88 protein-coding genes and 1 riboswitch are annotated in these 82,359 nt (G+C 28.5%); of the genes, 43 read left to right on the forward strand and 45 right to left on the reverse strand.

What is annotated here, in order from left to right; genetic code table 11:
• Nucleotides 1-11: 11 nt before the first annotated feature.
• Entirely contained in the window at nt 12-2,348 is a 2,337-nt protein-coding gene (locus ACTTBL_RS02690) for a penicillin-binding protein 1A (protein ID WP_440643496.1), read from the reverse strand.
• A gap of 100 nt (nt 2,349-2,448) precedes the next feature.
• Here ACTTBL_RS02690 and ACTTBL_RS02695 point away from each other — a divergent pair, with 100 nt between their 5' ends.
• A complete protein-coding gene (locus ACTTBL_RS02695; protein ID WP_440643497.1) occupies nt 2,449-4,266 on the forward strand; it encodes an Rne/Rng family ribonuclease in 1,818 nt (605 codons plus the stop codon).
• On the opposite strand, the gene ACTTBL_RS02700 is transcribed toward ACTTBL_RS02695, so the two are convergent.
• Together ACTTBL_RS02700 and thiS are read right to left on the reverse strand one after the other, a co-directional pair.
• A complete protein-coding gene (locus ACTTBL_RS02700; RefSeq protein WP_440643498.1) occupies nt 4,259-5,032 on the reverse strand; it encodes a thiazole synthase in 774 nt (257 codons plus the stop codon). The two genes, ACTTBL_RS02695 and ACTTBL_RS02700, sit on opposite strands and share 8 nt — an antisense overlap.
• Before the next feature lies 1 nt (nt 5,033).
• On the reverse strand, nt 5,034-5,252 hold the full coding sequence (gene thiS, locus ACTTBL_RS02705) for a sulfur carrier protein ThiS (protein ID WP_440643499.1): 219 nt from the start codon (nt 5,250-5,252) through the stop codon (nt 5,034-5,036).
• A gap of 16 nt (nt 5,253-5,268) precedes the next feature.
• On the opposite strand from thiS, the gene aroQ reads away from it, so the two are divergent.
• Genes aroQ through accC form a run of 3 tightly spaced genes read left to right on the forward strand, consistent with a single transcriptional unit; the run spans nt 5,269 to nt 7,480 of the window.
• Nucleotides 5,269-5,718, forward strand: a complete 450-nt coding sequence (gene aroQ / locus ACTTBL_RS02710) for a type II 3-dehydroquinate dehydratase (protein WP_440643500.1) — start codon at nt 5,269-5,271, stop codon at nt 5,716-5,718.
• On the forward strand, nt 5,705-6,139 hold the full coding sequence (locus ACTTBL_RS02715) for an acetyl-CoA carboxylase biotin carboxyl carrier protein (RefSeq protein ID WP_440643501.1): 435 nt from the start codon (nt 5,705-5,707) through the stop codon (nt 6,137-6,139). Before aroQ ends, ACTTBL_RS02715 begins: the two co-directional genes overlap by 14 nt.
• Before the next feature lie 3 nt (nt 6,140-6,142).
• On the forward strand, nt 6,143-7,480 hold the full coding sequence (gene accC / locus ACTTBL_RS02720; RefSeq protein ID WP_440643502.1) for an acetyl-CoA carboxylase biotin carboxylase subunit: 1,338 nt from the start codon (nt 6,143-6,145) through the stop codon (nt 7,478-7,480).
• Here the strand turns inward: accC and ACTTBL_RS02725 are convergent.
• Both ACTTBL_RS02725 and ACTTBL_RS02730 read right to left on the reverse strand, forming a co-directional pair.
• Complete coding sequence (locus tag ACTTBL_RS02725) at nt 7,477-7,884, reverse strand: DUF2155 domain-containing protein (protein WP_440643503.1); 408 nt, start codon at nt 7,882-7,884, stop codon at nt 7,477-7,479. The two genes, accC and ACTTBL_RS02725, sit on opposite strands and share 4 nt — an antisense overlap.
• Nucleotides 7,847-8,206, reverse strand: a complete 360-nt coding sequence (locus tag ACTTBL_RS02730) for an NADH-ubiquinone oxidoreductase subunit NDUFA12 family protein (protein ID WP_440643504.1) — start codon at nt 8,204-8,206, stop codon at nt 7,847-7,849. The genes ACTTBL_RS02725 and ACTTBL_RS02730 overlap by 38 nt, the downstream gene beginning before the upstream one ends.
• Nucleotides 8,207-8,320: 114 nt before the next feature.
• Between ACTTBL_RS02730 and ACTTBL_RS02735 the strand changes: the two genes are divergently transcribed.
• Nucleotides 8,321-9,145, forward strand: coding sequence for a TSCPD domain-containing protein (locus ACTTBL_RS02735; RefSeq protein WP_440643505.1), 825 nt, complete (start codon nt 8,321-8,323; stop codon nt 9,143-9,145).
• 1 nt (nt 9,146) lies between these two features.
• Here the strand turns inward: ACTTBL_RS02735 and aspS are convergent, their stop codons facing one another.
• The 3 genes from aspS to ACTTBL_RS02750 are packed head-to-tail and all read right to left on the reverse strand — an operon-like array spanning nt 9,147 to nt 12,669.
• Nucleotides 9,147-10,931, reverse strand: a complete 1,785-nt coding sequence (gene aspS, locus ACTTBL_RS02740) for an aspartate--tRNA ligase (RefSeq protein WP_440643506.1) — start codon at nt 10,929-10,931, stop codon at nt 9,147-9,149.
• Nucleotides 10,932-11,594: a DNA replication protein gene (locus ACTTBL_RS02745; RefSeq protein ID WP_440643507.1), complete on the reverse strand. Its 663-nt coding sequence runs from the start codon at nt 11,592-11,594 to the stop codon at nt 10,932-10,934.
• Complete coding sequence (locus ACTTBL_RS02750; protein WP_440643508.1) at nt 11,581-12,669, reverse strand: hypothetical protein; 1,089 nt, start codon at nt 12,667-12,669, stop codon at nt 11,581-11,583. The genes ACTTBL_RS02745 and ACTTBL_RS02750 overlap by 14 nt, the downstream gene beginning before the upstream one ends.
• Nucleotides 12,670-12,680: 11 nt before the next feature.
• Here ACTTBL_RS02750 and purM point away from each other — a divergent pair, with 11 nt between their 5' ends.
• The gene (gene purM, locus ACTTBL_RS02755) at nt 12,681-13,712 is read left to right on the forward strand and encodes a phosphoribosylformylglycinamidine cyclo-ligase (RefSeq protein WP_440643509.1); all 1,032 of its coding nucleotides are present in this window, start codon (nt 12,681-12,683) and stop codon (nt 13,710-13,712) included.
• Nucleotides 13,687-14,268, forward strand: coding sequence for a phosphoribosylglycinamide formyltransferase (gene purN / locus ACTTBL_RS02760; protein WP_440643510.1), 582 nt, complete (start codon nt 13,687-13,689; stop codon nt 14,266-14,268). The genes purM and purN overlap by 26 nt, the downstream gene beginning before the upstream one ends.
• On the opposite strand, the gene ndk is transcribed toward purN, so the two are convergent.
• Entirely contained in the window at nt 14,258-14,668 is a 411-nt protein-coding gene (ndk, locus tag ACTTBL_RS02765; protein WP_440643511.1) for a nucleoside-diphosphate kinase, read from the reverse strand. The two genes, purN and ndk, sit on opposite strands and share 11 nt — an antisense overlap.
• Complete coding sequence (locus tag ACTTBL_RS02770) at nt 14,661-16,115, reverse strand: leucyl aminopeptidase (RefSeq protein WP_440643512.1); 1,455 nt, start codon at nt 16,113-16,115, stop codon at nt 14,661-14,663. Before ACTTBL_RS02770 ends, ndk begins: the two co-directional genes overlap by 8 nt.
• A 61-nt stretch (nt 16,116-16,176) precedes the next feature.
• Between ACTTBL_RS02770 and ACTTBL_RS02775 the strand changes: the two genes are divergently transcribed.
• From ACTTBL_RS02775 to rsmA, 6 genes are read left to right on the forward strand one after another with little or no spacing between them, the layout of a single operon-like run.
• A complete protein-coding gene (locus ACTTBL_RS02775; RefSeq protein ID WP_440643513.1) occupies nt 16,177-17,316 on the forward strand; it encodes an LptF/LptG family permease in 1,140 nt (379 codons plus the stop codon).
• A complete protein-coding gene (locus tag ACTTBL_RS02780; protein WP_440643514.1) occupies nt 17,313-18,386 on the forward strand; it encodes an LptF/LptG family permease in 1,074 nt (357 codons plus the stop codon). The genes ACTTBL_RS02775 and ACTTBL_RS02780 overlap by 4 nt, the downstream gene beginning before the upstream one ends.
• Entirely contained in the window at nt 18,376-21,099 is a 2,724-nt protein-coding gene (locus ACTTBL_RS02785) for an LPS-assembly protein LptD (RefSeq protein ID WP_440643515.1), read from the forward strand. Before ACTTBL_RS02780 ends, ACTTBL_RS02785 begins: the two co-directional genes overlap by 11 nt.
• Nucleotides 21,096-22,034 (forward strand): peptidylprolyl isomerase, encoded by a 939-nt coding sequence (locus ACTTBL_RS02790; RefSeq protein WP_440643516.1) that lies wholly within the window; start codon nt 21,096-21,098, stop codon nt 22,032-22,034. The genes ACTTBL_RS02785 and ACTTBL_RS02790 overlap by 4 nt, the downstream gene beginning before the upstream one ends.
• Complete coding sequence (locus tag ACTTBL_RS02795; protein WP_440643517.1) at nt 22,024-22,986, forward strand: 4-hydroxythreonine-4-phosphate dehydrogenase PdxA; 963 nt, start codon at nt 22,024-22,026, stop codon at nt 22,984-22,986. Before ACTTBL_RS02790 ends, ACTTBL_RS02795 begins: the two co-directional genes overlap by 11 nt.
• Nucleotides 22,983-23,768: a 16S rRNA (adenine(1518)-N(6)/adenine(1519)-N(6))-dimethyltransferase RsmA gene (gene rsmA / locus ACTTBL_RS02800; RefSeq protein WP_440643518.1), complete on the forward strand. Its 786-nt coding sequence runs from the start codon at nt 22,983-22,985 to the stop codon at nt 23,766-23,768. Before ACTTBL_RS02795 ends, rsmA begins: the two co-directional genes overlap by 4 nt.
• Here the strand turns inward: rsmA and gmk are convergent.
• The 4 genes from gmk to fabD are packed head-to-tail and all read right to left on the reverse strand — an operon-like array spanning nt 23,757 to nt 26,346.
• Nucleotides 23,757-24,389 carry a guanylate kinase gene (gene gmk / locus ACTTBL_RS02805; RefSeq protein ID WP_440643519.1) on the reverse strand — a complete coding sequence of 211 codons (633 nt, stop codon included), beginning with the start codon at nt 24,387-24,389 and terminating at the stop codon, nt 23,757-23,759. The two genes, rsmA and gmk, sit on opposite strands and share 12 nt — an antisense overlap.
• A gap of 8 nt (nt 24,390-24,397) precedes the next feature.
• On the reverse strand, nt 24,398-24,637 hold the full coding sequence (locus ACTTBL_RS02810; protein ID WP_008544320.1) for an acyl carrier protein: 240 nt from the start codon (nt 24,635-24,637) through the stop codon (nt 24,398-24,400).
• A 48-nt stretch (nt 24,638-24,685) separates the two neighbouring features.
• Complete coding sequence (fabG, locus tag ACTTBL_RS02815; RefSeq protein WP_440643520.1) at nt 24,686-25,423, reverse strand: 3-oxoacyl-[acyl-carrier-protein] reductase; 738 nt, start codon at nt 25,421-25,423, stop codon at nt 24,686-24,688.
• On the reverse strand, nt 25,420-26,346 hold the full coding sequence (gene fabD, locus ACTTBL_RS02820; RefSeq protein ID WP_440643521.1) for an ACP S-malonyltransferase: 927 nt from the start codon (nt 26,344-26,346) through the stop codon (nt 25,420-25,422). The genes fabG and fabD overlap by 4 nt, the downstream gene beginning before the upstream one ends.
• 87 nt (nt 26,347-26,433) lie before the next feature.
• On the opposite strand from fabD, the gene rpsF reads away from it, so the two are divergent.
• The 12 genes from rpsF (at nt 26,434) to ACTTBL_RS02880 (ending at nt 38,413) form a co-directional block, all read left to right on the forward strand.
• Nucleotides 26,434-26,787 (forward strand): 30S ribosomal protein S6, encoded by a 354-nt coding sequence (gene rpsF / locus ACTTBL_RS02825; RefSeq protein WP_440643522.1) that lies wholly within the window; start codon nt 26,434-26,436, stop codon nt 26,785-26,787.
• Nucleotides 26,787-27,059, forward strand: coding sequence for a 30S ribosomal protein S18 (gene rpsR, locus ACTTBL_RS02830; protein ID WP_075485386.1), 273 nt, complete (start codon nt 26,787-26,789; stop codon nt 27,057-27,059). Before rpsF ends, rpsR begins: the two co-directional genes overlap by 1 nt.
• Before the next feature lies 1 nt (nt 27,060).
• Entirely contained in the window at nt 27,061-27,519 is a 459-nt protein-coding gene (gene rplI, locus ACTTBL_RS02835; protein WP_440643523.1) for a 50S ribosomal protein L9, read from the forward strand.
• A gap of 68 nt (nt 27,520-27,587) precedes the next feature.
• Nucleotides 27,588-29,006, forward strand: a complete 1,419-nt coding sequence (locus tag ACTTBL_RS02840) for a replicative DNA helicase (protein WP_440643524.1) — start codon at nt 27,588-27,590, stop codon at nt 29,004-29,006.
• Between the two features lie 21 nt (nt 29,007-29,027).
• A complete protein-coding gene (locus ACTTBL_RS02845; protein ID WP_440643525.1) occupies nt 29,028-31,421 on the forward strand; it encodes an efflux RND transporter permease subunit in 2,394 nt (797 codons plus the stop codon).
• Nucleotides 31,421-31,966, forward strand: coding sequence for a CvpA family protein (locus ACTTBL_RS02850; RefSeq protein ID WP_440643526.1), 546 nt, complete (start codon nt 31,421-31,423; stop codon nt 31,964-31,966). The genes ACTTBL_RS02845 and ACTTBL_RS02850 overlap by 1 nt, the downstream gene beginning before the upstream one ends.
• Nucleotides 31,920-33,401 carry an amidophosphoribosyltransferase gene (purF, locus tag ACTTBL_RS02855; protein WP_440643527.1) on the forward strand — a complete coding sequence of 494 codons (1,482 nt, stop codon included), beginning with the start codon at nt 31,920-31,922 and terminating at the stop codon, nt 33,399-33,401. The genes ACTTBL_RS02850 and purF overlap by 47 nt, the downstream gene beginning before the upstream one ends.
• A 3-nt stretch (nt 33,402-33,404) precedes the next feature.
• Complete coding sequence (locus ACTTBL_RS02860; protein WP_440643528.1) at nt 33,405-33,962, forward strand: HD domain-containing protein; 558 nt, start codon at nt 33,405-33,407, stop codon at nt 33,960-33,962.
• A 29-nt stretch (nt 33,963-33,991) separates the two neighbouring features.
• Nucleotides 33,992-35,287 carry a glutamate--cysteine ligase gene (locus ACTTBL_RS02865; protein ID WP_440643529.1) on the forward strand — a complete coding sequence of 432 codons (1,296 nt, stop codon included), beginning with the start codon at nt 33,992-33,994 and terminating at the stop codon, nt 35,285-35,287.
• The gene (gene gshB, locus ACTTBL_RS02870; protein ID WP_440643530.1) at nt 35,277-36,203 is read left to right on the forward strand and encodes a glutathione synthase; all 927 of its coding nucleotides are present in this window, start codon (nt 35,277-35,279) and stop codon (nt 36,201-36,203) included. The genes ACTTBL_RS02865 and gshB overlap by 11 nt, the downstream gene beginning before the upstream one ends.
• Entirely contained in the window at nt 36,200-37,075 is an 876-nt protein-coding gene (locus tag ACTTBL_RS02875; protein WP_440643531.1) for a DMT family transporter, read from the forward strand. The genes gshB and ACTTBL_RS02875 overlap by 4 nt, the downstream gene beginning before the upstream one ends.
• A gap of 30 nt (nt 37,076-37,105) precedes the next feature.
• Nucleotides 37,106-38,413 carry an MFS transporter gene (locus ACTTBL_RS02880; RefSeq protein WP_440643532.1) on the forward strand — a complete coding sequence of 436 codons (1,308 nt, stop codon included), beginning with the start codon at nt 37,106-37,108 and terminating at the stop codon, nt 38,411-38,413.
• Here ACTTBL_RS02880 and ACTTBL_RS02885 read toward each other — a convergent pair.
• Nucleotides 38,406-38,852: an MOSC domain-containing protein gene (locus ACTTBL_RS02885; protein WP_440643533.1), complete on the reverse strand. Its 447-nt coding sequence runs from the start codon at nt 38,850-38,852 to the stop codon at nt 38,406-38,408. The genes ACTTBL_RS02880 and ACTTBL_RS02885 overlap by 8 nt on opposite strands.
• 47 nt (nt 38,853-38,899) lie before the next feature.
• Here ACTTBL_RS02885 and ACTTBL_RS02890 point away from each other — a divergent pair, with 47 nt between their 5' ends.
• The 5 genes from ACTTBL_RS02890 to ACTTBL_RS02910 are packed head-to-tail and all read left to right on the forward strand — an operon-like array spanning nt 38,900 to nt 42,909.
• On the forward strand, nt 38,900-39,724 hold the full coding sequence (locus tag ACTTBL_RS02890) for a phytanoyl-CoA dioxygenase family protein (protein WP_440643534.1): 825 nt from the start codon (nt 38,900-38,902) through the stop codon (nt 39,722-39,724).
• Nucleotides 39,725-39,727: 3 nt separating this feature from the next.
• Complete coding sequence (locus ACTTBL_RS02895) at nt 39,728-40,738, forward strand: Gfo/Idh/MocA family protein (protein ID WP_440643535.1); 1,011 nt, start codon at nt 39,728-39,730, stop codon at nt 40,736-40,738.
• Nucleotides 40,735-41,814 (forward strand): Gfo/Idh/MocA family protein, encoded by a 1,080-nt coding sequence (locus tag ACTTBL_RS02900; protein WP_440643536.1) that lies wholly within the window; start codon nt 40,735-40,737, stop codon nt 41,812-41,814. The genes ACTTBL_RS02895 and ACTTBL_RS02900 overlap by 4 nt, the downstream gene beginning before the upstream one ends.
• A gap of 2 nt (nt 41,815-41,816) precedes the next feature.
• The gene (locus ACTTBL_RS02905; RefSeq protein WP_440643537.1) at nt 41,817-42,284 is read left to right on the forward strand and encodes a hypothetical protein; all 468 of its coding nucleotides are present in this window, start codon (nt 41,817-41,819) and stop codon (nt 42,282-42,284) included.
• Nucleotides 42,285-42,309: 25 nt separating this feature from the next.
• On the forward strand, nt 42,310-42,909 hold the full coding sequence (locus ACTTBL_RS02910) for a LysE family translocator (RefSeq protein WP_440643538.1): 600 nt from the start codon (nt 42,310-42,312) through the stop codon (nt 42,907-42,909).
• A gap of 23 nt (nt 42,910-42,932) precedes the next feature.
• Here the strand turns inward: ACTTBL_RS02910 and ACTTBL_RS02915 are convergent, their stop codons facing one another.
• On the reverse strand, nt 42,933-43,838 hold the full coding sequence (locus tag ACTTBL_RS02915; protein ID WP_440643539.1) for a DMT family transporter: 906 nt from the start codon (nt 43,836-43,838) through the stop codon (nt 42,933-42,935).
• 236 nt (nt 43,839-44,074) lie between these two features.
• Here ACTTBL_RS02915 and ACTTBL_RS02920 point away from each other — a divergent pair, with 236 nt between their 5' ends.
• Complete coding sequence (locus ACTTBL_RS02920; RefSeq protein WP_440643540.1) at nt 44,075-44,590, forward strand: SRPBCC family protein; 516 nt, start codon at nt 44,075-44,077, stop codon at nt 44,588-44,590.
• 5 nt (nt 44,591-44,595) lie between these two features.
• Here the strand turns inward: ACTTBL_RS02920 and ACTTBL_RS02925 are convergent, their stop codons facing one another.
• The gene (locus ACTTBL_RS02925) at nt 44,596-44,802 is read right to left on the reverse strand and encodes a DUF6552 family protein (protein WP_440643541.1); all 207 of its coding nucleotides are present in this window, start codon (nt 44,800-44,802) and stop codon (nt 44,596-44,598) included.
• A 66-nt stretch (nt 44,803-44,868) separates the two neighbouring features.
• Between ACTTBL_RS02925 and ACTTBL_RS02930 the strand changes: the two genes are divergently transcribed.
• Nucleotides 44,869-45,258 (forward strand): DUF2306 domain-containing protein, encoded by a 390-nt coding sequence (locus ACTTBL_RS02930; protein ID WP_440643542.1) that lies wholly within the window; start codon nt 44,869-44,871, stop codon nt 45,256-45,258.
• The gene (locus ACTTBL_RS02935) at nt 45,255-45,482 is read left to right on the forward strand and encodes a hypothetical protein (protein ID WP_440643543.1); all 228 of its coding nucleotides are present in this window, start codon (nt 45,255-45,257) and stop codon (nt 45,480-45,482) included. The genes ACTTBL_RS02930 and ACTTBL_RS02935 overlap by 4 nt, the downstream gene beginning before the upstream one ends.
• Here ACTTBL_RS02935 and ACTTBL_RS02940 read toward each other — a convergent pair.
• Genes ACTTBL_RS02940 through mobA form a run of 6 tightly spaced genes read right to left on the reverse strand, consistent with a single transcriptional unit; the run spans nt 45,475 to nt 51,667 of the window.
• The gene (locus tag ACTTBL_RS02940; RefSeq protein ID WP_440643544.1) at nt 45,475-46,524 is read right to left on the reverse strand and encodes a threonine aldolase family protein; all 1,050 of its coding nucleotides are present in this window, start codon (nt 46,522-46,524) and stop codon (nt 45,475-45,477) included. The genes ACTTBL_RS02935 and ACTTBL_RS02940 overlap by 8 nt on opposite strands.
• 2 nt (nt 46,525-46,526) lie before the next feature.
• Nucleotides 46,527-47,642: a serine/threonine protein kinase gene (locus tag ACTTBL_RS02945; protein ID WP_440643545.1), complete on the reverse strand. Its 1,116-nt coding sequence runs from the start codon at nt 47,640-47,642 to the stop codon at nt 46,527-46,529.
• A gap of 5 nt (nt 47,643-47,647) precedes the next feature.
• Nucleotides 47,648-48,865 (reverse strand): aminopeptidase P family protein, encoded by a 1,218-nt coding sequence (locus ACTTBL_RS02950; RefSeq protein WP_440643546.1) that lies wholly within the window; start codon nt 48,863-48,865, stop codon nt 47,648-47,650.
• A gap of 1 nt (nt 48,866) precedes the next feature.
• Complete coding sequence (locus tag ACTTBL_RS02955; protein ID WP_440643547.1) at nt 48,867-49,772, reverse strand: DMT family transporter; 906 nt, start codon at nt 49,770-49,772, stop codon at nt 48,867-48,869.
• 49 nt (nt 49,773-49,821) lie between these two features.
• On the reverse strand, nt 49,822-51,066 hold the full coding sequence (locus ACTTBL_RS02960; RefSeq protein ID WP_440643548.1) for a molybdopterin molybdotransferase MoeA: 1,245 nt from the start codon (nt 51,064-51,066) through the stop codon (nt 49,822-49,824).
• Nucleotides 51,059-51,667: a molybdenum cofactor guanylyltransferase gene (gene mobA / locus ACTTBL_RS02965; protein WP_440643549.1), complete on the reverse strand. Its 609-nt coding sequence runs from the start codon at nt 51,665-51,667 to the stop codon at nt 51,059-51,061. Before mobA ends, ACTTBL_RS02960 begins: the two co-directional genes overlap by 8 nt.
• A 42-nt stretch (nt 51,668-51,709) precedes the next feature.
• Between mobA and ACTTBL_RS02970 the strand changes: the two genes are divergently transcribed.
• Genes ACTTBL_RS02970 through ACTTBL_RS02995 form a run of 6 tightly spaced genes read left to right on the forward strand, consistent with a single transcriptional unit; the run spans nt 51,710 to nt 59,321 of the window.
• The gene (locus ACTTBL_RS02970) at nt 51,710-52,108 is read left to right on the forward strand and encodes an iron-sulfur cluster assembly scaffold protein (RefSeq protein ID WP_440643550.1); all 399 of its coding nucleotides are present in this window, start codon (nt 51,710-51,712) and stop codon (nt 52,106-52,108) included.
• Nucleotides 52,109-52,585, forward strand: coding sequence for an HPP family protein (locus ACTTBL_RS02975; protein WP_440643551.1), 477 nt, complete (start codon nt 52,109-52,111; stop codon nt 52,583-52,585). It abuts the gene before it with no gap.
• Between the two features lie 3 nt (nt 52,586-52,588).
• Nucleotides 52,589-53,428 carry a formate dehydrogenase accessory sulfurtransferase FdhD gene (gene fdhD / locus ACTTBL_RS02980; RefSeq protein WP_440643552.1) on the forward strand — a complete coding sequence of 280 codons (840 nt, stop codon included), beginning with the start codon at nt 52,589-52,591 and terminating at the stop codon, nt 53,426-53,428.
• A gap of 18 nt (nt 53,429-53,446) precedes the next feature.
• On the forward strand, nt 53,447-55,102 hold the full coding sequence (locus ACTTBL_RS02985; RefSeq protein ID WP_440643553.1) for an NADH-ubiquinone oxidoreductase-F iron-sulfur binding region domain-containing protein: 1,656 nt from the start codon (nt 53,447-53,449) through the stop codon (nt 55,100-55,102).
• Complete coding sequence (gene fdhF, locus ACTTBL_RS02990; protein WP_440643554.1) at nt 55,102-57,870, forward strand: formate dehydrogenase subunit alpha; 2,769 nt, start codon at nt 55,102-55,104, stop codon at nt 57,868-57,870. The genes ACTTBL_RS02985 and fdhF overlap by 1 nt, the downstream gene beginning before the upstream one ends.
• Before the next feature lie 5 nt (nt 57,871-57,875).
• Nucleotides 57,876-59,321, forward strand: a complete 1,446-nt coding sequence (locus tag ACTTBL_RS02995) for a protein adenylyltransferase SelO (protein WP_440643555.1) — start codon at nt 57,876-57,878, stop codon at nt 59,319-59,321.
• A 1-nt stretch (nt 59,322) separates the two neighbouring features.
• Here the strand turns inward: ACTTBL_RS02995 and ACTTBL_RS03000 are convergent, their stop codons facing one another.
• Together ACTTBL_RS03000 and ACTTBL_RS03005 are read right to left on the reverse strand one after the other, a co-directional pair.
• Nucleotides 59,323-60,426, reverse strand: coding sequence for an NAD(P)/FAD-dependent oxidoreductase (locus ACTTBL_RS03000; RefSeq protein ID WP_440643556.1), 1,104 nt, complete (start codon nt 60,424-60,426; stop codon nt 59,323-59,325).
• Between the two features lie 2 nt (nt 60,427-60,428).
• On the reverse strand, nt 60,429-60,911 hold the full coding sequence (locus ACTTBL_RS03005; RefSeq protein WP_440643557.1) for a TspO/MBR family protein: 483 nt from the start codon (nt 60,909-60,911) through the stop codon (nt 60,429-60,431).
• A gap of 8 nt (nt 60,912-60,919) precedes the next feature.
• On the opposite strand from ACTTBL_RS03005, the gene ACTTBL_RS03010 reads away from it, so the two are divergent.
• Nucleotides 60,920-61,678, forward strand: a complete 759-nt coding sequence (locus tag ACTTBL_RS03010; RefSeq protein WP_440643558.1) for an SDR family NAD(P)-dependent oxidoreductase — start codon at nt 60,920-60,922, stop codon at nt 61,676-61,678.
• On the opposite strand, the gene ACTTBL_RS03015 is transcribed toward ACTTBL_RS03010, so the two are convergent.
• From ACTTBL_RS03015 to ACTTBL_RS03060, 10 genes are all read right to left on the reverse strand, one after another.
• A complete protein-coding gene (locus ACTTBL_RS03015; RefSeq protein WP_023854952.1) occupies nt 61,679-62,239 on the reverse strand; it encodes a DUF3833 domain-containing protein in 561 nt (186 codons plus the stop codon).
• Nucleotides 62,240-62,244: 5 nt separating this feature from the next.
• Complete coding sequence (locus ACTTBL_RS03020) at nt 62,245-63,423, reverse strand: class I SAM-dependent methyltransferase (RefSeq protein ID WP_440643559.1); 1,179 nt, start codon at nt 63,421-63,423, stop codon at nt 62,245-62,247.
• Entirely contained in the window at nt 63,423-64,187 is a 765-nt protein-coding gene (locus ACTTBL_RS03025) for a DUF1365 domain-containing protein (protein WP_440643560.1), read from the reverse strand. The genes ACTTBL_RS03020 and ACTTBL_RS03025 overlap by 1 nt, the downstream gene beginning before the upstream one ends.
• Complete coding sequence (locus tag ACTTBL_RS03030; protein WP_440643561.1) at nt 64,180-65,418, reverse strand: NAD(P)/FAD-dependent oxidoreductase; 1,239 nt, start codon at nt 65,416-65,418, stop codon at nt 64,180-64,182. The genes ACTTBL_RS03025 and ACTTBL_RS03030 overlap by 8 nt, the downstream gene beginning before the upstream one ends.
• 6 nt (nt 65,419-65,424) lie before the next feature.
• Complete coding sequence (gene gcvP, locus ACTTBL_RS03035) at nt 65,425-68,295, reverse strand: aminomethyl-transferring glycine dehydrogenase (RefSeq protein ID WP_440643562.1); 2,871 nt, start codon at nt 68,293-68,295, stop codon at nt 65,425-65,427.
• Nucleotides 68,295-68,675 (reverse strand): glycine cleavage system protein GcvH, encoded by a 381-nt coding sequence (gcvH, locus tag ACTTBL_RS03040; protein WP_023854947.1) that lies wholly within the window; start codon nt 68,673-68,675, stop codon nt 68,295-68,297. The genes gcvP and gcvH overlap by 1 nt, the downstream gene beginning before the upstream one ends.
• Nucleotides 68,675-69,778, reverse strand: a complete 1,104-nt coding sequence (gene gcvT / locus ACTTBL_RS03045) for a glycine cleavage system aminomethyltransferase GcvT (protein WP_440643563.1) — start codon at nt 69,776-69,778, stop codon at nt 68,675-68,677. The genes gcvH and gcvT overlap by 1 nt, the downstream gene beginning before the upstream one ends.
• A gap of 77 nt (nt 69,779-69,855) precedes the next feature.
• A riboswitch (glycine riboswitch) is annotated at nt 69,856-69,941 on the reverse strand.
• 30 nt (nt 69,942-69,971) lie between these two features.
• Nucleotides 69,972-70,844, reverse strand: a complete 873-nt coding sequence (locus tag ACTTBL_RS03050) for a DMT family transporter (protein ID WP_440643564.1) — start codon at nt 70,842-70,844, stop codon at nt 69,972-69,974.
• Nucleotides 70,844-71,788, reverse strand: coding sequence for a biotin-dependent carboxyltransferase family protein (locus ACTTBL_RS03055; RefSeq protein WP_440643565.1), 945 nt, complete (start codon nt 71,786-71,788; stop codon nt 70,844-70,846). Before ACTTBL_RS03055 ends, ACTTBL_RS03050 begins: the two co-directional genes overlap by 1 nt.
• On the reverse strand, nt 71,781-72,455 hold the full coding sequence (locus ACTTBL_RS03060; protein WP_440643566.1) for an allophanate hydrolase subunit 1: 675 nt from the start codon (nt 72,453-72,455) through the stop codon (nt 71,781-71,783). Before ACTTBL_RS03060 ends, ACTTBL_RS03055 begins: the two co-directional genes overlap by 8 nt.
• 27 nt (nt 72,456-72,482) lie before the next feature.
• Between ACTTBL_RS03060 and ACTTBL_RS03065 the strand changes: the two genes are divergently transcribed.
• Complete coding sequence (locus tag ACTTBL_RS03065; RefSeq protein ID WP_440643567.1) at nt 72,483-73,256, forward strand: 5-oxoprolinase subunit PxpA; 774 nt, start codon at nt 72,483-72,485, stop codon at nt 73,254-73,256.
• On the forward strand, nt 73,253-73,738 hold the full coding sequence (locus ACTTBL_RS03070; RefSeq protein ID WP_440643568.1) for a tetratricopeptide repeat protein: 486 nt from the start codon (nt 73,253-73,255) through the stop codon (nt 73,736-73,738). The genes ACTTBL_RS03065 and ACTTBL_RS03070 overlap by 4 nt, the downstream gene beginning before the upstream one ends.
• Here the strand turns inward: ACTTBL_RS03070 and ACTTBL_RS03075 are convergent.
• The 3 genes from ACTTBL_RS03075 to ACTTBL_RS03085 are packed head-to-tail and all read right to left on the reverse strand — an operon-like array spanning nt 73,735 to nt 76,547.
• Entirely contained in the window at nt 73,735-75,045 is a 1,311-nt protein-coding gene (locus tag ACTTBL_RS03075) for a TRAP transporter large permease (protein WP_145597146.1), read from the reverse strand. The genes ACTTBL_RS03070 and ACTTBL_RS03075 overlap by 4 nt on opposite strands.
• Complete coding sequence (locus tag ACTTBL_RS03080; RefSeq protein WP_075484649.1) at nt 75,038-75,526, reverse strand: TRAP transporter small permease; 489 nt, start codon at nt 75,524-75,526, stop codon at nt 75,038-75,040. The genes ACTTBL_RS03075 and ACTTBL_RS03080 overlap by 8 nt, the downstream gene beginning before the upstream one ends.
• Nucleotides 75,527-75,575: 49 nt before the next feature.
• Complete coding sequence (locus tag ACTTBL_RS03085; RefSeq protein ID WP_145597144.1) at nt 75,576-76,547, reverse strand: TRAP transporter substrate-binding protein; 972 nt, start codon at nt 76,545-76,547, stop codon at nt 75,576-75,578.
• Nucleotides 76,548-76,658: 111 nt separating this feature from the next.
• Here ACTTBL_RS03085 and ACTTBL_RS03090 point away from each other — a divergent pair, with 111 nt between their 5' ends.
• The gene (locus ACTTBL_RS03090) at nt 76,659-77,270 is read left to right on the forward strand and encodes a TerC family protein (RefSeq protein WP_440643569.1); all 612 of its coding nucleotides are present in this window, start codon (nt 76,659-76,661) and stop codon (nt 77,268-77,270) included.
• Here the strand turns inward: ACTTBL_RS03090 and panB are convergent, their stop codons facing one another.
• The 7 genes from panB to ACTTBL_RS03125 form a co-directional block, all read right to left on the reverse strand.
• Nucleotides 77,271-78,041, reverse strand: a complete 771-nt coding sequence (gene panB / locus ACTTBL_RS03095) for a 3-methyl-2-oxobutanoate hydroxymethyltransferase (protein WP_440643570.1) — start codon at nt 78,039-78,041, stop codon at nt 77,271-77,273.
• Nucleotides 78,034-78,435 (reverse strand): hypothetical protein, encoded by a 402-nt coding sequence (locus ACTTBL_RS03100; RefSeq protein WP_440643571.1) that lies wholly within the window; start codon nt 78,433-78,435, stop codon nt 78,034-78,036. Before ACTTBL_RS03100 ends, panB begins: the two co-directional genes overlap by 8 nt.
• A gap of 10 nt (nt 78,436-78,445) precedes the next feature.
• Nucleotides 78,446-78,865 (reverse strand): VOC family protein, encoded by a 420-nt coding sequence (locus tag ACTTBL_RS03105; protein ID WP_075536028.1) that lies wholly within the window; start codon nt 78,863-78,865, stop codon nt 78,446-78,448.
• A 22-nt stretch (nt 78,866-78,887) separates the two neighbouring features.
• Nucleotides 78,888-80,450, reverse strand: coding sequence for a glutamine-hydrolyzing GMP synthase (gene guaA / locus ACTTBL_RS03110; RefSeq protein ID WP_440643572.1), 1,563 nt, complete (start codon nt 80,448-80,450; stop codon nt 78,888-78,890).
• On the reverse strand, nt 80,440-80,880 hold the full coding sequence (locus tag ACTTBL_RS03115; protein ID WP_440643573.1) for a tetratricopeptide repeat protein: 441 nt from the start codon (nt 80,878-80,880) through the stop codon (nt 80,440-80,442). The genes guaA and ACTTBL_RS03115 overlap by 11 nt, the downstream gene beginning before the upstream one ends.
• Nucleotides 80,880-81,956: an IMP dehydrogenase gene (gene guaB / locus ACTTBL_RS03120; protein ID WP_440643574.1), complete on the reverse strand. Its 1,077-nt coding sequence runs from the start codon at nt 81,954-81,956 to the stop codon at nt 80,880-80,882. The genes ACTTBL_RS03115 and guaB overlap by 1 nt, the downstream gene beginning before the upstream one ends.
• Nucleotides 81,957-81,993: 37 nt before the next feature.
• On the reverse strand, nt 81,994-82,359 hold a 366-nt coding region (locus ACTTBL_RS03125; protein WP_440643575.1), incomplete at its 5' end, for an SAM-dependent methyltransferase.

Genomic DNA, 82,359 nt, shown 5'->3' on the forward strand with positions numbered 1-82,359 from the left:
ATTATTATCCATTAATAAAACTTTAATATATTATTTGAATCTAATCTATCTGAATTTGTATAAATTACTTTTCCATCAACTACATTTTCTTTTTTAAAAACCTCAATAATAGTATTCTTTGAGTTAAATTTTGCTTTTTGACCTGTTAAAGGATCAACAACCATCATAACTGTTCCTTTAGCAGCCTTAAATGGTCTTGCATCATATTTGTTAACGGAATCACTTATAAAACTTTTGAATATTGGCAAAGCAGTTTTAGATCCTGTTTCATATTTTCCTAATGGAGTTGGGTTATCTGAGCCAACATAAACTCCAACTAATAAATTTGAAGTAAAACCTATAAACCAGGTATCTGTATTTTTGTTTGTTGTTCCAGTTTTACCTGCAATATTTAAATTTAAGTCTTTTAGTTTTTTAGCTGTACCTCTTTGAACAACTCCTTCTAAAATTGATGTCATTTGAAAAGCTGTTTCTGGAGAAAAAATTTGCGTATAGTTGTTTTTAATCTCTGGATAGTCGTTGGTTAAATAAGAGATTTGATCACAATTAATACATTTTCTTTTATCATTATTAAAAATAGTATTGCCCTCACTGTCCTGAATTCTATCTATCAGTATTGGTTCAACAAGTTTTCCTCCATTAACAAAAACTGAATAAGCAGACGTAAGTTTTAATAAAGTTGTTTCAGTAGATCCCAAAGATATAGACAAAAGTTCTTCTGGATTATTATAAATTTTTAATGCTTTTGAAAAATCAACTATTTTCTCTACACCAAGATTTTGGGCTATTCTTACTGTCATCAAATTTCTAGATTTCTCCAAACCAACCCTTAAAGTCGAAGGCCCATAAAATTTTTTTCCATAATTTTCTGGTTTCCACATTTTTAAATCATCTCCCTGGTCTAAAACCAGTGGTGCATCTAAAACTAGTGATGTTGGTGTAAAATTATTCTCTAAAGCCAATGCATAAACAAATGGTTTAAAAGCTGATCCGGGTTGTCTTTTAGCTTGAGTTGCTCTATTAAATTCACTTTGTTTAAAACTAAAACCACCACTTAGTGCTAAAACTCTTCCAGTGAATGGATCCATCACAACAATTCCACCATTTACCTTTGGTAATTGTTGTAAGTTAAAAATATTTTCTTTAAAATTTTTAACATAAATAATATCACCAGGTTTTAATAACTTATTAAATTCTTTCTTTGTCCATGAAATACTCTGATATTCAATAACACCTTCAATATTATCTTCTGTTTCTATTTCTGCTGAAAATTTATTTATCTTTTTGACTATTGCTAATTTCCAATTAATTGAATTTTCTAATTTATACTTTTCTAAATTTTTTTTCCATTCTGAATTATAAATCTTATTAGTAAGCGGTCCTCTCCATCCCTTTCTTTTATCATATGCTATTAATCCATCTCTGAGTGATTTTGTTGCAATTGTTTGTAAATTTAAATCTATTGGAGTATTGATATTAAAACCTTGTTTATAAACTTTATCATAGCTCAAAGTATCAATTACACTCTTTCTCACATCTTCAATAAAATATTGAGCATCTTCTAAATAAATTTTTTTATTTTTTTTTAAAATTATTTCCTCTTTTGTAAGTTTTTCATACCACTCTGAGGTTAAATAATTATTATCTAACAAATTTTTTAAAACTAAATTTCTTCTAAATGTTGCTATATCTGGATCTCTATAAGGATTATATCTGCTAGGTGCTTTTGGCAAAGCTGCTAATAAAGCGGCTTCTGAGTAATTTAAATCTTTAATAGATTTATCAAAATATTCTAAGCTAGCTGCAGCTACTCCATATGCTCCACTTCCAAGATAAATTTGGTTTAGATAAAGTTCTAGAATTCTTTCTTTAGATAAAGCTCTCTCTATTCTAAAAGCTAAAATTGCCTCCTTAATTTTTCTATTTAAACTTACTTCATTTGTTAGTAAAAAGTTTTTTGCTACCTGTTGAGTAATTGTAGATGCTCCCTCTAACCTTTTAGATGATAAAATATTTGAAATATTATTTATTACAGCTCTAATAACACCTTTAGCATCAACGCCTGGATGTTTGAAAAAATTTTTATCTTCAGCAGATAAAAATGAGTTAATTACATTTTTTGGAATTGAATTAAATGGAACAAATATTCTTTTTTCCTGTGAAAAATCAGCCACCAAATCACCATTTCCAGAGTAAACTTTACTGGAAACAGGAGGTTTGTAACTTTTAAGAAATTTATAATCTGGTAAATCATTAGAATAAGTCCATAAAACACTTATTATTGAAATTGCTGATAATAGAATAAAAGAAGTAATTAAAATAAAGATATTTCTAAAAAATTTATTCATTTTAATTTCATTATATCTTGGAATTTGTTAAAGATATGGCAAGAAAATTAAACAAAATTTTAAAAATTAAATTACTAATGAAATTAACATTTACAAAATTATGGAAAAAAATTTATATATCGATGCTTCGCATCCTAACGAAACTAGAGTTGTTCTTAAATCAGGCGAAAATATTGAAGATTACGAGTACGAAGGTTTAAAAAATAACTTAATTAAAAATAATATTTATTTAGGCAAAGTAAGTAGAATTGAGCCCTCTTTGCAAGCAGCCTTTGTTGATTTTGGAAGAGAGAGGCATGGGTTTTTGTCTTTTAATGATATTCAATCAGATTATTATCAGATACCAAAAGCAGATTTAGAAAGAATTAAAGAGGAAGAAGAAAAAGCTAGAGAAGAACTTTCAAGAGAAGTTGAGGCTAAAGAAGAGGAAAATATTGCTGAAGGAAAACTAGAAATTGATGATCCTATAGAAAAGATATCAGAAGAACAATTAGAAGAAGATTCAAATAATAAAGAAAATATCGCTGAAAAAGAAAATTTAGATGATGGAAAAGAAAAAAAGAAAGAGCATAGATTTAAATTTAAAAGATATAAAATTCAGGAAGTAATTAAACCTAACCAGGTAATTCTTGTACAAGTTATTAAAGATGAGAGGGGTCAAAAAGGTGCAGCTTTAAGCACTTTCATTTCTATTGCTGGTAAGTATATAGTATTAATGCCAAACACTCCTAAAGGAGGAGGTATATCAAGAAAAATATTTAATCCTGCTGATAGAAAAAAAATAAGATCAATTTTAAATGAAATTGAAATACCTAAAGAGATGGGATTAATTGTCAGAACTGCCGGAAGCAATAAAACGAAAAATGAAATAAATAGTGATTTAGAAACTTTGATTAATTCTTGGAGTCAGATAAAAGAAAATGCAATAAACTCTATTGCTCCTTCTTTAATACATCAAGAAAGTGAAATAATTAAAAGAACATTAAGAGATATGTTTGACGAAAATACCCAAAATATAATTGTAGAAGGTAACGAGGGTTATAAAAAAGCTCAATCATTCATGAAAACAATGATGCCATCAAATGTCAAAAAAGTAAAAAAATATAGAGGAAAAATTCCACTATTTATTCAAGAAAATATCGAACAAAAGTTAAATCAAATTTTTGACTCTGAAATTAAACTAAAGTCAGGAGGATATTTAGTTATTAACCCGACAGAGGCTTTAGTTTCTATCGATATAAATTCTGGAAGTTCAATAAAAGGAAAAAATGTTGAAAGTACTGCTTTAGATACAAATATTGAAGCTGCAGAGGAAATTGCAAGACAAATAAAGATAAGAGATTTGTCTGGTTTAATCATTATAGATTTTATTGATATGCTAAGTTATGGAAATAGAAGGTTGGTAGAAAGAAAACTTAAAGAAAAATGCAGGTCAGATAGAGCTAGAATTCAAATTGGAAGAATAAGTAATTTTGGTCTTCTGGAGATGTCAAGACAAAGACTGAGGGAAAGCGCAATAAAATGGAAAGTTACATTAACAGACGAGTCTTTTGCTCAAAAGCTTTTAAAACTTGTTGAGTTAAAAGCTGTAATTAACAAAGCTAAATTTGTTGAATTAAAAGTTTGTGAAAAAATTTCAGATTTTCTTAAAGAAAATTTTGTTAATGACTTAACTTATTTTGAGAAAAAAAATAAAATGAAAATAGATATTATTAGCGATAATTCTTTAATTATACCTGAGTACATTATAGACATAAAAAATAAATCAAAAAAGACGATAGAGCTGATAGAATATTATGAAAAATTAAAAAATTTAGAAATACAAAATAAAGAATATAAATTTTCAGAAAAAAAAGAAAATAAAAAGATTAATAAAAAAAAATATAATAAAAAAAGGTATTATAAAAAGACTAAATAATTCCTTTTGATGGTGAGGATGGATTACCCATTAAAATTTTATCTATTCTTCCAGATTTATAAGATTGTCTTCCTGCTATAACTGCATTTTTAAAAGCTAAAGCCATTTCAAATGGTTTTTTTGCTTTTGCTATAGCGGTGTTGACAAGCACTCCATCACATCCTAATTCCATTGCAATTGTAGCGTCTGAAGCTTGACCTAAACCAGCATCAATAATTAATGGAAGTTTGGTTTGTTTTCTAATTATTTGAATATTGATTTTGTTTTGTATGCCTAGTCCTGATCCAATTGGTGCAGCAAGGGGCATAATAGCGTCAGCACCTGAATTCTCTAAACGCTTAGCCATTAAAGGATCATCATTACAATAAACCATAACCTTAAAACCTTCTTTAGCGAGAACTTCTGTAGATTTTAAAGTTTCAATCATGTCGGGAAATAAATTCTTTTTATCTCCTAAAACTTCCAATTTAACTAATTTCCAACCACCTATTTCTCTTGCTAATCTTAAAGTTCTCAGAGCTTCTTTTGAATTAAAACATCCTGCTGTATTGGGTAAATATGTAATTTTTTTTGGATCAATATAATCCATCAGTAAAGGCTTATTCTTATCTGAAATATTGACCCTTCTTACAGCAACTGTTACGATTTCAGCTCCAGACAGCTTAATTGCTTTTGCACACTCAGACATGCTTTTATATTTTCCAGTTCCAACAATTAATCTGGAATTAAATTTTCTTTTTGCGATAATTAAACTATCTTTTTTCAAACTAACCACCTCCAATGAAATGAACTATTTCAATTTTATCATTATTATTTAATGTTATCTTATCAATTTTTTTTTTATCTATTATTTCTTCATTCAGTTCAATTGCTACTTTTTTTAATGGTATTTTTAGATTTTTTAACAATATAAATAGGCTAGAATCTTGAGTTATAGATTTGAATTTACCATTTATTTTAATTTTTATTTTTTTTATTTTTTTCATCGTATATAAGTGCTGGATGAATAATAAAATAATTGTTATTAATGGTCCTAATATTAATCTATTAGGAGAAAGAGAACAATCACAATATGGATCAACTACGTTTGACGAACTTAAAGAGGCTTGTTCTAAAAAAGCAAAAGAAATTGGTCTTCATGTTGAATTTACCCAATCTAATGTTGAAGGGGAGCTTGTTAACATAATTCAAGATGCTAGGAAAAAGTTTGATGGAATGATAATAAATGCTGCTGCATTTACTCATACTTCTGTGGCTATAAGGGATGCTCTAGATTTATTTAAAAAACCAATAATCGAACTACATTTATCAAATATTTTTAAAAGAGAGGAATTTAGACATAAATCACTTATAAGTGGTGTCGTAACTGGAGGAATATTTGGATTAGGTGCTGAAGGATATATTTTGGCCATAATTTCATTACAAAAGACTTTGCATAATGAAAATAGATAAAAAAATAATTAAAGAATTAAGTGATTATTTAAAAGAATTTAATCTTACTGAAATAGAGATAACTGAAAAGGATACAAAAATTAAAGTATCAAAAAATAATGTTTCAATAAGTAATCAACCTCAAGTTATTTCATCCTCATCACCTACATCAAGTTCAGCACCTACTCAAACTCAAAATATTAAATCAGGAACTGAAATTACTTCACCTATAATTGGAACTGCCTATCATGCTCCAGAACCAGGTGCTAAAAAATTTGTTGAGATTGGAAAAAAAATTAAAAAAGGCGATACAATAATGATTGTTGAGGCAATGAAAACCATGAATCATGTTCCTTCAACAGCAGATGGTGTAGTAAAAGAAATTTGTGTTGAGGATGGTCAACCTGTAGAATTTGGTCAAACTATTATAATCCTAGAATAAATAATGTTTAAAAAAATTTTAATTGCAAACCGTGGGGAAATTGCAGTTAGAATTATTAGAGCATGTAAGGAATGGGGAATACCTACGGTCGCTGTTCATTCTGATGTAGATAGAGAAAGCATGCATGTGAGAATGGCAGATGAAAGTGTTTGTATAGGTTCTCATCAACCAGCAAATAGTTATTTAAATATTCCAGCATTAATGTCAGCTATAGAACTTACAAATGCTGATGCTGTTCATCCTGGATATGGTTTTCTCTCTGAAAATGCAAATTTTGCAAGAATTTTAGAAGAGAACAAAATTAATTTTATTGGTGCCTCATCAAAACATATTGAAATGATGGGTGATAAAATCCAAGCAAAAAGAATAGCTAAAGAAAATGGATTGCCCGTTATTGAAGGATCTGAAGGAGGTGTAAAGGATATTTCTGAAGCAAAAGAACTTTGTAAAAAAATTGGTTTTCCTGTTTTAATTAAAGCCTCAGGTGGAGGTGGAGGCAAAGGTATGAAAATAGTCTATAAAGAAGAAGAATTTGAATCTTTGTTTTCAACAGCAAAATCTGAAGCACAAAAATACTTTGGTAATGATGAAGTCTATATTGAAAAATTTTTTCAAAATCCTAGACACATTGAAGTCCAAATATTAGCTGGAAAGAATAGAGCAGTTCACCTTCATGAAAGAGATTGTTCAGTTCAAAGAAGACATCAAAAATTAATAGAGGAAACACCAAGTCCAGTTTTAAATGATGAAATAAGAAAAGATTTATTTGAAAGAACAGTAAAAATGGTAGCTAAAATAGGTTATATGGGAGCTGGAACTGTTGAGTTTATATATGAGGATGGGAAATTTTATTTCCTTGAAATGAATACAAGAGTCCAAGTTGAACATCCAGTCACAGAAATGGTTACAGGGATCGATATAATCAAAGAACAAATTTGGATTGCCTTTTCAGGAGAAACAGCTTTGAAACAAAGTGATATAAATCCTAGAGGACATGCAATTGAATGTAGAATAAATGCTGAGGATGCTAGTAAAAATTTTCAGCCTTCGCCTGGAATTATTACTATGTGTCATCAACCATCTGGTTTTAGAACAAGAGTAGATGGCGCAATATTTCAAGGATATAAGGTAACACCTTATTACGACAGTATGGTTTGTAAATTAATTTGTCATGGAAGAAACAGAACAGAGGCAATTCAAAGAATGAATAGATCTTTAGATGAATTTGTTATTGAGGGAATAACTACAACAATTCCTCTACATAAAAAATTACTAAACCACAAAAAATTTATCAATTCAGATTTTAATGTTAGTTGGCTAGATAAAGATTCAATTGTTTAATAACATCTCACAAGCCAAACATCGTAAACAGGATGATCAAAAGGTTCGATCGAAGGACTGGATGAAAACATCCAGCCATTAAAAACAAAAACTTCATCATTATTTTTATTTGTTAAATCTCTAACCTGAATATAAGCAATTATTTCTGGATTATCATCAAATTCTGAATTTTTACATTTAAGACTTTTAATTGATAAATCTTTAAACTTTATTAATTGTCCATTTTTAAGTTTAAGTAAGGTATTTTTAGAACTTATTTTATCCAAAATTTTTATATCAGTAAAAGTTCCCTCTAAATTACTTTTTGCATTTAAGTTTAAAACTAAACAAAAATAAAATAAAAAAACTAAATAGATTAATTTAAAATTATTCTTTCCAACTTGAGTATTTCTTTTTAATACCATCTTGATTTTTATTTGGATAATATGCTGCGTCAGTCCCAGTTAAATTTTCTTGATGTGGTTTTTGCCATTCATATTTTTCTAAGGTATGTTTTTTCTCAATTTTATTTGGTGTAAAATGTATCCAAGAATACCATTCAACAGGAATTTTTGATGCGTCAATTGTGTTTGAGTATATAACCCATCTTTTTCCGTTTTTGCTCTCATAGTATCTATTACCTAGTTCATCAGTGCCAACTAGTTTTCCAAAAAAAATAGTTTTTAGTCTTGTTCCAAATGTATCTTGATTCCACCATGTGAAAATTTTTCTTAAGAGTGTCAACATAATTTTTTTTTATTTATTCAATTAAAAATTGTAAAATTTAAATTAGACTAAAATATGAATATGTATATAAATTAATTGATTCAATATTCAAATTAAAATTTAAATTGAGGTTAAATGGCAAAGTATTTAGTTGAGACTTATTATACCTGTACCTTTAAAGTAAATCATTATTTAGATGATATTAATGAGGCAGAGTTAAAAAATTTAGAAAAAAGAGATGATGGTAAATTTGAGGTTTTAGACGTCAAACTTGATAACAGAAAAACAAAAAGTCTAGACCCTAAAAACAACAAAGTTCTTGAAAATAAAAAAGTTGAAGTAGTTACCGAAACAGACAAAAAAATTCCAATAAATACAGAAAGTGTAATAACAAGTATAAATACAGCTAACGAGAAGACAGGTAAAAGATTTAGCATGCCTGACAGAAGAAAAGGATATATTCAAAAGGCCACTATTGGTGATCACAAAGTCTACCTTCATACTGGAGAATATGAAGATGGTAAAATTGGAGAAATATTTATTGACACCAGTAAAGAAGGCGAACTTGTTAAAGCTTTAATGAATAATTTTGCAATTGCTGTATCTCTAGGCCTTCAATATGGTGTTCCGTTAGATGAGTTTATAAGTGCATATGTAGGCACAAAATTTGAACCATCTGGCAAAGTCCATGGTAATGATAGAATTTTAAGCGCTACATCAATATTGGACTATATTTTCAGAGAGTTAGCTATTTCATATCAAAATAGAGAAGATCTAGCCCACACTCCAGCCATAGGAGGAAATGATGCTGTCAATTCAGAAGATCAAAACTCAGAGGATCAAAACCAATTATTAAAAATTGTAAAAGACATTACCAGTAAAGGTTTCGTAAGAAATAATTATAAAAAAAATCTTGTTGATCTTTCTGATGTAAAAATAAGTTTAAAAGGTAAGAAATAAGTTATTTTTTATTTTTTAAAGTTAAATTTAATTCTTTTAGTTGATCTGGATTTACCTCAGATGGTGCATTCATCATTAAATCTTGTGCGTTCTGGTTCATTGGAAACATTGTAACTTCCCTAATATTTTTTTCATTTGCTAGCAACATTACTATCCTGTCAATTCCTGGTGCTATGCCTCCATGTGGTGGTGCGCCATAACTAAGTGCATTAATCATACCACTAAATTTTTCATCTACTTGATTTTTATTATATCCTGCAATAGAGAAAAGTTTATACATAAGTTCTGGTTTGTGATTTCTGATTGCTCCTGAAGATAATTCTATGCCATTACAAACTATGTCGTATTGATAAGCAAGTATATCTAAAGGGTTTTCAAAATCTTTTTCACTTAAATCACCTTGGGGCATTGAAAATGGATTGTGACTAAATTCAATTTTGTTTGTTGATTCATCTTTTTCAAACATTGGATAATCTACAATCCAGCAAAACGCGAAAACATTTTCATCAATTAAATCTAGATCTTTTGCAATTTTATCTCTTGCTAGTGCAGTAATTTTTTCTAATTCACCTTGTTTTCCACAAGCCATAAAAATACTATCCCCTATTTCACAGTTTGTTATTTTCATGATTTCAGCTAATGAATCTTGAGAAAAGAATTTTCCTATAGGGCCTTTTGCTGAAATATCTTTATCTTTTTCAAAAGTAAAATAAGCTAAACCAGAAGCACCTTCTTCTTTTGCCCATTTATCAATATTATCAAAAAAACTTCTTGGCTTATCTTTCGTATTTTTTGTAACAATACATCTTACTCTAGATCCAGATTTAACTAATTTTTTAAATATTTCAAATGAAACATCTTCTCTTGTAAAAATTTCAGTTATATCATTTACAATAAGTGGATTTCTTAAATCTGGTTTATCTGTACCATATTTAAGCATTGCTTCCTTGTATGAAATCTTTGGAAATTTATTAAACATCAGTTTTTTGGTTGAAAAATTTTTAAATGTATTAACCATTAACTTTTCAACAACATTAAATACATCCTCTTGTTCAACAAATGACATTTCTAAATCTAATTGATAAAACTCCCCAGGACTTCTGTCCGCTCTTGCATCTTCATCTCTGAAACAAGGTGCAATTTGAAAGTATCTATCAAAGCCCGAAACCATTATTAGCTGTTTAAATTGCTGAGGTGCTTGAGGAAGTGCATAAAATTTTCCTGGATTTAAACGACTGGGTACTAAAAAATCTCTAGCACCCTCTGGGCTAGATGAGGTTAAAATTGGTGTTTGAAATTCTAAAAAACCTAATTTAGTCATTTCATTTCGGATATATGAAATAACTTTAGATCTTAAAATAATATTTTCATGAATTTTTTTTCTTCTTAAATCTAAGAATCTATATTTTAATCTTATTTCTTCGGCATATTCTTGATCACTAAAAATTGGCATGGGCAGCTCTTTACAAGTTCCCAAAATTTCATATTTCTCAATAACAACCTCTATTTCACCTGTATCAATTTCAGAATTAATTGTTTCTTTTGATCTGTTAACAACTTTTCCCTCGACTTTAATTACAGTTTCTAATTGCATTTTTTCTAATTCAGAAAAATATTTATTATCTTTATCAATTATACATTGGGTAATTCCATAATTATCTCTCAAATCAATGAATAATAAATTCCCATGGTCTCTTTTTTTATTTATCCAGCCTGAAAGAGAAATTTTTTTATCTACATCCTCTTTTCTTAATTCATTACACTTGTGTGTTCTGTATTTATTCAATTAAACCTCTAATGCTTCTTTAATAATTTTAAAATCGATTGGTTTCTTTCTTTTTAAACTAATTTCGTCGATTTTATATATGAAATCAGAAATTTTGCCATAAGTTCTATCAATTCTCTTAATTATAAATTCAATAAGTTTTTGGTCTATTGATATTTGGCGATCAGAAAGATTTTTTAATATTAGTGCATAAATTAAATCGTCACCAGGTTTTTCAATTTGAGATAAAATAAAATTAGTAGATCTTGAATTAAGATCATTTAATTTAAATTTAAAGTCAACTATTGGTATTTTTGAGGTTACAATTAAATACTTATTATCCTGATCAATTATATTTATAAGTGTAAATAATAAGTTTTCATTTATTTTTTCATTTAAATCCTCAATAATAATATTTTCATATATTTTTATTTGTTGAAGAAAATCATTATTAATATCTTCTGCATTAATTTTAATTCCTCTGTGCTTTTCTAAAAATATATTTATTAAATGACTTTTTCCTGAAAACTTTTCACCTATTAAGTTTATAAAATTTTTATCCCATTTTGGCCAACTATTTAAAAGGCTAAAAGAGTGTTCGTTGCTGTTTGAAACATAAAAATCCTGATCTTTAAAATTTTGATCATAATCAAATTTAAGTATTTGCTGATTAAGATTTGTCATTTAAAACCCAAATTTTATTTTTAATTTCAAAATCGTAATTTTGATCACTCATAACTTCTAAAAACTTATCAGGTGTTCCATTAAAAATAACTTTATAAAAATTATTTCGATTATCGAACTTATAAATTGAAAAATTATATATCAGATCCATATCAGATAAAATTTTTTCAAATTTATTAATTTTTATATTATTAGAATTATCAATAGAAATATTTAAAGATAACTTTACTGAAGTATTGATTTGATTTTGTAGTTTCCAAAAATCTTCATAGATTAATTTTAAATTATCAATAAATTCAAATAACTCTTTTTCATCATCAAAATTAACTTCAGTATAATTTAAATTTTTTAAATTGTTATTTTGATTAAAAAAAATTTTGTTAAATACCCTTAGTTTATTATTATCCTTAAACACAATCATAATAATGTGGTCATTTATATTGTATTTATTTATAATTTCTTTGAAGTCATAAGTTTCCAAAATATTAATATTTTGTTTTATCAATCTAAAGTCATCTAAATCTTCAGTAGGTAAAATATAATTTAAAAGACTGTATTTTTTATTAGTTAAATTCCAAATGGAAAATATCTTATTCTCAGAGAACATTAAAACTAGATTTTTATTTTGATCAACAAGTACGGGGATGAATAGAAAATCTTTTTTCACAGGTAAAGATGGGAAAATATTTTTCGTTTCTAATAAATCAAATATATTTTTTTTATTAAATGAAACATTTAATGTAAGATAATAAATTTCATCAATAAACTTTTCTTCCTTAATTGAGAAAGTTTCTATCATTCCTTTTATTTGATTAATTGATGTATTTTTTAATTTTGCTTGATCTTTGCTTTGGATAATTGACAAAATAAGTTCATTAAATGCTTTTGCAAATCCTTCATTAATAATTTCATTTTTATTAAAATTCATTTCAAAAGGTGTTGATATTTCAATATCATTTATAGAAAATGTCTTTGCATGACTTTTTCCTGTGGAAAAGAAAATATTTATTAAAGCAAGAAATAAAAAAAAATTATATAAAAGCTTTAAAATACTAAGTTGAGAAATAAATTTCATAAAACATATTAATGAATAAAAAAAAATTTACCTATAAAAAAAGTGGAGTTAATATTAAAGCTGCAGATAAGTTTGTTGATTTCATTTCTACAGATTCAGCAAAAAAAAGAGGCAAAAAAAAGTTCTCTAATATAGGAGGGTTTGGTTCAATCACAAATATACCAGGTAATATCAAACAACCTAGAATCGTTGCTTGTACTGATGGTGTTGGAACTAAAGTTGAAATCGCTAATACATTAAATAAATTTGATACTATTGGTATTGATCTGGTTGCTATGAGTGTAAATGATTTAATTGTTCAAGGAGCTAAACCCCTATTATTTTTAGATTATATTTCAATAAATAAAATTAATCTTAAAAAACTTAAAGCAATTATAAAAGGAATCAGCAAAGGCTGCAATCAATCAGAATGTGAACTTGTTGGTGGAGAAACTGCTGAAATGCCAGGTACTTATGAAAAAGGTAAATTTGATATCGCAGGTTTTGCTGTAGGAGTTGTAGGAAAGGATAGAATTTTAAATAAAAATAAAATAAAAAAAAATAATCTTATAGTTGCAATTCCTTCCAGCGGTTTACATTCTAATGGTTATTCTCTTGTAAGATATTTATTAAAACAAAAAAAAATAAATATTAAAAAAAATAAATTTTTAAAGTCTGAGCTTCTAAAACCAACTAAAATATATGTTAAAGAAATAATGAATTTGATAAACAACAACTTAATCAATGGCTGTGCAAATATAACTGGGGGAGGTTTGTCTGATAATATTAAAAGAATTATACCAGATAAGCTCTCAGCACATATAAGTTTAGATAAAATTAAAACTTCTAAAATATTTAATTGGCTTAAAACTAATGGAATTTCCGATAAAGAAATGCTTAAAACATTTAATTGTGGAGTTGGTTTTTGTCTTATTGTTGAAGGTAAAAATTTAAAAAAAATAAGTAAATTTTTTTCAAAAAAATACAAACCATATGTTATTGGAAAAATTTTAAATGGTAAAAACAAAGTTAAGTTAAATGGTTCTATCAACTGGCAACAATAAAACTAGAACAGCTGTATTTATTTCAGGAACAGGTAGTAATTTAAAATCTTTAGTTAAATTTTCTAAAACTAAAATATCTCCTATATCGATTAACTTTATTGTTTCAAATAATCCTAAATCAAAGGGTTTAAATTATGCCAAAAAATTTAAAATTAAAAAAAAAGTTTTAAATTTTAAAAACAAAAAATTAAGTGAAAATAAGCTACTTTCTATCTTAAAAAAAAATAATATTGAAATGATTTGTCTAGCTGGATTTATGAAAATTTTGTCAAAAAATTTTATAAAAAAATTTAAAGGAAAAATTTTAAATATACACCCATCTTTACTGCCTAAATATAAAGGATTAAATACTCACCAAAGAGTATTAAATAATAAGGAAAAATACTCAGGATGCACTGTTCATTTTGTAAATTCTAGATTAGATTCTGGAATAATTATTTTGCAAAAGAAAGTAAAAATTTCAAAAAAAGATACTGAGTCTTCTCTTGCTAAAAAAATTTTAGTTCAAGAGCACAAACTGTACCCAAAGGCTATATTAAAAGTTTTTAATCTTTAAAGAAAAAATCTATTTCAATTTTAGCGTTTTCAACACTATCTGATCCATGCACAGAGTTTTTATCTATTGAAATCCCATATTTTTTTCGGATAGTGCCTTCTTCTGCATCTTTTGGATTTGTGGCGCCCATTAATTCTCTGTTTCCCAAAACTGCGTTCTCTTTTTCAAGAACCATAACTACGATTGGGCCTGATGATAGATAATCACATAAATCATTATAAAATGGCTTAGTTTCATGAACTTTATAAAACTTTTCTGCTTCTGACTTTTCAATTTGAATTTTTTTTTCTTTTAATATTGAAAACCCTTTTTTTTTAAACATTTCTTTAATTTCACTCTCAAGATTTCTTTCAACAGCATCAGGTTTAATAATTGATAAAGTTTGTTCTAAATTACTCATAATGATCCTCTATTAGTTTGTTTAATAATCTCACTCCATAACCTGTTGCACCACCTGAATTTAACGCTCCACCATATTTTGAAAAAGCCATTCCAGCTATATCTAAATGTGCCCAAGGTGTTTTATTTAAAATAAATCTCTGCAAAAATTGAGCTGCTGTTGTAGATCCAGCTCCTCCAACGTAGTTTATATTTTGCATATCTGCATTTTTAGAATCAATTAATTTATCAAAATTTTTATTTAGAGGCATTCTCCAAACTTTTTCTTCAACTTTTTCACCAACATCAATTAATTGTTTAGACAATTTATCATCATTAGAAAATAAACCTGCATATTCAGAACCCAAAGAAACAATTATAGCTCCTGTTAAAGTTGCTAAATCCACAATAAATTTAGGCTTAAATTTTTCTTCTGTATAAGTCAGAGCATCAGCTAAAACTAATCTTCCCTCTGCATCAGTATTTAGAATTTCAACTGTTTTTCCACTGTAAGACTTAACAATATCTCCTGGTCTTTGAGCATTTCCTCCTGGCATATTTTCTACAAGACCAACTACACCAACAGCATTTATTTTTGCTTTTCTGAGTGCTAAACTTTTCATTAATCCAACGACTACTGCAGAACCAGCCATATCGTAAGTCATATCCTCCATAAACTTAGCTGGTTTAAGTGAAATACCACCAGTATCAAAACAAACTCCTTTTCCAACAAAAGCCAAAGGTTTAGATTTATCTTTTAAACCATTCCACTCCATAGTAACTAAATAAGAACCTCTGATACTTCCTTGGCCAACACCTAGTAAAGTATTCATTCCAAGTTTTTTTAATTTTTTTTCATCATGTACAGTTACCTTTAAACCATATTTTCTAAGCGATTTTAATCTTTTCGCATACTCGTCTGGATGCAGAATATTACCAGGCTCAGAAACTAAATCTCTAGTATAAAAAGTTCCATTTTCTATTGCTCTAAATTTAATTTGATCTTTAGTAGATAGTTGATTTTTGCCAGATATAATTACTGAAATATTTTTATTATTTTTTTTTGATTTGTATTTATCAAATAGGTAAGATTTTAATTTTATACCATGAGCAAAATAACCAATGATGTTTTTTTGTTTAGTTAATAAAGTATCTGAATTTAAGTTAAATTCATTTATTTTATTGCTCTTAAATTGATCATAAAAACTTGCACCTAAATTTTCTAGATCGGAATTGGTAATATTTTTTTTTAATGAGACTAATATTATTTTCTTTTTTGAGCTAATATCAAAAGATATTATTTTCTTCTTTTCGTCTCTTTTTTTAATTAAGTCAGCAATAAACGCATAATCTGAGACTGAAATATGTTTCTTTAAGCTAGAAACATTGAACTTTTCATCAACAAATAAAACTAGATTTTGAGCATTATTTTTTGTTTTTTTATTTTTATAAGATATTTGAACTGTCATAAATTTTAAATACAATCTATACGAGATGAATGCTATATATGAATAAAAATACTATATTTCAATGAAAAAAATTATATTTAGAAAATTTTTATACGATTGCCTGATTTTTTTTATAATTGCCCTAATTAGTTCAAGTATTATTGTTTGGGTTTTTCAAGCTGTAAACTATTTAGATTTGGTTATTGATGATGGGCGTAATTATTCTGTCTATTGGTATTACACTTTGTTAAATTTTCCTAAAATATTAAGTAAAATTTATCCTTTTGCATTTTTTTTTAGTTTTTCCTATGTCATTGCAAAATATGAATTAAACAATGAGCTTATAATTTTTTGGAATTTTGGAGTAAATAAAATGAATTTCATAAATTTCTTTTTTATAATTTCAATTATCTTATTGTTTATTCAAATTAGCTTAACAGCGTTTGTGGTACCGAGCTCACAAAACTTAGCAAAATCTCTGGTTAGAGTATCTGAGTATAACTTTGTAGATAATTTTATTAAAATTAAAAAATTTAATGCTTCTGTTCATGAATTAACTATTTACACTGAGGATAAAGATAGCGAAGGCAATTATAATAATATTTATATAAAAAAAAAAAATAATAATGATGACTTTCAAATTATTTATGCAAAAAAAGGAATTTTTAAGAAAAATCGAAAGGATCCTGTTCTCGAACTATTTGATGGAGAAAATACAAGTCTATCAAATGGAAAATTAACAAATTTTAGTTTTTCAAAATCTGAATTTAACTTAAATCCATATTCAACTAACACTATATTGGTAAAAAAAACTCAAGAACATAAAACAAATGAATTAATTAGATGCGCAATTGGTTTGGTTAATAAAGATATTAAAAATATAAAAATTATAAAAGAAAAAGTAAGAAATTGTGAATTTAAAAATCTAGATAACATTTTAGCTGAGCTTCATAAAAGATTGGGAATTCCATTATACTTACCTGCTTTAATGTTAACTGCGCTGCTTTTAATAATTAATTCAAAAGAAAAAATAAATTTTTCAAAGTTTAGACTCATTACATTTTTAATTGGTTTTTTTATAATTATATTTTCTGAGTCAACTCTTAGATTTATTGACGACTCAATTAAATTTAATATTTTTATAGTTTCAATACCGGTAATTTCTATAATTATGTTTTACTTTTATTTTTTAATCAAACTAAAAACACAGCTTGTAAAATGAAAACTTATATAAATTTTATTTTAAATATTTTTTTAAGATCATTTACATTTGTATTTTTAATTATATTTAGTTTAGTTTTTATAATTAATTTACTGACTGAGTTAGAGTTTTTTAAAGATTTAGATGTTAGTATTTTTTTTACGGTCTATTTATCTCTAATTAACTCACCTTCTATGATTTTTGAAATATTTCCTTTTATTTTTTTAATATCTACTCAACTTTTTTTTATAAATCTTTTTCGAGATAACGAGATACAAATATTTAAATATTCAGGTTTAAAAAACTCAAAAATTTTATTTATTATTAGTTCAACTACTTTTTTACTTGGAATACTCATTATTACAATTTTTTATAATGTTTCCTCTAATCTAAAAAACTTTTATCTTGAATTGAAATCAAATTATACAAAAGATGGTAAATACTTAGCTGTAATTAATCAGAACGGTCTATGGATAAGAGATAAAATTGAAAACAAAATTTTGATAGTAAATGCATCAAAAGTAGATAAAAATTTCTTAATTAATAGCTTTATAACCGAATTCAACTCAAATTATGAAGTAGTCAGAAATATAAAAAGTGAAAGAGTCGATATAAAAGACAATACATGGATTGTGAATGATGCAGAAATTTTTGAAAAAAACGTAAGAACTATAAAAAATAAAATTTTAATAAATTCAAATTTTAATTACGATAGAATTAATAGTTTATTTTCAAATCTTTCATCACTGTCGTTGCTTGAGCTAATAAGTTTAAAGAAAAATTATCAGTCATTAAATTACTCTACCGTCGATATTAATATACAAATTCAAAGAATTATTTCATATCCAATTTATTTAATATTAATGACAATATTTTCAGCAATTATAATGCTAAATAGCAAAAACTATAAAAGCAACACTTTAAAAATATCTTTAGGTTTATTTTTCTGTGTAATAATTTACTATTTTAATAATCTATTCAATGTATTGGGATCAACCGAAAAAATTAATTATTTTTTGTCTATTTGGATACCATTATTATCATTGACAATTTTAACTTCACTAATGACATATAAAGTAAATGAAAAATAAACTACTTAAAATATTATCATACATAATTATAAGTTTATTTTTTTCATTAAATTTAAATTCTGAGGAATTATTTAATTTTAATGTTTCAGAAATCAAAATTACACAAGATGGAAATTTATTCCAAGGTTTTGGTGGGGGTGAAGCTTTTACAAACGACGGAATTTCAATCTCAGCTGAAAATTTTGAATATAACAAAATAGATAATTTCTTAATAGCAAAAAAAAATGTTAAATTTATTGATCAAACAAAAAAGATAATAATTAATGCTAATGAAATTTCATATAACAAAAAACAAGAAAAAATAATTGCTAATGGTAATGTTCAAATAATTGATAATATTAATGAGACAATAATTTTAGCAAGTGAAATCATTTATTTTAAAAACAAACAAGAAATAATTGCAAAAAATAATGTTAAATTAAATGATAAATTAAATAATTTATCTATAATTGCAGATAATATTTATTTTTCTAAAAATGATGAAAAAATTGTAGCAGAAAAAAAAGTTATATTAGAAGATTTTGATAAAGATATTAAAATAAATTCAAACAAAATTACATTTAACAAACTTAATAATTTAATTTTTACTGAGGGTAAAACTTCAGCTAATGTAAAATCAAAATTCTATTTCGATTCATCTGATATAAAATTTTTCGAAAAGGAAATGAAGTTGTTTTCACAAAATAAAACTATTATTCGAGCAGAGGACTCCTCATTATATGAACTTTCTAGTTTTGAATATCAAATTGAAAAAGAATTTTTAAAAGGAAAAGACTTATTTATAATTGAAAAATCTAATCTTCAAGATGGAGAAAGTGATAAATATTATTTTGCTGACGGATTTTTTGATCTTAAAAATAAAACTTTTAATACAGGTGCAGCAAAAATATTTCTTAAAAAAAATATATTTGATAGATCTGAAAATGACCCAAGATTGTATGGCGTTTCATCTAATCATTTAAATGGGATTACAACAGTAAATAAAGCAGTTTTTACTAGTTGTAAGAAAACTGGAAATTGCCCTCCTTGGTCCTTAGAGGCATCAAAAATTAAACATGATAAAAATAAAAAACAATTAATTTATGAGAATTCGCTGCTAAAACTTTATGATGTTCCTATATTTTATTTTCCTAAATTCTTTCATCCAGACCCAACTGTAGAAAGACAGTCAGGTTTTTTGATACCAAGAATAAATAATTCTAATGTACTAGGATCTTCAATAAGCGCACCATACTTTCATGTAATTTCTGAAAATAAAGACTGGACAATAAATCCTACTATTTATTCAAAAGATATTAGATTAATTCAAAATGAATACAGACAAGAAAATAAAAGTTCGTCATTTATTGCTGATTTTGGATTTGCAAATGGATTTAAATCATCTGAGGCAAATGAAAGAAAAAATATAAATCATTTTTTTGCACTATTTAAAAAAAAAATTGAAAATAGTGATTTTATAAAAAGTGATTTTAGAATTTTTGTTGAAAGAGTCAGTAAGGATACTTATTTAAAAATATTTAAAGACAATTTAACTGATAACAATTTAAAACCTTCTAATTTTGATGTTCTTAATTCAGGTATCGACTTTAACTTAGAAAATGAAAAATTTTCTCTTTCAGGTGGTGCTGATATTTATGAAGACCTTAAAAAAACCCAAAGTGATCGTTATCAATTCGTTTTTCCTCACTATAACTACTCTCAAAAAACAATTAAATTCAATAGTGGAAATCTAAATTTTGATTCTAGTGGAAATAGTACTTTAAATAACACTAACAATCATAAAACAAGAATTATTAATGATGTTGCTTTTAAAATGAATGATAAAATTCTAAATAATATTGGTTTAAGAAATAATTTAAATTTTTATTTCAAAAATTTAAATAGCGTTGGAAAAAATGTTTCTACCTACAAGAGTAGTCCTCAAATTGAGGCTCAATCCATGATAGAGTTAAATTCAGAATTGCCACTTAGTAAAATTACTGAGTTTAATAATCAAACTCTTGTGCCAAGATTTTCACTAAGAATAAACCCTAGTGATATGAAAAACCATAGTTTAGATAAAAGAAAGGTAAATACAGATAATATTTTTGATATAAATAGACTTGGAATAGATGATAGTTTAGAAAGTGGCTATTCTTTTACAGCAGGATTTGATTTTAAATCAGAAAATAAAAACGATAGTGAGAAATTTTTTCAATTTAAACTGGCATCGGTATTTAGAGATCGTGTGGAGGATAACATACCAACACAAACATCATTAAATAAAAAAAATTCAAATATTTTTGGTTCATTTGATTACAGTTTGTCTAAATATATTAATATGGAATACGACTTTGCTGTTGATAATAAAATTGAAAAATTTAAGTATAATTCCATTGGACTTGATTTATCTTTAAATAATTTTATTACAGAATTTAATTTTATTGAAGAAGACAGTGAATTGGGTAATACAAATATCTTTGAAAATACTACAACCTATAATATTAACTCAAATAATGTATTAACATTTAAGACAAGAAGAAATAGAGAAATCAATCTCACAGAATACTATAACCTTGTATATGAATATAAAAACGATTGTTTGACTGCTGGAGTTAAATTTAACAAAACTTACTATGAGGATAGAGACTTAAAACCCTCTGAAAATATAATGTTCACTATAAGTTTTTATCCTTTAACATCAATCGAGCAGACTCTAGACATTGAACAATGATAAAAGACATAAATCTAATTTATAAAATAAAAATTTTTACACTAATTTTTATAATTGCTTTTAATTCTTATTCTTATTCAATTGAAAATAAAATAATTTTAAAAATAGATAATAATATAATTACTAATATTGATGTTGATAATGAGGTAATTTACTTAAAAACTCTTAATCCTAATTTAAGGGATTTAAAAGCAAAAAAGATTTTTGAAATAGCAAAAAACTCCTTAATTAGAGAAAACATAAAAAAAATAGAAATTAAAAGAAATCAATTAAATGCGGTAAATCAAGAATACATAGAAAACATAATTGAAAATATTTATAAAAATATTGGGTTAAGTTCAAAACAAGAATTTATAAATTATCTTAAAACTTCAAATATTGAATTACAAAATATTGAAAATAAACTTGTAGTAGAAGCACAATGGAATGAATTAATATTTAAAAAATTTCGATATAAAATAAAAATTGATAAATTAAAGATAAGTGAGGAAATAAAATCAACCAAGTCTATAAATTCATATTTTCTTTATGAAATATTATTTGATGCAAAAAATAGTATAGATGCAAAAGAAAAATTTAATCAAATTATAAAAAGTATAGATGAAAATGGGGTTGAAAATACTGCTTCTATTTTTAGTTTATCAGATAGTTCAAAAACTGGTGGGAAACTTGGATGGATCAAAGAAAGCTCTTTAAGTAAAAAAATTTCAAATGAGTTAAAAAACATTCAGGCCAAACAAACTACAAGGCCAATTTTGATACCGGGTGGGTTTTTAATTCTTTATGTAAAAGATATTAAAAAAATAGAAGAAGAGATTGATTTTGACAAAGAATTCTCCCAAAGAATTAGATCATTACAAAACTTACAGCTTAATCAATACTCTAATATTTATTTTAACAAAATTAAAAAAAATCTAACTATTTATGAACAGTAAACCAATTGTTATCGTAAATGGCGAGCCTAATAGTATTTTTTTAGAAATATTTTTTAAAGCATTAAAATATAAAAAATTTAAGTCTCAAATAATATTAATATCATCATCAAAATTACTTAATTATCACATGAAAAAATTTAATTATAAAAAAAAAATAAATTTAATAAATTACCAGCAAATAGATAAAAGACTTTTTAAAAATTCAATTAATCTAATTGATGTTAATTACAAAGTTAAACCAAGTATTAAAAAAATTTCATCTAAATCCAAAACATTTATTCAGGACTCTTTTGATATTGGTCTTAAAACTCTTAAAATATTTAACTCAAATAAATTTATAAATGGCCCTATTTCAAAAAAGAATTTTTTAGATAATAAACTGCCCGGTATTACAGAATATTTAGCTAAGAAAACTAAAGTACATAAATTCGCAATGCTCATCTTTAATGAAAAATTATCTGTTTGCCCTTTAACCACGCACATACCTCTTAAGAATATTTCAAGATATGTTAATAAAAAAAGTATTTGTGAAAAAGTTTTTTTAATTAATAGTTTTTATAAAAATCATTTAGGTAAAATACCTAAAATTGGAGTTTTGGGATTAAATCCACATTGCGAAAGTATTAATAAATTTAACGAGGATGAAAAAATTATAAAACCTTCAATAAAATATTTAAAAAAATTAAAATATAGAGTTTCAGGGCCTTATGCGGCTGATACTGCCTTCATGAAAAAAAATAGGAAAAAATTTGACGTAATCCTTGGCATGTATCATGATCAAGTCTTAACTCCAATTAAGACATTATATGAGTATGATGCTATAAATATTACTTTGGGACTGCCATTTATTAGAATTTCACCAGATCATGGTCCTAATGAAAAAATGATAGGAAAAAATATCTCTAACCCTTTAAGCTTAATTAAAGCTATTTCTTTTTTGGATAAAAATTGATTAAAGCTAAAAAAAGTTTAGGTCAAAATTTTTTAATTGATAAAAATATTTTAGAAAAAATTACAGATATAACGGATATAAAAGATAAAATTATTCTTGAAATTGGACCAGGTACTGGAAATTTAACATCATATATTCTTAAAAAAAATCCAAAAAAAATTTTTGTAATTGAAAAAGATGATAACCTTGCATTAAACCTTAAAAATAAATTTAATGATAAGCTAATTATTATTAATGATGATGTTTTAAAAATAGATGAAAATATACTTTTTAAAGACAAAGTAATAGTTTTTGGTAATTTGCCTTATAACATTTCAACTGAAATACTAAGCAAATGGATAATAAATTTAAAGGAAAGTTTTTGGTTTGAATCATTAGTATTGATGTTTCAAAAAGAAGTTGCTGACAGAATAATTGCTAAATTTAATACATCAAATTATGGGAGATTATCAATTATTTGTAATTGGAAACTTAATATAAAGAAAGTATGTGATATAAAGCCTGGAGCATTTTATCCTAAACCAAAAGTAGATAGTTCTTTATTATTTTTTCACCCAAAAAAAAATTTTATTAAATTAAATAATCCTAAAAATTTAGAAAAGGTTACTAGAATTTTTTTTAACCAAAGAAGAAAAATGTTAAAAAAACCTTACAATCAATTGTTTAATGGAGATCAGAAAGTTTGTAATAAGTTAAAAATTAACCTAAGTTTGAGACCTCAAAATTTAAATTTAGATACTTATTGTAAATTAGCTTATGAATATGAAAATTTAAGAAGTTAGTTTTTCAACATGCTTTCTAATGTATTCTAAATCGTAATCTTTTGAACCATTGTTTATCACTGCATCAATTAAATTTATAATTTTTGAATAACACTCTTCCAAATCATTGTTAATTACAACGTAATCATAATTTATCCAGTGTAAGACATCTCTTTCAAATTGCTTCATTCTTTCTTCAGCTATTATTTTTTCATTTTTATGACGTTTAGTCAGTCTTTCAAATAAAACTTCTTTACTTGGGGGTAATATAAAAAAAGTAATTAATTTATAATCTAATTTTTTATTCTTAATTTGATCAGCACCCTGCCAATCAATATCAAAAAGGATGTTTTTGCCTTTGTTTAATTTATCTATAACTGGTGTTCTTGTTGTACCATAAAGATTATCAAAAACTTTTGCATATTCGAGAAACTCCTCGTTGCTAATTAATCTTTTAAACTCTGTTTCATTAACAAAAAAATAATCTAAATTTTTATTTTCGTTAGGACGAGGTTGTCTTGTTGTGTGAGATATAGAAATTTCAAAATTATCTTTTTCAGATAATTTTTTAACTAGAGTAGTTTTACCTGCTCCAGATGGAGAAGATAAAATGATCATTACCCCATCTTTTTCTGAGGGCATTAAAATTTCTAGTTAGCTTTACCTTCGATAAATTTAACTGCATCACCCACAGTTAAAATTTTCTCAGCTTCACTATCAGAAATTTCAGATCCGAATTCTTCTTCGAAAGCCATCACTAATTCAACAGTATCTAAACTATCGGCTCCCAAATCATCTATAAAACTTGATTCCTCAGTTACCTTAGCTTCATCTATACCCAAGTGATCTGCTACAATTTTTTTTACTTTGCTTGAAACGTCTTCTGACATATTGATCCTTTTCGTTATAAATTCTTAATAGTTTAAAAACCTGTTTTGTCAAGCCATATACATGCCCCCATTAACATGCAAGGTCTCACCATTGATATAACTTGATTGATTTGAGCATAAAAAAAGCACTGCATTTGCAATATCATCTGGCTCTCCAAGACGTGCTGAAGGAATTTTAGATATTATTGCATCTTTATATTTGTCATCCAACTTATCTGTCATGGCAGTTTTAATAAAACCAGGTGAAATACAGTTTATATTTATATTTTTCTTAGCATATTCTATTGCAAAACTCTTTGACATTGCAATTATCCCTGCTTTAGATGCTGTGTAATTAGCCTGTCCGAGATTGCCTGTATGTCCAACAACTGATGTAATATTAACAATCTTTCCAGATTTATTTTTAAGCATTTTTTTTATTGCTGACTTGCTCATTAAAAAAGTTGATGTCAAATTAATATTAATTACTTTTTGCCATTCCTCTAAACTCATCCTTATTGCTAAATTATCTTGAGTAATACCCGCATTATTAACTATACAATCTAAACTACCACCGAGTTCTTTGGTTGCATTTTCTATAAATTCTTCAATTTTATCACTTTGAGAAATATCAAATTTTAGCGTTTTAATATTTCCATACTTTCCTTTTAGTTCCTCAAGTTTTTCTATTCTTGTGCCTGAGGCTAAAATATTTGCTCCAGCTTGATTTAATTTTTCAATTATTGAATTTCCAATCCCACCTGATGCACCAGTAACAATAATATTTTTACCTTTTAAATCTTTCATAGTTTTAGACCTTCAATATCACTTTGAGAATTAATTGTATCAATTTTAACATTTCTATTTATTCTTTTTACTAAACCTGACAAAACTTTCCCAGGTCCAATTTCTATAAAATGATTTACATCATTTTCTATCATATTAATCACACTTTCTCTCCATCTAACTCTATTCTCTATTTGCATAATCAAGAGATTTTTTAGCTCTTCTGGATCTTTAATTTCATTACCAGTAACGTTTGAAATTAATTTATTTTGCCCATTTTTAAAATTAAGTTTATTTAATTCCTCTGTCATAATTTTCGCAGCATTACTCATCAATTCGCAGTGAAAGGGTGCACTTACAGGTAGTTTAATATTTTTAATGGAATTATCCTTTAAAATTTGGATCAATTTTTCTAAATCTTCAGTTTTTCCACTTAATACAATTTGACCTTCAGAATTGTCATTTGCAATTTGTGCTTTTATATTTTCTTTATTTTCCGTCAAAATTTTTTCAATCTCATCAACTGTTGAGCCTAATACCGCAACCATCCCTCCTTGTCCTTTAGGCACAGAGTTTTGCATGGCATCCCCTCTAATTCTTAATATTTTTAATGTATCTGAAAAGTCTAGATATCCTGCACATGATAAAGCTGAATATTCACCCAAAGAGTGTCCTGCAAAGTATTTTGCTTTATTTAAATCTAATTTGAATTCATTTTTTGCTAAATTAAATATTGAATAACTTATTAAAAATATTGCTGGCTGTGTATTTGCTGTTAAATCTAAATCTTCTTTTGGTCCTTCTAGGATAAGCTTAGAAATAGAAAAATTTAGTGTATCATCTGCCTGTTTAAAAAGGTCTTTTACCATATTATATTTATCATAAAGCTCTTTACCCATTCCCACTATTTGAGATCCTTGACCTGGAAAAATTACTGAAAACATATAAAAAAAACTAATATTTCTGCCTTTTTAACTATTGTAATTGAACTTTTATAATAGTATATCCTCACTTTTTATTAAAGAACTTAAATGAATTTATACGAACATACTATTATTGCTAGGCAAGATACTTCACCAAGTGAATTAAAGCAACTAACAGAAAAATATTCTAAAATTGTTGAAAAAAGCGATGGAGAAGTTGTTAAAACTGAAAACTGGGGATTGTTAAACTTATCTTACCTTATAAAAAAGAATAAAAAAGGAAGTTACATACACTTTAAAATAAAAGGAAAAGGAAATGTGATTGATGAATTAGAGAAAAATGAAGCTATTGATAAAAAATTACTAAGATATCTAACAGTTAGAGTAAAAAAATTTGATTTAGAAACAAGCTATTTTGGAAAAAAAGAAGATAGTGAAAATAAAGAAAGTGTTAAAAACTAATGCCAAAAAGACAAAGTGGAAATAAAAAAGGTAAACAAAGTAACTTTGCAAAGTTAAGTATTTTTCAACCAAATAAATATAAATTTAAAAAAACTTGTCCATTGTCAGTAAAAGGCGCTCCTGAAGTGGATTATAAAAACATAAAACTTTTAAAAAAATATGTTTCTGAAAATGGTAAAATTTTACCTTCAAGGATTACAAATGTATCTCAAAAAAAACAAAGAGAACTTTCTCTTTCAATTAAAAGAGCAAGAAATTTAGCGTTAATATAAAATGAAAGTAATCTTATTAGAAAACGTAAAAAGAATTGGGTCTATTGGTCAAGTAATAGATGTAAAAAGAGGTTTTGCTAGAAATTTTCTAATCGCCAACAAAAAAGCTCTTTATGCATCAAAAGAAAATATAAAAGAAGTTGAGAAGATTAAAGTAGAGTTATCTAAAAAAGATAACGAAAAGAAAAAAGAAGCCTCTCAAATTGCTGAACAAATTAACGGTAAAGAGTATTCTGTCAAAAAACTAAGTACAGAAAATAACGAATTATATGGTTCGGTTAAACCAACTGAAATTTCGAAACTTATTCAAGAAGAAAATAAAATTGATATAAAGCCTTCAATGATACAACCCGTTGAAGAAATAAAAGCTTTAGGTAAATTTAAAGTTAAAATTTCTTTACACTCAGAAGTTGATGCTGAAATTACAATCAATGTTTCGTCAGCTGATACAATTCAATAATTATACATTCTTTTCCCCAATAGAAATATACAATTTGATTTAATTATTTTTCATGTAAATTTATTTTCATGGAAAACAATTTAAGTATAGTCAAAGATCAATTTAAAGAATTACCAAATAATATTGAAGCCGAACAAGCTGTCATAGGATCAATCCTTGTAAGCAATGATATTTTTGATGAAATAAATACAATAATTTCTAGTATTAACTTTTATGATCCAATGCACCAAAAAATATTTGAGGCAGTTGAAAGCCTTATCTATAAAGGAATGTTAGCTAACCCTATTACTTTGAAAAATTATTTTGAAGATGAAAAAGATGATCTAAATGTTCCAGAATATTTAGTTAAAATTACAAAATTTTCTACATCAGTTAGACAGGCAATAGAGTACTCGAAAATAATCTATGACATGTTTGTAAGAAGGGAATTAATCAAAATTTCTGAACAAACTATTGATAGTGCAAAATTAAATGATCTTGATACTAATGGACAATCTATAATCGAAAGCTCTGAAAGATTATTATTTGATTTGGCTGAAAAAGGTTCTTTTAATTCTTCTTTAGTAAAATTTGATGAAGCAATGAAACAAACAATTGAAATGGCTTCAGCTGCTTATAAAAATGAAGAAGGTATAGTTGGAGTTCCAACTGGCTTGAGAGATTTAGATGATAAGCTCGGTGGTTTACATCAATCAGATTTAATTATTATTGCTGGTCGACCATCAATGGGAAAAACTTCATTAGCAACAAATATTGCATTTAACGCTGCTCAAAAACTACAAGAGAGTGGCAAAAAATCATCTATAGCTTTTTTTTCACTTGAAATGTCATCAGAACAATTATCTACAAGAATTATTTCTGAACAAGCTAGAATTAGTTCTAATGACATTAGAAGAGGAAGAATATCTGACGACCAATTTGACAAGTTTTTAGAAACATCAAAAAATATTTCTGAACTGCCCCTTTATATTGATGAAACTCCAGCTATAAGTATTGCCGCTTTGAGTAATAGAGCAAGACGTATAAAAAGGCTTTTTGGTCTCGATATGATAGTTGTTGATTATATTCAATTAATGAGAGGAACTACATTTAACAAAGATGGAAGAGTTCAAGAAATATCACAAATTACTCAAGGACTTAAAGCAATAGCTAAGGAACTCTCTGTTCCAGTAGTAGCTCTTTCGCAGCTTTCTCGACAAGTAGAACAAAGAGATGATCACAAACCACAATTGGCAGATTTAAGAGAATCTGGTTCTATTGAACAAGATGCTGATGTTGTCATGTTTGTTTATAGAGAAGGATATTATTTACAAAGAAAAGAGCCAAGAGAAGCAACTGTTGAGCATGCAGAGTGGCAAGCAAAAATGAATGAAGTTGCGCATTTAGCTCAAATTATAATTGGAAAACAAAGGCATGGTCCAATTGGCAATGTAACTCTTGAATTTGAGGAAAGATTTACAAAATTTAAAGATACTCAATTAGCTTAAATTTTAATATAAAGAGCGTTTATGCTGGCTCAAATGTATCAAAATTTAATTTTAAAGAATCCAAAAGTGATATTTATATTGCTTATTATTTCTATTCTAAGTTTTGGATATTATTCTAAAGATTTTAGGTTAGATGCATCATCAGAAACCTTGTTAATTGATGGAGACCCGGATTTAGCTTATTTGCAAGAAATTTCTGAAAGATATGGTTCTAAAGAATTTTTAATTCTTACATACACCCCTAATGAAGGAATGGTTACCGACTCCTCAATAAATAATCTATTAAGTCTTAAGTATAAAATTCAAAGTTTAAATTGGGTTCACAGTGTAATAACGCTTTTAGATATTCCGCTTTTAAATAATTCAGATGCACCACTTCAAGAAAGATTAGAGAGTTTCAAAACCTTAAAAGATGAAGATGTTGATAGAGATCGAGGTTTTAAGGAAATTTTAAATAGTCCTGTTTTTCGAAATTTTGTAATTAGTGAAGATGGCAAGACAAGCGGGATTATTGTTAATATAAAACAAAATAAAAAATTAGAAGATATTCAAAACAAATCTAGAGAAGAAATTGAAAACTATAAAGATCAAATCAAAAAACAAAATCACCAAAATATTTTAGAGATAAGGCAAGTAATTCAAAGTTATGGAGATGTTGGAAAAATTTATCTAGGTGGAATTCCAATGATTGCTGATGATATGATGACTTTCATCAAAAGTGATATCATTGTGTTTGGTATTGGCGTGTTATTATTTATTATTGCAACACTATGGTTTGTATTTAGAAATCTAATTTGGATTATTGTTCCAATTAGTAGTTGTTTTTTCTCTGTCATTATTATGATGGGTTTACTTGGATTACTTGGATGGAAAGTAACTGTTATTTCATCAAACTTTATTGCCTTGATGCTAATTCTAACAATGGCAATGAATATTCATATGAGTACAAGATTTCTACAACTTAAAAAAAATTTTCCATCAAAAAATAATTTTGAAATCATTACCTTAACAACTAGCAAAATGTTTTGGCCTATTTTATATACAGTATTAACTACAATTTTAGCTTTCTTATCTTTAATATTTAGTGAAATTAAACCTATTATAGATTTTGGATGGATGATGACTTTTGGTTTGATTACATCTTTTATAATTACTTTTACTTTGCTTCCTACACTTCTAAGTTTTACCTCAACTGGAAACATATCTTTAAAAAAAGAACAAGACTCTAAAATTACATCTATGCTTAGCTCTATTTCTTTAAATAATAAATCTACAATTTTTTCTGTGACTGGAATTATCATTATCCTAAGTGTGATTGGTATAAGCAAGTTAGAAGTTGAAAACAGCTTTATAAATTATTTCGATAAAAATACTGAAATCTATAAAGGGATGAAGCTAATTGATGAAGAGCTTGGAGGAACTACTCCTCTAGAAGTTATTTTGAAGTTTCCAAAAAAAGAAAAAGAAAAATTAGCCGAAGATGATGATTTTGAAGATTGGGGAGATGAAGAAGATACAAACGACGAAAAATATTGGTTTACTAAAGATAAAATAGATAGAATTGCATCTGTTCATAATTATTTAGACAGTCTCCCACAAGTGGGAAAAGTTTTATCCTTTTCATCAATAATTGACGTCGCCACACAACTTAATAACAATAATCCACTTGGTACTTTGGAGATGGGGGTATTGTATTCAAAAATACCTGAAAGCATTAAAACAGAAATAATTGATCCATATTTATCAATAGAAAACAATGAAGCTCGAATTAGTCTTAGAATAATAGACTCACAAGAAAACTTAAGAAGAAATGATTTAATAAATAAAATTAATTTTGATCTGGAAAATGAATTCGGATTAGAAAAAGATGATTATAAATTAGCAGGTGTACTAATATTGTTTAATAATTTATTACAAAGCTTATTTAAATCACAAATTTTAACACTTGGTTTGGTTATGATTGGTATTTTCTCAATGTTCATTATTTTATTTAGAAACATAAAACTTTCATTAATTGGTGTTGTGCCAAATTTTATAGCTGCATTCTTTATTTTAGGAATTATTGGTTTATTAGAAATTCCTTTAGACATGATGACTATTACAATTGCTGCAATTACAATTGGTATAGCTGTCGATAATAGCATCCATTATATTTACAGGTTTAAGGAAGAATTTAGTAAATTAAAAGATTACAATAAAACTTTAAAAACCTGCCACTCAACAGTTGGTGTTGCGATTTTAAATACTTCAATTACAATAGTATTTGGTTTTTCAATATTGGTATTATCTAAGTTTATACCAACAATTTACTTTGGAATGTTTACTGGACTTGCAATGTTACTTGCAATGATATCAGTATTAACTTTGCTACCAGCATTGATATTAGTAGTTAAGCCTTTTGGTAAAGATGCTTAATGGTAGAAGCTCTTAAAGATTTTTTTGAAGCATCCTCAATTATTGATTTAATTTATATTGCAATAACCATATGGTCTTTAATAAGTTGTTATAGAAAAGGGTTTGTATTAAGCATACTTTCAATGGCAAAATGGCTCCTAGCCTATATTATCACTCTAATTCTATTTCCACGAATAAAACCTTATGTAAATGACTTAATTGACAACGAATATGTTCTGGATATAGGACTAGGAGTTGCAATTTTTATAGTTGTTATCTTTTTAGTCTTATTAGTTAACAAAGGTATAAGTAAAGCGATAAAATATACTGGTATCGGAGGCTTAGATACTACCTTCGGATTCTTTTTTGGCTTTGTTAAAGCTTATATAATTTCAGTTTGTATTTTTTCAGGAATTCATATTGTTTATAATTATGATAAATGGCCAATAAATTTAGATAAATCATACACCTTTAAATATTTAGAAAAAGGTAGTAGTTATTTGATTAAAGAATTTCCAAATGAAAAAACATATCAAGAGTCTAAAGAAAAAATTGAAGATATTTGATCCAAAATTAAAAGAAGAATGTGGAGTGTTTGGAATTAGTAATGCAAAAGACGCTTCAGCTTTAACTGCTCTAGGACTACACGCTCTGCAGCATAGAGGTCAGGAAGGTTGTGGGATAGTTACATTTGATGGAGAAAAATATTATTCTGAAAAAAGATTTGGTTTAGTTGGTGATAATTTCAATAAAGAGAAAGTACTTAATAATCTTAAAGGAAATTATGCAATTGGACATAATAGATACAGTACTACTGGAAATAATATATTAAGAAATATACAGCCTTTTTTTGCTGACACCAATGCAGGTGGAATAGGAGTTGCACATAATGGAAATCTTACTAATTCAATTGCTTTAAGAAATAAACTAGTTGAAGATGGAGCTATATTTTACACTACCTCAGACACTGAAACGATTGTTCAATTAATTGCTAAATCAAAAAGACCTAAAACAATTGACAAAGTAATTGATGCAATTTTTCAAATTCAAGGTGGCTATGCGTTAGTAATGCTAACTCAAAACTCATTAATTGGAGTTAGAGATCCTTATGGAATTAGACCATTAGTAATTGGTAAGCTTGGAAATAGTTATGTCTTGGCTTCTGAAACCTGTGCATTTGACATTATTGGTGCTAAATTTGTTAGAGAAGTTGAAAATGGTGAAATAGTTTTAATTGAAAATAACGAGCTGAAAAGTATCAAACCTTTCCCCGCTAAAAAAGTTAGACCTTGTATATTTGAATATATTTATTTTTCAAGACCAGACAGTCTAATAGGAGGAAAAACAGCATATGAGCATAGAAAAAACATAGGTAGAGAACTTGCAAAAGAAAATGATACTGATGCAGATATAGTGGTTCCAGTACCAGATTCTGGAAATGCAGCTGCTATGGGATTTGCTCAAGAATTAAAAATGAATTTTGAACATGGGTTAATTCGAAATCATTATGTTGGAAGAACTTTCATCGAGCCAAGTCAGAAAATTAGAAGCTTGGGTGTTAAATTAAAATTAAATGCTAATCAAACAACAATTAAAAATAAAAAAATAATTCTTATAGATGACTCACTTGTTCGGGGAACCACATCATATAAAATAGTTAAAATGCTTTATGATGCTGGTGCAAAAGAAGTTCATGTTAAAATTGCATGTCCTGAAATAAGATACCCAGATTTCTATGGTGTAGACACCCCTACAAAAAAAGAATTGTTAGCAGCAAATAAAACAAATGATGAAATTTGTGAATATATTGGAGCTAAATCTCTAAGATTTTTATCAATAGAAGGTTTGTATAAAGCAATTGGTTTTGAAAAAAGAAACAAAACATATCCACAATTAACAGATCATTATTTCACAGGCGAATATCCTGTTAAATTAGTAGATGAATTAGGAGATAATAAAATAACTCAGTTATCTCTTCTAAGTACTGGATCAAATAATTAAGTTATGAAAACAGTAAATTTTACTGAAATGAAAAACGGAACTAAGGAAGATTATGAGCTCCTTGAAAAATTTGAGAAAAACTTTGAAAGACAAACGGCTGATAGAGTTTTAAATTATTTATCTAAACAGACTACTACTTTAGAAGGTTATAAAATCACTAGACTAGAGCACTCACTACAAGCTGCAACAAGAGCTTTTAAAAATAAAGAGAGTGATGAAATGGTTGTTGCAACTTTACTTCATGATATTGGAGATGATTTGGCACCAATGAATCATTCTCAATATGCTGCATCTATACTAAGACCTTATGTTTCAGAGAGAACTTATTGGATTATTCTACACCATGGTCTTTTTCAAACTTACTACAGCGCTCATCATTTAGGTGGTGACAGAAATGCAAGAGATAAATTTAAAGACCACAAGTATTATCAAGATACGATAGATTTTTGTGAAAAATATGACCAATGTTCTTTTGACCCTGATTACAAAAGTATGTCTTTGGATGATTTTAAGCCATTAGTTAAAAAAATATTCGCAAAAGAACCTTATTATTATCTTTAAATTTAGGTATAAATCACTATTTACAGCGCATGATTGATTCAAAAGAGAAAATTATAAATTATTTTAAATCAGGTATTAAAGAACCCAAAAATTTCAAAATTGGGATCGAGCATGAAAAGTTTTTATTTAATAATTCGGACAATAAAAGAATTGATTATCCAAAAATAAAAGAAATGTTTACAGCCCTGCTTGAATTTGGCTGGAATCCAGTTTTTGAAAAAGAAAATATCATTGCTCTTAATAAAGGTGGAAAAAATATAACTCTTGAACCAGGTAATCAAATAGAATTATCAGGAGACAAATTAAATCATATGCATGAAGCTTGTGCGGAGTCACAAGACTATTTGTTTGAATTAAAACAAGTTACAAAAAAATTAGATATAAAAATTGTTAGTGCAGGATTCGATCCAATATCTAAATTAAATGAAATACCAAACAATCCTAAACAAAGATATGAATTGATGACTAAGGATATGCCTTTAGGTGGTGAACTTAGTTTAGATATGATGTATCGAACATGTGGCACTCAGTTAAATATAGATTATAGCTCAGAAGAAGATTTTATTAAAAAGTTCAGAGTAGCAAACTCAATTGTACCCATTGCAATTGCTTTGTTTGCTAATTCCTCAATTGTTGAGAAAAAAAATAGTAACTATTTATCTTATAGATCTAAAGTGTGGCAAAGCACTTCTAGAGGTGGATTGCCTAAATTATTTTTCGAAGATATGAATTTTGAAAAATATGCAAAATTTGTAATTAATTTTCCCATATTATTTATACAAAATGAAGATCAGTATATTTCGGGTAGGAAATATATTTTTAAGGATTTTATGGAAGGAAAAATTCGAGAAATTGGAAATAGGCTTCCAACTGAAACAGACTTAACAACTCACTTAAGTACAATATTTACTGAAAACAGAGTTAAGAAATATATTGAATTGAGATCAATGGATACCTGTGGTTGGGATTGTTTATGTGCAGGACCAGCTTTCAATATAGGTATGCTTTATGGAAATTTAGATGAAGTTCATGAACTAATTTCGAAATGGGAAAACGATAAAATAATTAATGCCTATTTAGAGGCACCAAAAAAAGGATTTAATACTCAATTAATGGGTAAAGATCTTCTTTATTGGTCATCTACACTTTTAGATCTTTCAAGAAAAGGGTTGGAGAATAGAGATGTTTTAAGCAAGAAAGGTAATAACGAGACTGTATTTCTAAACCATCTACAAAAAGTAATTGATAATAAGACAACAAACGCAGATCATATGATTAGTAAATTTTCAAAAAACGAAAATTTAGACGAATTGTATGATAAATAAAATTGTTGCTGTTCAAGGAAATCATCCTTCTAAACTAAATCCTTTAACGGATACAAGTGTTTTTTTAGCAAACGAAATCCAGAGCAAAAAATATAAAATTTTCTATTACGAACCAAAAAATTTATCAGTTGTTAATTCAAAAGTTACAGCTAAAGGTTTTTTTATTAAATTTAATTACAGTAATAAAAAATTCTATAAAATCACAAAAAAACAAAATCTAGATTTAACAAAATGTAAATTTATTCTTATTCGCCAAGATCCACCTTTTAATCTTGAATATATTTCAACAACATACATTTTGGATACAATTAAGAGTAAAGTTAAAATAATTAACAACTCTACCTCAGTAAGGAATATTTCTGAAAAATTGTATTCATCTAAATATCAAAAATACATGCCAGCTACTATTTTTACTCAAAATATGGATGAAATAAAAAAATTTTTCAAAAAAAACAAAAAAGTCATTTTAAAACCCATCCATAGTTTTAGTGGAAATGATATTCATTTACTAACTAAATTTAATGCAAAATTAGTTAATAAATTTATAAAAAAACATGATCATATTATGTGTCAAAAATATTTACCTAAAATCACAAAAGGTGATACGAGAGTTTTCATTATCAATGGTAAAATATGTGGTTCAATTTCAAGAATTCCAAAAAAAGGATCATTTTTAAGTAATTTAAGTAAAGGAGCAAAAGCAACTAATAATAAATTAACAAGTAAAGAAAATAAAATTTCAAAACTAATTGCAAAAGATTTAAAAAAAGAAAATATTTTTTTTGCAGGAATTGATTTTATAGATCAAAAACTCAATGGAGATATTAATGTTACCTCTCCAACTGGACTTAAAACATTTTATGATCTATCAGGAAAAAATTTAGCTAAAATTTTTTGGAAAGAACTTAAAGCATGAATAATTTAAGCGATCAACAAAAAGGTTCTTTAATGGCTTTTGTGGCAGTGATGTTTCTCACTCCAGATAGTTTGTTCATTAGATTATCAAACGTAGATACTTGGGGCTTAGTTTTTTACAGAGGAATGATTCCTTTTGTCACTGTATTTATTGGAATGTTAATTATTTATAGATCTAATTTTTTTAAATTACTTTATGGAAATTCAATTTATGGGGTGGCTTATATTGTAACTTTTTCAATTACCAATATTACATTTGTTTTATCTATTCAGAATACAAATGTAGCTAATACTTTAGTGATGGTAGCTCTTGCTCCAATGTTATCAGCTATCTTTGGAGCAATATTTTTAAAAGAAAAACCAGACAGAAACACATTAATTGCAATTGTGATCACTTTTTTAAGTGTGCTTTATATTTTTTACGACTCTGTAAAATTAGGAAATATATATGGTGATATTCTAGGATTTATTACATCTGCTGGTCTAGCAGCTGGAGCAACAATAATAAGAGCTGGAAAAAGTTTGAATTTAGTGCCATCCGCTGTAGTTGGCAAGTTAGTGGTGGCTTTAGTTGCTTTATTTTTTATTGATAGTTTTGAGTTAAAAAATAATGATATTTATATAATTCCAGCTATGTGTATTTTATGCGTAGCCATTCCTTTTGTACTCGTAACGCTAGCGCCAAGATATATAACTGGAGCGGAAGTAAATTTATTCTTCTTAATGGAAACTGTTTTAGGTCCTATTTGGGTTTGGATGGTTGTTAAAGAACAGCCTTCAATAGAGACAATCCAAGGAGGAATTGTGATCATACTAACTATCGCAATTCACTCATTCTTAGCCATAAAAAAAACACAAACCAAAACTACTTAGCCAGCAATTATTTAAACTTAGAAATTACAAATGCAAAAAGAAGTAAAAAAATCCTGGGCCCTTTTTATAGGTATTGGAACCATGATGATAGCTCATGGATTGCAAATGCAAATAATGGGTATCCGTTCTGTACTTGAGGACTTTAGTGTTTTTACAACTGGTATATTTATGTCAGGTTATTACATTGGTTACTTTGTTGGCTCTAGAACTACCCCAAACTTTGTATCTAAAGTAGGTCACATTAGAGTATTTGCAGCTTTTGCATCACTTGCATCACTTAGTGCGCTGCTTGCAGTAGTTTATGTAAATCCATTTATGTGGACTATCAGTAGATTTATAACTGGTATTAGTTTGGTTAGTTGTTATGTCGTAACAGAAAGTTGGTTGAATGATAGAGCAACTAATAAAAATAGAGGTCAATTATTATCTGCTTACATGATGGTAATTTATTTTGGACTAGCGGTAGGAATGTTGCTTCTTAACTTAAGTGAACCAAAAGCATATGAGCCTTTTATTTTGGTATCTATTCTTTTATCTTTAGCACTTGTTCCAATTTTATTAACCAAAAGACCAGCTCCTAAATTTAAAAAAATAGAAACAATAAGTATTAAAGAATTATATGAAATATCTCCTCTTGGAACGTTTAGTTCTTTTTTTACTGGAGTTATCCATGCTGCATTTTTTTCTTTAATATCTGTTTATGCAACACTTGCTAAATTTACTCTATTTGAAACTTCAATTTTATTATTTATAGCAACAATTGCTGGTGTACTTGGCCAAGGACCCATTGGATATTTTTCAGATCAATACGATAGAAGAAGAGTAATCGTTGTAACTACTTTCGGAAGTTCTGCTTTAGCACTACTATCAATTTTAACTTCAAATGATCCAATCCAAAATATTTACTATATGGATGAACTTGCATTTAAAAAAATAGTATTCTTCATTGCAGTAGGACTATATTCAAGTTTATGTTTACCTTTATTTTCACTTAATCTTGCACATACAAATGATTTTGTTCCTAAATCAAAATTTGTTGCAGCTGGAGGTGGATTACAATTAATATTTGGTGTTGGAGCTATCAGTGGTCCAATTTTATGTTCATTATTTATGGAATGGTTTGGATTAAATGGATTTTTTGTTTTTTTAATTTTAGCTCACGCTTTAATTGGTGCATTCGGTTTATACAGAATGAAAATTAGAGAAACTGTAGATAATCCAGATTCTACTTTTACACCTGTTCCAGCAACTATTACGCCTGCTGGACTAGAATTAGACCCCGATACACCTGCAACACTTGATGAAAATCCAGTTAATGAAACCGCAAAACTTAATTAATTATTTCTATTTTATCACCGACATTAATTTTGGAAGATGAAAGAATTTGGCATCTAAGGCCTCCTTTTCTCATAAATTCTTTAAGAATATTTTTTTGATCAAGCATTTCAGTCAAATGTCGACACGGTCTACATAATTCAATTCCCTCTAATTCAACGTTTCCTACTTTCAATTTTTTCCCAATTAAATCGTTTAACTGAATCCCTTTCGTAACAACGTTACGTCTAAAATTGATGTAAGGTATATCGAGCCCAAATTTAATATTATATTCATCAATATTTTCAGCTTCTATTAAAGATAATTGATTGTAAGGATCATTAAAATCATGAAAATGTCGATCACCTACTATTCCTTTATTAGCTAAAACCTCAATTGAATTTACTTCCTTGATTGGTTGATTGTTGTTAGTGGTAATTCCTAATTTAAATACTTCGGCCATAAATTATTGAAGAAATAGTTGAGCTCATATAATCTTTTTAAAATAATATGACTTATCTATCATCAAATCAACTTAAACAGTATGAAGATCAAGGTTACATATCCCCTATTGAAGTTTTATCCAGTAGTGAAGCCTTAGAGGCAAGAGAAGAAATCGAATTAATTGAAAAAAAAATGCCAAATGAAATAGATAAGTCGGGAAGATATAATGTTCATTTAATTTCACCAAAACTTGATTCGATCGTTCATAATTCAAAAATTTTAGATGCAGTAGAAAGTATTATTGGAAAAAACATTTTAGTTTGCAGTACTACTTTGTTTATTAAAAACCCTAACGAACAAGGTTTTGTAAGCTATCACCAAGATGCAAAGTACATAGGATTAGAACCACACAATTGGGTTACAGCATGGGTGGCATTAACAGAATCGAATAAAAACAACGGATGTATGAAAATGTGGCCTAAATCACATTTAAATATTAAAGATCACAATGAGAAATTTAATGAAGGAAATTTACTTACCAGGGGACAAACAGTAGAAAATGTGCCTGAAGACGAAGTTAAATCTATAGAACTAAAAGCTGGTCAAATGTCTTTGCATCACCCAAGAGTAGTGCACGGGTCAGGAATAAATAAGAGTAATGATAGAAGAATAGGATTTGTTATTCAAAGTTATATAGGGACAAACGTAAAACAAACCTTAGGTAAAAATAGTGTTCAAATTGCAAGAGGAGAGGATAACTATCATCATCATGAAGTAATAAATAGAACTAATACTTTAATGAGTGAGGAAAGTATTTTACTTCGAAAAAAAGAAAATGATTACTTGCAAGAAATTTTTTATAAAGGTGCAAAACAAAAAGGATCTTATTAGTTTATGAAAAAAGCACTTAACCTTGGAGTAATCGGAATAGATCATGGTCATATTTTCGATATGCTAGATGAAATGATCAAAGAAGGTTGTAGTTGTAATTCTTTTTGGACAGATGGGGATCCTTTAACTCTTCAAGAATTTAATAAAAAATATCCAAATATTAAAAGAAAAGAAAATAAAGAGGAAATATTAAATGACTCATCTATTGATATGATTTTAATATCTTCAATCCCTATAGATAGAGCAGGTCATTCAATAAATGTCTTAAAAGCTGGGAAAGATGTTATGGTAGATAAGCCTGGATGTACTACCTTAGATCAATTAAATAATTTAAAAAAAACTGTTAAAGAAACTGGAAAGATATGGTCTGTAAATTTTTCTGAAAGATTTCACGTTGCTGCAGTTGCTAAAGCTGAAGAATTAGTCAATGAGGGAAAAATTGGTAAAGTAAAGCAAACGATTGGTACAGGTCCCCATAGACAAGGTAACTATGAAAGACCTGACTGGTTTTATAATCGTCAAAGTTATGGAGGAATTATTACCGATATTGGTTCTCACCAAATTCATCAATTTTTGGTTTTTACAAACTCAAATGAGGCAAAAATCAACCATGCATTAGTAGAAAATACGACAAAGAAAGATATGCCTGGTTTTCAAGATTTTGGTGAAGTGAACCTTACTGGTAATGGTGGGCATGGTTATATTCGTCTGGATTGGTTTACTCCAGATGCCCTTCCAACCTGGGGTGATGGCAGATTGTTAATCCTTGGAGACAAAGGTTTTATTGAAATAAGAAAATATACAGATTTAGCAAAATCGGAAAAGGGTAATCATTTATTTTTAGCAAATAATGATGAAGTAAAACATATTGATTGTTTTAATATTAAACTACCCTACTTTAGAAATTTAATTAACGATGTTTTAAACAGAACAGAAACTGCATGTCCACAAGATCTTACTTATCTTTCTATGGAACTTGCTATTAAAGCTCAAGAGCAAGCAGAAAAAAAATGAAAAAATATCAAGTAGCAATAATTGGAACCAATATAGGAGCAAAACATTTTGAAGATTTTAAAAAAGTATCTGAGAGATTTAATATTCATACATTATGTGGTTTAACTCGGGAGGCTATTGATAAAATATTACAATCAAATACTGATACAAAAGTTTCTCTAAATTTTGATGACGTATTAAAAGTTAAAGAAATTGATATCATTGATATTTGTCTCCCACCCCATTTACATTTTTCTGCTTGTAAAAAAGCTATGGAAGCTGGAAAGCACGTGATTTGTGAAAAACCATTAGTTTCAAGTCTTAAAGAAGTAGATGAGCTAGAAAAGATCAGTAAAGAAACGGGTAAAATTATTTTCCCTGTATTTCAATATCGATATGGTCTAGGATTTTCAAAATTAAAAGCATTAATCAAATCTGGTTTAGCAGGAAACCCTTTGGTTGCTTCTTTAGAAACTCATTGGAATAGAGGTAAAGATTATTATTCAAAACCTTGGAGAGGAACTTGGGAAGGTGAACAAGGTGGAGCAATTTTAAGTCACTCTATTCATATTCATGATTTAGTGAGTATGATCTTGGGGCCTGTTTCAAATGTTTTTGCAAAATTAACAACTAAAGTAAATAATATTGAGGTTGAGGATTGTGCTGCCCTTTCTATTGAAATGGAAAACGGCACATTAGTTACAAGTTCAATTACATTGGGTGCAGCAAATGATACGAGTAGACTTCGATTTTGTTTTGAAGGGTTAACAGCTGAGTCTGGTGCATCACCAGATAAACCATATAATCCAGCTGATGATAAGTGGGACTTTTTACCAAGAGCTCCTATAACTCAAGCTCAAATAGATGAAGTGTTATCAACAGTAAAAGAACTAAAATCATGGTATGCAGGTATGTTTGATGAAATTGCAAATAAACTAGATGGATCTTCAAGTGATGAAGTAACTTTATCAGATGCTAGAAAATCTCTAGAATTTGTAACCGCTGTGTATGATTCTTCTAGACAAAATAAGAATATTAAACTTCCAATCAATAAAGATAATCCTTTATATAATTCTTGGTTACCTTTAAATAATTAAACATGGCAGATTCAAATAAAGCACCAAACGATTTTTTTGATAATTGGAATAAAATCCAATCAATGTCATATAAAAATGTCATTGAACTACTTGTGAAGAGAAGTAGTGAAAAAAAGATATTAGCTTTAATTCAATTTGAACTAGATCAATTTTCAGAAAATGTTCAAAAGGATTTAGCTATTTCTGAAACAAGTTCTTTCTACCAAGAAATATCCAATCTTTTTAAAGATTCAAACTGGTGGTCAACTGCTACAGTAACTGATGCTTGTAAATATTATTTAAACTGTGCAAGAAATAATATTTCTTATTTTGAAAACTATGTTGAAGCAGATAGTGATTTGTCTCAAAATCAAAAAAATGAGATATTTGCCTTATATCAATTATGTACTTTATTCGTTTCTTGGAATGCTATTAAAGACAAACAAATTAGAGAAATTATAGATATTAGAAAAAGTTTATTTTTAAGATAAATTAAATTTAATTACTTATTAAAATATGACTCTAATTGAAATAGTAGCTTTAATAATTTTTTTGTTTCCTTTGGCTTTTAGCCCAGGACCTGGGAACATGTTCTTTGCAGCTAATGGAGCTAGATTTGGTTTTGCTAAAACTTTAACAGCAAATTTTGGTTATCATCTTGCAACTATCATAGTTACTTTTCTTATAGGTTTTGGTTTTAATATATTTTTTTCATTTATTAATGATCAATATCAATACATTCAGATAATTGGATCATTATATGTAATCTATCTTGCCTATAAATTCTTCAAGGCAAGCACATATGAAAATAACAATCAAAATTTAAAATGTACTTTTGTTGATGGAGTTATACTTTTAGTATTTAACCCAAAAGCTTATGTGATAATTTCTTTAATGTTCACAATCTTTTTAGACGGTTCTCAAAGCTTGATGAGAATAATTTTAATCAGCACAATTTTTACAGTTAATAACTGTGTGTCATTTACTCTGTGGACATTATTTGGTGACTTACTAGGTGCAAAATTTAGAAATGAGAAATATTCAAAAATATTAAATAAAATCTTCTCATTATCTTTATTCTTGGTTGGTATATGGATGCTTACTATTCAAATTTAAAAAAAAAAAATATAAATTTTACACTAAACCCAATTTTCATTATTAAATTTTCCTAATTGCTTCTGTCTCATTATAATTATAAGACCACTTATAACAATCATTACAGCACCTAGATAAGTATTATATTCTGGTGTCTCGTTAAAAAAGAAATATCCATATAAAATTCCCCAAAGTATTGCTGTGTACCTGAAAGTTGATGTAACAGAAACTAATGCAGCTTTAATTGTTAATACTGAGAAAATATAACCAAAAGATAAGAAAAAAGCTGAAATAATTAAGATAATACTTTGTTCTAAGTTAAATGAATAAAATTTATAAATAGAAAGAACTCCAAAAAATATTGTCACCACCAAACAAGTAATAAATGCTATTTGAAGACTGTTGTGTTCTGTTTTTATATTTTTAGTTACTAAATCTCTTATTGATAAAAAGATTGCAGAAAGAAGTGGAAATATAAAATAATAACCAAATTTTAATTCAGCAGGATTAATGACAATTACAACACCTGTAAAACCTATTAAAACCGCACTCCATCTTTTCCATTTAACTTTTTCATTTAAAAATAATGCTCCAAAAGTTGTCATTATGATTGGGGCTAAACTCAATAAAATATAAACCATTGCAAAAGGTAATTTTGCAACCCCTATAAAAAAACCAACAGCAGCTAAAGCTTCTAAGATTCCTCTTAAAGTTAGTTTGTTTGAAGAAAATATTATTCTTAAATTAAATTGGTTTTTAATACTTAAAAATATTCCTATAAATATTAGACAACAAATTCCTCTTAAAAAAATTATCTGATTTAAAACTGCTAGCTCATCAAAGCTTTGATAAATATATTTAACTAATGCATCATTTGTAGCAAAAGAAAATTGTGCAATAACCATATAGAGGATACCAAGTATTTCATTATTCATTTTTCTTTTAGGCATAAGTTAGGTTTATCTGAAATTGTTATAAAAAAGATATCGCTTATTATATTTTAATCAATCATTCAATCTTATTAAGCCTTGCTCCAATAGTGCTCCAATGACATTGGTTCTTGACTAAGATTTGATTTGATTCAATAAGAGTACATAATAGAAGAATTGTATAATTTAAATGATGATGAGTTTAACAAACAACAAGAACAAGGAGTTTCAAAGAGATTAGGAAATTAATAAAGTTTATGCTACGTAAAATTTTTCTATCTTTATCTATCTTACTATCTTTGTTTATGTTAACAGGATGCACTTCAATGGATAATTTCTCAAAAAAATTAGGATATAGCAAAGTATACACTGAGATTATAATTCAGGCAGAACCAGAGGATGTATGGGCTGTTATAACAGACACATCAAGTTATAAAAATTGGAACCCTGTAATTGTTAATGCAGTTGGTGATTATGGTAAAGGTGCTAAGATTGTGAACACTGTGGTTGAAAAAGGAAAGAAGCCAACCAAAATCAAATCAAAGGTAGTTAAGTTTGAACCACCTTTTCATCTTAATCAATTTGGTGGTTACAGAGGTATCATAACTTTTGACCATCACTATATTCTAGAAAAGGTAGAAGAAGGTACAAAGGTTATTCAAAAAGAGGAGTATACAGGATTTTATGTAAACTTTTGGGATAGCTCTTGGGTGGAACCTGCTTACAATCAAGTGAATGAAGCGTTGAAGAAAGAAGTTTTGAGAAGAAAATAAAACACTTATGCGTTTAAATATCCAACAAGTAATGAAATAAAAGCACCTATGTGAACAACCATTATTGCTTTATCTTTCCACATAACTCCAACTGCAAACCAAAGAAAAATCCCTAAAAAAAATAAATAAACATTATAGGGAGTCATATTTAAACCAGTCATCCCGTAACCAATTAATTGAATGATAGTTGCTATCCATTTTACATAATCCACTAATTTTATTTTATTTATGATTAACTATGTATACTTGCTTATGATATATGGTAATAAAATTTAAACATGACTTTATTATTCAATGAAGCACACCCTATACCACTTCATGCTATTATGGCAATGATTGCTATAATTTTAGGTGGCATTCAACTTTCTATGAAAAAAGGTGGACTAATTCATAAATTGTTAGGTCGTATATGGGTAGGCATAATGCTGATTGTGGCAATAACTTCTTTTTTTATACATGAAATAAAATTATGGGGTGCTTATAGCCCTATACATTTATTGAGTTTGTGGACAATTTTCTCTCTTGGTCTTGGAATTTACTTTGTAAGAGTTGGTAATATTAAACGTCACAAACAAGTAATGATCACTTTATATTTTTTTGCTTTAATTCTTACAGGCTTTTTTACTTTTATGCCTGGACGTGTCATGCATCAAATTTTAGTTGGATGAATAAAGAAAACGCAAGTAAACTCTGGAAAATTATTCAAGAAGCTGGCGATTATTTAGTGGGTCAATTACCTGACCACCCAAATCACCCCAAAGGAAGAAACCCCTATGCTCATGTAGCAATTTGTGTGAAAAGCAAATTTAATGCAAGTTACAAAGATATACCTGATGAACAATATGATGAAGTGATTAAATATATTGAGTTTTTAAAAGAAAATCCTAGTTAGCTTTAATCGTATTTAACAATTCATCGACATCACTATCTTTAGTATTCCATGCAGCAACTAGTCTTACCGCTTTACCATCTAATTCATCCTCATTCATTTTGTACCCTTCTGAATTTAGATATTCAATTTTTTCTCTTGGAAATTTAGCAAAGACTTCATTTGCTTCGGTTGGATATGCAATTTCAATATCATTATGTTTTGACAAACCATCACTTAACTTTTTACCCATTTTATTTGCGTGTTTTGCATTTCTTAACCAAACATCATTTGAGATATATGCATCTAACTGCGCAGAGACAAATCGCATTTTAGATAATAAATGCCCTGCTCTTTTCATTAAAAAAGCAATGTCTCCTACTAAATCTTTCTTAAAAAAGATAATTGCTTCAGCAGCTAAACATCCATTTTTCGTTGCTCCAAATGACAATACATCAACCCCTGATTTCCAAGTCATTTCAGCAGGGGTTACATCTAAAGATACCAGTGCATTTGCAAATCTAGCTCCATCCATATGTAAATTTAAATTATGTTTATGAGTGATTTCTGCAATTTTTTTAATTTCTTCTAATTGATAAACCTCACCTGTTTCACACACTTGAGTAATACTAACTGATGAAGGTTGCGTATGATGAACAATCCCTTTTCCACCAATCGATTGATCCAACTCCTCTGCAGTTATTTTTCCCATTACTCCATTTAGGGTAACCAATTTTCCTCCTCCTGTATAAAATTCAGGCGCACCACATTCATCGGTATTTATATGAGACATCTTATGGCAATAAATATTTCCATAAGAAGGTGTCATTGTAGATAATGCTAAAGCATTAGCTGCAGTACCAGAGGCAGTAGGAAAAACAATTACTTCTTTTTCAAAGATTTCTGAAAACTTATCTTGTAATTCAGTTGATATTGGGTCATTCCCATAAGGTGTGCTATCCCCTTCATTGGCTTTTAAAATTGCATCTAGTACTTCAGGACAAGCACCAGCAACATTATCAGAAGCGAATTTAACTCGCTCTCTTTTAATTTTAATTTTTGCCATAATTATTGTTTTGGAAAGTAATCTTTCAGTTCGCCTTCTCGGTAAACATCCGCAGTACAACAATGTAAACCTCCACCAAAAGCGTATGCATCTCTAAGTTCTACGGGTATAACTTCCATTCCTAATTTATCTAATTGTTCAGCTTGATATTTTTCGCTTTTTTCCACACATACAGTTTTAGGATCCAAAACTAAAACATTCATTGATAGCCAAGTTGATGAATAACATAGTGGAGGTGGTTCATTATGTGCTGGTTGTGCACTATCTACAATTTCCCAACCATTATCTTCAAAAAGTTTTCTTTGTTCCTTAGGTAGTCTTCTTTGTGGATTATTGATAATTAAACCTTCTTTAATTGGAGTAAAAGTTGCATCAATATGAATTGGATAAGGATCACCTGGGAAGTTAACTGCATGAACTCTGTGATCTTTATAATGTCTCTTTAGCCAATCAATTCCTTTTAAATTTGTTGTAAAACCATGTTGAACAACTAAATCTTTACCAAATCTTAATACGTCTGCTGCATCAAATAATGGTTCTTCTTCAGTAGTTACAAAATATTTTTTTTCAGTCCACTCTAGTCTTTTTTGAACACCTATTTTATCTGATAAATAATCTTTTCTATAATCTGCATCTGTTAATCTTGGCTTTGGAGCAGACTCGTGTCTCATATTAGGATCTTGATTATAATAATCTTTTAGAAGTGGTCGGTAACATAAATATTCAAACCAACGACAACGGTAACTCATTGTAGCTTCTAAAATTTCGTTTCCTACTGTTAACAAAACATCTCTTGGAGGCATACAGCCAAACATGGTTTCTGCTTCCCAATCTGGAGTAGATGTTTTTTGATTAAAATCTATTGGTGTTGGTCGATCAACTTTAATGCCTCTTTTTTGAAGCATGTATGAAAAGTTGTCTAATAATTCATTTGCTTTATCGACTGTGTCTTTAGTTCTTGGACCAAACTGACCTCGCATATCACTATCTTCAGGAACTTTTGCATCCAAAGCAGGCTCTGGTGCTGGTATACAAGTGCCATCCGCTCTACCAACAATTACATGTTTTAACGGATCCCACTCGTTCCAACTATTAACAATAGTTTTGTTCTCGCTCATAAAGATTAGTTTTTTATAATATTATGCTCAGGACCAAAAGGAAATTTTGTAATATTCTCTGCTCCATCTTTACCAATCACCAAAATATCGTGTTCTCTATATCCACCTGCGCCAGGATTACCTTCTGGGATCATGATCATTGGCTCCATCGACACGACCATATTTTCTTCAAGAACAGTATCAATATCTTCTCTTAATTCTAAACCAGCTTCTCTTCCATAAAAGTGTGAAAGCATACCAAATGAATGTCCATAACCAAAAGTTCGATACTGAAGATAACCAAGCTCAGCAAATAATTCATTTAGCTCATGACAAATATCAGAACATTTAACACCTGGTTTAATTAATTCTAATCCACGTTTGTGAACTTTAACATTTGCCTCCCAAGCTTTAAGTGAAGCATCATCAGCATGATCCAAAAACAAAGTTCGCTCCAATGCAGTGTAGTATCCTGAGATCATAGGAAAAGTATTTAAAGACAAAATATCTCCTTTAACTAATTTTCTATTAGTTTTTGGATTGTGAGCTCCATCTGTATTGATACCCGATTGAAACCATACCCAAGTATCCATGTACTCTGCGCCTGGATAACTTTTAACAATCTCTCTTTCCATTCTATCTCTTGCTGCTATTGCTACTTCAATCTCCGTATTATTTTCTCTAATATTTTTAACTATTTCTTCACCACCAATGTCTGCAATTCTTGCACCATTTCTAATGATCTCTATTTCTTCGTTTGATTTAATCATTCTAAGTTTCATTAAATCTTTTGAAACATCACTAAATACTGAGAAAGTAAAAATAGACCCTATTTTTTCTCTCATATCTAACGTGACATGATCATTTTCAATTCCAATATTTTTTGGAGGCTCATCTCTTCCAATAATTGAAACAATGGCTCTTAAAAAATTATCCCTTTTCCAATCAGTATAAATAACATTATCACAATGCGATCTACGCCATGGTTGACTTGCATCAATGTTAGCTGAAATTGTTGAGATTTTATTTTGAGTGATCACACATCCGTATGGTCTACCAAAAGAACAATAAATAAATCCGGTGTAATATGCAACGTTATGCATAGATGTTAAGATAATCATATCTAAATTATTTTTATCCATCACTGATCTAAGTTTACTTACTCGATTGTTATATTCTTTATCGGTAAATGGTAATTTTACTTTTTCACCATTTTTAAGTTCAAAAAAATCTGGTCGTTCCATATTAATTTAATGCTATATATCTTTTGTTCCATCTCATTATCAAACTGTAATAAAATATAGATACAAAAAGAAAAAAGCCTCCGATTATAGTGTTTGTGGATGGTACTTCATTAATACCAAATAATGGCAACCAAACCCAAAAAATTCCACCTACAACTTCAGTTAAAGATAATAAAGTCAGTTCTGCTGCTGGTATCGCTTTAGATCCAATTGAATATAAAATTAAACCAAAACAAACTAATGTCCCATGCAAAGAAAACAAAGCTCCGTTGTAGCTAGATGAAAAGAAAACTAAGTCTTTTGATAAAATCATAATTGTTGCAAATACAAAACAAAAGAAACCTGCAAAAGCTACCGTTGTGAATTTTGGTGTTTCATTTCTCCATCTAAGTGTTACAGAAAAAACTGAGAAACCAATTGAGGAAGTTAAACCAAATACAAAACCAATTAATGATTTTTCACCGGTGTTTCCAAGTGCCATAATAATGATACCAACTGTTGCAATTATTATTGATATCCACACATTGAGAGAAATTTTTTCTTTTAAAAATAAAAATGCCAATAATGCCGTAAAAAAAGGCATTGCAGCTAAACAAAGCAAAGTAACAGCAGCACTAGTATTTGTAATTGAATAAATAAATGTAATCATAGCGATCCCCAAGCCAGATCCACCGATTACTCCAGATAAACCTATTTTATAATAGTTTTTATAAAAATTTTTTCCTTCCTCGAAAAATAAATAAAGATTTAATAGGATGAAAATTGTTAAACCTCTGCCAAAAATGTACTGCCAAGGTGCCAATTGAGGATTATCCATGTATCGAACCACTAATGGGCCAAACGACCATAGTAGACCTGCAAAAAGTACAACAGGAATGGCTATTCTTGGATTTCTCAACTCTAACATAATGAGAAATCTAATTGTAAATAGAATTTTCTACAACAAAAATACGTTTCTAAAGTAAATTTTGATTTGAAAGGTTGGGGAAAAAGCAATCAACGATATCCCCTTTTTTAAATTTTGATTTACCTGCTGGTAACAAAACCCAAATATTTGATTTTACAAATGATTTAATTCTAAAAGACTCTTGACCTTTTAAAATTTCAACATTTATTTTTCCATTTTTAGTTGTGCTTAATTGACTCTTTACAAATCTTGTGAAATTCTTTTTTTTATCAAAACCATTTGTCAAAATAGCTTTTATTGATTTTTCTTCTGATAATCCTAAGGCATTTAAAATATATGGAATTACAAAAAATCTAAAACATGCAGCTGAAGAAATTGGATTTCCAGGGAGTCCGAATATCGCCTTTTCTTTCCCTTTAATTTTTGCAAACATTATTGGTTTTCCTGGCCTTATTGCAGCACTTTTAAAGTAGCTTGATAACTTAAATTTTTTAACAACATCAGGTATAAAATCAAACTTACCAGCAGACACTGCACCTGACGTAATAATAATATCATCGTTAGATTTAATTAATTTATTTATTTTTTGTTTAAAAATATTTTGATGATTATCTCTTAATATGCTTCCACTTTTAAAATTAAATAAAAAATTTTGATTTAAGTTTTTAATATAATGTGTGTTAGAATTTCTTACCATCCAATTTGGAATATTGTCTTTGTTTGATATTTCGTTTCCAGTTGAAAAAAATAATATATTAATTCTTTTTTTTACTTTAATTTTTTTAATGCCTAAACTTTTAAAAGCTAAAATATGGTTTGGTTGAACAATTGTATTTTTTTTTATTACAACCTCTCCTTTTCTATAATCTGAACCTGCAAACCTAACGTGATCAAATTTTTTTATTTTCTGGTTGATTAAAATATATTTTTTATTAGACGCAAAAATTATTTGCTCTATAGGAATAATTGTATCGAAACCCTTTGGAATAATTCCTCCAGTCATTATTTCGGCAGTATCAAATTTTTTTATCTTTTTATTAAATGGTTTCATTCCTGCCGCAATTGAACCAATAATTTTAAATTTTTTCGGGAATTTTTTTTTTAATCCATTAGTATCTTTTGAATTAATTGCATAACCATCAAATGCAGCGTTATTCCCTGCTGGATAATTTATATTAGAATAAATATTGGTAGAAACTACTCTATTTAAGGAATTTATACTCTTTATAGTTTTGTCTTTGATTTTAATTTTGGCTTTTTTTAAAATTGTCTTTGATTTTTCGTAACTAATCATTTTTGAATATTTCTTCAGCTTTTTTTAAATCTTCTTTTGTATTTATATTAAAGAAAGGATCATTATTTGAAAACTCCATATTAATTATTTTTACCCCAGTATTATTAGCCCACTGCTCTACTTTTCTTTCTCCATTATTTAGATCCTTCTCTAACTTATCTAATAAATTAATCGACCATAAGCCAAATATATTGTGTCTTGTGTTATTTGACTTAATGAAAAATAAATCGCTTTCATTGAAATTAATATTTTGAATAAAATCTTTTAATATTTGTCTCTTAAAAAAAGGTGTATCAACAGGGAAAGTTGCTATCCATTTGTAGTCTTTTTGAATTTCTTTTATCCATTTCATAGCTGATAAAACTCCACCTAACGGACCAAGACCTTTTTCATAATCTTCGATTATTGAAATTTTTTCTGAGTTATGAAAACTAATTTTATTATTTGATACTATTAAGAGTTCTTTGAATTCATCAATAATTTCAGTCAACATGTGATCAATTAAGAATTTACCAGCTAACTTTACTTGAGATTTATCTTCTCCAAACCTTTGTGACTTACCGCCTGCTAGCACAGTGCCTAAAATATTGTTATGATCCATCTATAAAATATAAAACATTCAAAGTTGAATTAAAGAAATTAAATGGATTTAAGAATTTTAGAAATAGCAGCCCATACTGAAAATAATAAAGTTGTTGAAAACTACACTCATAAGTCAAAACACAAAAATCCATTATGTGGTGATGAGATGGAAATCAGCTTAATTGTTAAAGATGAGGTTGTAAAAGATATGGGTTATCAGTGTAAATCGTGTGTTTATTGTCAGGCATCAGTCAGTCTATTATCCAGAAAAATTAAAGAAAAAAAAGTTGATGATGTTAAAAAATTTATAAAAGTTGGTGAGCAACTTTTTGAGGATGCAAAAGTAAGTATGGAAAAACATTGGAAAGACTTTAAAGAAATTTTAGATAAAAAAAATCTTTCAAGGAAAGAATGCTTGCTTTTACCTTTAAGAACTATTGCGAAAGCATTAAAAATATAAATGATCAAAATTACAAAACCCTTATTGCAAAAAGCATTACTTGCAGGTTTTTTTTCTGCGTTTACAATTGGTGTGCTAACAGTCCTTACTTATAAAAGTACACTAGGATATTTTATTGCAGCCTCATTCGGTTCCTCAATGGTTTTACTATTTGGTTTTCCTGAAAGCCCATTTGCACAACCAAAAAATGTTTTTTTTGGACATTTGGTAACTGCTTTAGTAGGAGTAATTTTTGTAAACTATATTCCGCTACCTATTTATATCAATATTACAATTGCTGTTGGAGCTGGAGTTTTTTTAATGATTTTATTTAATATTGTTCACCCACCTGCTGGTGGAAATCCAATTATAGTTATTATTGGAAGTGCCTCTTATGATTATTTAATTAATCCAATAATTTTTGGTTGTATAATTATATTGTTATTAGCAATTGTAATTAACAAATATTTATTAAAAAAAAACTATCCACTAAAATAATTAATGAATTCCGAATACAAAGTTTTAAAATACTCGTCTAATAAGTTTGAGAATATAGATGATTTAATTTCAATTGAAGAACCATTGGAGATTTCATTAAAATATAAAGAATCTGATAAATGGATAAATCAAAGTTTATCTATAACTATGAGAACTCCAGGTGATGATGAGGATCTTGTAAGAGGATTTTTATATAATGAACAAATTATAACAAATATTAGTGATATTGATTCAATAGAAAGTTATGGAGATAAAGTTGGTCAATATAATATCCGAAATAAAATATTAGCAACTTTAAATAATTCTAAAAATATAAATATTTCAAAAATAAAAAGAGACTTTTTAACTAATTCCTCATGTGGTGTATGTGGAAAATCTTCTCTTGATGCTCTTGAAATAATTAAAAAAAATAAAACAAATCCATCAGAGCCTAAAATCAAAAAAGAGGTAATTGTTAAATCACCAGATATATTGAGAGAAGGCCAATCAGAATTCAGTAAAACAGGTGGAATTCATGCAAGTGGTCTTTTTACTAGTAATGGAGAATTGGTTGCTGTCAGAGAGGATGTAGGAAGACATAATGCTCTAGATAAACTTATTGGTTGTGCATTAAAGAACAATCAAATTGATCCGAAAACCCAATTTATAACATGCTCAGGTAGACTAAATTTTGAATTGGTTCAAAAGGTCTTGATGACGGATATAGGTATAATGATAGGTGTTGGTGCGCCAACTAGTCTTGCCATCGATTTAGCGAATAAATTTGACATTACCCTTGTTGGTTTCGTAAAGAGGGACAGTTTTAATATTTACACAAATAACAAAAAAGTTATTGTGGGCTAAATTAATAAAAGGGTATTTGTGTCAAAAAATATAAGTAATTTATCAGGCAGAATAGGCTTAAAAGACAACCTATTTAAGCAAATCTCAGAAAATACCTTAAGCGATAATCCACAAGATATTAAAGAAATTGCCAAAAAACATAACCTAGGTGTTTCAACTCTCCATGGCGCAGAGTCTTTTTATGAATTTTTAAGACCCTCTCATAGAGAAAAAAAAGCTTATGTTTGTAACGGTAGTGCATGCATGTGTGCAGGCACTCAAGACAAATTAAAAGATAAACTAAAAGAAAAACTAGGTGATGATAAAGTTGGAGAAATGTTCTGCTTAGGTCATTGTTACGAAAACCATGCATTTCACTACGATGGAGAAAATTATGCTGGCAAAGATATAGAAAAAATTGACCAAATAATTAAAGGTGAAGAAATAAAACAAGATAAGTTTTTCTCTAAAAGTTATGCAACAACAAGTTTTTTAATGGACGACAAATTATCCTCAACAGACCAATTTAAAGATCAATTAAGTCAATTTTTAAAAACGGATAAAAAAGAAATAGTAAAATCATTATTAGATTCAAATTTAACAGGAAGAGGTGGAGCAGGTTTTCCAACAGGAATGAAATGGGATTTCTGTAGTAAAGCAAAAGGAGATAAAAAATATGTTATCTGTAATGCAGATGAAGGTGACTCTGGTGCTTTCTCAGATAGATATTTATTAGAGGACCAACCTTTAAAAGTTATTTTTGGAATGGTGATTTGTGGTTATGTGATAGGAAGTAATGAAGGAGTTTTATACATAAGAGGTGAATATCCTAAATCTATTGAAGCAATTAATGGCTGTATCAATGAACTTAAAAAATTAAATTTACTAGGTGAAAATATTTTAGGAACCGATTTTTCTTTTGATCTTGGAATTTGTATAGGACAAGGTGCTTATATTTGTGGAGAAGAAACAGCTTTGATTGCATCTATTGAAGGAAGAAGAGCTGAAGTAGATGTAAGACCTCCCTTCCCTGTTACCGAAGGGTTATATAAAAAACCAACTGTAGTTAATAATGTTGAAACATTGGCTGCTGCAACTGGAATTTTATTAAATGGATCAGAAAAATTTTCTTCGGTTGGAAATAAAAAATCAGCTGGAACAAAATTAGTTTGTTTAGATAGTTTTTTTAACAACCCAGGTGTTTATGAAATTGATATGGGTACACCAATGAAAAAAATATTTAATGAAATTGGTGGTGGATACAAAGAACCTGTTAAAGCATTTCAAATAGGAGGCCCATTAGGTGGTGTTGTTCCTTTAAGTGAAATAGAAAATTTAAATTTGGATTTTCAAGAGTTCACAGCAAAAGGTTTTATGTTAGGTCACGCAAGTGTAGTTAGTATTCCAAAAGATTTTCCAATGGCTGAATATATTCATCACTTGTTTGAATTCTCAGCAGAAGAATCGTGCGGGAAATGTTTCCCAGGAAGACTTGGATCTTACAGAGGTAAGGAAATGTTTGATCAAGCTAAGAAGAAAACAGCTAAAATTCCTTTAAAATTACTTGAAGAATTGTTGGTTACTATGCAAAAAGGATGCCTATGTGCACTTTGTGGAGCAATCCCAACTCCAATTCAGAACATCCTAAAATACTTTGGTGATGAAATGAAAAATGATATGGTGAAAGATAATTAATGAGCTCAGAAAAAAGAAAAATTGCATATATTGATGGAAAACCATACGAAATTGGTCCTAAACACACATCTATTTTAAAATTTGTAAAAAGCTATGTAGGTGAAAAAAAAGTACCTACTTTATGCGATGATCCAAACCTAGCTCCTTATGGTGCTTGCAGAGTTTGCTCTGTAGAAGTTGCTTTAGAAAAAGATGGTCCTACAAGAGTTGTTGCATCTTGTCATACTCCAGTTGCTGAAAACCAACATATCTTTACTTCAAATGAAGCTTTAACAAGTCTAAGAAAAAATATTGTTGAATTAGTTTTAACTGACCATCCAATGGAATGTGATACTTGTGAGGTAAATAATAATTGTGAATTACAAACAGTAGCAAACGATCTAGGAGTTGCTGATCACAGATACAACAGTCCTAAACAGCATAAAGGCATACCAAGAGATACGTCTCACGATTACATGAGAATGAACTTAGATAACTGTATTAATTGTGGAAGATGTGTCAGAGCTTGTGATGAAATTCAAGGTTCATTTGTATTAACAATGAGTGGAAGGGGTTTTGAATCTAGAATAACAACTGATAATGATATGATGTTTGGAGATAGTTCATGCGTATCTTGTGGAGCATGTGCGCATACATGTCCAACAGATGCTATTTCAGATGTTTTTCAATCTAAATCTGCAGCTGTAGATAAAAAAGTTAGAACAACTTGTTCATACTGTGGTGTTGGATGTAATTTAGAAGCATCAATAAAAGATGATAAAGTTGTTGCAATAGATACTCCAAAACAAACAGAGGTAAACGCTGGTCATACATGTATTAAAGGAAGATATGCATTTAGTTTTTATGATCATCCAGACAGATTAAAAACACCTTTAATTAAAAGAAATGGAAAGTTTGAAGAAGCTTCGTGGGATGAAGCTTATGATTTTATTAAAAAAGAAATGAACAGAATTACAAAAGATAACGGTCCAGATGCCTTTGCTGGAATTTCTTCTGCAAGATGCACGAATGAAGAAAATTATGTTTTTCAAAAAATGATTAGAGCGGCTGTGGGAACTAACAGTGTAGATTGTTGTGCAAGAATTTGTCATTCACCAACAGCTTGGGGAATGCAACAAACTTTTGGGACTGGGGCAGCAACTAACTCTACAGAAGATATTTATCATGCAGATTTATTTTTGGTAATTGGAGCTAATCCAACTAACGCTCATCCTGTAACAGGTGCAAAAATAAAACAACAGGTCATGAAAGGCAAAAAATTAATTGTGCTTGATCCAGTTACAACTGAACTAGCAAAACTTGCTGATTATCATATTAAACTAAGACCAGGAACTAACGTTGCAGTTCTAAATATGATGTTGCACTTTATTATTAAATCAAAACTTTATAATGCAGATTTTGTTAGAGATAGAACTGAAGGTTTTGATAATTTCTTAAAAGAAATTGAAAGACAAGATGTTGATCATTTAGCAAAAGTAGCAGGTGTAGATAAACAATTAGTTAAAGAAGCAGCAATTGCATATGCTACTGCAAGAAATTCAATGGAGTTCCATGGTTTAGGAGTTACTGAACACGAACAAGGATCTAAAACTGTAATGTTAATTGCAGATCTAGCAATGATTACTGGAAACATTGGACGAAAAGGTGTCGGGGTTAATCCTTTAAGAGGTCAAAACAATGTTCAAGGTGCAGCAGATATGGGATGTCAACCACACCAAGGTGCTGGATATTTTCCTGTAGCTGATGAAAAGCATCAAGAATTCTACACAGAAAAATATGGAGTAACTCACCCAACTAAGCCAGGATTAAAAATTCCTCAGATGTTTGAAGCTGCAATAAACAAGGAATTAAAAGGTTTATGGATTATAGGGGAAGACATTGTTCAAACAGATCCTAATAGTGCACATGTAATTGAAGCTATGAACTCTTTAGAACTTTTAGTCGTTCAAGAAATATTTATGAGTGAAACAGCAAAATTAGCAACTGTTGTTCTGCCAGGTACAACGTTCTTAGAAAAAGATGGAACTTTTACAAACACAGAGAGAAGAATTCAAAGAGTGAACAGAGCTGTACCTCCTCTACCAGGCACTAAACCTGATGGATTAATTGTAACTGAGATGATGCAGAAATTGGGATTTGATCAGCCAACTTATGATGCAGATCAAGTTCTAGCAGAAATTGCTGATATCGTTCCTTTCTTTAAGGGTGTTACTAGAGAAAGACTTGGAAAATTTGGATTACAATGGCCAGTTCAAGAAGATGGAACTGATACAAAAATTTTACATACAGAAACATTTAAATTAGGTAAAGGCAGATTAAAAAACTTTGATTGGAAAGAGTCATCTGAAATAGAAGCTAATCAAAAAGACTATCCTTTGATTTTAACAACTAGTAGAGTTTTACAACATTACAATGCAGCAACAATGACTAGAAGAACAAAAAATATAAATATTGTTGATGAAGATGTTTTATTAATTCATCCTAAAGATGCGGCTTATAGAGATCTCAATACTGGTGATATTGGAAGACTTTATTCAGGTAGAGGTGAGGTTGCACTTAAAGTTGAGGTTACAGACAAAGTCAAAGAAGGAATTGTGTTTACTACGTTCCATTTCCCAGAACATATGGTTAATATGGTTACAGGTCATGGTAAAGATGAAGAAACAATGTGTGCTGAATACAAAGTATCTTCTGTTGAAGTACAAAAAATCTCCAATCAATTTAAAACAGAAGTTAAACCAAAAGAAAATCAAGCTGAAGTTAGTTAATTAAAATGACCATTGGTTGGCATTTTGATAATACCTATTCAAAGTTATCAAATACTTTTAAAGAAAATATTAAACCAACTCCTGTTCATGATCCTGAATTAGTAATTTTAAATGAGGAACTAGCCTCTACTTTAAATTTAGATTTTTCAAAAACGGACAAAAAAAAATTAGCAGAAATATTTTCTGGAAACTCCATACCGGAAGAAACTAATACTATTGCACAAGCATATGCAGGTCATCAATTTGGACACTTTACTATGTTAGGAGATGGTAGAGCAGTTTTATTAGGTGAGCATTTAGTAAACAATGATAATCGTTTTGACATTCAGTTTAAAGGTTCAGGAAGAACTTCTTTTTCTAGAGGTGGCGATGGAAGAGCAGCACTAGGACCTATGCTTAGAGAATATATTATCAGTGAAGCAATACATTCATTAAATATTCCAACTACTAGAAGCCTTGCTGTAGTCAAAACAGGAGAAAAAGTTGTAAGAGAAAATCTTTTACAGGGCGCTATATTAACAAGAGTTGCATCAAGTCATCTTCGGGTTGGAACATTTCAATACATAGCTGCAACTCACAACATTGAAAATTTAAATACTTTAGTCGACTACACAGTAAATAGACATTATCCGGAAATCAAAACATCAAATTCAAAAGCATTAGACTTGTTAAATCTTGTAATGGAAAAGCAATGCCAGCTAGTAATCAATTGGATGAGAGTTGGATTTATTCATGGGGTTATGAATACTGATAACATGGCAATTTCAGGTGAAACAATAGATTATGGTCCTTGCGCATTTATGGATCATTATGATCCAAAAACCGTATTTAGCTCAATCGATAAATTTGGAAGATATGCCTTTTCTAATCAACCGCCAATTACAAAGTGGAATTTAGCAAGATTTGCAGAATGTTTAATTCCTTTAATTGACAAAAATGAGGATACTGCAATTAAATTAGCAACAGATTTAATAGATAATTTCCAAAATATTTATGAAGATAAATGGTTAAATATGATGAGAGATAAACTAGGTCTATTTGGTGAGGATAAAAATGATAAAAAATTAATTAATGATTTGTTTAATTGGATGGAAAAAAATAAAGCAGATTACACAAATACTTTTTGTAATTTAATGGATATCAATTCTGATGAAATTTATAAAAATAATGACTTTATCGATTGGAAAAATCAATGGAAAAAGAGATCTGAGTTAAATAAATCAACTGAGGAAAAACAAAACAAACTTATGAAATTAAATAATCCAATTGTAATTCCTAGAAATCATAAAGTAGAGGAAGCTTTAGCTGAAGCAGACAAAGGTAGTTTAGATAAAATGAAAAAGTTATTAGCTATTTTAAAAAATCCTTATGACAATCATAATAATATTGAAGAATATCAATTGCCCGCTCCATCAAGCAATGAAAAATATAAAACTTTTTGTGGAACTTAATTTATAAAACGTAGGGCTCTGGTCTAGCGGTTTTACCCAAAACTCTCTCAACTGCAAAATCACTTATATCAATTGTTTGGTATGATCCTGTTGTGATTAATTCAGTTAAGGCTCTACCAATACCTGGTGCCTGCATTAATCCTCGGCCTGTAAATCCAGAAGCCATATAAACATTGTCATATTTCGGATGCTTACCAACAACTGCATTATTATCTAATCTATTACAATCATAATAACCTGCCCATCCACCAGTAAGCTTTAATTCTTCAAAGGCAGGTATTCTCTTTGCAAGAGCCGGCCAAACTAATTCCTCAAAATCATTCCAGGCTGGTTCCAAATCATTTGCATCAAATACAGAAATAGGTGATCCTGCTAAATATTCCCCTCCCTCTGGTCTCCAATAAACACCCGTTGTTAAGTCTCCACTTAGTGGCATCTCTTTTATATATGTTGGGCATTTTACTCTAAAGACGGTATGCTTTTGAGGAACAACAGGAATATCTTCTAACAATTCTTTTGTCCAACAACCAGCCGCAGAAACAATTGTTTTAGCATTTATTTCTGAAATACTTTTTACATCACCTTTAATAAATTCTGCTCCAAGCTCTATTGCTTTACTTTTAAGAGCGCTATGAAACATAAATGGATCAATCCATCCTTCACTTTGATTATCCGTATAAGTTGCTGTCTCTATTCCTTCGCTATTCACATAAGGGAAAACTTTAGATAATTCTGAACCTTTAATATTTTTTGTTCCTGCATCACATTCTTTATGATTTTCTAAAGCTTTGTATTGTTCTTCAGCATGTTCAGGACCAAACATTAAAAGATATCCATTGGTTACCATACTAGCTGTTGGGTTAGGGTTTTTTTCTGTTTTTAATAATTCTGGTATTTGAAAAATAAATTCTCTTGCAAATTTTCCTAATAAAATATTTTCTTTTTGGAAAAATTGTCTTCTAAAACCACCTAGAGATAATGGGAATGAGGCTGTTTTGTAAGTAGGGTCTCTTTCAATAACTTTTACTTTTCTTCCTTCTTTGGATAAAAAATAAGCAGTCGCCGCCCCTATAATTCCACCACCAATTACTACAACATCATCCATATCTAATTTAACATAATTAAGCTTGTATTCAGAATTATTGCAAAGCTACACCAAAGTAAATATGGAATCATTAGGTAGGCACTCAACATCTTGACGCGTTTAAACCTTAAAATAAGATTGATTATCAATGCTATTAGTATGATTAATACTAAAAGAGCCAAAACCATATTGTGAAAAACAAAAAAAACTACACTCCAAGTTGTATTGAATACTAAATGGATAAAATAAATATAAACAGTATTCATATCTCTATTTTTCGTATGCCAATAAAGCCATATTGCAACTGTCATCAATGTATACAAGGTGGTCCAAACAGGTCCGAATATCCAATCTGGTGGATTAAATGATGGTTTATTTAGTAATGAGTACCATGGCTCTTTAAAAGTAACAGTAGCTAAACCGCCAATCAATGAAGCAGAGAATGTAATAGCAAGAAACAATATAAATGTTAAAAATTTATTTTTAAACATGTTAGATATATACATAACAAAAAATGACTAAAAAAACTATTTGGATTACAGGCGGTAGTACTGGTATTGGAAAAGCTTTAGCAATTAAGTTTGCAAGTAAGGGATGGAATGTTGCTATATCTGCAAGAAGAGCTGAATTACTAAATGAGCTTTCAAATTCTTATGAAAATATTTCAGGTTTTCCTTTAGACGTAACAGATAAAGAAAAATGTAAAGAAGTATTTAATGAAATTAAAAACAAATATGAAAATATAGATATTTGTTTTTTTTCAACTGGAACATGGGATCCTAAAAAAGAAAAAGATATAGATGTCGAACAAATGGAAGATGTCTTTAAAGTAAATTTTTTTGGAACTGTGAATGGCATCAAAGCAGTTGAACAATACTTTAGAGATAAAAAAAATGGTATAATTACTATTGTTTCGTCAATTGCAGGATATAGAGGGTTACCTAATTCAACTGGATATGGACCATCTAAATCTGCATTAAATAACCTAGCTGAAAGTTTGTATTTTGATTTTAAAAGATACAATGTACGTGTTTGTTTAGTATCTCCTGGATTTATTAAAACACCTATGACAGATAAAAATGATTTTAAAATGCCTTTTTTAAAAACTCCTGAGTATGCTGCAGATCAAATTTATGAAGGTTTAGTTAACAAAAATATATTTGAAATACATTTTCCAAAATCACTTACAATTACATTAAAACTATTGAGTTTTTTACCAAGTAAAATTTATTTTGGTTTAGTTGGAAAACTAACGAAATATCAAAAAAAATAGTTAATCTTTTACAAATACAACTGTTAATTCAGCTACTTTAAAACCAAATTTAGTCATTGTTGCTCTATTAATTGCAACTCTATCATCTTGTTTAAAAATCCAATCGTCAAAAGTTATTTTTAATTCTTTGCCTTTAACCGGAACTAATAGAACATATTCAAATTTAAACGCTGGTCCGTAAGAATATCCTATTGCTTTACCCACAACATCTCCTGCTGTTCCTTCGTAATTATGCTCGTCAATTTTGTTTATTGTCCATTCTCGATCTTGAACTTCACCATCATCCCAATTAAATTTTTCTTTAAGAATTAATTGCTTTCCATCCCAGGTCCCATTTAAATCTGCAGAAAATTGTCTTGTAACTTTTCCTGATCTATTTTGCAGAACACCCCAAGCCTTAACATTTCCAGATAAGTATTCCTCAATAATTAATCTTGGTTCTTTGTTTTTAAAGTCTTCTGGTTTCATAGCGCTATTGTTTGAGCAACTTGTAATTAAGAATAATGAAATTATCAATGAAATTGACTTAATTATTTTTATATGTCGCATAAATATCTCCATTATTTTTATTTGTTTTGCATTGAAAATTGTATCAGATCAATATTTTTTGACTTAAATCCAGCCTCACAATAAGAAAGATAAAACTCCCACATTCTTTTAAATGTTAAGTCAAAACCTTGATTTTTTATTAAATCCCATTTTTTTAAAAAATCGTTTCTCCATATCGCCAATGTATTTGCATAATGATCAGCATAAGAAATATATGAGTTTATAGTCAAACCGTTATCAGAAACATAACGATTAATACTATTTTTATTAGGCAAAAAACCACCAGGAAAAATATATTTTTGAATAAAATCTTGTTTGTTTTTGTATCTATCAAACAATCTGTCATCGATAGTAATTGCTTGAATAGCTGCTTTACCGCCATCAGATAAGTTGGTTTTAATAGTTTTAAAATAACCTTCTAAATAATTTTGACCAACAGCCTCTATCATCTCTATAGAAGCGATTGAATTGTATTTACCTTTAAGATCTCTGTAATCTTTTATTTCAATATTTACTTTTTCGTTTAAACCACAATTAAAAATTCTTTCTTTTGCGTATTCAAATTGTTTTTTTGATATTGTAATACAGTCAAGTTTAACATCATATTTTTTACCTAAGTACTCAGCAAAACCTCCCCAACCACATCCTATTTCTAAAACTTTGTCACCATTATTTGGTTTAATTAGATCAATTAATTTTTGATATTTATTATTTTGAGCGTCAGAAAGATTTTTAGATTTATCATCAAAAATAGCACTAGAGTAAGTAAGTGTGTCATCTAACCAAAGAGAAAAAAAATCATTCCCAAGATCATAATGTTTAGCAATATTTTCTTTACTTCTGCTTTTTGTATTTTTTATTATTTTATTTTTTACAAAATTAATTATTGGAAAATCTAAAAGACCTGAGAATTTATATATTATTTTTATATTTCTTGCAGTTAATTCAATTAAGTTTGATAAGTTATCAGTTTCAAATTCACCTCTCATGTAGCTTTCGGCAAATCCAATACTGCCACCTCTAATTAAATTATAATTAAAATCTGGTTTTTTGATTGAAATATTTGCATGCAATTTTTCATTTGGATTTCCAAACTTTAAAACTTTTCCATCATGTGTAGTGAGCTCTAGATAACCATAATTTATTTTATTAAGAAATTTAAAAACTAATTTATCTGCAGCGTTATTTAAAAACATTAGTTTTCTACTGTTATATTATTTTTAATTTTAAATTTTTTCTTAATAAATTTAATTCCTTTAATCCACAATTTAAACGCTTCAAAATGTATCGCAGAGATAATTTTAAATGTCATTAAAGGGTGTTTTAGATAAGAATTCATTAAGTTTTTACTTGTCAAATCAGATCGTTCACCATCCTGAGATGCAAAAAGAATTTTTCCTTCTTGATCATATTGATCAATTACAACTGACAATTTCTGCTCTGGATTTAATATCCTAAAAAAATAATTACAATCCATTTCAATAAATGGTGAAACATGAAATTTCTTTGAACAATTATTTTGAATTAATTTATTTTGTCCCTCTACTTTAAAAACATATGTGTGTTGCTCACCAAATGTATTTTTAACTTCATATAAAATAGAAATTAAATTATCATTTCTATCATATACAAAAAAAATACTTAGTGGATTAAAAACATAACCAAATATTCTTGGATAACATAAAAGTTTAACTTTTATGTTATCTGTACTGATTTCGTTATTAATTAGATTTTTTTTTACCCACTCAAAAAGAGATGACCCATCACGATCACCATGATCTTTCTCATAAAAACTAATAAGATTAAATTTATTTAATGAAAAAAATTTTAATTTATCATTAAGCTCATTTAGCTCTGATAGATCTATAAATAATGAAAATACTTTATACTTAAAAGAATGTTCTTTTGGTTTAAATCTCTTATGGATTACATTTCCATTATATATACAAGAACTAATCATTAAGGTTTTTCAGCATTTCAATAGAAGATTTTATTCCATCTTCATGAAATCCGTAACCAAAATAACTGCCACAAAAAAGTAAATCTTTTTGATTTTGTATTTTAATAAGCTCTGATTGAGCATCTAATGCTTTTTGATCGTAATATGGATGTGTAAATTTTACTTTTCTCAATATTTTTTTCTCATCAATATTGAAGTAAGGATTTAGTGTTAAGAAAATATTTTCATCACACTTTAAATTTTGTAATAAATTTAACCAGTAGGTTATTGAATTTTTCTCTAAATTCTTGTCATCTATTGATGAATTCCAAGAAGACCAAGCTTTTTTATTCTTTGGCATGGCTCGCTGATCTGTATGTATGTAAGCTATATTTTCTTTGTAACTAAAATTCGAAAGAATATTTTTTTCATTTTCAGTTGGATTTTCAATTAACTGTAATGCTTCATCAGCATGTGTCGCTAAAACTACTTTATCATAATCGAAAAATTCGCTTTCTCCACCATAATATAAATCTAATCCTGATGATTTTCTTTTAACTCTTGTAACTTTGTAATTTTTGTAGTGTTCACCACTTATTTGAGAAAGTATTTTACTTACATAAGTTCTGCTTCTGTTAGTTACTGTGTACCACTGCGGTCTATTTTTTAATTTAAACAAACCATGATTTTGGAAAAATCTAAGAAAGAAACTAATCGGCATCTTGCTGGCTTCATAGGGAGGCATAGACCAAATTGCAGATACCATTGGTATTATATGATAATCAACAAATGTTTTTGATAATTTATTAATTTTTAAATATTCACCTAAAGTAATTTTATCATTTGATACATTTACTTGATCACTTTTTTTATAAAATTTAATGATATCAAAAAACATTTTTAAGAACTCTATGTTAAACAAATTTGATTTATTAGAGAAAATACCACTCAACCCTTTTCCACAATATTCAAAGTTTGTATTATCTACTGAAACTGAAAAAGACATATTGCTTTTTTCAATTTGAATATCATTTTCCTTAAAAAAATTAATTAAATTTGGATAAGTTTGAAAATTAAAAACAATAAAACCAATATCTACAGAAACTTTTTTTTCATCAAAAAAAATATCTATTGTATGTGAATGTCCGCCAAAATGATCTTCTCGCTCGAAAAGATCCACATGATGTTTTTTAGATAAATAATAAGCAGCACTTAATCCGGAAATACCTGAGCCAACAACAGCAATTTTCATTAATTATTATGCTGCATCTTCTTTAAACTCATCCATACTTGGACACGTACAAAAAATATTTTTATCTCCGTATACGTTATCAACTCTTGCAACCGGAGGCCAAAATTTATTTGCTTTTAAGAATTTTGCAGGATACGCAGCTTGCTCTCTTGAATATTTATGACTCCATTCATCTGTAGCTAATTCAATATCTGTATGAGGTGCATTTTTAATTGGATTATCAACTTTATCAAATTTTCCTGATTTGATCATATCTATTTCTGATTTAATGCTAATCAAAGTATCACAAAATCTATCTAGTTCGGACAAGCTTTCGCTTTCAGTTGGTTCGATCATCATTGTACCTGCTACTGGCCATGACATTGTTGGTGCATGAAAACCATAATCGATCAATCTTTTAGCTATGTCTTCTTCGGTAATGCCTGTTTCATATTTAATAGATCGAATATCAATAATACATTCATGGGCAACATTACCGTTTGAACCTTTATAAAGAATTGGGTAATGATCTTTGAGTCTATGAGCTATATAGTTTGCATTTAGTATTGCAATTTGAGTAGCTAATTTTAAACCTTCAGAACCCATCATTTTAATATACATCCAAGAAATTGATAAAATACTTGAACTTCCCCAAGGTGCTGCTGAAACTGCACCTATTCCTGTAGCAGGCCCACAGTCCTTAACAACTGGATGATTAGGCAAATAAACTTGTAAATGTCTTTTACACGCAATTGGCCCCATTCCTGGTCCTCCACCACCATGTGGAATACAGAATGTTTTGTGTAAGTTTATGTGACAAACATCTGGACCAAAATTTCCAGGTCTTGCTATACCAACAAGCGCATTTAAATTTGCACCATCCATATAAACTTGACCACCGTGTTTATGAATTAACTCACATATATCTGTAATTTTTTCCTCAAATACTCCATGAGTAGACGGATAAGTGACCATTAATGCTCCAAGATTTTCAGAATGCATTTCTGCTTTTTTCTTTAAATCCTCAAAATCAACATTTCCTTCTTTATCACAATCAACAACAACAACTTTCATTCCAACCATTTGTGCGCTAGCAGGATTGGTTCCATGTGCTGAGCTAGGTATTAAACATATGTTTCTATTTTCTTCGCCTCTATCTAAATGATATTTTCTAATAACCATTAATCCTGCATATTCGCCTTGGGCACCTGCATTTGGTTGAAGCGAAACACCAGAAAAACCTGTAATTGATCTTAGCCAATTTTTAAGGTCAGTGAATAAATCTCTATATCCTTCCATCTGCTCAATAGGTACAAATGGATGAGGCTCTGCTAATTCTCTCCACGAAATAGGTATCATTTCTGCAGTAGCGTTTAATTTCATAGTACATGAACCAAGTGCAATCATAGTTCTATTTAAAGCTATATCTTTATCTTCTAACTTTTTTAAATATCTAAGCATCTCAGTTTCTGAGTGATATGAATTAAAAACAGGATGTTCTAAATATTTTGAAGTTCTTAATAAATTTTTTGGTAAATTAGGTAAACTTACTGTTGGGTCTTCTTTTTTAATTGATTCAGCTGCATTAAAAATTTTCAACAATTGATTTACTCTATAAACATTTTTCTTTTCATCAAAAGAAACTGCCAACATTTCAGAATTTACTCTTCTAATGTTTACCTTTTGATCTAAAGCATTTTTATAAATTTGATCAGTTTTATCTTTTGTTACAATTGTAACTGTGTCAAAGAAATGATCTGAATAAATTTCATATCCAGATTGTTTCAATTTATCTGCAAAATTTTTAGCTAATTGAGAAACTCTCTCAGCAATAGTTTTTATTCCATCTGGTCCGTGGTAAATGGCATATGCGGCTGAAACAATTGCTAATAAAGCTTGGGCAGTACAAATATTACTTGTAGCTTTATCTCTTCTTATATGTTGTTCCCTAGTTTGTAATGATAATCTGTAAGCTTTGTTTCCATGTCTATCAACAGAGACTCCCACAATTCTTCCTGGCATTGATCTTTTGTATTCGTCTTTAGTTGCAAAGAAGGCTGCGTGAGGTCCACCATAACCCATTGGAATTCCAAATCTTTGAGAACTTCCTACAGCAATATCTGCTCCTAGTTCTCTTGGTGTTTTTAATTTAGCAAGCGCCAATAAATCACAAGCTAATATTGCTTTACCATTTTTTTTATGAATTTTACTAATTGCTTCACTAGGATCTTTTATATCTCCTAAAGTTCCCGGATATTGTAATATACCACAAACTAAATCTTCCTTTAATTGATCTAATACTTCATCTTCATTTCCGACAAGTACTTTTAATCCCATTGGCTCTGCTCTTGTTTGGATTACATCTATTGTTTGTGGATGACAATTTTCTGAGACAAAAACTAAATTACTATCTTTTTTATTTAATCTATGACTTAATCCCATTGCTTCTGCGGCAGCTGTTCCTTCATCTAACAAAGATGCATTTGCGATATCCATTCCTGTGAAATCAACAATCATTTGTTGGAAATTAAGCAGCATTTCTAATCTTCCTTGAGCTACCTCGGGTTGATAAGGTGTATAAGAAGTGTACCAACCTGGATTTTCTAAAATATTTCTTAGAATTACATATGGCGTATAGGTTCCGTAATAACCCATTCCTATAAAGTTAGAGTAAATTTGATTTTTTTTCGAAATCGCTTTTAATTTTCTTAATGCTTCATATTCTGAATTAGACTCACCAATATTTAATTCATCTTTCAATTGGATTTTTTCTGGAACTGTACTTTTGATTAAATCATCAAGTGATTTATAATTAAGTTCCTTAAGCATTTTATTTTGATCTTCATCTGAAGGTCCAATGTGCCTTTTTAAAAAATCTTTTTGAGAATTATGTAACATTAGCTAGCACTCTCCTTTGCAAATTTATCGTATTCTTCTTTGTTCATCAGGCTGTCCATTTCAGATTGATCTTTCATTTTAAGTTTAAAAAACCATGCTGAACCCTCTGGATCTTCATTAATTTTAGAAGGATCGTCTACAATGGCTTGATTGGTATCTACTACTTCACCACTGACTGGTGTATAAACATCACTAGCAGCTTTCGTAGACTCTACTACTCCTGCAGTACCATCTTTTTCAACATTAGATCCTTTTTCAGGAAGTTCTGCAAAAACGATGTCTCCAAGCATTTCTGTTGCATGTTTTGTAATTCCTATTGTGGCTACATCTCCCTCTAAAGTAATCCACTCATGTTCTTTTGAAAATTTAACTTCACTCATTAATTCACTCCTTTCACATAATTTTTTTTATAAAATGGTAATGCGCAAACATTTGCTGGATGTTTTTTCCCTCTTACCTCAAGCAAAATTTTAGTATCAACTTTTGAAAACTCTTTATTAACATAACCCATCGCTATAGGACCGTTTACACTTGGTCCAAACGTACCACTAGTTATCTCACCGATTTGTGTATCTGTATCATCAAATATTTTAGTTTTTTCTCTAGCAATCAATCTACCTTCGGGTTTAATCCCTACTCTTATTTGGCTTGCTCCATCTTGCATTTGGTTCATAATTTTTTTCGATCCAATAAAACCTCCATTTGATAATCTAGATTTTGAGATTGCCCATCTAAGGTTTGCCTCAACTGGTGTTTTATTAATATCTAATTCGTGACCATATAAACATAATCCAGCTTCTAATCGCAAGGTATCTCTTGCCCCAAGTCCTATAAGTTGTGCTCCTTTTTTTATTAAATTTTCAACGAATTTTTCAGCTTTATCGTTAGAAATTGAAATTTCAAATCCATCTTCCCCTGTATAACCTGATCTTGTGACAAATAATTTTTGATTATCAGAATCGAACCAATTTCCTGTCATAAAATTTAGTTGATCAACCCCATTTATAATTGAGTTTAAAATTTCAACAGACTTAGGTCCTTGAATTGCTATCAAAGATCTATTGTTATCTAAATTCATTTTAAATTTCGAGCCTAGTAAATTAGATAAAATCTCAAAATCTTTATCTTTACATGCAGCATTTAAGATAATTAAATAACCCTCCTCTATTTTGGTGATGATTAAATCATCATAAATTCCCGCATCCTCATTCATTAAAAAACTATACTTAGAGCAGTTTTGTTTTAGATTTTTTAAATCTAATGGAAAAATTTTTTCTAATTCATCTGTTAAAGTTTCATCGCCATATATAAATAGCTGGCCCATATGTGATACATCAAATATTCCAGAGTGGGATCTTGTGAATTTATGCTCTTCAATAATACCTTTGCTATACTGTATAGGCATTTCATAGCCAGCAAATTCAACAAACTTAGCGTTGTTACTTTGATGAAGTTTATTTAGTGATGTTTTTTTTATTTCCATATTAACTCTTCTTTGCCCCCTCTGTCTTGGTGCCTGAGAGATTTGCTCCTTCGGCGAGAATAATTCTCTTTCCAGAGTTAATATGTACGGTCCTTTTGCCTGAGAGTTTCCGGGGTGGTTGCTCCTTCGGCGCTACAAAAGTAGTCTCTCCCGTTAATAAATTTATAACACATTTAAAATGTTTATGTGAAATTTATTTAGCTAGCTTTTTAATAAGTAATGGAGACAAAAACTGTATAACTACTGCTGTTATAACTACGGCTCCCCCAAAAAGTACAGTAAGTGGTGGGTTTTCGTTTGCAAACATCCATGCCCACATGGGTCCTAGAACAGCTTCAGTTAACATAATGATTCCAACAAATGCTGAAGGAGTTGATCTTGCTCCAATTGTTATAAGTATAAATCCAAGTCCAACTTGAAAAAATCCTGCAATAAAACCTAAAAAAATATCATTTGTTGAAACCAAAATACTCGGTGACATAAACAAACCTATTAGTGTTGCAAAAATTCCAGCAACTAATTGTAAAGGTATCATGTCGACTTTTGGATATTTTCTGACAATTAAAATTAAGATTGCAAATGATATCGGCATGATAAATGCAACTAGGTTTCCAGTCATTTGACCTGGTGTTAGTGAACTTCCTAACATTAAAATGATGCCAACTACTGCTGTAATAATGCAAGTTAATGTAATTTTAGAAATTTTTTCCTTTAAAAATACATAACCAAAAATTGCTAAAAACAAAGCTTGAGTTTGAATTATAAAGTTTGCATTAGCTACTGTTGTTTCGTACATAGCAAATACATAGCTAGCAAATCCAATAGATAAAATTATACCTCCAAATAAACCTGGAATTCCAGATTTATAAAGAGCACTGAAAATTTTTCCTCTGTAAGTAAAAATTAAAAAAATTGTAATTACTCCAATAAAGAAAAGTGATCTCCAAAATAATATTTGCCAAAGTGTAGATCCATCGAAAGACTTAACAATTAAACCTCCAAAACTTAACGCGCAAGCTCCTAAAAAAACTAAAAAAGGTCCTGGTATTTTTGATAAAAAATTCATTAAATTTGTGATAGTAAATTTTGAGTTTCCATTTCATATAACTTAAATAAAGTCTCTGCATCAGATAAATTAATCTCTTTAAATTTTATTTTTGAACCAGGAGACATCTGTACTAATCGGTCATAATCGACACTAGCCACAACTCCAATTTTTGGATAGCCACCAATAGTACCATGATCTGAAAGCATTATAATTGGATTTCCGTCTGCCGGTACTTGGATTACACCTTTAATCAAACCCTCTGATTTTATGTTGGTATTCACTATATTATCAATTTTAGGTCCCTCTAGTCTCATACCCATTCTGTCTGAAAGTTTGGATACTGTGAATTCCTTTTCATAAAATATTTTTTTACCTTCTTCAGAAAAGTAATCAAAATTAGTACCTCTGATCACCCTTATGTTTTCTATTTTGGTATTAATGTAATTAGTTTTTTTAATATCCTTATTTGAATTTATTTTTTTTAAATTAATTCTTTGACCTACATCTAATTTTTTTCCATCATTAGATCCAATATTTGCTTTCGTATTTATAGAACAACTATTCCATTGAAATTTTAAATCGAACTCTCCACCTAATGCTAAATATCCATAAACTGATTTATTTGTAGATATGATATTTATCTCATCTCCATTTTCAATTTGATAACTTTCGAAACATTTACCCTCAATTTCAGTATCTTTTTTTTTAATTGAAAAAATTACATCTCCAGTGATGGCACAATTAATTTTTTCTCCAGAATATTTTATATGAGGACCTTGATATGCAAACTCTATCACTGCAGAGTCTAAATTATTATTAACAAGTTTATTAGCTATAAGATAATTTCGGTTATCCATAGCACCACTAAATGGAATACCAATATGATAAAGATGATCCCTACCTTTATCTTGAAAAGTAGTATTAATTCCAGGTCTAATTATTTCTAAATAATTGTTACTCATTATAATTTTTATACTGATCTAAAGTAATTTCCTTGAAAACTACTGTATCTCCTGGATTAATTAGGTTTGGTTTGTCTTCTTTTGAACTATCAAAAACATCTAAAGGAGTATTTCCCAAAATATTCCATCCACCTGGACTTTCAAATGTATAAATGTTTGCAAATTGCTCAGTTAATGCAACAGATCCCTTGGGCACTTTTACTCTTGGGGTTTCTAAACGTTGAGCTCGCATATTCTCATCTAAGTCACCGAGAAAAGGCATGCCAGCAATAAACCCTGTCATGTAACAAAAATATTCCTTATTTAAAAAATTCTCTAAAATTTTTTCTCTACTTAATTTTAATATTTCTTCCAATCTTTTAATGTCCATTGAAAAATTTTCATGACAACAAACTGGTATTTCTAATTTTTTTGAATTTATATCTTTTGAGTCTTGAGCATTAATGTTTTCAACATAATTTTTTACTTCTTTAAAATTTGTTTTTTTTAGATCAAAAGAAATAATTAGTTTATTATAAGAAGGTGTTAAATTATTTATGCCTTCAAATTTTTTTTCTTTAATAGTTTTAAAATATTTTATTACTTGTGAATTAATTGATTTATTTACTTCATTACCAAAATCACAGTACAAAGCTGCGTCACCAAGATTTGATATATTTTTTATCATGTCATGTTATACTTAACATTAGAGACTATGGAAATTAATATAAATTGCGATTTAGGTGAAAAATCAAAACATCATTCAAATAAGTATGATCCAGATTTACTAGAAATAGTTAATTCTGCAAATGTCGCATGTGGTTATCATGCAGGTGATAGTGAGTCGATGAATCAAGTAGTTCAAATTTCAAAAAAAAATGGTGTTAGTATTGGAGCGCATCCGTCATTTAATGACCCTGAAAATTTTGGCAGGCAAAGAATGAATCTTCCACCTAATGAGGTAAGGCAATTGATTATTGATCAATATGAAATTCTTCAAAAAATTGCTCAAGATCATGGAGAGAATGTTACTCACATAAAACCACACGGTGCTTTAAATAATATGGCTTGTGAGGATATAGATTTAGCTACTACTTTAGCAAAAGCTATAAACGAAATTAGTAAAGATTTAATTTATTTGGTTCCTACAGGATCTAAAATGGAAGAAGCAGCCAAAAAACTAAACATTCGTATAGCTTGTGAAATTTTTGCAGATAGAAATTATGAGGATGATGGCAATTTGGTTTCTAGAAAAAAACCACACGCTCTTATTACTGATCCAGAAGAAGCTAAAAAACACGTATTAAATATGGTTAAAAATCAGTCACTTAATTGTCACAGTGGAAAGCAGATACCTTGTGAAATAGACTCTGTGTGCATACATGGGGATAATGAAAGTTCATTATCTACTGCAAAATCAATTAGGGAAAATTTAATAGAAAATGGGCTGCAATTAAAACCACTTAACCAAATGAAAAAATTTATATGATCAAAAAAACTTTTTATTCACTTTTGTTTTTAGTTTTACTATCAACAAATTCATATTCCGCAGGATCAGAGAGCACTAGTAAAGTAAAATCAGATTATACTCAGGCTGTTACTTTAATTAAAGCGGCTAAAAAATATGAAAAAAAAGGAAAAATAGAAAAAGCCAATAAAAGATATAAAAAAGCTCAAGCTTTGTTAATCAAATCAAACAAAAAAAAACCACTCAAAGCAGATACTTTAAACTATCTTGGTTTTACAACTAGGAAACTTGGAGATTTTGAAAATGGAGAAAAGTATTATCTTTTAGGTTTAGAAATTGATCCAAATCATGTAGGGATAAATGAATATTTGGGTGAATTATATGTTGTCACAAATAGATTAGATTTAGCTAAAGAAAGATTAAAAGTATTAGAAAGTTGTAATTGTGAAGAGTACACTGAATTAAAAGAAATTATTGATGGAACGAAAAAATCAAAATATTAATTAATATTTTGAACCATTTGTTGAGGCATCCATAATGCAATTTCTGGAAAAATAACAACGAGTATTACTGCAAGTATCATTAATAAAAATAATGGAAAAGCACTTCTTGCAATAAATCCCATATCTTTGTTAGCCATTCCTTGTAAAACAAATAAATTAAATCCTACAGGTGGAGTAATTTGAGCCATCTCAACTACAATAACTAAAAATATACCAAACCAAATCATATCAAAACCAGCCTGTCTAATCATTGGTTCAATAATTGCCATTGTTAATACTACTGCTGAAATTCCATCAAGAAACATTCCAAGAATAATATAAAAAATCATTAATACAAAAATTAATACATAAGGTGATAGCTCCATATTTTGTATCCAGATAGCTAGATTTCTTGGTAGACCCGTAAATCCCATTGCTAATGATAAAAATGTAGAGCCAGCTAAAATAAAAGCAATCATACAAGATGTTTTAGTTGCTCCTAACAAGGATTGTTTAAATGTTTCAATGGTTAAGCTTTTTTGAAAGTAAGATAAAATTAAAGCCCCTACCACACCTAAAGAAGCTGCCTCAGTTGCTGTTGCAACTCCAGTGTAAATTGATCCAATCACAGCTGATATTAAAATAATTACTGGTAATAGTTGTTTTGATTTTCTTATTTTTTCTAGAAAGGAAAAATTTTCTACATACTTTGGCATGCTTTTTTTATTTATTAAAGACCAAATCATCACGTAAGACATAAATATAAGTGCAATCATTATCCCTGGAATAATTCCTGCAATAAATAGCTTTGCTATAGACTCTTGAACAGTTACTCCATAAATTATTAATATTATTGAAGGAGGTATAAGAAGCCCTAAGGTTCCTGAGCCAGCTAGACTACCTAACAAAATTTTTTCTGGATATTTTCTTTTTCTTAGTTCTGGGATAGACATCTTACCTACTGTTGCAACAGTTGCAGCAGAAGAGCCAGAAATTGCTGCAAAAAGTGCACAACCAACAACATTTACATGAATTAATCCACCAGGTAATTTTTGCATCCATGGTGATAGTCCAGCAAATAAGTTTTCTGATAACTTAGTCCTAAATAATATTTCACCCATCCAAACAAACAATGGTAAAGCTGTTAATGTCCATGATGATGAGGTTCCCCATATCGTAGTTGCCATGGCATCTCCAACTGGTCTTGAAGTAAATAGCATCATCCCAATTGTTGAAACACCTATCATGCTTATTGCTACCCAGATGCCAGATCCAAGAAAGAATAAAAGTACACTTATAAAAAATATTATGAGAAATATTTCAGTCATTCTTATTTAAAATTGTTAAAATAAATTTATGTAAAACAGCTATAAAAAGAATTAAAGATCCAATAGCTACACTGGTTTGAGGTATCCAAATTAAGATCTCATCTGCACCTTCGCTTCTCTCTTGAAAATCATAAGAGATTAATAACATTTTCCATAAGTAAAAAGACAAATAACCTGAAAAAATTGTTGCTACAATCAGACACCATATTTCTAAAAATCTCTTATAAGATGAAGAGGCTTTTTCTAAGAAAAGAGTAATTCGAATATGTCCACCCTCAACAAAAGTAAAAGCCAAAGCATAAAAAGAGGCTGCGGCCATGCAGTAGCCTGAGTACTCAGCTAAACCCCTTATGTAAAAACCAAAAATCCTCGAGGAAATTCCAATTAAAATAAAAACTGCAACAAGTATTAAAAAAAAAGCAGCTAAATAACCTGAAAATTTGTAAAGTTTATTTAGATTATTATTTATTGATTGAAACATTTAGTAAAAAGGCCAACTTACTACAAGTTGGCCTTTTTTTTAAGACTATTTATTTGTAAGCAGATAAAACTGCAGCACCTCTATCTCCAGCTTTTGCTTTCCATTCTTCAGACATTGTTGCTCCAACTTTTTCAAAATGTTTTTTCAAAGCTGAATTAACTTCGCCTACTTCCATTCCAGCATCTGCTAAAGCTTTCTTGTCTCCAGTATTACCTTGTTTAGATAATTCCCAACCCTTTTCTTCAGCAATTGCTGCTTGGTTCATGACAAGATCTTGAGTTGCTTTATCAAGTTTATTCCAAGCGGCTTTATTAGCTATGATCATATTTTTTGGAAACCATGCTGCTATATCATAAAAATATTTAACACCATTTTCCCAAATCTTGCTATTTTTTCCAGTTGTAGGAGAAGTAATCATACTTTCAACGGCACCTGTAGAAAATGCTTGGCTAATTTCAGCTGCTTCAATTTTAGTTGGCGCCATTCCTGTTAACTCCGCAATTCTAATTGTTGCAGAGTTGTATGCTCTAAATTTTAATCCATTTAGATCACCAACTTTTTTAATTTGCTTTTTACTGTAAAGTCCTTGAGCAGGCCATGGTACTGCATAAAGAAATACCAATCCTTTTTCGTCAAGACTCTTAACAATATATGGCTTTGAAGCTTCATATAATTTCATAGCATCATCATAAGTAGTTGCTAAGAAAGGTAATGAGTCAATTTCATATAAAGGATCTTCTTTTCCAAGAGCAGACATAAATCTTTCACCAATAGGTGCTTGACCTGTTCTTACAGCTCTGAAAATTTCACCACCTTTAAATAATGAACCACCTGGGTGAGTAACAATTGTAAGTTTTCCACCACTTTTTTCAGTTACATTCTTTGCAAATTCTGTTGCATTAGCAGAATGAAAGTTTCCAGCACCATAAGCCAGTGCCATATCCCATTTTTCAGCTAAAGAAACGTTTGCAAATAACAATACTGAAGTAATTATAGATATAAATAATTTGAATAATTTCATCTATCCTCCTTTTTAAAATAAACATTTAATTATCTCTCAGAGATTAAATCAATAAAATTATCATTATGGTCTCATTGAAAAATTGTCAGATTATACTATTATAATGCTATCTTGATTGAAGAGCTCATAATTTTAACCAATATAATTTTTATCACAATTATATTAACGGCAGATAACGCGGTTATAGTCGGATCTATAGCTTCAAATTTTGTTCCAAAAAATAGAAAACAAATAATTCTTTGGGGTGTAATTGGAGCATTTGTTTTTAAAATCTTTTTTGCAATTTTTGCGACTTTTTTATTTGAATTTTATTTTATAAAAATTTTAGGTGGTTTATTATTAATTTGGATTGTAAATGATTTAAGGAAAGATTTACTAGACATTAAAAAAGTAAAACCTACTACTAAAAAAGGAAAAGAGCCTTCATACATTAGCAGCATTGGAAAAGTATTATTTGCAGATATCATGATTAGTTTTGATAATGTCATTGGTGTAGTTGCGGCAGCAAAAGGATATTTTGGATTTATGATATTTGGTCTTATGTTATCAGTTGTTTTGACTGGTGCTTTAGCTACATATATGGCTAATTATATCCAAAGACATATCTGGATAGCTTATGTTGGTTTAATATTTATCTTAATCGTAGGTCTACAATTAGTAATTGGTGGGTTAGTTGATCTTGAAATACTAAAAATTAATGAAGAATTTAAAAAATACTTTTAACTAAAAAGAATTTTTTTTATTAGGAAATTTAATTTTTCTAACTTCTTTTGAATAATTAAAAACAGCTTTAGAAATATCTTTTCTAATATTTGCATATTTTTTTACAAACTTATAATTCATTGGATTTAGGCCAATTAAATCATCAAAAACTAATATTTGTCCATCGCAATATTTAGAAGCTCCAATCCCTATTGTTGGCACTTTAATATTTTGAGTAACAAGTTTTGCTAAAGAAGTTTCAACACATTCTAAAACAATAGAAAATACTCCGGCTTTTTCTAACAATTTTGAGTCTCTTAGAATGTTATCTCTTTCTAGCTTTTTTTTGCCTTTAAATTTAAAAGTTTTATCTGACTGAGGAAGTAGCCCTAAATGGCCCATAACTGGAATTTTATTTTTAACTAAAGTTTTAATTGTCTCATAAATTTTTTTTCCTCCTTCCAATTTTACTCCATTACATTTAGTTTTTTTCATTATTTGTTTTGCATTTTTTAAAGCCTCTTTGGGAGTTCGATAGGTATTATGTGGCATATCAACAATCATTAAACTTTTTTTTATACCCATTCTCACACTTTTAGAATGTTCAATCATAGTGCTCAAATTTACTTCTCTTGTAGATTTATAATTGTATAAAACCGAACCAAGTGAGTCTCCTACTAAAATTAAATCACAATAATTATCCAATATAGAAGCAATATTTTTTGAATAGGCAGTTAGACTAACTATTTTTGACTTATTTTTTTTTGCAATAAATTTTTTAATTTTACTCATTTATAAATTCTTGGTTCTTATAAGCTTTCAGAAGCTTTTTAGATATAGATAGTTTCTTTACAATAGGAGATTTTTCGTCAATAATTCTCCAAAAAGGAAGTTTTGGTTTTTTAGTTTTATTTTTAATTTGTTCCTCTAATGATGCCTCTATAGCAATCCTTAAAAAAATCCCTGTTGATACTGGGCACGTTTTGTTAGCTTTGGCTTTTTTAGCTAAAGCTTCTCTCATTTCAATAACTGTCTTTTTTTTACCTTTAGGAATTTTATGAATATATTTTGCTATTGAACTTGGGGATGAAACTAGCATCGTTTCACCTTTCTTAATATCTGCAAAATTAAAAGTTAATTTTTTAATTTTTTCCTTATATGGTTTGTTAAACTTAGCAATCCACATTAGAAAAATATTACCAGGTACCAGTATTCTCCATTGAGGCCCAAGGCTCTTTGGGTTCTAAATTTCCTTCTTGAAGAATTTCAATTGAAATTTTGTCTGGTGATCTAACAAAAGCCATATGGCCATCTCTTGGAGGTCTATTAATAGTATAACCCATATCCATTAATCTTTGGCAAGTTTCATAAATATTATCTACTCTATAGGCAAGATGACCAAAATTTCTTGAACCTTCTCCAAGCTCATCACCATCCCAATTATATGTTAATTCTATTTCTGCTTTTTCATCATTTGGTGCTGCAAGAAAAATTAATGTAAATCTACCTTTTTCATTTTCCATTCTTCTTGTTTCTTTTAAACCAAGTCCTTCGCAGAAAAATCTTAGAGACTCATCCACGTCTTTAACTCTAATCATTGTGTGTAAATATTTCATAATGTTAATTTATAATTAAAAACTATTCTAATTCAATAGTGCTAGGTGGTTTTGAAGTGACATCATACACTACTCTGTTTATACCCCTTATACTGTTAACTATTTTATTTGATATAGTTTGCATAAAAGACTTTTTAAATTCATAATAGTCAGCTGTCATTCCATCTTCAGATGTAATTGCTCTTAATAAACATAAGTATTCATAAGTACGATTGTCTCCCATAACACCCACTGTTTTTACTGGAAGTAATGCCGCATAAGCTTGCCAAATCTTATGATAAAGACCGTGATCTTTTAAAGCTTGAATAAAGTAATAATCAGCATCTTTTAAAATTTTAATTTTTTCATTAGTTATTATGCCTGGCATTCGAATAGCTAAGCCTGGTCCAGGAAAAGGGTGTCTTGAAATAATTTCTTTACTTAAATTTAACTCTAATCCTAATTTTCTTACCTCATCTTTAAATAAGAATTTTAGTGGTTCTACTAATTTTAAATTCATTTTTTTGGGTAAGCCACCGACATTATGATGTGATTTAATTTTAGAAGTTTGACTTCCAGTAACAGATTTGCTCTCAATTAAATCTGGATAAAGAGTGCCCTGAGCTAAAAATTTAACATTTTTAATTTTCTTGGCATATCGTTCGAAGATTTTGATAAATAAATTACCAATTATTTTTCTTTTTTTTTCTGGATCAGAAACATTTTTTAATTTTTTTAAGAATTCTTTTTCAGCATTTACATAAATTAAATTCATTTTTAAACGCTTCTTAAAAGTTTGAACTACCTGTGCTTCTTCATTTTTTCTTAAAAGGCCTGTGTTTACAAAAATACAATAAAGTTTTTTACCAATAGCTTTATTCAGTAATTGAGCAACTACACTACTATCTACACCTCCTGATAATGCACAAATAACTTTGTTATTTCCAACTTTTTTTCTGACATCTTTAATAAGTTGATTTTTTTGATCCTTAGATGACCAATTCCTTTTAATTTTACAAATTGAAAAAATAAAATTACTAATTAATTTTTTTCCATTCTCTGTATGCGTTACTTCAGGATGAAATTGTACTCCATAATATTTTTTTATTTTATTTTCAACAATTGCAAATTTTGAATTAGTGCTTGATGCTACAACTTTAAAATTTTTAGGAAGTTTTGAAACTTGATCAGCATGGCTCATCCAAACTTGTTTAGATTTTTTGTTTCCAAAAAAATTAGTTGTTAAAAGACTGTTATTCTTTTTATAAACATTAGCTAAACCAAATTCTCTATGTTTTGATTGTTTTACCCTTCCACCGTTAAGTTTTGATAAAATTTGATGCCCAAAACATATTCCAAGAACTGGTACATCAAGTTGTAAAATTTTTTTATCAAATGAATATTTATTTATTTGATAAACATTTAATGGGCCGCCAGATAATACTATTCCTTTAATACTGTGATTTATGTCTTTTAGTTTTATTTTTTTGTGACTAACTATTTCTGAAAACACACCTAATTCTCTTACTCTTCTTGCAATTAGTTGAGTAAATTGAGAACCAAAATCCATTATTAAGATTTTGTTAAGATTTTGATCAAGACTCATTATTTTCAGGTTCTATATTTTTTAATGACTCTTGAATATCTTTGTTTTCATCACATAAATTTTTACAAACTTTTACAAACTTACCTGAAAGATCTTTAACTTTTTCATAATTAGATTTTTCTAAAGCAATTTTCATTAACATTAATAAAGCTTCTTCGTTATCAGGCTCAATTAAAAGTGTCGTTTCTAAATTGTATTCTTCTTTTCTTTGATTTTCTTCTTGGTTATAAATTTTTGCTAAATATAAATATGAGTTTGCATCTTTTGGATTAAAAACAATGTTTCTCTCAAATAGAAAACGTGCATCTTCATATTTTTCTTTTTTAAACAATTCTAAAGCTTCATTAAAAAAATTTTCTTTACTAAAAGACGTGCTGTTAAAAGAAGCTGTTAAAAGTATTAACCCTATTAATTTTAATAATTTATTCATTAATATTTACTATCGTTTTTTACCACATCTACATTATGTACCATACTTTCATAAAATCCAGCTTTTGTAATTTTCACAAATTGTGGTTTATTTCTTAATTTAATGATTGTTTTTGATCCAAGATAACCCATAGAAGATTTCAATCCACCAATTAATTTATAAATAATACTCCCAACATCTCCTTTATATTTAACAAAACCTTCAACACCTTCAGGCACATATTTTGAGGAGTCTTTTTGTTTTTTTTGAAAGTATCTATCAGCTGAGCCTTTGTTCATAGCTCCAACAGACCCCATGCCTCTAAAACTTTTAAAAAGCTGTCCATTTTTTTTAATTAATTTCCCTGGAGTTTCGTTTGTACCTGCAAATAACGAACCGATCATTACAGCATCAGCTCCTGCAGCAAAAGCTTTTGCTAAATCACCAGAATATTTTATTCCACCATCTGAAATTATTTTAACATTTTTATTTTTTAAACCACTTCTTACAGCTAAAATTGCGCTTAATTGAGGAACTCCTATTCCAGCAACCAATCGTGTTGTACAAATAGAACCAGGTCCTATACCAATTTTAATTATATCTACTCCTAACTTTATTAGGAATTTTGCAGCTTCTGGTGTTGCAATATTTCCTGCACACAAAGCAATTTTGTTAGTTTTTATTTTTTTAATATATTTAATTATTTCGGCAACTTTCTTTGTATGACCATGTGCTGTGTCTACTACGATTAAATCGACACCTTCTTTAATTATTTCTTTGGCTCTAATAAATTCATTAGGTGCTGCACCTACAGCTGCTCCAACAATTAGTTTTTGTTTTTTTACTTTTTTTATCTCTGATACTTGTTTTTTTATATCAAGGTTTCTGTGAATTACTCCAATACCCCCAACTTTAGCTATAGCTATTGCCATTCTACTCTCGGTGACAGTATCCATTGCAGATGATAAAAGTGGAATTTTAAGCTTTAGATGCTTTGTTAAAGATACACTAGTGTCTGCATCAGAAGGTAATATTTCTGAATACTTTGGAGCTAATGTAACATCGTCAAAGGTAAGTGCTTCTTTTATGGGAACCATAATCTTTTATATACGATTCCTTTTAAATTAAAAGTCTCTATCGAATTTTTCTACAGATTATAAAACTTTCTTTTGAATCTTTTCTGCTAGATTTTGGTTTAAAAACCTTAACTTCTTTAAAATATTTTTTTCCCTCTGCGACGATTTCATTAAATGTTCCTCCCATGAAAATTTTTGAAATAAAATATCCATTTTCTTTCATTAAATCTTTTGCAAAAAACATTGCCTCTTTGCATAGTTCTCCTGTTTGAATTGAGTCTATATTTTTAATACCAGTTGTATCTACGGCCATATCAGACATTACGACGTCAACTTTGCCGTTTATATATTTTTTAATTTCTTCTTGAGTTTTTTCTTCAGTAAAATCTCCTTGGATTTGAACACTATTACCTATGGGTTCCAT

Source organism: Candidatus Pelagibacter sp. HIMB123 (assembly GCF_052048195.1).
Lineage (GTDB): Bacteria > Pseudomonadota > Alphaproteobacteria > Pelagibacterales > Pelagibacteraceae > Pelagibacter.

What these genes read in the sequence shown, in the direction of transcription:
- ACTTBL_RS02690 (WP_440643496.1), bottom strand. Translation starts at nt 2,348, where the DNA reads ATGAATAAATTTTTTAGAAATATCTTTATTTTAATTACTTCTTTTATT.
- ACTTBL_RS02695 (WP_440643497.1), top strand. Translation starts at nt 2,449, where the DNA reads ATGGAAAAAAATTTATATATCGATGCTTCGCATCCTAACGAAACTAGA.
- thiS (WP_440643499.1), bottom strand. Translation starts at nt 5,252, where the DNA reads ATGAAAAAAATAAAAAAAATAAAAATTAAAATAAATGGTAAATTCAAA.
- aroQ (WP_440643500.1), top strand. Translation starts at nt 5,269, where the DNA reads ATGAATAATAAAATAATTGTTATTAATGGTCCTAATATTAATCTATTA.
- ACTTBL_RS02715 (WP_440643501.1), top strand. Translation starts at nt 5,705, where the DNA reads ATGAAAATAGATAAAAAAATAATTAAAGAATTAAGTGATTATTTAAAA.
- accC (WP_440643502.1), top strand. Translation starts at nt 6,143, where the DNA reads ATGTTTAAAAAAATTTTAATTGCAAACCGTGGGGAAATTGCAGTTAGA.
- ACTTBL_RS02725 (WP_440643503.1), bottom strand. Translation starts at nt 7,884, where the DNA reads ATGGTATTAAAAAGAAATACTCAAGTTGGAAAGAATAATTTTAAATTA.
- ACTTBL_RS02730 (WP_440643504.1), bottom strand. Translation starts at nt 8,206, where the DNA reads ATGTTGACACTCTTAAGAAAAATTTTCACATGGTGGAATCAAGATACA.
- ACTTBL_RS02735 (WP_440643505.1), top strand. Translation starts at nt 8,321, where the DNA reads ATGGCAAAGTATTTAGTTGAGACTTATTATACCTGTACCTTTAAAGTA.
- ACTTBL_RS02745 (WP_440643507.1), bottom strand. Translation starts at nt 11,594, where the DNA reads ATGACAAATCTTAATCAGCAAATACTTAAATTTGATTATGATCAAAAT.
- ACTTBL_RS02750 (WP_440643508.1), bottom strand. Translation starts at nt 12,669, where the DNA reads ATGAAATTTATTTCTCAACTTAGTATTTTAAAGCTTTTATATAATTTT.
- purM (WP_440643509.1), top strand. Translation starts at nt 12,681, where the DNA reads ATGAATAAAAAAAAATTTACCTATAAAAAAAGTGGAGTTAATATTAAA.
- purN (WP_440643510.1), top strand. Translation starts at nt 13,687, where the DNA reads ATGGTTCTATCAACTGGCAACAATAAAACTAGAACAGCTGTATTTATT.
- ndk (WP_440643511.1), bottom strand. Translation starts at nt 14,668, where the DNA reads ATGAGTAATTTAGAACAAACTTTATCAATTATTAAACCTGATGCTGTT.
- ACTTBL_RS02770 (WP_440643512.1), bottom strand. Translation starts at nt 16,115, where the DNA reads ATGACAGTTCAAATATCTTATAAAAATAAAAAAACAAAAAATAATGCT.
- ACTTBL_RS02775 (WP_440643513.1), top strand. Translation starts at nt 16,177, where the DNA reads ATGAAAAAAATTATATTTAGAAAATTTTTATACGATTGCCTGATTTTT.
- ACTTBL_RS02780 (WP_440643514.1), top strand. Translation starts at nt 17,313, where the DNA reads ATGAAAACTTATATAAATTTTATTTTAAATATTTTTTTAAGATCATTT.
- ACTTBL_RS02785 (WP_440643515.1), top strand. Translation starts at nt 18,376, where the DNA reads ATGAAAAATAAACTACTTAAAATATTATCATACATAATTATAAGTTTA.
- ACTTBL_RS02790 (WP_440643516.1), top strand. Translation starts at nt 21,096, where the DNA reads ATGATAAAAGACATAAATCTAATTTATAAAATAAAAATTTTTACACTA.
- ACTTBL_RS02795 (WP_440643517.1), top strand. Translation starts at nt 22,024, where the DNA reads ATGAACAGTAAACCAATTGTTATCGTAAATGGCGAGCCTAATAGTATT.
- gmk (WP_440643519.1), bottom strand. Translation starts at nt 24,389, where the DNA reads ATGCCCTCAGAAAAAGATGGGGTAATGATCATTTTATCTTCTCCATCT.
- ACTTBL_RS02810 (WP_008544320.1), bottom strand. Translation starts at nt 24,637, where the DNA reads ATGTCAGAAGACGTTTCAAGCAAAGTAAAAAAAATTGTAGCAGATCAC.
- fabG (WP_440643520.1), bottom strand. Translation starts at nt 25,423, where the DNA reads ATGAAAGATTTAAAAGGTAAAAATATTATTGTTACTGGTGCATCAGGT.
- fabD (WP_440643521.1), bottom strand. Translation starts at nt 26,346, where the DNA reads ATGTTTTCAGTAATTTTTCCAGGTCAAGGATCTCAAATAGTGGGAATG.
- rpsF (WP_440643522.1), top strand. Translation starts at nt 26,434, where the DNA reads ATGAATTTATACGAACATACTATTATTGCTAGGCAAGATACTTCACCA.
- rpsR (WP_075485386.1), top strand. Translation starts at nt 26,787, where the DNA reads ATGCCAAAAAGACAAAGTGGAAATAAAAAAGGTAAACAAAGTAACTTT.
- rplI (WP_440643523.1), top strand. Translation starts at nt 27,061, where the DNA reads ATGAAAGTAATCTTATTAGAAAACGTAAAAAGAATTGGGTCTATTGGT.
- ACTTBL_RS02840 (WP_440643524.1), top strand. Translation starts at nt 27,588, where the DNA reads ATGGAAAACAATTTAAGTATAGTCAAAGATCAATTTAAAGAATTACCA.
- ACTTBL_RS02845 (WP_440643525.1), top strand. Translation starts at nt 29,028, where the DNA reads ATGCTGGCTCAAATGTATCAAAATTTAATTTTAAAGAATCCAAAAGTG.
- ACTTBL_RS02850 (WP_440643526.1), top strand. Translation starts at nt 31,421, where the DNA reads ATGGTAGAAGCTCTTAAAGATTTTTTTGAAGCATCCTCAATTATTGAT.
- purF (WP_440643527.1), top strand. Translation starts at nt 31,920, where the DNA reads ATGAAAAAACATATCAAGAGTCTAAAGAAAAAATTGAAGATATTTGAT.
- ACTTBL_RS02860 (WP_440643528.1), top strand. Translation starts at nt 33,405, where the DNA reads ATGAAAACAGTAAATTTTACTGAAATGAAAAACGGAACTAAGGAAGAT.
- ACTTBL_RS02865 (WP_440643529.1), top strand. Translation starts at nt 33,992, where the DNA reads ATGATTGATTCAAAAGAGAAAATTATAAATTATTTTAAATCAGGTATT.
- gshB (WP_440643530.1), top strand. Translation starts at nt 35,277, where the DNA reads ATGATAAATAAAATTGTTGCTGTTCAAGGAAATCATCCTTCTAAACTA.
- ACTTBL_RS02875 (WP_440643531.1), top strand. Translation starts at nt 36,200, where the DNA reads ATGAATAATTTAAGCGATCAACAAAAAGGTTCTTTAATGGCTTTTGTG.
- ACTTBL_RS02880 (WP_440643532.1), top strand. Translation starts at nt 37,106, where the DNA reads ATGCAAAAAGAAGTAAAAAAATCCTGGGCCCTTTTTATAGGTATTGGA.
- ACTTBL_RS02885 (WP_440643533.1), bottom strand. Translation starts at nt 38,852, where the DNA reads ATGGCCGAAGTATTTAAATTAGGAATTACCACTAACAACAATCAACCA.
- ACTTBL_RS02890 (WP_440643534.1), top strand. Translation starts at nt 38,900, where the DNA reads ATGACTTATCTATCATCAAATCAACTTAAACAGTATGAAGATCAAGGT.
- ACTTBL_RS02895 (WP_440643535.1), top strand. Translation starts at nt 39,728, where the DNA reads ATGAAAAAAGCACTTAACCTTGGAGTAATCGGAATAGATCATGGTCAT.
- ACTTBL_RS02900 (WP_440643536.1), top strand. Translation starts at nt 40,735, where the DNA reads ATGAAAAAATATCAAGTAGCAATAATTGGAACCAATATAGGAGCAAAA.
- ACTTBL_RS02905 (WP_440643537.1), top strand. Translation starts at nt 41,817, where the DNA reads ATGGCAGATTCAAATAAAGCACCAAACGATTTTTTTGATAATTGGAAT.
- ACTTBL_RS02910 (WP_440643538.1), top strand. Translation starts at nt 42,310, where the DNA reads ATGACTCTAATTGAAATAGTAGCTTTAATAATTTTTTTGTTTCCTTTG.
- ACTTBL_RS02915 (WP_440643539.1), bottom strand. Translation starts at nt 43,838, where the DNA reads ATGCCTAAAAGAAAAATGAATAATGAAATACTTGGTATCCTCTATATG.
- ACTTBL_RS02920 (WP_440643540.1), top strand. Translation starts at nt 44,075, where the DNA reads ATGCTACGTAAAATTTTTCTATCTTTATCTATCTTACTATCTTTGTTT.
- ACTTBL_RS02930 (WP_440643542.1), top strand. Translation starts at nt 44,869, where the DNA reads ATGACTTTATTATTCAATGAAGCACACCCTATACCACTTCATGCTATT.
- ACTTBL_RS02935 (WP_440643543.1), top strand. Translation starts at nt 45,255, where the DNA reads ATGAATAAAGAAAACGCAAGTAAACTCTGGAAAATTATTCAAGAAGCT.
- ACTTBL_RS02940 (WP_440643544.1), bottom strand. Translation starts at nt 46,524, where the DNA reads ATGGCAAAAATTAAAATTAAAAGAGAGCGAGTTAAATTCGCTTCTGAT.
- ACTTBL_RS02945 (WP_440643545.1), bottom strand. Translation starts at nt 47,642, where the DNA reads ATGAGCGAGAACAAAACTATTGTTAATAGTTGGAACGAGTGGGATCCG.
- ACTTBL_RS02950 (WP_440643546.1), bottom strand. Translation starts at nt 48,865, where the DNA reads ATGGAACGACCAGATTTTTTTGAACTTAAAAATGGTGAAAAAGTAAAA.
- ACTTBL_RS02955 (WP_440643547.1), bottom strand. Translation starts at nt 49,772, where the DNA reads ATGTTAGAGTTGAGAAATCCAAGAATAGCCATTCCTGTTGTACTTTTT.
- ACTTBL_RS02960 (WP_440643548.1), bottom strand. Translation starts at nt 51,066, where the DNA reads ATGATTAGTTACGAAAAATCAAAGACAATTTTAAAAAAAGCCAAAATT.
- mobA (WP_440643549.1), bottom strand. Translation starts at nt 51,667, where the DNA reads ATGGATCATAACAATATTTTAGGCACTGTGCTAGCAGGCGGTAAGTCA.
- ACTTBL_RS02970 (WP_440643550.1), top strand. Translation starts at nt 51,710, where the DNA reads ATGGATTTAAGAATTTTAGAAATAGCAGCCCATACTGAAAATAATAAA.
- ACTTBL_RS02975 (WP_440643551.1), top strand. Translation starts at nt 52,109, where the DNA reads ATGATCAAAATTACAAAACCCTTATTGCAAAAAGCATTACTTGCAGGT.
- fdhD (WP_440643552.1), top strand. Translation starts at nt 52,589, where the DNA reads ATGAATTCCGAATACAAAGTTTTAAAATACTCGTCTAATAAGTTTGAG.
- fdhF (WP_440643554.1), top strand. Translation starts at nt 55,102, where the DNA reads ATGAGCTCAGAAAAAAGAAAAATTGCATATATTGATGGAAAACCATAC.
- ACTTBL_RS02995 (WP_440643555.1), top strand. Translation starts at nt 57,876, where the DNA reads ATGACCATTGGTTGGCATTTTGATAATACCTATTCAAAGTTATCAAAT.
- ACTTBL_RS03000 (WP_440643556.1), bottom strand. Translation starts at nt 60,426, where the DNA reads ATGGATGATGTTGTAGTAATTGGTGGTGGAATTATAGGGGCGGCGACT.
- ACTTBL_RS03005 (WP_440643557.1), bottom strand. Translation starts at nt 60,911, where the DNA reads ATGTATATATCTAACATGTTTAAAAATAAATTTTTAACATTTATATTG.
- ACTTBL_RS03010 (WP_440643558.1), top strand. Translation starts at nt 60,920, where the DNA reads ATGACTAAAAAAACTATTTGGATTACAGGCGGTAGTACTGGTATTGGA.
- ACTTBL_RS03015 (WP_023854952.1), bottom strand. Translation starts at nt 62,239, where the DNA reads ATGGAGATATTTATGCGACATATAAAAATAATTAAGTCAATTTCATTG.
- ACTTBL_RS03020 (WP_440643559.1), bottom strand. Translation starts at nt 63,423, where the DNA reads ATGTTTTTAAATAACGCTGCAGATAAATTAGTTTTTAAATTTCTTAAT.
- ACTTBL_RS03025 (WP_440643560.1), bottom strand. Translation starts at nt 64,187, where the DNA reads ATGATTAGTTCTTGTATATATAATGGAAATGTAATCCATAAGAGATTT.
- ACTTBL_RS03030 (WP_440643561.1), bottom strand. Translation starts at nt 65,418, where the DNA reads ATGAAAATTGCTGTTGTTGGCTCAGGTATTTCCGGATTAAGTGCTGCT.
- gcvP (WP_440643562.1), bottom strand. Translation starts at nt 68,295, where the DNA reads ATGTTACATAATTCTCAAAAAGATTTTTTAAAAAGGCACATTGGACCT.
- gcvH (WP_023854947.1), bottom strand. Translation starts at nt 68,675, where the DNA reads ATGAGTGAAGTTAAATTTTCAAAAGAACATGAGTGGATTACTTTAGAG.
- gcvT (WP_440643563.1), bottom strand. Translation starts at nt 69,778, where the DNA reads ATGGAAATAAAAAAAACATCACTAAATAAACTTCATCAAAGTAACAAC.
- ACTTBL_RS03050 (WP_440643564.1), bottom strand. Translation starts at nt 70,844, where the DNA reads ATGAATTTTTTATCAAAAATACCAGGACCTTTTTTAGTTTTTTTAGGA.
- ACTTBL_RS03055 (WP_440643565.1), bottom strand. Translation starts at nt 71,788, where the DNA reads ATGAGTAACAATTATTTAGAAATAATTAGACCTGGAATTAATACTACT.
- ACTTBL_RS03060 (WP_440643566.1), bottom strand. Translation starts at nt 72,455, where the DNA reads ATGATAAAAAATATATCAAATCTTGGTGACGCAGCTTTGTACTGTGAT.
- ACTTBL_RS03065 (WP_440643567.1), top strand. Translation starts at nt 72,483, where the DNA reads ATGGAAATTAATATAAATTGCGATTTAGGTGAAAAATCAAAACATCAT.
- ACTTBL_RS03070 (WP_440643568.1), top strand. Translation starts at nt 73,253, where the DNA reads ATGATCAAAAAAACTTTTTATTCACTTTTGTTTTTAGTTTTACTATCA.
- ACTTBL_RS03075 (WP_145597146.1), bottom strand. Translation starts at nt 75,045, where the DNA reads ATGACTGAAATATTTCTCATAATATTTTTTATAAGTGTACTTTTATTC.
- ACTTBL_RS03080 (WP_075484649.1), bottom strand. Translation starts at nt 75,526, where the DNA reads ATGTTTCAATCAATAAATAATAATCTAAATAAACTTTACAAATTTTCA.
- ACTTBL_RS03085 (WP_145597144.1), bottom strand. Translation starts at nt 76,547, where the DNA reads ATGAAATTATTCAAATTATTTATATCTATAATTACTTCAGTATTGTTA.
- panB (WP_440643570.1), bottom strand. Translation starts at nt 78,041, where the DNA reads ATGAGTAAAATTAAAAAATTTATTGCAAAAAAAAATAAGTCAAAAATA.
- ACTTBL_RS03100 (WP_440643571.1), bottom strand. Translation starts at nt 78,435, where the DNA reads ATGTGGATTGCTAAGTTTAACAAACCATATAAGGAAAAAATTAAAAAA.
- ACTTBL_RS03105 (WP_075536028.1), bottom strand. Translation starts at nt 78,865, where the DNA reads ATGAAATATTTACACACAATGATTAGAGTTAAAGACGTGGATGAGTCT.
- guaA (WP_440643572.1), bottom strand. Translation starts at nt 80,450, where the DNA reads ATGAGTCTTGATCAAAATCTTAACAAAATCTTAATAATGGATTTTGGT.
- ACTTBL_RS03115 (WP_440643573.1), bottom strand. Translation starts at nt 80,880, where the DNA reads ATGAATAAATTATTAAAATTAATAGGGTTAATACTTTTAACAGCTTCT.
- guaB (WP_440643574.1), bottom strand. Translation starts at nt 81,956, where the DNA reads ATGGTTCCCATAAAAGAAGCACTTACCTTTGACGATGTTACATTAGCT.